Consider the following 115,343-nt stretch of genomic DNA (forward strand, 5'->3'; position numbering starts at 1 on the left):
GGCGGGCCGCTCGATCTCACGCCCGCGCAGTACGGATTCCTGCTGACCAGCCTCGGCGCCGGTGGAGTGCTCGGCACGGTCCTGGTCGGCCCGGTCAACCGGTTGATCGGCAGACGCTGGGCGATGTTCGTCGACATCATCGGCACGGTGCTGATGGTCGGGGTGCCCGCGGTGGTGCCGGGCGCGCCGGCCAGTGTCTGGCCGGTCGGTGTCGCCGCGTTCTTCGCGGGCGTCGGCGGGACGATGTGGACGGTGAACTCCCGGGTGATCAGCCAGTCTCTGGTGCCCAACGAGCTGCTGGGCCGGTTCAGCGCGGCGAGCAGGCTGCTGTCCTGGGGCATGCTCCCGGTGTCGGCGGCGATCGCGGGCGGTCTGGCGGAGCTGTTCGGCTTTCAGGTCGCGTTCGGGGTCTTCGCGGTCGTCTGCCTGCTGATGATCTACCCCTTCCTGCGGGTGATCACGGCCGCCGCGATCGCCGCGGTCGACACCCCGGCCGCGGAAAGCGGCGGCAAGTGATCGATCCACAAGGGACGATGTACGGCTGGTTCCTCGACACCGTCCGGAGATGCCCTGATGCGACGGCCATCGAGGTCCGTGAGGACACGCTGAGCTACAGCGAGCTCCGGCTGCTCACGGACAGGCTGGCGGCCGGGCTGGTGCGGGCGGCGGGCAGGCGCCCGCACGCGGTCGGGCTGCTGGCCGCCCGCAGCCTCGCCACCTACGCCGGTTATCTCGCGGCGCTACGGCTCGGTTCGGTCGTCGTCCCGCTCAACCCGAAGTTCCCGGCCGACCGCAACCGGACGATATGCGCGGCGGCCGGGGTGGACGTGGTCGTGGTCGACGAGGCGGGCGCGGCGGAGGTGGTGGACGGCACGGGCGCCGTCGCGCTGCCCCTGCTCGGCGATTGGCCCGAGCGGCTGCCCGAGCCGTGGAACCCGCTCTACGACGGCGATCCCGACGCCGTGGCGTATCTGCTGTTCACCTCCGGCTCGACCGGAACGCCCAAGGGCGTGCCGATCCGGCACCGCAACGTGGCAGGCTACCTGGCGCACTGCGTGGAGCGTTACGCGGTCGCGCCCGGTTGCCGGCTCTCCCAGACCTTCGACCTGACCTTCGACCCCTCGGTGTTCGACCTGTTCGTCGCGTGGAGCACCGGCGCGACCCTGGTGGTTCCCTCCGACGCGGAGGTGCTCACCCCGGCCCGGTTCGTCACCGGCAAGCGGATCACCCACTGGTACTCGGTGCCGTCCGTGGTCTCGCTCGCCGGTCGGCTGCGCGGGCTGCGCCCCGGCGCGATGCCGGAGCTGCGCTGGAGCGTTTTCGCCGGCGAGCAGCTGACCGTGGAGCAGGCAAGGGCCTGGGCCACCGCGGCACCGAACAGCGTGCTGGAGAACGCCTACGGTCCCACCGAGCTCACCGTCACGGTCACCGCGTACCGGCTGCCTGCCGATCCCGGGGCGTGGCCGGACACCTCGAACGGCACCGTGCCGATCGGCCGGGTGCACGACGCGCTCGACGCGGTGCTGGTCACCGAGGACGGCCGCGCGGGTGAGGACGGCGAATTGTGCGTTCGCGGCGGCCAGCGCTTTGACGGCTACCTCGACCCCACCGACGACCACGGCCGGTTCTTCCGCGGCGAAACGTCGTTCGTCGTGGCCGACGGCGCGCCGCGAGACGGCGATTGGTACCGCACCGGAGACCGGGTCCGGCGGGAACACGGCGAACTCGTCCACATCGGACGGTTGGACGATCAGGTCAAGATCCGCGGCTACCGCATCGAACTGGGCGAGATCGAGGCCGTGCTGCGGAAGCATCCGGGAGTGCGGGACGCCGTGGTGATCGCCGTGCCGGCGCGCGGGCAGACCGTGCTGCATGCCCTGCACACCGGCGACCCGGTCGACGCGGGCGAACTGACCGCCGCCGTCGCCCGCCGCCTCCCCGAATACATGGTCCCGGCCGTGGTGCACCACGTCGACGTCCTGCCCGTCAACGCGAGCGGCAAGATCGACCGTCGCCGCCTCGCCGCGGAAGTGACCGACGCCGTGCGGTGACGGCACCCTTTCGCGTTTCGGCACCTGATTGCGTTCCTTGCCTGCTCCTAGCCCCGCTCGGAAGTCCGTTAAGGCCTCCTTCACTACCTTCAGGGTAGGTAAGGAGGCCTTCAGCGCGGTGAGCGCTATGAGTGACCCCTTGACGACCTTTGCCATGGTGCGAAGGGGACGTAACTCGCGTGATTGAGGACGTAACTCGCGTGCTTAGAGGCGTAACTCGCGTGATTGGAGGCGATCCGTCTCTGATCACGCGAGTTACGCTTCTGATCACGCGAGTTACGGGGACACTCGGCCTGGCGTTTCGGCACCTGGTCGCGGCGGGATGCCCGGCTCAGTCACCCCGCCACCCGCCGCGCGAAGATCGCGCACAGCGAGTCGATGTCCTGCAACGCCTGAGGAGTCAGGTCTTCGTCGTCGAGTACCACCGCCAGCCGCGTCTCGACCCGTTCGATGATGTCGACCAGTCCGAAGGAGTTGTAGTTGGGGAGCTCGCGCAGGGTGGTGGCGGCGCGCACGGTGGGTTCGTCGATCCGCAGCACGTCCTGGATCGCGCCGAGCACCGCGGCGCGGGTGGTGTGCCGGGCGGCGAGCCGGGCGGCGATGGCGACGTCTTCGTGGAGCAAGCGGCCGAGGTCGTCGAGCACGGCGGTGCCAGGGGCGCCGGTACGGGATCGGCGCGAGGCCACATAGCTTTTCGAGGCGAGGGTGAGCCAAGCCTTGGCGTGTTCGTCGACCTCGGGGCTCGGCCGGTCGTTCCGGGCGAGCCAGGCACCGTGCAGCAGGCGCGAGCGGCCCAGCAGCCAGATGTCCAGCACCAGACCGTCGCCGTGGTCCGCGGCGAGATAGGCGTCGATGGCGGGGACGGCGTCGGCCATCGCCTTGGCGTTGACCGCGAGGACGTCGGGCTGCTCGGCGATCGGTTCGGCGGTGAACCGCAAGGCGGTGGCCGTGGGCAGCATGGCGTCCAGTTCGCTCGGGGAGAGCCGCCACACGCCCGGACGGCACGGACCCCACGGGGTCTCGTCGTGGTAGGCGTCGACCACCGTGTCCGATGTGGACAGAAGGAACGTGTGCTCGGTGTGGCGACGGCCGGCGTACGGCGTCCACGTCAGGCCGTGCGCGTCGGCGATCACGTACAGCGGGCCGGCTTCGTCGGCCAGCGCCCGCAGCCGGGCGCCGTCGATCCCGTCCCAGCGTCGCGCCACTCGCAGGCCAAGCGTCTCGTGCGCGGCGGCCAGCCGGTAGGGCAGGGAGCCGGCCACTCTCGGCCCCGGCTCGAGATCGAACCGCAGCGGGGCACCGAGTGACAGGTGCGCGCCCGCCTCGCCGTGCCGGTCGGCCAGCACGGCGAGGTTGGCCTGCAGGCAGTCCAGCGCGTCCGCCCGTATCGTCTCCAGCAGCGGCGACCAGAGCCGGTCGTACGTCTCGGCCAAGGAGGTCACGATTCCCGCTCCAGGCCGAGGAACGCGTCGACCTCACCGGTGAGCCGGTCCAGGTGCCGCGGTTCGAACACGTCGTAGTGGCCCGCGTCCAGGGTCGCGGTCCGCAGATCCGGCGCGAGCTCGCACCACCGTCGCAGCGCGACGGTCCGGCCGGAGATGCCGTCGTCGGCGTCCCTGCACATCAGCAGCAGCGCCCGCCCGGGATACTCGCGTTCGGCGGCATACCCGGCGAGCGCGTGCGCCTGTGCCCGGAAGGTGCGCTCCACCCTGGCGACGGTGTGTTCGTCCGGCCGGGGGCCGAGGCCCCCCACGATGAGCTTCCTGATCCGTTCGTCGTCCTCGGCCGAGGCGTGGCGGGGCAGCGGCGAACTGTCCACGATCACCAGATCCGGCCGCGACCCCCGGTCGGCCAGCCGCACGCACATCTCCCAGCCGACGGTGCCGCCCAGCGACCAGCCGAACACCAGCGCCGGGGAGCGGTCGCCGAGCGCCGACAGGGCGGACTCGGCCATCGCCGCGATGCTGTCCTCCGGCGGTTCCCCGGGCACCAGCCCGGCCGCGCGCACGGCGTAGACGCTGTAGTGACGGCCGAGGTGGGAAGCCAGTCGCAAGTACGGGTTCAGCCCGCCGCCCGCGCCGGGCAACATCACGCAAACCGGCCGATCCTTACGGCGTACCAGGGTGACCAGCCTGCTCGGCGGCTCTTCGCGTACGGGCTCGTTCATTGCCGGACCAGCGCTGCCAGCGTCGCCACGGTCGGCGAGCGGAAGAACTCGACCAGCTGCACGGCCACTCCGTACCGCTCCTGCACCTGGCCCACGACGGTGAAGATGTTCAGCGAGTGCGCGCCGTACTCCAGCACCGGGCGGTCCCGCTCGACCTGGGGCACGCCGAGCACCTCGGCCCAGATGCCTGCCAGCTCCCGTTCGAGGTCGTCGGCGTACTCGGCGGTGGGTGCGGGTGTCGCCGCTCGCTGCGCGCTCAGCCGTTCGGCCAGCACCACCAGCGCGGCCCGGTCGGTCTTGCCGCTGCGGGAAGTCGGCACGGACTCGATGTCGACGATCTCCGCCGGTGCCATGTACGACGGCAGCCGCTCGGTGAGCGCGGCCCGGACCCGCTCGTGGTCCGGCGCGGAGCCGGGCTCGGGCAGCAGGAAGAGCAACGGCCGTCGATCGATCCCGTCACCGCGCACCGCGGCCACCGCCTGGCGCACGTCGGGCAATCCGGTCGCCACGGCTTCCAGCTCGCCGAGTTCCACCCGATAACCGCGGATCTTCACCTGGGTGTCGTTCCTGCCGAGGAAGATCAGCGCACCGTTTTCATCGCGCACCACGTGATCGCCGGTGTGGTAGGCCGTTTCGCCCGGCGTGAAACCGTCGGGCAGGAACCGTTCGGCGGTGCGCTCCGGGTCGTTGACGTAGCCCACCGCGGGCGAGTGACCACCGAGCAGCAGCTCGCCGGGGACCCCGGCCGGCGCGAGATGACCGGTCTCGTCGACCACGTACGCGGTCACGTTCGGCAGCGGCAAGCCGATCGGGACGTGGCGTGACCACGGCGGGTCGGCCGCGGTCAGCCGCCAGGTGGTCGCGGCGTTGGTCTCGGTCGGCCCGTAATGGTTGACCAGTGTGCACTGTGGATGGTCGGTGAAGAACGCGCGGATCTCCTCGTCCACCAGCAACTGCTCGCCCGACACACACAGATATCGCAGCGACGGCAGGTGCGTCCGCACGGACTGCACGAACGGGCGCAGCGCCGCCACCGGAAGGTAGAGATGGGTCACCTCGGTGTCGGCGACCCGGCGCACCAGCTCGGGGAAGTCGCGCCGGTCGGCAGGCTCCCGCGACACCACGGTCGCCCCGGCCAGCAGCGTGGGCAGGATCTCCTGGAACGACACGTCGAACCCGGCGGGCGCGTACTGCAGGAACCGGCTGTCCGCGGTCATGTCCAGCGCGGAGATCTGCCAAGCGGCGAGATTGAGCAGCGGCCGGTGGCCCATGAGCACGCCCTTCGGCAGCCCGGTCGAGCCGGACGTGAACATCACGTAGACCGGAGAGTCCGCCGTCGCGACGGCCGCGGTTTCCACATCGGACTCGAATGCGGCGGCCGGTGCGACCTCGACCCCGTGCAGGGTGACGCCGGACCCGATCACCACCCGGCAGCGGGACTGCCGCACCATGTACGACAACCGGTCGGCGGGCAGGCTCGACTCCAGTGGCAGGTAGGTCGCGCCACGCCGCAGGATCGCCAGTATCGACGTGACGGTCTCGCTGAGGGAGTCCAGCCGCAGCCCGACGACGTCTCCCTGGCCGACCCCGCGGCCGGCGAGCCCTGAGGCGATGCGCTCGGCGGTACGGGATAGTTCGGCGTAGGTGAGCGTGCGGCCGGGTTCGGTGACCGCGACGGCGTCCGGAGTCCGGCGTGCGGTCTCGGCGAACCACTCGTACAGGGTCGGCGACGGCACCTGCGCCGGATACCCGTCATGGCGACGGCTTCGCACGGCCGAGGCGTCGTCGAACAGTTCGGCGAGGGTGAGCGTGCCGTCGGCCACCGTCCGGCGCAGGGCGGTCCGCATCGAGTTCAGCAGGCCGTCGGCGACCGCGGGCGGGATCAGCTCGCTGTCGTACTCCAGTTCCAGCAGCCACCGGCCGCCGACCAGGGTGGCACCCAGCCACAGGTCGAACTTGGCGGTGCCGTTGCCCGGCTCGTACGCGCCGACCACCGCACCGGTCCCGGTCGCCGGGTCGAACGTGTCCTGCATGGCGAGCATGCAGGAGAACAGGGGGTTGCGGTCGCTCGGCCGGTCCGGCTGCACCTGCGCCACCAGCTGGTTGAACGGGACGTCCACCGCGGAGCGGCAGTGGTCCACCGCGGCGCGGACGGTCTTGTCGAGGTGTTCGTCGACGGTGCGTGTCCAGTCCACGTCGACGGTGACCGGCAACGTGTTGACGAAGAACCCGCACAGGTCGTACGAGCCGATCGTGCGCCGCGCGGTGAACGGGCTGCCGATCAGCACCCGCGTCACGCCGCCGTGCCGCGCCAGCACCGTGCCGTACACCGCGGAGAACACCACGAACGGGCTGACCCCGAGCCGTTTACAGGTGGCCTGGAACCGCTCCGTCTCGGTTTCGCCGAGGGTCCACGAGATCCGCTGTCCGGCGAACTCCGTCCGGTGTGGACGGTCGGGTCGCGGGTACAGCACGAGCGGCGGGACCTCGCGCAGCCGTTCGGCCCAGGTGGTGACCTGTTCGGCCGTCCGCGCCGAACCCGCGGCCCGGTTCTGGGCGTTGAGTTCCTTCACCAGCGCGGCTTCCCGGCTCACCCTCAGCGTTTCCACGTCCATCGGGCCCGCCAGGGCGCGGTCGAGGTCGCGCACGATCGGGCCCATGGAAACCCCGTCGCCGACCAGATGGTGGCCGCAGATCAGGATCGCCGCGGCACTGTCGTCGGTGGCGCGCACGAAACCGAACCGGTGCACCGGTCCGGTCGTCAGATCGAACGGCGCGCGGCCGATGTCCCTGCCCAGCGCGGCGAGTGTGGCGGCGTATTCGGCGGGCGGCACGGAGATCGACTCCAGTGGCAGCTCGTCCGCGGTGGGCGGAGGCCGCAGCACTGCGTGCATTTCCGGATGCAGCCGGAACACCTGGCGCAGCGCCGGCTGAACGGTGACCAGGGCGACCAGCGCTCTGGTCACCGTCTCGGCCAGCGGGCCGGCGCATTTGGCCGGATCGAGGTCGAACTGGATGACCTGGTTGTAGATCTGCTTCGTCGGCACCAGGCTGTCCACCACCAGCAGTCCCTTCTGGGACTCGGTGAGGTGGAGTGTCGCCGTGTCGGCCAGCTGGAGTTCTGCTGTCATGCCGAGAGAGTCGCCGGATCCGATGTACCGCCGATGTTCCGGCGATGCAACCGTGCTGTGGCGCGTCGCACGGCCCGGCGGAACACCGGCGGCGTATCGCGAGCACATCGGCAGTACATCGACGGCGGTGAGCATCTGCCGCATGTCGACCAACAGCTTGCCCGTCACCGCGCCGCCGACCGAGGACCTGGCGCCGCAGGGGGGCCGGGTGGTGCTCAAGATAGGCACGTCCTCGCTGCTCACGAACGGCAGGCTGGACGCGGTCAAACTCGACAGGCTGTGCGAGATCGTCCACAGAGGACTCGTCGCGGGCCTGCACCCGGTGCTGCTCGCTTCCGGGGCCATCGCGATCGGCCGCGGTAGGCATCCCGCGCTGGCCGTGGACGATCCGGCGGCGTTACAGGTGTCCGCAGCGCTCGGTCAGTCTCGGCTGTACTCGGCCGTCGAGGCCGCGTTCGCCGAACGCGGCGTGCAGACCGGGCAGCTGCTGCTCACCCCGCCCGACCTGGTCGAGGACGAGCGGGGCGGAGGCGTCGGGCACACCTTGCACACCATGCTGGCGCTGGGCATGGTGCCGGTGGTCAACGAGAACGACGCGCTCGGCGTGCGCAACAACGACGTGCTCGCCGCGCTGCTCGGCGGCTACCTCCAGGCCGAGCTGCTGCTGTTGCTGACCAACGTGCCCGGTTTCTACGACAGCAACCCGAAGCTGGCCCCCGGCGCCCGGCACATCGAGGAGGTGCCGGTGCTGACGGCCGAGACCGAACGGCAGGCGGGCGGCGCGATCGGAGACGGCGGCACCGGCGGCATGCTGATGAAGCTCGGCGCGTGCTGGATCGCCACGTACAGCGGCGTACGCACGGTCATCGCGGAGAGCGCGGACCCCGACGTGCTGGTCGCCGCGCACTGTGGCCGCCCCGCGGGCACGGTGTTCCACCCGCGCGCGGTCACCGGCGCGACTCCCGGTATCGGAACGCTCTGGCGCGCGTTCCGGACCCCGCCGGTCGGGGCGCTGCACTGCACCCCGGCGGGCACCGACGTCGTCGTCCGCGGGGAAACCGTGTGCCACCACCACATCGCCGCCGTCCACGGCACCGTCGCGCCAGGTGACGTGGTCGACATCTGTGACCAGCACGGGCGGCCGCTCGCCCGTGGCCCGCTGAGCCGCGCCGTCGAGCCAGGCCGCCCGCCGACCGCACCCGTTGTCGACGGTGGCGACTACGTACCGATCATGGAGGATCTGCCATGTCAGTGACCGACGTCTGCCGCGCCGCGGCCGAGGCGTGGACCGAGATCAAAGGGCTGACCACCGCGCGCAAGAACGCGCTGCTGCTGGACATGGCCGTCGCGATCGAGGAGCACCGGGACCGGATCGTCACGGCCAACGAGACGGACGTCGCCGCCGCCCGCGACAACGGTGTCTCGGCAACGCTGGTCGATCGGTTGACCCTGACCGAGCGGCGGATGGCGGGTCTGGTCTCGGCCATCCGGACCATCGCCGACCTGCCCGATCCGGTCGGCCAGGTGGTCGAGGGCTGGACAAGGCCCAACGGCCTGCTGATCGAGCGGGTCCGCGAGCCGATCGGGGTGGTCGCGGTGATCTACGAGGCGCGGCCCAACGTCACCGCCGAGGTCGCCGCGCTCTGCCTGAAGTCGGGCAACTGCGCCGTACTGCGCGGCTCCTCGATGGCCATGGCGACGAACACGGCGATCATGGCCGCACTGGACAGCGCGATCGACCGGCACGAGGAGGTGCCCGCCGGTGCGGTCCAGCTGCTCACTGACCCGTCTCATGACGCCGCTCGGGAACTGATGCGCGCCAAGGAGTTCGTCGACCTGCTGGTGCCGCGCGGCGGGCCGGAACTGATCGAGTCCGTCGAGCGCAACGCCACCGTGCCCACGGTGATCGACGGCGCGGGCAACTGCCATGTCTACATCGACCATTCGGCGGATCTGGAGATGGCCACGGCGGTCACGGTCAATGCCAAGACCTCCCGGCCCAGCGTGTGCAACGCCATGGAAACCCTGCTGGTGCACGAGGAACTCGCGCGGGACTGGCTGCCCGACGTACTCGACGAGCTGTCGGCCGCGGGTGTGGAGATCCGCGGTGACGTGACGGTCCGCGAGGTCTGGCCCAAAGCGGTGGCCGCGCGCGAGGAGGACTGGGGCACCGAGTACCTCGACCTGGTGCTGGCCGTGCGGGTGGTGCCGGACGTGGGTGCGGCGATCGCGCATATCGACCGGTGGGGCACGTCCAACGCCGAGGCGATCGTCGCACGGGACATCGACGTGGCCCGCCGGTTCGCCCGCGAGGTGGACTCCGGCAGCGTGTTCGTCAACACCTCGACCCGTTACTCCGACGGCGGCGAGTTCGGCTACGGCGTCGAGATCGGCGTGTCCACGCAGAAACTGCATATCCGCGGTCCGATCGGGCTGACCGCGCTGACCACCGTGAAGAACGTCGTCTGGGGTACCGGACAGACGAGGATCGTGTAGGGGAGCGAGTCCAGTGTCCACTGTCCGAACCGCGTCGCCGATCCGTCCGTCGTCCCTTGTGGACAACGCGGCGCAGGCGCTGTCCATCAAGTACAACAACCTGGTCTACGAGCTGAGCGCGGCCGGGCAGGACATCATCACGCTCTCGCTCGGCGAGGCGTTCTTCGACCTGCCGCTGCCCCGGTTCGACGACCTGTCCGGGCACGGCCTGCATCACTACTCGCACTCCCGTGGGCTGCCGGAGCTACGGCAGCGGCTGGCCGGGTACTGGGCCGACTTCGACCTCCCCGTCGATCCGGACACCGAGATCGTCGTCACCGCGGGCTCGAAGGTGGCGATCTACATGGTGTTGCTGGCGCTGCTCGAGCCGGGGGACGAGGTGATCGTCCCGGAGCCGTTCTGGCTGAGCTACCCCGAGCAGGTACGGCTCTGCCGCGGCGTTCCGGTGCTGGTGCCGCACGACGTGAGCGTGTTCGACTTCGGCCGTTACGTCACGCCGCGCACCAGGGCCATCGTGATCAACAATCCGAACAACCCGTCCGGCCGGGTGCACACCGACGCCGAGCTGGAGTTCGTGCACGATCTGGCGGACGCGCGTGGCCTGGTGGTGATCGCCGACGAGGCGTACCACGAGTTCGTGCCGGCGGAGACCCCGTTCCGGGCTTGCGGCTCGTTCGATCCGGAGCTGCGGCACACCGTCACGGTCAACTCGATGTCCAAGAACTACGGGGTTTCCGGCTGGCGTGTCGGCTACGTCATCGCGCATCGCACGCTGATCGATCAGGTACTGAAGATCAACCAGCACCTGATCACCTGCGCGCCGACGATCCTGTCCTGGTATCTCGCCGAACACTTCGACGACATCCTGGACATCACCCGCCCGCAGATCCGCCGCGTCGTGGACCTGCGCCGCGAGGTCGCGGGCCAGCTCGCGGACATCGGCATCGAGACCCTGCCCGGCTCGGCGACGTTCTACCTCTTCGCCTCGCTCGGCAGGTCCACTTTGGACTCGATGGAGTTCGCCACCAGGCTGTTGCGGGAAAGCGCGGTCAGCGTGGTGGCCGGCATCGCCTACGGTGAGTCGTGCGACCGGCACATCCGCATCTCCGTGGGCACGGAGTCGCCGTACCGGGTGGCAAGGGGCATCGCCGAGATCCGGAACCTGATCGACGCCACGAGCTGACCAGCGCATGACAGAATGACGAACTCGGTCGCGCGTTGGCGGATCGGCTTCGGGCGGGCGCCTACCCGGCCTGGTGTTCTTCCGCAGCGCCTTCCGCCTCGCCGCCGCGGGTCAGGACGCTTTGACGCGGTCGTAGCGTAGTTCCAGTTCGCCGGTGGCGAGACCGTCCTGGACGTGGTGGAGGAGGAGTGTGCCGAGGCCCGAGTCGTCAAGATCGTCGGCCTTCTTGAAGCGGACACAGTTCTGGCCGAGACTGACCTTGCCGAGTTCGCCCGCGTAGTCCTGCACGAGGTATCGGTCGTTCCGTACGGCGGAGACGTAGAGGCTGAGGTAGTTCTTCTGCAGTGCCAGTCCGATGACCGGCCAATCGACGGGTTCGGCCGAGGACTTGACTTGATATTGGAACTTCCCGTAGCCGATCAAGCTCATTCCCATACCGGGCTTTCCCGCGCCGGTTCCGCCGAAGAACTCCCGTTTCAACTCCGGCGCCGCGTTCCGGACAAGGCGGTCCACCGCTCGAAGGTCTGCTTCCCTGACGGGATCCGCGGCGAAGTATTCCTTGAGATTGGACGCTGCCACTGTGAACATGGCGACCAAGCGCACTCGCGATATCGACCGGCCGAGTGAGGAATCACGCACAAGTACCTCCTTGGAGGGAATATCGCGGTTTGCTCGGCCCTGCCGTGAACCAGAAGGATTTGCGGATTTCGCATCGTCGACGGTCGAGTACTGCGATCTTGGTACCACTTCGGCCCTCGATGGTCCTGCGGCGCCCCGCGATCCGGGCGAATTCAGCCTGCGAGGCCGGGCTCGGGCTAAAGCAGCGATAGAAGGCGGTCTCGCCGGTCAGCCGGTTCAGGCGCATCAAGACCCGGCGGAGAGTTTCTGCCACGTCCGTTTCGAGAGCCGGTCTGCAGGCTCATCGACTCGGACGTGGTTGTCCGGTCCGGGAACACGGCGATCGCAGGCCACGGCCAGCACATAGGCCTGTTTCGGGGTCTCGAGGGGGCACACAGCCCGGCGGCGTCTTTGCCGTACCTACCTACCTACCTACCTACCTACCGGTCCGCGACGCCCCACCAGCCCAATGGGCCTTCATCTGGCGAACCGCCAACGTAACTCCGCAGATACGCACATTTGCCGGATCAGCCCGCGACCACAACGCGCTTTTCTGCCCGGAGCTCCATGCGCCCGAAGCGCCAGGGATATACGCGTCAAATCTGCCAAGCGAGGAGCTATTGATCCACCGCAGGCCTCGGTCACAGGCACGGACCCGTTGACCTTTTTAATAGATCCTGGCCCTCGCGTAACGGCAGGGGCCGAACTGGCCGAGTTCGGCTGGTGCCCGCCAGCGGTCACGATCCGACGCACCGACCTTCTCGCAGCTCGATCACGCGGTCGCAGCGGGCCAAGGTGGCGGGGCGGTGGGCGATGACGAGGACACCGATGTCGTCTCCGGCGGAGGCGAGTGCCGCGGTGATGGCTTCGTCGGCCTCGGGGTCGAGGTTGGCGGTGGCTTCGTCGAGAATGAGAATGCGCGGGTTCACCAGCAGGGCCCTGGCGACGGCGACTCGTGCTCGCTGGCCTCCGGACAGTCCGTCGCCGGTTTCGCCGACGACGGTGGCGAGCCCGGCGGGCAGTCCGGCTCCAGGGTCGAGGATCCCAGCCCGTCGCGCGGCCTCTTCTACTTCAGTGTCCTCGGCTTCAGGGTTCCCGAGCCGGATGTTGGTGGCGATCGTCCCGGTGAGGAGGCCGGGTTCCTGGGGAACGGAGCTGATCGCGCGGCGGAGGTCGTCGTCGGTCAGCTCGGCGAGGTCGACGCCGTCGAGGGTGATGGTGCCGGCGTCGGGGTCCCACATTCGGGTCGCGAGCAGCGCGCACGTGGTCTTGCCCGCACCGGACGGTCCGGTGAGGGCGACCCGTTCCCCTGGGTGGACGGTGAACGAAACGGCGCGCAGGACCGGCGGACCGTCGTCGCGGTAGCCGAAGGTCACGCGATCGAAGACGAGTCCGGTCGCGCGGTCACGGGACCGCAGGGGCCGGGGCATGCGGGCCTCGTGGACTGCTGGTGTCCGGTCGAGGACAGCGGTGATCCGGGTACCGGCGGCGCGCAGCGTGCCGACGTTGCGCAGCAGATCCGAGATCTGCGCGATCGGGCCGAGTGCCGCGATGGCCAGCACCATGGCGACCGGTGCGAGCGCGCGGTCGATCGTGTCGAGGTGCGTCGCGCAGACCGCGAGCGCGCCGATCGCGCTGAGTGCCAGAGCCGCGTCCATGACAGCGCGTTCCAAGCCGACCCGGGAGCCGATCTTCGCCTGCGCCGAGGTCAGCGCGCTCGTCCGCTTCTCGAGCGCGGCGGTGCGACGGTGCAGAGCTCCCGCGCGGCTGAGTTCTCCGAGTCCGCGGACGGTGTCCACGAGTTCGGCGTTGAGCGTCGCGGCGGCCTCGGTGAGTTCGGCTCCCTGCCGCGCCCCCGCCCGGCCGGACACCCAGGGCAAGGCCGCGGTCACGACGACGAACGGGATCCACGCCAGCAGCAGCCATGGCGTGACCAGGAGCGACAGGGTCGCGGTGGCGGCGATCATCACGGCCGAGGTGAGTGCTTGGGCCGCGGTGTGGGCGTAGAGCCATTCGAGTCGGTCGATGTCGGCGAAGGCCACGGACGCGAGGTCACCGCTCCTGCGCGGACGCCGTCGGTCGGGCAGGCTCACGCGGAGCCGGTCGAACACCCGGGCACGCAAGGTGCCGATCAGCCGGTAGGCCAGATCGTGCGAGACCCAGGACTCGCGCCAGGTCATCGCCGCGGTCACGACGGCAAGTCCGCACAGGACGGTGGCGACGATGACCGGCGGCGCGCTGCCGGTCGCCGCGGCCCGACCGGCCAGCCATGTACCGAGCACGGTCGTCGCGAGCGTGCCGAGCTGGGCGGCGGCGTTGCTCACGACGGTCCAGGCGAAGATCGCCCGTTGCTCGGCGATGACCGGCAGCAGCCGCCGGAGGGATCCGCTCACGAGTGGACCACCTGCCCGGTGACGCGGCCGGACTCGATCGTGACGACCGTGCTGGCATCACGCAACGCGCTCTCCCGATGGGCGATCACGATCCTGGTGGTGTCGCCGTGGTACTCCGCGAGCCGGGTGAGGACGCGCCTCTCGGTGTCGACGTCCAGAGCGGAGGTGGCTTCGTCGAGCAGCAGCACAGGGGGCGCGGCGAGGACGGCCCTGGCGATGGCCAGACGTTGCCGCTGGCCGCCGGACAGCTGAACGCCGTTCTCCGTGAGCACCGTGGCGAAGCCCTGAGGGAGTGCCTCGACGAACTCGATCGCGTCCTCGGCGTGGGCGGCGGCGCGGATCTCGTCGGGCGTGGCGGCGGGCCGGGCGAGGCGGAGGTTTTCTTCGACGGTGCCATGGAAAAGATAGGTGTGCTGGCCGACGACGCCGATGCTCGCACGCAGCGCGGCGAGGGTGTACTCGGCGACCGGGGTTCCGTCGAGCTCGATCGTCCCCTGTTGCGGATCGGCCTCCCGGACCAGAAGCCGGGCGATCGTGCTCTTCCCGGCGCCTGACGGGCCTACGATCCCCGTCGTGGCCCCCGGCGCGCATTCGAAGCTGATGCCGGAAACACCGGCGCCGTTCGGGTATCGATACCCGACCTGCCACAGCCGCAGTCGCGCCCCGCGTCGAGCGGGTTCGGTGCGGGTGCCGGTGTCGGTGACCTCCGGCCGAGCCCTCATGATCTCGTCGATTCCCTCGACCGCGCCCAGCCCTTGGTAGCCGAGGTGCCAGTGGGCGGACAGGTCGAGTACTGGACGGAAGCATTCCCTGGCGCACAACAGGAACAGGAACACCGACGCCGCGGGCGCCTGACCGCCGACGACCTCTGCGCACGCGACGAGGACCGTGGCCGCGAGGCCGAGGTGCAGTGCCAAGGCACTGACTCCCGCTTCCACCAGCGACACGCGCAACTGGGCCATCGTGACCCGGTGCAGGCGATCGCCGCGATGGGCGAGTGCCTCGCCCGCCCGGCGGCCGGCGCCGAAGAGCCGGAGGATACCGATCGACTGGGTCGCCTCCAGATAGTCGGCCGCGAGCTTTTCGTAGGCGCTCCAACGGGTTCGTCCCGTGCGGAGCAGCCGGGCGTCCCAGAAGCGGGGGACGGCCACGGCGCACAGGACCGCCGTCGCGAGGATCGCGGCCGCGGGGACGGACACGGTGAACAGCCATCCGGCGACGGCGGCCGGAACCAGACAGGTCACGAGCAGTTGTGGCAGGTAGCGGCTGTAGTAGGCGTCGAGGGCTTCGACCCCGTCGACGACCGTGTGCGTGATCGCCCCCGTGCGCTCTCCCCGCGTCCAGGCCGGTCCCAACAGGGTGATGCGGCGCAGAAGTTCGCCGCGCAGCCTGGTGCGGATGGCGATGCCGAACCGGGCCGCGGTGACCTCCCGCGCCCACAACAGGACCGCGCGCACGCCGACGACGCCGGTCAATGCCGCGATCGCGGGTGTCACGGTGGTGAAGTCTGCGCCGCGGGTGAGATCGGTGAGGACGGCCGCCGTCAGGACGGCTCCGCCGACATAGCAGGCCGACACGAGCATCGACAGCACCGCGAGCAGCAGGACTGGAGCGATGACGACACCCGCCAGCTGCAGGAGCCTGCGATGGATCACCGGGTGAACGCGTCCGCGTGGAGCCGTTGCGCGATTTCCCGCACCACCGAGATGTTCCCGAGCGTGCCGGGATAGGTGTCGGCGGCGTCGATCGCGATCAAGCGCTGTTCGCGGACGGCGGTCATGGCGGGGAAGGTGCGGGTGAGGTAGTCGATGCTCGCCTGTTTCTGCGCGGCCCCGTTGACGGCGAACACGATCGCGTCGGGATTCTTCGCGGCGAGCGCCTCGGGGGTGATCTGTGCGGCGAAGAACTTGGCGAACTGCGGGTCCTTCGGTGAGAACACGTTGTCCCCGCCAGCCCTGCGGATGATGTCGTACTCGATGCCGGCGCCGATCGCGGTGACGGTGGTGCCTTCCAGGAACACCTGGGCGACGGTGGGCTTGGGGCGGCCCGCGATGGCCTTGTCCACGGTGGCCAGATCCGCTCGGCCTTGATCGATCAGTGCCTTCGCCTTGTCCGGCACGGCGAAGATCCGGCCGAGATTTTCCAGGTCGGTGAAGAGATCCTCGACCGTGCCGTTCATGCGGCGTTCGGCGCAGCCGCCCGCGGCGACATAGGCGGCGACGCCGCTTTGCCTCAGTTGCTCCAGGCTGGCGAAACCCTTCTCGGCGGTGAATTCGTAGGTGGTGGGGGAGAAGACGAAGTCCGGCTTCGCGGAAAGGAGCTTCTCCCGGCTCGGCGGTCCGGACTCGCTCAGCACCGGGATGGTGGCGGCCTGTCCGGCCACGTCTTCCGGGAGCGGTGCGGTGGCGGTCTGTGCCTGGCCGACGAGCGAGCCCGCGAGCCCCAGCCGCAGCAACAGTTCCGTCTGCGACGGGCTGAGTCCGACCGCGGCGTGGGGAACGGCCCCGACGGTGACATCCCGGCCACAGTTGGAGACGGTGACGGTCGTGCTCGCGTTGTTCGACGGCGCGGCCGGCGTGACCGAAGAGCCGCAACCCGCGATCAGCGACATGCCGATACCGAACGCGGCAAGGGACAGGGTTCTACGCATGGTTCTCATTTCCGGGTGTGCTGAGCGGTGAACGGGTATCCGCACGACTGCCGAAGACCAGCACCGGCCGGCCGTCGCGTGGATGGATGAGCTGATCGACGGCGACTCCGAACACGTCTTCCACGACGTGTGGGGCGAGGGCTTCGGCCGGTGTCCCGGTGGCGACGACGCGGCCGGCGTCGAGCACCGCGATGTCGTCGCAGTAGGTGGCGGCGAGGTTGAGGTCGTGCAGTGCGGCGACGATGGTGCGATCGAGTCCGGCCGCGATCCGCATGAGCTCCAGCTGGAAGGAGATGTCGAGGTGGTTCGTCGGTTCGTCGAGGACGAGGACGGGGGAGTCCGCCGCCAGCGCGCGGGCCAGCATCACCCGTTGCCGCTGTCCGCCCGAGAGCCGTCCGATGGGCCGGTCGGCGATGTCGGTCGCGCCGACCCGCTCGAGTGCGGTCCACGCGAGGTCGAGGTCGGCTTCGGTGTCTCGGCCGAATCCGCGTTGGAAGGGCACCCGGCCCAGGAGTACGACGTCGAGGACCGTCAGGTCGAACTCGGACGAGGTCTCCTGAGTCATCACCGCCACTGCCTTCGCGACCGTCCGCCTGCCGGTGCGCCAGACGTCGTGCTCGCCAAGCAGCACCCGGCCCGAGGACGGCGCGACGGCGCGGTAGAGCGTGCGTAGCAAGGTCGACTTGCCGCTGCCGTTCGGGCCGACGAGCCCGAGAAAACGGCCGGAGTGGACCTCGAAGTCGACCTCCCGTAGCACCTGGTTGCCGCCCAGCGTCACGCTGACGTCGTCGAATTGGACCTTCACCGGCCGAACCCCGCCCGCATAGCCGTGTCCCGGCGCATCAGCCACAGGAAGAACGGCGCGCCCACGACCGCGGTGAGGATTCCGATCGGTATTTCCCCAGGCGCCGCGACCGTGCGCGAGAGGAGGTCGGCGATCATGAGGAACACGGCGCCGCCGAGTACCGCCACCGGCAGCATCCGGCGATGGTCCGAGCCGACGAGGATCCGGGCCACGTGCGGGATCACGAGGCCGACGAAGCCGATGCCTCCACTGACCGACACGATCGACCCGGTCAGGAGGGCGGCGGTCACGAGGAGCACGGCACGGAGCCGGTTCACGTCGACTCCCAGCGCGGTCGCGGACTCGTCGCCGCTCAGCAGCGCGTTCATGGCCCTGGTCCGCAGTCCGACGACGACACAGGCGGCCGCGAACGCCACCGCGGGCACGGCCAAGGAAGTCATCGAGGCGGCGGAAACGCTGCCGAGCAAGAAGAACAGGACGCTGAAGACGTTCTGTGCCTCGGTGGTCAGCGTCAGATAGCTCGTGATCGCGCTGAACAGGGAACCGAGGGCGACACCGGAAAGGATCATCCTGGTCGGCGACAGGATGCCGCGATGCCGGGCGACCAGGGCGACGCACACACTGGCCACCAGAGCGCCGGCGAAGGCCGCCGCGCCCAGCGGGAGCCCGCCCACGGCGGCCGTGCCGAACGTGATCACGAGGACCGCGCCGACACCCGCGCCGGACGACACGCCGAGCAGGTAGGGCTCGGCGAGCGGGTTGCGCACGATCACCTGCATGATCGCCCCGGCCAGCGCCAGTCCCGCTCCAGCGAGCCCCGCCAGCAGCGCGCGGGGAAGCCGGAACTGCCACACCGCCTGGTCCTGCAGCACGGTCAGGCTGCCGTCCGACATCCACGCCACGTCCGGCACGAGATGCCCGATCACGATCCGCGCCGCGTCCGCGAGCCCGACCTCGACCGTCCCCACCGAGCCGGAAACCACCAGCATCACGAGGATCGCGAGGGCAAGGATCGCGACCGTCACGCGGTGCGGTAGCCGTGACCGGGAAAGTGTCGCCTGCCTGCCGCCGACGTCCGAGGACGACACGGGCAGGCGCGAACGAACAACCATGGGGGACGCCGATCGATCTGTGGTGGTGGGGAACCACAGCCTAGCTGCACTCGATAATCGTTATCAACTGCCTTCGATCTGGACCATGCCGAGCGCGCGCCCGATCCAAGACCTGGTTGCCACGTCGTGCAGCATCCCGCCGAGCGCGGGGTCGAGGATGGCTCCCGCCTTACCTCGCGGGACGGTAAGTCCCGGACGTCGGAGCCCGCACGGGCTGGTCGTCCTCAAGTCCCGCGTGGACGTCCCCGAGGAGATCCTGAGGGCTGAACTGATCGCGGCGCGCGACTGGAGACCCGGCGGGGCAAGATCCTCAACGCCGATCTCACCAAACGTCGAAACGATCCGGCCGGCCGATGTCTCGACAGCTTCCGGGTCGGTGACGTCGACCAGGAAAGGGGCGGCGGTGCCACCGTTCTTGCGGAATTCTTCGGCGGAACGGCCGGCTCCGCCCGTCACCACCACGACTTGATCAGTAAACCGTTTCACAGTCACTCCGTTGGTGGTTTGTTCGAGAGTGCTACGTGCGCGTTGTGAAATCACGTGAACTCTGAAACGTTCTCGTCAGGAATTCGACGTACGGACGACGTCGGGTGAACCGTCGCCATTCATGTCACCCATGACTTCGGCGTTGTGGGCATGGGTGAGCTGGTGCAAGCTGAAGACTCCGCTGGGCACAGACCTCTCGATGGAGTGGAACGCTGATCTGCGGTTGGAAGGATGTGTCGGCGGCCCTCATCGCGAACCGTGGACGTCCGTTCGGTGGAGAGCGGCTGGCGCGGCAGCCGGCACCGCCGGGTGCCGGGGAGGCGCAGTGGTGGTCCGTTCGTACGGTGCTTCCGCAGCGGCAGGGCGTCGGTGTCGCCGGGGTTCGGCCACAACGCCATCGCCCGCTCCGCCTGTGCAGCGATGGTCAACGAGCGGTTGACGCCGAGGCTCGCCGAGAGGGAAGACGGTCCACTATGGAACTGCTCAGAGGGTTCCTGGGCCGTTTCGCGATCGGTCGCTACCAGGCGTCTCCCTGTTCTGGGTGGTCGACGCTGAAAGATCTGTCAGTGGGAAACGTCCGCTGCAGGGACATGAGCCTGATGTCCCACGGCAGCCTCCGGTATCTGGCCCGATAGTGCGCAGGGACCGGTTGGGCGCAAATGTCGGCACATGCTGGCGACGTCTCGGCTGGCCAGGCGTTCTTGGCCCAGTATGAGACGCTGCTCAAGTCGTACCACTCGACCAACTTGCACCGGGCCTCCTCTGCGGCCTGTCAATCTTTCAGCGTTCGAGATGCTGCTCGATTCGGCTACGGCTAGCTGTGAACCGGTGGCCCCAAACGGCGTTTGGGGCCACCGGTTCACCTTCGTACATGTAGAAGTCAGCCGCGCTGGCCGGCCCACCACTTCTGGCCGGCTTCGGGAAGGGTGGAGATCGGGTCGTAGTACGGGTACTTGCGCTGCAAGGCCTCGGGGTCTTCGTGCTCGATCCCGGTGCGGTAGTTCTTGGTCCAGTAGGCAGCCTGGGTCGCGACGGGCTTGCTGGTAGGCGCGCTGTCCGCTGCGAGGGAAGTGGAGGAAGGAGTGTTCGTCGTCATCGGTGTGGAGGTTGGTGACGGCGAGCATGAAGTGATTCACGGCTTCGCCAGCGGCGAGGCTATTGAGGGCGATCACGCCGGGTGCTGGGACCTCGTCGAGGTAGCGAGCTTCCTCTTGGACCTTGCCTGGGAGCATGTCCGACGCCAGTGCGGTCGGGTTGATGAGGCTGTTGCATCACATGCAGCTGCTTGCTGGGATGAGTCGCCGGACGGCTACGTGGATTCGGCCGATCTTTCCGGCGACAGGTGCGGCGCGAGGGGAGCGGAGTGTTCGGCGATGTTCACAGGTGGGGCCTCATTTGCAAGCCTTCGTCTGGTGTGCGCCGAACTTGGCCTGGGCGTTGGTGAATTGCCCGCCGTACCTCGATGACAGCTGCTGGATCAGGCCGGTGCACGAGAACGAGGTGTAGTCCAGGTAGGACTGTGCCGATTTGGCTGCCTGCGCGTTCCAGTCGACACTCAGGCTGTCCACCGCCTGGGTGGCGACGTTCTTCGGGTAGCTGTCGCCGTACTTCGAGGACAGCTGATCGATCAAGCCGTTTCGCGAGAAAGCGCTGTAGCCGAGATACGACTCCGCGGACCCGCGGGCCTGCTCGACCTGGGGCGGGTACTGCGGAGCCTCGCTGGCTGGACTGGGCTTGACCTGGGGCTGCGGAGCTTCGCTGGTCGGGCTGGACTTGAGCAGTTGCCCGTTGATGCATGACTGTCCGGTCTGCAGTGGAGGGCACGACGCTTGCGGCGTGTAGCTGGGTGTCGAAGCAGGGGCGGGAGTCAAGCCGCCGACACCGAGATCGCCGGTGTCACGACCGGAACAGGCGGTGAGGGTGACCGCTGCCGCGGCCGCTGCGGCGAAGAGGGTGACGCCCTTGATCATGAGGATGCTCCTTGGCACGAGGTGATTTGTAGTCGTGTGTGGTGTTCTGTGCGTTACTCCGGTCATGTCTGTCCTCGAGACGCGGGCCTTGTCATGCCAACCGTGTAAGCCAGGGGATGGACCAAGATCGGGTCGCCGGCGGCGAGGATCTGGGCGGGGTCAGGCGTCATGATCCAAACCCGCTACGTCGCGGTAGTGCTCGGCCAGGCGACGGTCGTGCCGGGGTGGACGAGGAGTAGCTGGCCCTCTGTCCTGGGGGCCGGGTGAGAAGCCGAGGTCTGCAACTGGTCAAGTGACAGGCCTGGTTGCTCGCTAATTGCGTCGGCGGTTCAGTCCTGCCGTCTTGATGCGGCGGCCCGTCCAGTCGTCGGCGCGCTTGGCGGACGAGCGAGTCAAGAGGGTCGATTCCGTAGTGCCGCTCGACGGCTGCCGCCAGCTCAACACTGACTTGCATCTGGCCATGGAGGATCTTGCCCATCAAAGACTTGTCGTATCCGAGTGAGACCGCGAAGTCACACTGGCTAAGACCAGTGTCGGCGATGACGGGCGGTGTGGTGGCTGCTGGCCACCGTGCTCGTCATCGAACTCATGGACCTGCTCGACTCGACCATCGTCACTGTGGCGGGCCCGTCGCTGGAACGGTCCCTGGGCACGAGCCCGGTCGGGCTGCAGTGGGTGATCGGTGGCTACGCCCTGACCCTCGGCGCGGGCCTCGTGCTCGGCGGACGGCACGGTGACCGCTACGGACGCCGTCCGATAGCAAGCCGGGCTGGAGCAGCGGAAAATCCCCGCACGGCACGAGTTCCTGCACCGTCAGTCCGATCATGGCGAGGCGTTCCGTTCCTACGAGGCGATCTGCGGCCCTACGTCGCACAGGCCCAGAACGTTCCCTTGATCGCGCCCCGGCTGGCCGCTCCGAGAACCCGCGCCGGGATCCGGCTGCTGGCCACTCTCGCCGGTGTCGCCGCGCGACCCTGGGTCGGCCGTATCGCCGCCCGCTTCACCAATCCGCCCTCGGACGCCATCGACCTGCCGGCCTACGCCGGGTGAGACCGGAAGAACAGCCCGCCTGCCACTTCTGCCGGTCCTTCCGCATGGTCGCCGCACGGTCCCGAGGGTGGAATTGAGCCATCGAAGCCGTCAACCGCAAGGAGGTCAGCGTGGCACGCCACCGCATCACCGAGGTGACCGCGCTGGCAGGCCGGGCACCGTCGTCGGCCGTCGGCAACGCCTTTCTTGCGTCGCTGCACGCCGAGCACCGGGATCATCTGCTGCGGTTCACCCGCCGCCTGCTGCCCACCGACCCGCACCGGGCCGAGGACGTCGTGCAGGAATGCCTGTTCCGCGCCTGGCGGAACAGGGAGACGCTCGCGGAAAAGGGCGGTTCGGTCCGCGCCTGGCTGTTCACGGTCGCTCGCAACCTCATCGTCGACTGGGCCCGCCGCGACACCGCCCGTCCGGTGGTGTTCGGTGACGACGACTTCGATCTGCTGCCGGGCGGCACCGACTTCGCCGACGAGGTCGTCGAGCGGTGCGTCGTCGAAGAAGGGCTGGCCCAGCTGACGCCGATGCAGCGCGAAGCCCTCGAACAGGTCTACCGGTACGACCGCACCCGGCAACGGGCGGCGGTGAGCATCGGTGTGCCGGTCGGCACGGTCAAATCACGGGTGCACCACGCGCGGATCGCGATGACGGAGGTGCTGGCCTGCAACGGAGTCACGGCCGCCGGGTGGTGACCCGGACGGGCTCAGGTCGATTCCCGGACCTCGACGCCGAGGGTGGTGGCCAGTTTCCGGGCCAGGCTCCGGGCATGAGGAGTTTCGTACCGGGAGCATTCGGCGAGGGCGCGCACTCGGTGCCGGTGGGCTTCCTCCGGCCGGGCACCGGCGTCGGCGAGTTCGGCGAGTTCGGCCATGATCTCGATCTTCGTTTCGGGCTGGCGCTCTTCGGCAAGAGCGGACAGCAGCTGTTCTTCGGCCTCCTCCAGACGTCCGGCCCTCGACAGCACCCGCCCGCGAAGTGTCTGCACCCGCGCCACCCCGAACGTCGCGTCGTGCCTGCGGAACAACGCCTCGGCCTCGTCGAGCAGGCCCAGCGCGCCCGTGACGTCCCCGCTCGCCGCCAGGCTGTCGGCGAGCCTGGTCAGCACCATGGACAGCAGTTCGTCGTTGCCGGCCGCGATGGCCGAACCCCGGTAGTGGGCCTCGCTCTGCCGTTGCACGGCCACGGCTTCGTCGAACTCGCCGAGGGTGTGCAGCATGCTGCCCAGCAAGGACAGCGCCAGAGAACGACCGTTCGGATAGCCGGCCTGCTCGAACAGTTCCACCGCGCGCCTGCCGATTCGCGCGGCCTCGCGGGGCGAACCGAGCCGCCGGGTGATGGCCGACCCGTAGTACAGCGACCACGCCTCCGTCACGACGTCGCCCGCTTCGCCTGCCGCCGCCACCGCGAGCTTATGCGCCGCCAGTGCCTCACGCGGCTCGCCACAAAGCGCGTAGAGCGCCCATGACACGTAGTTCAGTTGCTCGGCGGCGGATTTGACGTCACCGAGGGCCTGCGCCGCCGCCGCGCCCGCCCGGAACACCTCGCGCCACAGAACGCCGGTGCCACGCAGATCCGAGTACCAGTGCATCGCCTCGGCCAGCTCGAGGATCCGGCGGTGCTCACCCCGAGCCACGGCCGCACGCAGCGCGCCACGCCAGTGGGTCTGCTCCCGCGCCAGCCACCGTGCCGCGGAATCCCGGTCGCGCACCGGATCGGGCCCGTCGACCGCGATCGTCACCTCCGGCCGGTCGTGGTCGAAGAACTGCGCGGCCTTCGTCGCGACCGTGAGCAGCCAGTTCCGCACACGTTCTCCGGCGGCGTGCACATCCTCGGTCCGCTCCGCGGTTTCGAGCCGCTCCATGGCGTAGACGCGCAGCAGGTCGTGGCTGGTGTACCGGCCAGGCGTGCCGCTGAAGCCGAGAAGGCTGGCTTCGGCGAGTTTTTCCAGCGCAGACTCCGCTTCGTCCGCCGAGTGCCCGGAAGCCACCGCGGCGAGTTCGACGGAGGTGTCCGGACCGGGCACCAGCGCCAGCCGTCGGAACACCAGGGCGACGGCGGGAGTCAAGTGGTGGTAGGAAAGTTCGAAGGCGGCGCGCACCTGGAGGTCGCCCGCGGTGAGTACGGACAGCCTCCGCCGTTCGTTCTCCAGCTGGTCGGCCAGATGCGCGATCGTCCACTGTGCCCGGCTGGCCAGCCGGTTGCCCGCGATGAGCAACGCGAGCGGCACCCCGCCGCAGAGCTGCGCCACCCGCCGCGCCGCGTCCGGTTCGGTGTTCAGGCGGCGCGTTCCGGCGATCACACGGAGCAGTTCCACCGACTCGTCTTCCGACAGCGAGCCGAGCGAGATCCGGTGCCGCGCGTCGAGGCCCGCCATGGTGTTCCGGCTCGTCACCAGCACCATCGATCCGGGACTGGTGGCCAGCAGCGGCCGCACCTGGGCCTCGTTGGCGGCGTTGTCGAGGATCAGCAGCACGTCGCGGTCGTGCAGCAGGGAGCGGTAGAGGGCGAGGCGGTCTTCGGGATCGTTGGGGAGCCGGCGTTCGTCCACCCCGAACCCGCGCAAAAGCCGGTGGACCGCGTGTTCCGGGGTGAGCGGTTCGAGATCCATGCCGCGCAGGTCGAGGAACAGGCAGCCGTCACCGAAATGCCGGGTGAGCCGGTGCCCGGCGTCCATGGCGAGCGCGGTCTTGCCCGAGCCCGGCAGGCCGTGGATCACCGCGACCTGCAGCCGGGATGACGACTCGGCGGCCCGCGCGACGTCGTCGAGGATCCGCTGTTCGGCTCCCCGGCCGGTCAGTTCGGTGAGGTTGGGCGGCAGGGCGGCGACGATGGCAGCCTGCGGAGTTTCGGGCGGAGCGGGTTCGTCCTCGCCCTCCGGCGCCGCCCGGCGCCGGGAGCGGGCGAGATCGGCGAAGTCGGCGGCTTCCTCGCCAGTCAGGCCGAGGCCGTCGACCAGCAGTTCCGCGGTGCGCCGCTGCGGGTTGCGGACCCGTCCGCGTTCCATGTCGCTGATACTGCGCACGCTGATCCCGGTCCGCTCGGTCAGCTCTTCCTGGGTCATCGGGATGCGCAACCGGTAGAAACGCAGGAAGTCACCGAACGCGGTCGTACCCACGCGGCCAAACTCCTCTCAGCGACGGGCGTGCCGAACACCGGTGATCCTGCCATGGCCCGGTGTCCTGGTTTCGAGCCGAATGGGCACCCGAAACGACAACGGCCCCGGCCCCGCGTCGGGAGACGGGGCCGGGGCCGGGGGCCGAAACCGGATCAGGGCAGGTCGGCAGGGGACAGCAGGCGGAGGTCGGCGACGGTGGGCGCGCCCGTCGTGCTGAGCCGTCCGGCTTGGCGGGTCATCATGATCTCCATCACCTGCCGGGCGTAGCGCGCGTTGCCGAACGATACGCCGCGTTCCACGGCCGCAAAATGCTTCCGCAGCGCGATGACGGTCTCCGGCGCGCACTCGTAACCGTTCGTCGTCGCCATCCGGTGCACGATGGTGACGAGATCGTCGGTCGTGTAGTTCTCGAACTCGATATGCCGGGAGAACCGGGAGGCGAGACCGGTGTTGGAGGAGAGGAACATCCGCATCTCCGCCGAGTAGCCGGCGACGATCACCACCGTGTCGTCGCGGTGGTCTTCCATCAGTTTGACCAGGGTGTCGACGGCCTCCTGCCCGAAGTCGCCGCCCGTGGCACCCTGCGGCGTGAGGGCGTAGGCCTCGTCGATGAACAGCACGCCGCCGCGCGCGGTTTCGAACGCCTCCCTGGTCAGATGCGCGGTGTGCCCGACGTAGCGGCCGACCAGGTCGGCGCGCGCGACCTCGACCAGATGGCCTTTGCGCAGCACGCCCAGCGCGGCGAGTAGTTCGCCGTAAAGCCTGGCCACGGTGGTCTTGCCGGTACCGGGCGCGCCGGCGAACACCAGGTGATTGCTGATCGCGGGGACCGGCAGGCCCGCCTGCCGTCGTTGCCGGGCGGTGGAGATCAGGTTCACCAGGTCGTTGATCGCATCCTTCACCCCGGCCAGGCCGATCATCGAATCCAGCCGTGTCCGCAACGTGGTCAGCGCGTCGTCGTCGCCCTGCTGGGCGCCGGCCGCCACCCCGCCGGGTACGTCGGCGGGGAGCAGGAGCGAAAGGCTCTGGTCGTCCGCCTCCGGTTCGCTCGCGAGGCGGAACGCCTGCTGGTCCACCATCTCCTCGAACACCTTGCGCGCGGTCCGCCCGTTGCCGAAGTCGTCGCCGCGTTCCATCTGTCCGAAATGGACGGACAGGGCGTTCCTGGTGTCCTCGGGCACCTGGTACTGGTGCGCGGTGCACATCCGCTCGACGATCGTCACCAGTTCGTCGTTGGCGTAGTTCTCGAACTCGATGGTCCGCGTGAAGCGCGACGCGAGCCCCGGGTTGGACTGCAGGAACGCGGTCATCTCCTGCGAATAGCCGGCGGCGACCACCACGAGGTCGTCGCGGTGGTCTTCCATCAGTTTGACCAGGGTGTCGACGGCCTCCCGGCCGAAATCCGGTCCGCTGCCCTTACCCTGCGCCGTCAAGGTGTACGCCTCGTCGATGAACAGCACGCCACCCAGTGCCTTGGTGAAGGTCTCGGTGGTCTTGATCGCCGTGCCGCCGACGATCTGGGCGACCAGATCGGCCCTGGCCACCTCGACGAGATGGCCTTCGCGCAGCACTCCCAGTTCGGCGAGGATGCTGCCGTAGAGCCGGGCGACGGTCGTCTTTCCGGTACCGGGCGGCCCGGCGAAGATCAGATGCCTGCTGGTCGGCGGCGCGACCATACCCGCCTGCTCGCGTCTGCGCGCCATCTTGTTCAGGTTCACCAGCGTCTTCACCTGATGTTTGACGCCGCTGAGACCGACCAGCGCCTCCAGTTTCGCGAGCGGCGCGCCGTCGTCTTCGGCCTGGTGCGGTGCGGTGCGGTCCACGTCGGTCTCGGCGACCTCGGCCGTGCTCGCGGTGCTGCCGTCGATATCCGGGGTGCCGTTGGCGTTGCTGGTCAGGTTTTCCACCGACAGCCGGGCGCTGGGCACGGTGACGCGCAGGCCGCCGCCGGTGTTGTCGGACGCGGTGCAGTCCACGACGCTCACCGCGTCGGCCGACTCGATCCGCACGCCGTCCCGGCGATTGCCGCTGACGTCGTCGGCCGTCAGCTTCGCCCGCGCGCCGGCGTCCACCTGGACGCCGTGGCCCCGGGAGCGCCGGACCGTGGATCGGGACAGCATCAGCTCTCCGCCGTCGCGTACTGACACGCCGTTCTCACCGGCCTCGACGATCTCGCAGTCCCGGAGCGAGCCGACGCCGCCCGGCCCGATCAGCACCCCGGACTGTCCCGGCTGGAACACCCGAAGTGTGCTGACATAAGGACTTCCGCCTTCGGAGATGCTGAGCCCGGCCTGACCGGCGTCGCGGACCTCGCAGTCCTCCAGCCGGCCGCGGCCGTTGCCGGTGACCTCGATGCCGTTGCCCCGGCAGCCGTTCAGCGTCGCCCGGCGAAGGAGCGGGTTGGCCGCCGCCTCCACCAGGACGCCGTTGCCCGCGACGTCATGGATCTCCAGCCTGTCGAACTCGGCCGTCGCGCCGTCGGTGACCAGCAGCCCCACCGACGAACCACCGCGGACCACCGTGCGGCTGAACGACGGGCCGCTCGCCTCGTCGATATGGATACCCGCGCCGGTCGCGTCGGCCACCTCGCAGTCCTCGAAGGACCCGCGGGACCGTCCGGTGACCCGCACGCCGACACCGCCGGTCTTGGCCGTGCGGCAACGGCGCAGCACGGGATCGGCGCCGTCGGCCACGGTGATCCCGTCACCGGTGGTGTTGGTGATCCGGCATTCCTCGAGCACCGGTGAGGAGTGGGTGCTGACGAAGACGCCGCTCGCGCTGTCCCGGACGGTGGTGTCGAGCACCTTCGTCGCGCTGTCCTCTTCGAGCGCGATCCCCGGCCGTCCGGTCGCGGAGATGTCGCAATGCTGGATGGTGCCCTGGGCCTGGCCGTTCGCGCAGACGCCGTTGCCCTTGGCGTGCCGAAGGGTGCAGTCCCGCACCGTCGGGTTGCCGCGTTCGGCGATCACCACGGCGGAGGTCTGCACGTGTTCGACGACGCAGTCTTCGATCATGCTGGGAGCGGGCGAGGTGACCACGATCCCCGCGCCGCCGGGGTTGGTCACCCGGCAGCCGCGCATCGCCAGCGAACCCGAATTGCGGGCCAGCACGGCGGTCCAGGCGGCGCCGATGATCTCGCAGTCCTCCACCGCGGCCTGGCCGCGCGAGATGTCGACCGCGGGCAGTTCCTCATGCTGACCGCGCAGCACCAGCCCGGTGAGTTTCACCGCCTCGGCGGCCAGTTGCAGCGCGCTGCCCTGCCGCGAAACGATCTCGACACTGCCGCGTGCGTCGCTCGCCGCGATGGTGACGACCTTCGTCACCACCAGCGATTCGTCATAGCGGCCGGGAAGCACGGAGATCACCGTTCCGTTGCGCGCGTCCTGCAGCGCTGCCGAAATGGTGCGATACCCCTGATCGCGGTCCACTGTGAGCACGTGCCGTGACACGAGCGCTCCCCTCGTCGTTCTGCGGGCGGAACCTTCGGCTCCACCATGGACAACGCAGTGGATGCCCGATTGGGTTCACCGATGGGGGAATCTGCCGGTCCTTCTTCCTGTTCGTTCCCCGGCGGTGCGTGCTGGACTGGGACGATGAGGCGACCTCTGGCCGTGGCGTGCGTGACACTCACCCTTCTGGCGAACGGTGGTTTGGCGGCCGCGCAGGACACCGAGCTGCCGCAGATCCCGCAGGCGTTGAAGGCCGGGCAGCCGTGCACCGCCCCGTCGGGCAAGAAGGTCCCCTCGGTGCCGTGGCAGCTGCCTTATCTCGGCGCGGACCGGCTTTGGGCGCTGTCGACCGGTGAAGGCGTGACCGTCGCGGTGGTGGACACCGGGGTCGACGGGTCGGTCCTGCCGATCCAGCCGGTCGGTGACGCCGGTACCGACTGTGTCGGGCACGGCACTGTCGTCGCGAGCCTGATCGCCTTGCCTCTGGCGGACGGTGCCAAGGTTTCCGGGCTCGCACCCGAGGCGCGGGTGCTCGCGGTGCGCGGTACGGACAAGGCAGGCGCGGCGACCGCGGCCAGTATCGCGGGAGCCCTCGACGGTGCGGTCGCGGCCGGTGCGCGGATCATCTGCGTCGCGACGGCCGTCACCGAGGCGGATCCGGCGCTACGGCAGGCTGTCGACCGGGCCGTCGCGGCGGGCGCGCTGATCGTGGCGGCGGCGGGCCGCGACGTGACCACCGCGCGCGACGTCCCACCGGGCCCGTACTACCCGGCGGCGTTCCCCGGCGTACTCGCGGTGACCGCCATCGGCCCGGACGGGAAACCGGCCGCCAAGGCCGCACCCGTCCCCGGATCTCTTGCCGCACCGGGAAATCTCGTGGTGGGCAAGGGACCCGGCGGTGGCCCGTTCGTCGGTGCCGGACCCGCGTTCGCCGCCGCACACGTGGCGGCCGCGGCGGCGCTGATCCGGTCGTACCGGCCCGAGTCGACGGCGGCCGACATCACCCGGCGGTTGCGGGAAACCGCCTACCCGCAGACAGGGGTGACCGTGCTCGACCCGCTCGCGGCGTTGACGTCGGTCGCGACGGCCGGTGGCCCGGCCGCCGCCCGACGTGAGCCTTTGGTGGTGATGCCGGCGTCGGACCTCGCGAGCGCCAGGCAGGCGGCCTGGCTGGTGGTGGCCGTCGTCGTGGTGGCCGTCGCTCTGCTGGGCGCGGCCGCTTTCGTGATTCCGCGAGGACGGCGACGGGGATGGCGCGCCGGTCGTTAGCGCCGGTTCGGGTTCACGGACCCGCCGCAAGCCGCCGGGGAAACCCTTCCGGCGCTGATGGGGGGGCGGCGACGGAAGGGCGGGTCCGGTCATTTCGTGACTAGCGCCGCCTCGTGGGCCGAGAGGGCCGTCTGCACGATGGTCGTTCCGCGCCGCGTGGCGTACTGCGCCCGCCCGGGGATCAGGACGCGCGGCCGCACCTCACCGAACACGATGCCTTCCGAAAGCGGGCACGAGAGCAGCATCATCGGGGTGTTGACCTCGACGAGCCGCCGGAGCAGCGGATCGTTGGCGCCGCGCCCGATCCCGTTGGCGCCGCGGGCGACGACCAGGTGCAGACCCAGCGCGTTGCCCTGGGCCAGCGGGTCGAACAGTTGCTGGAACAGGGAATTCGACGACGACGCCACCATGTCGTAGTCGTCGATCACCACGAATACCTGAGGCCCGGTCCACCAGTCACGCAACCGCAGGCGCGCCGGGGTGATGTCCGGGCCGGGCGTCCGGGTCTGGACCGCCCGCGCGACACCGTCGATCATGTCGTGCACCGAATCCCCGGACACCGCGTAGCCCAGCTGGTACTCCTGCGGCACCGCGTCGTACAGACCGCGGCGATAGTCCACCGTGATAATCCGGGCCTCCTGCGGGGTGTACCGCTTGGTGATGCCGTCGATCACCAGCCGCAGCAGGTTCGTCTTCCCCGATTCCACGTCGCCGATGACCATCAGATGCGGGTTGTCCTCGAAGTCGTGCCACAGCGGCTCGAGACGCTGATCGTCCATGCCGAGTGCGAGGCGCATATCCGCGTCCGGCTCGGGGAGTTCGGTCCGGTCCAGTACCGGCGGCAGCATCCGGACCGGGGGAGCGGACGGGCCGGACCACGCCGAGGCGATCCGGTCCACCAGTGCCTCGACGTGTTCGGCGACGTCGCGTTCCACTCCGTCGATGGACGGTAGCGCGGTGAGAAAATGCAGTTCCTTGTCGGTGAGGCCACGGCCGGGGATCTTCGGCACGGTCGCCGCCGCGCGCATGTTGATCACCGAATCGACCGCGTCACCGAGCCGGAGTTCGAGTTGCGTGCCGACGAGGTCGCGGACGGCGCTGACGATCTCGCTCCACCGGCTCGACGCCATCATCAGGTGGATGCCGTAGTTGAGGCCACGTGAGGCCAGTTCGACGAACGTCGGCAGCAGGTCCATGAAGTCCTGCCGGATCGTGGACCAGCCGTCCACCACGAGGAAGACGTCACCGTGCCGCTGGTCGGCGTATTCCCCCGCGGCCCGCTTGCGCCGGTAGGTGGCCATCGAATCGATGTCGTTGTCGGTGAAGAACCGCTCCCGGCGCGTCAGCAGGGTGGTGACTTCGCCGATGGTGCGCTGGATCCGTTCGACGTCCAGACGGCCGGTAACACCTCCGACATGAGGGAGTTTTCGCAAACTGGTCAGCGTTCCACCACCGAAGTCGAGGCAGTAGAACTGGATCTCGGCCGGGGTGTGGGTGAGCGCCAGCGCGGTGATGAGGGTGCGCAGGGCGGTGCTCTTGCCGCTCTGCGGTCCGCCGACGATCGCGACATGCCCGTCGCTGCCCGCCAGGTTGACGAGCAGCGGATCCCTTGACTGCTCGAACGGCCGGTCGATCAGTCCGATCGGGACGGTCAGCCCGCCGCGACCGTACCATTCCTGCGCGGTGAGCCCGTGTTCACGGGTCTCCACCAGCGGCGGCAGCAATTCGTCGAGGGAACTGGGCGCGTCCAGCGGCGGCAGCCAGACCTCGTGCGCGGGCGGGCCGGCGTCGCGGAGCCGGTCGACGGCCAGTTCCAGCAGGCTCGGCACCGAACCTTCGGGCTCGGGTTCGGCCACCACCGGTTCGGGTTCGGGCATCGGTTCGGTGCGGGCGGCGAACTTCGAGGTGAACGGGACGATCTGCTGCGCCACCACCGCCTGCTCGACATTCCGGCGCACCACGCGGTGTGGGCCGGAGACGTAGGCCGCCTTGAACCGGTCGAGCGCCGCGGTACCGCTTTTGAGGAAACCGTTCCCCGGATCGGAGGGCAGCTGATAGGCGTCCGGTACCCCGAGCACGCCACGGCTTTCCATCGCCGAGAAGGTGCGCAGGCCGATCCGGTACGACAGATGCGATTCCAGCTGGTGGATCCGGCTTTCGTCGAGCCGCTGCGAGGCGAGCAGCAGGTGGACGCCCAGCGACCGCCCGAGCCGCCCGATCATGATGAACAGGTCCATGAAGTCGCGGTGCGCCGACAGCAGTTCGCTGAACTCGTCCACCACTAGGAAGAGGGTGGGCAGCGGATCGAGCGGAGTCCCGTTCGCCCGCGCCCGTTCGTAGTCCAGCGCGGAGCTGTAGTTGCCCGCCTTGCGCAGAAGTTCCTGGCGCCGCACCAGTTCCCCGTTGAGCGCCTCGCGCATCCGGCCGACCAGCGCGGCCTCGTCGGCGAGGTTCGTGATCACCGCCGAGGTATGCGGCAGCCCGTCCAAGCCGAGGAATGTCGCGCCACCCTTGAAGTCCACCAGTACGAAGTTCAGGACCTCCGACGAATGCGTGAGGGCGAGCGCCAGTACGAGGGTGCGCAGCAGCTCCGACTTCCCGGAACCGGTCGCACCGATCAGCATGCCGTGCGGGCCCATCCCGGACTGGGCGGATTCCTTGATGTCGAGATCGACGGTGGTGCCGGTCGGGCCGACGCCGAGTGGCACCCGGAGCCTGCCGCCGGGACGTTTCGCCGCCCAGCCCGCCGCCACGTCGTAGGTCTGGATGTCGGTGATGCCCAGCATGGCCGTCAGATCGAAGTTCGCGGCCATCGGTTCAGCCGACTTCTGCCGCGCGCCGACCCGGTAGGGCGCCAGCCGCATCGCCAGCGCCGTCGCCGTGTTGAGGCCGATCCCGTCCGGACGGCCGAGGTCGCCGGCGACCTCCTTGTTGTGCTGATCGACCGTGATCAGCTTCAGCATCCCGTCCCCGAGCCGGAGTCGCAGGGTCAGCGGGTCGTCCTGAACGGACAGTGCCGAAGAGAGGTCCACGACCGTCGTGTTGCGGTAACCGTCACCGGCGAGCCGGTTCGTGGGCGGCATGGTGACCCCGTCCACGAACAGCATCACGCAAGGCTCGTGGAGGTCGGGCAGGGCATCCGGATCGAATCCGGGCCGGGTGGCGAATTCGTCGCCCATCGCGGTTTCCAGTTCCGCGATGGACTCCACCACCAGCCGGGCTTCCCCCGCGCCGTCCGTTTCGCTGGGGTGGAGGTTGTGCGGCAGCCATTTCACCCATTCCCAGGACGCCCGGCGTTCCGGCGCGGCGAGCACGACGATCCGCAGTTCCGCGGGGGAGTGGAAGACCGCGATATGCGCGATCATCGACCGGGCGAGCGCCCGGATCCGCTCGCCCTCTTCGGCGGTGGCCTGCACCAGGATCCTGGCGAACGACGGCAAGAACACCGCGACCGGCTGGTCGGTCACGGTGCCGTAAGCGTGGATGAACCGGCGGAGCGCGTGCGCGGACAGCGGTTCCAGGTCGTCGACAGGCTTGGTGGACAACGGGTTCAGCCGCCACGCGAGCCGCTGCGGTCCCCGCGCGACGCGGATCTCGCCGAAGTCGTCGTCTTGGGCGTCCCGTTCCCACATCCGCGTCGTACCGGGCAGCGACCACAGCGAGGTCGGGTCGGGATGCCGCCAGGCCAGTGCTTCCCGTTGGCTGGTCACCACCTCCCTGACCTTGCGGCGGGACTGGGCGAGGTAGCGGAGGTAGTCGCGCCGGGCGTCGTTGAGTTTCTGTTTGCGTTCCCCAGCGCTGCGGCCCAGTTGGCCGACCAGCATGGCCATCGAGGACACCGTCATCAGCCCGGCGGCCAGATAGCTGAACGCGCCGTTCTCACCGGGGCGGACGAACAGCAGCACGGTCGCCGTCGACGACAACGCCATCGGCAGGTACATCATGACCGCGCCGGCGCTGCGCTGGACTTCGGGCAGCGTGGGCGGTTCCTGGATGCTCAGCTCGCCCTCGGGCATTTCCGGTCCTGGCCGTCGCGTCCCCTTGCGGAATGTGATTACACTCAAGGCCGGATTCCTTCCCTCTCGGACGCGCTGTGGTGGCGGCTCCACTAGAGGTGACGAAATCCGACCACGCGACGGTTCACTCACGATGCCGCGCGTCGGTCGCCCGATCGAAGGCGTGTGCCATGGCGACCACTTCAGGGCTGTGCAAGCTCCGTGTCCGTGCCCCGGCGGCCAGTTTCGCACTGGCCGTCCCGGTGGATATCCCGTTGATCGACCTGATGCCGACGATCCTCGGCCACGCGGGTCAGGATCTGGCCGAAGAGGGGGTGGACCACGACGGCTGGATCCTGCAACGGCTCGGCGACCCACCGCTGGACCAGGAGTCCACGGTCGACGTACTCAAACTGCGTGACGGCGAGACCCTGCACCTGCGGCAGCGTCGTGAACAGCTGCCCGCCGTCCATTTCGACGACATCATCGACGGCCTGTCCACCGAGGCCCGCGCCCGGCCGGACTCCTGGAGCCCGGGGGCCACCCGGTGGACGATGCTCGGCAGTGTGCTGGCCGCCGTGGCGCTCGGGTTCTGGCTGCTGGTGACCGCGCCCGCCGCGTGGCCGACCTTGTTGTCCGCCGGGGTGGCGGCCTTCTTCCTGCTGGTGTGCGCCGCCACGGCCGCCCGCGCGCTCGGTGACAGCGCAGCGGCGCTGTCACTGGCGCTGGCCGCGGTCCCGTTCGTCGGACTGGCCGGTTCGCTCATCCCTCACGGACCCGAAGGTCCGGTACTGACCGGCGCGCGGCTGCTGGCCGCCTGCGTCGCGGGTGCGGGAGCCGCCGCACTCGGGATGGCGGCGGTGGCGGGTTTCGCGCCGGTGTTCATCTCGGTCGCCACGTTCGGGCTGCTGTGCGCGACCGGTGGTCTGGTGATGATGCTCGGTGGCGACGGCGGCGCGTCCGCCTCGGCGACGATCATCGCGGTGATCGCCGTCCTGCTCGGCGCCTTCGTGCCGAGGATCGCCTTCCGGCTGTCCGGGCTGCGGCTGCCGGGGTTGCCCACCACCGCCCAGGAACTGCAGGAGGAACTCGATCCGCATCCCGGTGACGAGGTCGTCGGCAAGGGCCTGATCGCGGACGCCTTCGTGACCGCGTTGTTCGCCGCGATCGGGATGGCCTGCCTGGTCACACTCGAATTCGTGGTCCGCGACCCGTCGTGGCAGGCCGTCACCTTCGCCGCCATGCTGAGCGCGTTGCTGCTGGTGCACGGCCGCGCGCTGGGAAGTGTGTGGCAGCGGCTCTCGGTGATCGTGCCGGGGGTGTACGGCGTACTGCGGCTGTTGCTGGCTTCACAGCTGGATTCGGCCACCCCGTTGCCGATGGTGGCGGGGGTGTTCGCGCTGGCCGCCGTGGTGCTGGTGGCGCGCTGGACGCTGCCAGGTCGCAGGCTGCTGCCGCAGTGGGGCAGGCTCGCGGACGTCGCGGAGACCCTCGCCGCGGTTTCGCTGCTGCCGCTCGCGTTGTGGCTGCTCGGCGTGTTCGCGTTCATGCGCGGATTCGGGGGCTGAGGGAGATGAACGCCAAAACCGATCAGGTACAGGCACACAAGTTCATGCTGGGCAGGCTGTCGTCGGCTTTGCTGCGTGTCGATCCGGACGCGCCGGAAAGCCCGCTGAACCGGACGTACCGGGGCAGTGTCATCGGCGTGCTGATCGCCGTCCTCGCCTGCCTCGGCATGCTGGTGTTCGGCCTCGTCTCACCGGGCGGGAACAAATCCTGGCGGGTGGAGGGCGCGCTGGTCGTCGCCGACTCTTCGGGGGCGCGGTTCCTCTACGCGGGCGGCAAACTGCTGCCGGTACTGAACTATGCCTCGGCCAAACTGGTCGCCGGGAACCAGCTCGCGGTCAAACACGTCTCCGAGGCCTCGCTGAAAGAGGTGCCGCGCGGTGAGCCACTGGGGATCATCGGCGCGCCGGACGCGCTCCCCGCACTCGCCAACGATCCGTGGGAGGTCTGCACCGCTGTGGATCGCGATCAGGCCGGTCCGACGGCCTTGCGTGTCGGCGGCGCGACAGCGAACCCCCTCGGGGACGACGCCGCGGTCGTCGCGGTCACCCCGGACGGGACGACCTTCCTGCTGTGGAAGGGAAAACGGCATCGGGCGGTGACCGATCGCGGCGCGCTCGACGCGGTGGACGGGGTGCTCCAGTCGGTCAAGGTGCCGACCGCGTTGCTGGACGCGTTGCCCGCGGGCCCGGATTTCGGGCCGCCCGCGATCGAGGGACTCGGCGACGCCGGACCCACCCTCGGCGGAGCGGAATCGCGGATCGGCAGGCTGTACACCGTTTCGGGGGAACCCGCGCGGCATTACGTGCTCACGAAGGCCGGCCTCACGCCGCTGTCCGAATTGGACAACCGGTTGCTGACCGCCGATCCGGAGATCCGCCGGGCCGCGTACGGCGGCGGGGAGATCACGGTGACCCCGCTGCCGGGACGGGTGGTCAGCGAGCGGCTGGCCTCGGTCGAGCAGCCGCCGCCCGCGAATCCGCCGAAGGCGACGACACTCCACAGTGGACAAGGACTCTGTGCCCTCGTCACCCCGGACGGCGACACGCCGCGTACGCAGGTGGCGGTGGCCGACAGGTTCACCCGGCAGGGACAGGTGCCGGTGAGTCAGCCCGGTATCGCGGCGCCCTGTTCCCGGGTCGACCGGATCGCGGTGCGACCCGGGGGAGGTGCTCTCGTCAGGGCCTCGGCCGCGTCGGGACGGGCCGGTGACGCCCTCTTCCTGGTGACCGACACCGGGGTGAAATATCCGGTTCCCCCAGCGGGCGTGAAGGCACTCGGTTTCGAGTCGGCCGCCTCGAACGGGTTGCCCACCACCCTGTTGAACCTGGTGCCGACCGGCGCCGCGCTGGATCCGGCGATCCTGCGCGACGGGGGAACGGTGCTGCCCGAGGCCGCCACCTGCGGTTCCTGACCGGAGGAACCGGGGCCGGCAACTTCTGCCGGTGGTTCCGCATGGTCTGCGGGTCCAGGGCTTGGTGTCCTTGCCATGGAGCGTCATGGCGGATGGTGAAGTCCGCGACACCGCGAGGAAGGGCGAGCGACCGATGAGCACGAATTTCCAGAAGTCCGACAGCGGGATGAAGGGTGGCCTCGCGGCCATCGAAGAATGCGAATCCACGTGCAAGGTCATCCACTCGGGAGTGACCTCGGTCCGCAGCGACCTGAGGTCCGGCTGGCAGGGCGCGGCTTCCCAGACCTTCCTCAACCAGCTGGAGCTGTGGGAGACGGATTACCTCCAGGTGCTCAAGATGCTCACGGAGATCAAGGACCTGGTCAACGAAAGTGACAAGACCATGAACGTCTCCGAAGACGACATCAACCTGACCGCGATGACGGCGTTCGGCGGCAACGAGGGCAACCGCATCTTCAAAGAACTGTCCTGACCACTTAATTCCCGATTCAGAAAGGAAACGATCATGAGTACTTCCTATGACGGTTTCGCGGTCAGCGGCAATGTTCCGCACCTTGCCGAGCGGATGGTCGCGTTGAGCAAGCAGATCGACTCCGCACTGCTCGACCTGGAGCAGTCCATCAAGCCGATGACCGATAGCTGGATCGGCCAGGGCGCCACGTCCTACACGGATCTGCAGCGCCGGTGGCACGCCACGACGAAGGCCATGGAAAGCCGGTTCACCAAGGGGCACCAGACGCTGTCCATGTCCTTCGAGAACTACCAGCGCACCGACGCGAACATCGGGGCGAAGTTCCAGATCTGATTCCGGGTTGCTTTCAGGAAAGGGAGCAGGGGCGTGGCTGACAGCGGCGACATCAAGATCACGGTCAGTTTTCTGAAGGACTTCCAGTCCGGCGTGCTGGAGAAAATGGTCACCGAACTGGAGGAGAACAAGTACCTCGCGGAACTACAGTTGGCCGCGAACAACCCCACCGGAAAACGACGGCTGCTGGCAGGCGCCGAAGCATGGGAGCCCGCCAAGCTGCTGATGGAGAAGTACGAGGGGAAGGCCGGTACCGCGCCCACGTTGTGGGCGCAGGTCGACGTGATCCAGAAACGGCTTGTCCGGCTGAGCGAAAGCATCTCCGATGTGCTGCGGGTCGCGGAGAACGGCGAGAACGAGAACATCAAGCTGTCCACCGAACTCAACATGAGCCAGCTCGGCGAGATCCTCGGGGTCGACTCGCCGCCTCCTACCGGTAACGGTGGCAACGGCGGCACGGGAGTCTGATCGCGATGCCCGACAACCCCATCGGCAAGAACAGTTCGCAGACGCCGTGGGAAGATGTTCTCAACATCTTCGACAGCACAAGCGATTCACTGGGTTCCAAAAAGATGCCCAGCCGGGAGACCATCCTGGGTTTCCCGTGGCTCAAATGGGACGTGTGGGGCTCCACGCATGGCTCGAAGAATCCTAAGGGGTGGGATTTCGTCGCACGCAGTTCGACGTTCTCCATGCAGTATTGGGGCGTCGCCAGCGCCAACTATGAGAAGTTCGACCCCGCGATGAATACGTTCTACGGCAATATGAGAGAAACTCTCGCCTCCATGCAAGGTGATCCCAACTATAATCCGCTGGGGCAACCATGGACGTTCACGAGGGCGTTCGACGCGTTGAACGGGACCAAAACCCTGCTCGAACGCCACGCCGGGGATTTGAAGGGCTGGCGGGACAAGGTCGGGAAGAAGGGTGACGACTTCCAGGGGACCGGCGCCGGGGCGTTCCGGGAGGTACTGGACGATCTCATGTTCCGGTGTAATGACCTCGTACGGCAGCTGGGAACGCGTTCCAGTGGGCTGAAGGTCGCCCAAACCACCACTGATGATGTGAATACAAAAGACATCAACGAAGCCGAGACCGGTCTTCGGTGGGCCTTCAACAAGCTCCAGTCGGGCTATAACGAATGGATGACCAAGGCGGGTGCCGAATACCCCACCAAGCTCTTCGGCACGATCAAGAATACGGATTGCAAACTGGCTTGGCCTGGCGGCGCGTTGCAGGCGATCTGGAACAGCGATGCGTTCAAAAACGATCTCGAGTCGAACAAAAGCGACTGGCACAACGGTCGCGTGACCGAGGCCTACCCGACAAGTAAACTGATCGGTGCGGACGCCAGAAACCCCGCGTTCTGGGAAGGGATCATGTCCGCGGCGCGGGATCTGTGGACCGACCATCTCGAGGCCACCCTCGATGTCGCGGCCAAGGCCGTGCTCGCGGAACTCCCCAAGGGCTATGACATCGCCAGGTCGCTCCTGCCGCAGATCAGGGAGCCACATCGGCTCAATCTCCACAAGGCGCCCCCGCCGCCTCCGCCAGGCTCGCAGGGGCCGGCCCCGCCGCCTCCTCCGCCGGGGCCGGGGAAGGGCGGACCCAAGCCGCCCGGGCCCAAGGACGGGCCGCCGAAGGTCCCGGATCTCACCAAGGACAACAAGAACTCCAAGGATTCCAAAGACGACAAGGACAACAAGGACAAGGGGCTCAACGGCGGGCCGCCTCCACCGACTCCTCCGCCGGGGCCCAAGCCGCCGCCCGCCCCGCCGAAGCCGGACGACAAACTGAAGGTGCCGACCGGCTCGACCATCGGCCCGGGCGGTGTCGTGCTCGGCCCCGACAAGAAGCCCCTGCTCGACCAGCTCGGGCGCCAGATCGTCGTGCCGCCCGGATCCCGGATCGGTCCCGACGGCAACATCATCGGCCCGAAGGGCGACAAGCTCGCGGAGAAGGACCGGTTGGCCCGGCCGGAGCCGGTCAAGAAGGACGAGTCGCAGCAGTCGGAGCTGGACAAGTACCTGAAGTCCTTGCGCGGAGACGGCACCCCGTCGATGCCGACGTTACTCGGGTCGCATTCGCCTTCGGTGTCGTTGTCGTCCAGCGAATCCCCGGGCCTTTACAAGGGATCTTCGGTCTCGAATTCGTCGTTGGGGTCCATCGGTTCGCCGGGCGGCCTCGGTTCGACCGGTTCGACCGGCGGGCTTGAGGCGCCCGCGCCGCCGGAAAAACCGGTGACGACCGAGGGCGGCCCGTCGCTGATCAAGAACCAGCAGGGGAACGGGAATCAGCAGAACGGAATGGGCGGCGTCCCGTTCTACCCACCGACCGCGGGCGGCATGGGTGGCGGTGCGGGCGGAGACCAGAACAAGGGTGAACGCGACCGGACCACCTGGCTGACCGAGGACGCGGAGACCTGGGGCACCGATCCGAAGCTGCCGCCTTCGGTACTGGGTGGCCGCAGGCGCGGAAACCGGGCAGCGGGACGAGGTGCCGGCGGTCCACGCAACTACGGACAGGGAGGAAACGATGGCCGACTGGCTGGAGGAGCAACTTCACCAAACCATGGCCACGCTGAGGGATCAGCGTGACCGGATCGAGGCGGCGAAGGCCGATCTCGCTTCCCGGACGTCTTCGGCGACCTCGGCCGACCGGATGGTCACGGTGACCATGGATTCGCAGAACTCCGTGGTGGGCATCAAGTTCAACACCACGAAGTACCGGTCCATGCCGCCGGAGCAACTGGCTCGGACACTGCTCGACGTGCTCGAACGCGCCCGCCAGGAGATGGCGGACAACGCTGTCGAGGTCTTCGGTCCGCTCATGGATCAGCGCGACGACCTCCGTGCGGCCATGACGGGCAACACCGAGGTCGACAAGGCGTTCTCGGCTCTGTGGAAAGAGGCGCCTTCGGACGTCTTCGGCAGGGGAAAGGACTGATCTTCCGTGGCGCTGGGTGGACCGGACACGACGAAATGGGTGTGGGAAGAGGCGCTCAACATCTTCACCCTCGACCCCACCTTCCCCGTTGTGCCGCAGCGTTCGACCGTCCTTGGCGTGCCCTGGTTGACGTGGCGCGTCTATACCCACCTTCGCGGCCCCAGCAACAAGGTGCCGACGAATATGATCCACGCGGAAGGCATGACGTTCTTCACGTCCTGGTACGCCGTCGCCGACGCGAGCACGGAATTGGAAGGGGCGGCGGCGACCTACTTCGCCAATGGCAACAAGGTCGTCGACTCCCTGAAGGAGGATGTGAACGACGTCGCCAGGCATTCCACCTTCGAGCTGGCGGCGACCACCTTGGGCGGGATGGCGAACTGGCTGACCGCGCAGGTCACCCCGCTGGAAACCTGGCGGAACAAGACCGGCCACCGCGGCGACGACTTCCAGGGCACCGGTGCGGGTGCGTTCTGGAACGTGCTGGACGAACTCGCCAACAAATGCGATGACCTCGTCGCCCAGATGACCAAGGACCGCACGTCCTGGGAGGCGCTCCGGCTGGTCGGCGGCTTGCTGAAGCGCACCGGCGAAGTGCTCGATGAGGGACGCGCGCGGTGGCAGGGCGGCGAAGTCTTCAAGTACGACACCGGCCTGGGGTTCTCGGTCACCGCGCCAGGATCGGAGTTGTCCACCCCGCAAGGCGTGGTGCGCGCGATCTGGCAGGCACCCGAACTGGTCGCGGATTTCGCGAGTCACTTTCCCCCCAAATACACCAGGGAGAAGGACGGCTGGCCGACGAGCACCTATCTCGGCGGAACACTGGACGAAAGCAATGGTGCTCCGCGCGAAAAGCTGGAGGAGGCGGCGCAACACGTCTGGAAGGAACACCTGAAGGTCGTGGACGCCCACGGGGCCTCCGTGGCTTGGTTCCTCGACTTGACCTACCGGCAGACCCTCCCGTACCTGCCGTCGATCCGGACCCCGGTTCATCTCAACCTTTCGGGAGGCACCGGCGGTCCCGACGAGGGTGGGGCCGGCCCCGGAGGCGACGGCCCCGGTCCTGGCGGGGGAGACGGTTCGACCGAGGACAAGGGCCCGGTCACCACCACCACGTCCTCGGGTCCGCCACCGCCGCCGCCGTTCACCCAGGTCGGCGGCCCCGGCGCCAAGTTCCCCCCGCCGATCACGCAGGTCGGCGGGGGGAACACGTTCCTGAAAGTGCCCACCGGTTCCTATGTCGGCAGGGACGGCGTCGTCATCGGCCCTGACGGCAAACCCGTTCTGGGGTCCGATGGCAGGCCGATCATCGTCCCGCCGGGCTCCCGGGTGAACGGGAACGGCGAGATCGTCGGACCGAGGGGCACCGGAAACCTCGAGCAGAAAGACCGGCTGCGCAAGGCATACCCGCCGCCGGGTACGACCGTTTCCAGCAACGCCGGGGATTCGCCGATGGAGCGGTACCTCAAGTCGTTGCGGCGTACCCCGCCGCCGCTTCCACCGCTGCGTGCGCCCGACACGATGCCCATGACCATGTCGAAGTTCGATCCGCAGGCCAACTTCCACAGTGGACTGGGCTCGCTCGGTGGCGGCCGGATCGGGGTGTCGTCGGACGTGTCGTCGCTCGCCCCAACGCAGGGCGGGAAGCCGGCGAGTACGCCTGCCACGGGGCCGCCGACGCTCGGTGGTCCCAAAGGGGCGGCGGGAACCGGCAGCGGGAGCGGGGTGCCGTTCTATCCGCCTTCGGCGGGCGGGGCGGGCGGCGCCGGAGGGGGCAAGGGCGAACGCGACCGGGATACCTGGATCGCCGAGGACGAAAAGACCTGGGGCACCGACCCGACGGTCGCGCCGGGCGTGCTCGGCAGGCGTAGGCGCCGGACCCGCGGCCCGGGTAGTACTCAGCTGAGTTCGAATCCGCAACACGACTACACGCTCGGACTCGGTGACGGCAACTCCGCCACCGGTCAAGGCACCGGCAATACCACGGGATGAGGACGAGACCATGACTGATTTCCGGGCGGACCCGAAGGCCATGCAAACCCTTTCCGAGGCGTATCGGGATATCTCGGCCAAGATGCGCAAGATCAGTGAACTCGGCACGGACCGGAGGGACTTGGTCTTCGAAGCCAGTGGAGACGACGAAATGGGCGAGGAGATCAAGTCCAATCTCGGCGACCCGGTGACGAAGATCGAAGACGCCTTCCTCTCGATCGGCGAAGTCGTCGAGAACCAGACCAACGTGACCAACGGGATGGCGGCGAAGCTCACCTTGGCGGAGAACGAAAACATCGCGAACGTCCACGGTGGACTCAAACGCTAGTGGCGTATCGGGTCGCGGGGTCGTGAGTGGCGATTCGGGTTAGAACCCGAATCGCCACTCACGACCCCGTACGCGAAGCCTTGATGATCTCCCGGCGGTCGTGTGGATGCCGTCGGCCAACCTGAGCCAGTAAAGGAAGCGGGAACACCATGCCCTCGGTCGCAGAAGAGTCCACCGGCGTCGCGGTCGCCACGGCGGAGGCGGCGGCGCCCGCCGTCCCAGAAGTGAAGGCGGACAAGGAAACCACGTCGTCTTCGGAAGCCGGGACCGCCGCGGCCGGTGCCGTACCACCGGTCGTGGACACGGGCACCGACGTCTCGTCCTCGCCACCGGCGGGCCGGATGTCCAAACCGGTGATCGTGGCGGCGGCCGTCGCCGGTGTCGTGCTGGTCGCCCTTCCACTGGCACTCAGCGGACTGCTCACCGCCGACCAGTCCGGTGAGGGGCCCAACGCGGCGGGCTACGCGAAGGATCTCCCGCCGGACGGCGGGTTCGTGCCGGGGCTGGCCGCTCCGCCCACCGACCTCGGCGGCATGCCCGTCGGTCCGCCCGGTGCCGCCTTGCCCGGCCAGGTGGCCGACGGCGTTCCGGCAGGCCAGGCGGGCGCGGCCGCCGATCCCGGAACCGCCGGTCTCCCCGGTGGGCCGCCTCCGCCCCCGGGAGGAGGCCCGGCTCCGGCGCCTCAGCACCAGGCCCCGCCGCCCCAGCAGCAGCGGCAGGGGCCGCCCGCCCCGGCCGCCAAGACGGTCTCCTACGACGGCATGGCGGGCAAGGGATGCGGTGGCGGCACCGGTTTCACCGGCGTCGGCGCCTACAGCGACGGCAAAGCGGGCTGGGTGAATCACGGCGGTGGCGGCTGCGGCTCGGCGTTCGTGTCCATCCCCATGTCCGGCGACGCGAACAAGGACGACCCCAGCGCCTACGGACTGTGGACGTTCAACACCGGCCCGGTGACCGCCGGTTCGTGCGCGGTCTCGGTCTTCGTCCCGAACGGCGACGCGACCGTGGCAGGCGGGAGCCCGTCGGTGTACCGCGTGTTCGACCGGTTCGCGGTGGACAAGGGCACACCGGTGGGGTCTTTCCAGATCAACCAGAACGCCAACCACGGCCGGTGGGTCAGCGTCGGCACGTTCCGGATCAACGGCGCGAAACTGGCTGTGCAGCTGCTCAACCGGGGCCGCGACTGGTCGGGTTCCAGCAAAACCTACGCACACCACGCCGCGGCGATGATCAAGGCCAAGTGCCAGGCCTGAGGGCGTCCTACCCTCGGCCGCGAGTCGGTTCGCTCGTGTTCTCAAGTCCGTGAAGGCCTCCTTGAGGGACTCTGGGTCCCTCAAGGAGGCCTTCATTTGTGTGCCTACGTCTGACCTGCGGGTTGGTGGGTGGGTCGTGAGGTGATGTCACCACCAGGTCGATGGACGTCGCGCGTGATTGAAGGCGGAACTCGCGTGTTTAAACGCGGAACTCGCGTGATTGGAGGCCGATCTCGCCCGTGACCGGGTCCGCCGTGAGTTCCGCTTCCAATCACGCGAGTTCCGCGTCCAATCACGCGTGATCGCCACCCAATCACGCGTGTCACGCCTAAGGCCACACGTCGACCAAGGGGATCTCAGAGCGCGAGCCCCGAGTAGTGGGTAAGCAAATGCGGTGCCCCCAAGGAGGCCTTCACGGACTGCCGCCCGACACGACACCCACCGCGTGCTGGTGAACCGTTCGGCTATCGGGCCGCGTTGTCTCAGGTGAACCGGTCAGGAGGTAGTTCGTGCCCATCAAGGTCGATCGCAGCGACTTCGGCGATGTGCCGGAGTGGGCGCGGACGCTTCTCGAGGTCCTCGGTGTCTCCTGGCCTGCCGCCAACCAGCACAAGTTCCGGCGGGCGGCCCAGGAATACGACACGGTCACGGAACTGCTGAAAGAGCTTCCGGACGATATCGCCAGGGTCAAACGGGCGATCGACGAGAAGCTGTCGATGCCCGAGGCGGGTGACGCGTTCGACAAGAGTATGGCCCCGCTCACCAACGGGGCGCCGAACTTGCTGGACGAACTGGCCACCGGTACGAAGGGGATCGCCGACGGCTGCCGCAAGGTCGCACTGGACGTCGAGTACACCAAGTTTTCCGCGATCGGCCAGCTTTTCCTGCTCGCCTACGAGATCGCGATGGAGTACGCTCTCGCCTCCGTCACTGCGGGCGCGTCTCTCGCGAACATCACCTGGCATTACGCCCTCACCCGTGGCTACCTGACCGCCCTGTTCAAAATGCTCGTACGGGCGATCGTGTTCGAGGTGTTCATCGGTGTCACCGGCGGGCTGCTCATCGATGTCGCCGTGCAACGGCTGCAGCATGAACGAACCGAATGGGACAGCGATTCCACCAAGCAGACGGCGATCGGGGGTGCGGTCGGCGGCGTGCTCGGCGGCGCCGTCGGCGAACTCGGGGAGAAGCTGGGCCGCAAGATCGGCGGCCTGCTCGGCAAGGACTTCAGCAAGATCGCCACCGACGATCTGCTGAAGCTGGTCAAGGATCTCAAGCTGCCGGGTGGCGACGAACTCGCCGACAACTGGGTGCGCGACATCGGCCGGACACTGACCGACCGGGCGGGAAAGCAACTCACCGACCCGGCCACCGCGTTCACCAAACGGGCGGTCGAGGGCTTCGGCGACGAGGTCGGCGACCGGTTCGTCACCGCCTTCGGTAAAACCCTCGGTGACGACGCGGCCCGGAAGCTCGGCCGGGACTACGCGAACAGCTTCGTGGACAACTGGAGCAAGCACGGCCTGGACGGCAGCGGGGCCTTCAACGACAGCCTGCGCAACGTGCTCGCACCGCATTCCGACAAAATCGGCAAGGACTCCGTCGATCTGCTCACCGACAAGGTGCCGGACGTGCTGTCCCGGAACGCGACCGACCGGCTCGGCGGAAACATGGTGGCCAGGGCCGCCGAGTTCAGCACGATCTTCCTCTTCGAGGGCGTCTCCGGGGTGATGGGCCAAGCGGCGATGGCCGCCATCAACGGCGAATCGGTGTCCGCGGCCGAGTACGGGATGGGTTTCGCCGGCGGCGTGGTCGGCGGCGCCGTCAGCCACAAACTCGAAGGGATCGGGGAGCGGGCCCTCGACTCGGCGGTCACGTCGATCAAGGAGCAGTTCAGCGGCCTGACCGGTGGCCTCTCGGCGGGTCTGCCGCTTGACGGCAAAAGCGGATCGGACGCGACGGGCTCAGGCCCGGTGTCCGTGCCGAACACCACGAGCGCCGGTTCCGCGGCGCCGAGCACGACATCCGCCTCCGACGTGAAGTCCGCTTCGGACACCCGTGCTCCGGCTGACAGCAAGACGAATACGCCTTCTGACACCAAGACCTCGGATGCCAAGGCGACTCCGGCTGCCAAGTCCGCTTCGGATACGAAGACCGTCTCGGACGGCAAGTCCGCACCGGCGACCAAGTCCGCTTCGGACGTCAAGACGAGTTCGGAGGCGGGGTCCGCACCCACCGCCGTGCGGACCTCGTCCGACGGCGGGGCGGTCCAGGACTCGTCGCCGGTGTACGAAGAAGTGTCAACGTACGAGGAACAGCCAGAGGACGAGGAGCGGCCGCAGACCCGTCCCTCCCCGCTGCGCACCACGTCGGAAGAGCAGGACGGTGGCTCGACTTCGGCCGCGGCCGCGGCGCCCGTTCAGGCCGAGCCGCCTGTGACCGAGCCGACCGTGACCGAAGACGCCGACACCGGATCCGTCGAGGTCGTCGAGGAGACCGAGGACCGGGAAGAACCGGCGCCCGCGATCGAGCTTGATCTCGGCAAGCCGTTCGTGGAGGACCTTTTCGACGGCTTGGAGCTGAACCTGACTCCCGCGCCGCGGCCGATGGCGCTGCGGGAACAGGAGTGGACGTCGCCGCATCCGGACGGTGGCGAGCCGTTGACTCCGACGCGGCTGGTCGACGAGTTCGGTTTCCCGCTGGTGAATCAGCAGCGGTTCCAGTGGCTGGCGAACTGGTCGAACGTGGTGTTCGACGTCCGGCCGACAAATCCGGATTCGGTGCGCTGGCTCGAACAGGGCGCGGTGCCGAAGCCGAAGGACATCAAGGCCAAGACGGTCAGCGAACTCGACACGCTGTTGGGTGCTTCGCCGGATGCCATCGGCCTGGTCGGCTATTTCGAGCCGCGGTTGCCGGATGATCTGTCCGACCTGCCGCCGGACACGCAGAAGAAGATCAAGGCCAGGTTCGCCAACCGGAGTACGGAATTCACCGCGCTCGCGGAGGAGATGGACCAGCTGGCGGAGCAGGGCCGCTATCTGGTGGTGGACAAAATCGTCCAGGCCAAGACCGAAAGCGGTGAATTCCGCCCGATCACCGGCGATCACGACGTCTACCACATCCGGTGCGTCGACGACGGTGCGTCGTTGACGACGTCCGATTACAACGACGTCGTCGAGCTGCTGACCAAACGGAATATGGGCGTACAGCACGGCGCGCATATGTACTGGTCGCCCCAAGGTGAGTTCCAGGAAAAGATCTTCAACGACATCGTCGAGCGCCATCAGGAAGGCGCGCAGGACGCGGAACCGTTGATCCGCTTCGATCCCGGCCAGCCGCCTCGGCTCGTTTTCGCTGACCCGCTGCCGGCGCACGTCCAGACCACCGTCGAAATCACCGAGACCACCGAAACCACTAAGCCCGGCAAGGACGAGCAGGACCTGACGCTCGCGGATCTGCCGCCGTTCCTCGCCGCCGGTCAGGCTCTCGGCTCGGCGCCGGTCCTGTCCGTCGAAGGGATCGACGCCCTCCGCGACGAATTGGCCCGTTTGCTGCCCGGTGCCAAACCTGCTCAGCTCGACGCGATCGGGAAAGCCGTCGACGACGATTTCGAATCCGCGCTCAGCGGTCTGTATTTCCCGCTCCGCACGGACAGGGGCTGGCGGGAGGTCCGGATCCGGGCCACCGTCGGCGGCGACGTGGTGAGTGAGCCGAGGGAGAAGACCAAGGCGGATCTCACCGTCCAGGGCGGTACTTCGAACTCGGAGAACCTCGCCGTCCTCCGTGCCGGTGACATCGGGGCGGCGGTGACCGTCCAGGCGCCGACCGGACCGTATCTCACCGTCGGCGGCAAGGCCGCGCTGGCGGCGCCCGGCGCGACGCAGACCGTGTCGGTGTCCACTTCGGACCAACGGGCGATCCGTTCCGGTGAAGGATCCCGGCGGGTGGGCCTGAACGTCGAGTTCACCGTCAGCGTCCACGATCACACCGGCAACGCGGTCGCGCGGGGCGATGCGGTGCCCGGACAGGTCACCCTGCGCGTCCCCGACGACCTGCTCCGGCTCACTTCGCCGGCCGGGCTGGCCGCGAAGGATCTGACCGCCGAAGTCGGGCGCAAGCTCCAGAACCCGGTGCCCGAGGCGGTCACCGACCTTGGCGAGGTGTTCACCGGAACGGCCGGGCTGCTGCACCGGTCGGTCACCGCGTTCGGCGCCCCCGGCCGGGACGCGTTGCGCGCGTTCCTCGGGAACGCCGGTATCCGGGAGAACCTGGGCGCCATGCTGCAAGACTGGGTCAGCTCGCCCGCCCTGCTCAGCGCGGACGGCGGCAAGGTGGCGGCGGTGCGGATGAAGGCCGTGCTGACCAAGGCCGAACTGGTCGGCCCGACGAAAGAGACGCAGCTGCGGTTGCACGAGTCCGCGACCACCAGTTCCACCGTTTCGGCTTTCACGAAGCGCGGGTTCGACGCCTCCCTCGCGCTCGGTGGCGGAGGTGGTGTCAAGGGCGTGCGTGTCGCGGCCGGAGTCGGCGTCGGCTACTCCGCGCGGACGGTGGACACTGCCGTGTCCGGCCGGACTTCGACGGCGAAATCGGGTCTCCAGCTCAAGGGAGACATCGGCCTCTACCGGTTCGAAGCCACGATCGTGGTGCAGGCACTCGACGGCAAGGAAACCACCAGTACGGCGACGGTGTTCGCCAGGGTGGGGATGGCCGAAGCCGCGGCACAGGGACTGCCGGTCCCGGACGGTACCGGTGACGGCCTGACACCGGCGACGACGAAGAAGTTCCCGTCCGTGCATCTGGCCGCGGGGCTCGCGGCGGGCAATGTGCGGGTCGGCGAGTTCGACGGCGCCGAGGCCGTGCTTACGGAGATCCGCGGCAAGTTCCGGGAGAGCGGCCGGTACAGCGATCTGCTGCCCGGTTGGGACCGGAAAGAGGGCGCCAAGGCCAAAGGCGCGGCGCGGACGCTGGAGATGCTCGCCAACGAGCACCGGTTGCAGACGGCGCTTTCCCCGCTGGCCCTGCGCAACCGCATGGACGCGTTGCTGGGTGCCGGGGTGTCGGTGACCCTCAAGCGCGAGGGTGCTTTCCGGCAGGACCACGTCACCATCACGGTCCGGCTGGAGTCGAAGCGCGTCGAGCATGTCGGGCGGGCGACGGGACGCGTGGTCCGCAACGCCACGACCACCGGTCCGGCGCTGGGCGCGTCGTCGGCGACGAACAAGGGCTGGACGGCCGGGCCCGAGGGCAAGGTGACCTTCGGGGCCATGGTGACGGCTTCGGGGAAGTACGGCAGTAGTAGCGGCACCCGGACCGGCGCGGGACCGGTCGCCGAATCGACGTATCTCACCATCGGCAGCGCCGATTCGGAAGGTTTCGCGCACGAGGGCCGGTTCGTCGTCTCCATCACCGGTTTCTCGCGTTCGCACGCGATGGTCCGGCAGACGCTGCCCGGGCTGCCGGGGACGCAGGTGCCTGCCGTCCGGCAGATCTGGGCGACGCCCGAGGAATCGGGCGACGGTCCCGTCCTGCTCCCGGCGAACTTCACGGTGTGGATGTCGGACAGCCTTACGCTGCCCGCCGATCCGGCGAAGTTCGCGCTGGGTGCTCCCCGGGTACGCGAGCTCGACCCGCCGCGGTCGATCACCGGCCATTTCGAGGCGCTCGCGCCGCCCACCGTCGGTGATTGGGTCGGCGTGGAGAGCATCGCCCACACCGGAAATGTCAGTTCGGCGGCGCTGGACGCGCTGGTCGAAGCATCGGACGGCGACCGCGCGCTCGCGCTGCCCGGCGGTGACGCGTGGACCAGCGTCCAGGCGATGCTGAGCACCGACAACATCAAGGCGGCACTGCGGTCGTTCACCCACGGTGTGGTGAGCACCGACCTCGTCCACAGCCGTCGCCTCGCCGACCGGGTCGGCCGGATCGGTGTCGTCGCCCGGCTGGCCAACCCGACCTTCGTCCAGACGGCCGACGACGCGGCCGCGGAACGGTCCACTTCGGGTGGCTACCGGTTCGACGGCGGCAAGAGCAAGACCAAGGGGCCCGCGATCACCGGCGGTGTGGCGGTGACCGGCTCGATCACCGGCGATCCTGCCGCTTCCGCCACCGGCGGCCTGACCGCCAAACCTTGGGCGAAGGCGACCACCAAGGCCGACGCTCTCGACATCTCCGCGACCGTCGACCGCAACGTCACCACGGCGGCAGGCACGCAGCGGGTGCTGGCCCGGTTCGACATCGCCTTCACCGTGCTCGCCGAAGCGCGGCAGCAGACCGCCTTGCTGCGCCCGGACGCGCGGGGAGCCGCCCGGTTCGTCGACCTTCCCGGCGCGGCACTGGTGTGGCTCACCGAAGACCAGGCTCGCGAATACGGTCTCCTGCCGGCCAAACCGGCGGGTCCGCGTGAGCGGGACGAGCGGCTCGCGGCACCCGTGACGCTGCCGACGGAGAAACCGGGAGCGCTGGGGCTGGGTGCCGTCGAGCAACTGCCCGACCTGTCCGATCTCGTGCCGAAACTGTCCGCGAAGCTGGCCGACGCGAACGTGCCGTTGCTGCCGGGCGTGTCCTTGGACGACGCGATGAACAACTGGGCGAGGCTGACCGACCTCGTCTCGCCGGACAGCGTGCAGGGGCTGGTGGACAGCGCGCTCGACGGCGGCATCCCGCTGCACACGCATCTGCCGAAACTGTTCACCGACAGCGGATACCAGCTCCTGCTGACCGCGAAAACGGTGGGTGACCCGGCTTTCCGGAAGGTGGTCAACGACGGCCGGACCGTCGAGCACAGCACCGTCCGTGCGGTCCGGACCATCCGGGCCGAGGGCACGGCCACGTCGTGGTCGGCCGCGCTGCGAGCGGGCGGCCAGAAAAAATACCAGGACGGTGACACGACGACGTCGGTCGGGGGCGCGGCCACCAAGGGCATCGGCGCCGTCAAGACGACCACCACTACCGAGGTCCTCACCGAACAGGAAACGCAGCTGCGGACCGGAACCGGCCCGGCCGCGCTGTTCGACGTCCCGGTCGAGTTCGTCCTCGAAGTGCGCCGTGACGGTGAGACCGTCGCCGCCGCCGCCACCGGCGAGCGGATGCTCGGAATCCGGCTGCTGGCCGACAACCTGACCGTTGACAACGGGAAACGGCCGGCCACCGGCGAGGATTCCGAGCCGGTCGGGTTGTCGCCGGAGGACGCCACCCCCGCCGCGCTGGAGCGGTGGCGGAAGGGCACCGTCACCCGGTTGCCGGAAATGGCGTCGGTCGAATCCGTGCGTGCCGCCGCGCGGCTGCGGAAGGTCGTGCGGGACGCGCTCACCGAGGCCGGGGCGGACGGCGGGATCACCGGCTACGGCACGGGTTCGATCAACGCGCTCTGGTCGAGTCTGAGTCCTCAGCTGCTGCAGGCGTTCCTGCCCGCCATGACGACGGGAAGCCTGCCCGTGCCGACCTTGCGCGAGGCGGCGGTCCTACGGGGCAAGAAGGCGGACGTCGAGGTGCACGCCCGGCTCGCCGCGCCGCGGACGGTCGCGCTGAGCGACGGCGTCAACCTGGAGAACCCGACGAATTCGACGGTGGCCCGCTCGGCGGAGCGGAAGGTCGTCGAGGTCGGGGAAATGGGCGTCACCGGGCCGACGGTCACACCGGTCGACGAGTCGGGCAATATCGGCGGGCTGATCACCGGCGTCGACGCGCGCTGGACCAGTGAGCCCGCGGACGCCACGGTCGACGGTACGACGGTGTCCGCCGTCGCGAATCTCAAACCGGTCGGGCGGACCGCGCTGGTGCGGTTCGACGTGGACTACCGGATCGTGGTCAAGGTCGACGGCCGGACGGAGGTCGTGGACGTTTCGCTGCCCGCGTCGGCGGACGTGCGGATGCCGATCGACAAGCTGTCGGACGTCACCGGCCAGAAGGTGCCGCGTGTTCTGAAGGCACGTCAGGGAAGGGTCGCGCGGACCGCCAAGGCGTGGCGCGACGCCGAGGTCGGGGCGGAGGGCCATCGCCGCCGGGCCGAGCAGCTGGTCGAGAAGCTCGGTGTCGTCGTCGACTGGAGTGCCACCGTCGACGCGGCACGAGTACGACGCCCCGGCACGCTGGAAGAGCGGCACCACCAGTTCGCCCGCGAGACCGAGAAAGCCTTGCGGGAGGCGGAAACCGTCGCCGTCGCCGCGCGACTCGAGTTCGGCCGGGTGTCCTCGGCCGCCGACGTCGCCGAGACGCGGCTGGCCGCTTTGGCGGGCGAGACCGGCGACCTCGACGATCTTGCCGACGGAGCCGCGGAAGCCGCGCTGACCTTCCGGAACCTTTCCTCCGAACTGGCCAACGCGCAGGCGCCGGACGACGTGCGGCGGCTGACTCAGGAACGGGCTGAAGCAAAGCTTCGCCGCAACCTGTTCCGTGAGGTGCTGGACGAACAGTGGGAGGCGCTGGCCGTCGCCCATACCGAGGCCGAGGAGGCGCGGGAACAGCGCATCGCCGCGATCGGTCAGCTGGTCCGCACCCAGGCCTCGCTGCAGGCCGCATGGCTGGATTTCGTGGACACCAAACAAGATTCCTGGTGGCTGGCGAAAGGCGCGCTCGACGCCGAATTCACCCGGCTCACCGAGGCTCCGGGTTCTCCCGACGACGAGAAGTGGCGGCACAGCCGGGCCACCGACGCGCCCTGGTTCTCGGTGGCGAAACCGCTCGACCCGGCTCAGTGGGAGCCGCTGCGGGCGACCACGCCGAGGCGGGCGGTGGCCACCGAGACCGCCGACGTGCTGACCACGCTGCTGTCCGAAAAGGACAAACGATACGACGGCGTGATCCGGTACGGCGTCAGCCGGTTCGAGGTCGACGGGCGCGGGGTCACGGAGTTCACCGTGCCGATCAATCTCGTCCCCGGCCACGGTGTCTCCGACGAACAGCTCGCGCAGCTGCGTGAGCGGGCCGCCGTCGGTATCGAGAAGCTGATCAACAACCGTCACGGCCTCCCGAACGGCGACCAGCTGCACGTCCGCGTCGAGTTCACCGGCGACCGGCTGACCGACCGGGACGGCGACCCCCGGTACCGCGCGTACGACGTCGTCGCCGGTGACGGCGAACGCACCACCCAGACCAACTGGCGAACGGATGCCACTCCGGAGGAACTGGCCCACGAGCTGCTCCACTACCTCGGCGCGGGCGACGAAGAGCACGACAAGGACCGGGTGTTCCTCAGTCGCGAGGACGACGGCACGACCGGTGTCGTCACCGGCGACGAAAGCATCATGGGCAAGGGCGTGGTGGAACCCGGCGTGACGCCGCGGCTGCTGCCCCGCCACACCTGGATGATCCAGCAGGTACTGCAGAGCCAGCTGGGACCGGGCTACCGCCTGACCGACCCGGGCCAAGACGAGCTGCCGGGTACACCGCCCGCCGCGGCCGCCGGGCCGGTGGAGGCGCGTCCGGGCCTCACCGTCGCGCAGCGGGCGACCCTGTCCAGGCTGGGCAAGACGGTGGTGCCGGTCGACGGAAAGCCGGTGACCGGGAAGCTGGTGGACGCGCTCGCCGCCGCGGTCGCGCCCGGATCGTCGGCACGGCAGGCGGAACTGCGGGAGCTGGGTGCGACGCTGCGGGACACGACGGCGGCGAAGATCGCCGAGGCCTTCGGGGTCCGGCTGCACGTGGTGACCGAGGACGGGGACGACCTCGGATACGGTCCCGCCGGGCGGCGGCCGGTCCGGATCGTCCGGACGGCGGACGGGGAGTTCCTGGCGACCCGCGACCTCGACGCGAGGACGCCGTCCAGACCCGCCCCGGCAACCGAAAGCACCTCCGCCGTCCAGGTCGTCACCGCGGCCATGGTCGGCGCCGGCGACAGGGTCGTCGGAACCGCGTTCCCCACCAAGAAGAACGACGACCAGATCGCCACCACCTGGGCGACGATGAGTGCCCGGCGGCCGGTCGTCGAATACAACGTCCTGCTGCCGAAGACGGAAGAACAGCTGGCTTCGACGCAGCCGACGGCGGCTCCGTCGGTGAAACGGCCCGCCCCTTGGGTTTCCCCGGATGCCGCCAAACAGCCGATCTTCCTTTTCCTCCATTCCGGCCCGAACATGTTCCGGATCAAGGTGGTCGGGCGTTTCCTCCCGAAGCGAGTCACCGGTGCCGAATTCGCCGCGTTCGTCCTCGACGACGTGGGGTTCCAGCAGGCACTCGCGTCGCGCCCGGACGCACCGATCGTGTTGCTTGCCTGCGAATCCGGCAAGCTCAACGAGCCGGGTGGCGGCGGTTACGACTTCCGCCGGGAGCTGAAGACACGCGGCCACGGCAGGACGGTCTACGCGCCGACCGAGACGATCAACCTCGTCCAGGTGCTCGCCGGTGTCAACGTGGACAAGGAAGGCGAATTCGTCGAGATCGCCGAGCACCCCGACGAGGTGGTCGAAGCGGTCACGGAGACTGTCGACACGGTGGTTACCTTCGCCAAGGGTTCGCGTGTCCTGAACGAGGATTCCCTCGCCACGGCAGGTCGCTTCGCCACGTGGGTACCGGCGGCGGCCGACGCGATGACAAGCGATCCTTCGCAGCCGCCGCCATGGATCCAGGTCACGGGCTACGGCAACGCGACGATCGGCCGGACGGAAACCGCGCTCGCCAGGGCGAACGCGGTGGCGGCGGCCTTGCGGCCACTGCTGCCCGCTCCGCCGGAGGGCAAGGCACCCTTGGCGATCAGGCCGGCGGCCGCGAACCGGAACAGCCTGCCGCCGCTGACTTCGGCCGACCCCGCGGAACGGCGGCGCTCGGTGACACTGGCGCTCGTCCGGAACGACGGCGACCTCCGCTCGGAACTCGGTCTCCTGCCGGAGGAGACGGTGACGGCCTGGTTGTCCCGCACGGCGACGCGGCTCGGTGAGGATCCGCGACTCTGGGCCACCTCGCCGCTGGTCGCCTATCTCGACCAGCACCTGCCGCTGGACACGTCGAACGTCAAGACGATCATGATGCGGTTGTCGGTCGATCCCGGTGGCCCCGCGCCGCGGCTGTCCCAGCTCGTCGGCGCCCGTGGTCACGCGTGGGCGGAGTTCGTGCTGCCGAGCGGCGCCAAGGAATCGATCGGGTTTTACCGGCCCGACGGCGAAAACCCGGCGGTGCGGCTCGGCGACACCGGGCACACCGCGTCCGCGAGCTACGAGGTGTGGGTCTCGCCCGAAGACGCGTTGCGCGCCCTGGATCATTCGCTGCGGCACCTGCGAACCCCGTATCAGGCGCTGTCGTTCAACTCCCTGCGGTTCGCGAGCGGGTTGTTCGAACGCGCCACCGGTACGCCCGCTCCGTCGGCGGGTTGGCTGACGACCGGGCCCGAAGATCTCGACCGTCGGCTGCGGGAGATGATCGGAGGCGTCGAAGAGCAGGCCGACGCCGACCTGCTCGACCCGAACGTGGACGCGCTCTTCCGGCCCGGCTCGGACGTCGTCGACCCGGTCGCCCTCAGCGCTCTGTCGAGGTTCGTCCGTTCCCTGGCGGAGGAACTGCGGACGCGGCCGCCCGCCGGACGGCTGATCGCGATGGTCGTGAAGCGTGGGCAGGACGGCGATCTGGCGGTCCAGCGGGGGACGAACCTGGAAGCCGCGCTGCGCACCGCCCTGGAATCCGCCGCGGTCGACCACGGCCTCGCGCTCGACCACCTACCGATCCGGGTCACCTACCTGCAGGACGACACGAAGGCCGAGTCGGCGACGATCGGTTATGCCCGGACGGAGCCGGGTGACGGCATCCCGCCGGGGCAGTCGGTCCAGAACTGGCTGAACGAGCAGGTCGTGGCTACCCAGGTGGTCCAGCAACGCACGGTCGCTCAGTACCTCATGCGCTCCGGGCTCCCGGACGCCCTCGACCGGATGCGGGTCTTGAACGCGGACCGGCCGGTGTTCCGGTTCCAGGTGAAGACCCGGCACCGGGACGTGGCCGCCCAGTACACCGGCCATGCCTGGGTCGAGATCCACGACCCCTTCGGCAACGGGACGCTCATCGACTTCGCGCCGGAGGATCCTCCTTCACCGCAGTGGGCGACCGTGCCGGGCACGGTCTCCGTGCTGCCGGTGAGGGACAAGCCCACCACCTACAGCGCGGAATACCTGGTGAGCGCGAACGACGTCATCCGGGGGCTGGGGCGGGTGCTCGCCCTCTCGGGACGGCCGTACCGGTTGACGAGCCACAACTGCACGACCTTCGTGCAGGACGTGTATTCGGCGGTCCGGGGGGCACCCGCCCCCGGCGCGGGCCGCTGGGTCCAGGGGCCGACCGACCTCGAGCGCACGCTCCGGCGCGGCGCGTCCCACATCACGGTCCGGCCGTCCGACGCGGCCTTCCCGACGGGTCCCGTCCCGGCCGCCCCGCCGCGTCGCGCCGAACCGGCTCTTGCCGCGGACATCGTGGCGGGCTATCGCGAGATCACTGCGGATCTGCCGCATTTCCGCTTGTCCGACAAGGATTTCGACATCGCTCTCGCCGAGTTCTCCCGGCTGGCGGGCACCGGCGATCTCCGGCAGGGGCCCGATCTCGACCTTCCCCTGGAGCAGTTGGACAACGCGCTCGGAGAGCTGGAAGAGCGGGCGGAGGCCGCGACAATCCCCGAGGAGCAGTCACGGCTCCGGCTGCTTTCCCGGCAGGTGCGGGCGCTGGCCAACGACGCCCTGCTGCTGTCCGCCTTGGCGCCGACCCGCGACACGGTCCTGGAACTTCTTGCGCAGCAGCGGGTGCGGAGCATGCTGGCCGAAGTCGCGACGATCATCCACAGTGGACAGGACCCGTTCGCCGCCGAGGACTCGCCGTGGCGCGGCCTCGACTACGACCGGACCGCGCCGCTGCCGCGCAGGCTGGCCGAACTCATACTGGTGGACACGCCGCCGGTCGTGGTCCAAACCCTGCGTGAAGACCCGCTGTTCCAAGACCTGATGCGGAATCCGGAGGCGCTGGCCGACGCGCTGTTCGCCGCTTCCGGCGGTTTCGAGTCGGCGTTCGCGGCCGCCGAGCTGGACCAGGATGGGGTACCGCCGTCGGCCACCCTGGACAGGGTGCGCGATCAGCTCCGACGGAACGCGCCGTCCGAGCTGATCGAAGACCTGACGGCGCTCAACGGCTTCGAGAACGGCCTGAACGCCGTCGCGGTGCTGTTCGCCGCGCCGGTACCCGCCGATCCGGAGGTGCGCCTCGTGGTCGGCGGGACGCCGCGTTCGGTGACCCGTCAGGCTGGCAAGCCGTGGACGCGTGAAGACGCGACGAGGCAGTGGTGGCAGTCGGCGGATCCGGCGGTGTCCGTCGACCACCGGATCGCGAATCCGGTGACTCGCCAGGACATCGGCGCTTCGCACCGGGAGACGCCCGCGGTGACCGTCCGGTCCGAGGACGGCGGGTTGAACCGGTCGGGACGACCTTGGCGAGCGACGATCGGCTACGACCTGCGCCGGTTCGAGGTCGAACGCGACGGCCACGAACCCGTGCGGGTCCGGCTGCACACGGTCCGTCTTCGGCTGGACGTCAGCGGACAGTCCGAAGTGGACACCACGAACTTCAAGACCCGGGTCGAAGCGGCGGTGAACGACCAGTACAACCGGGGCTACCGGCTGCCCGACGGCGAGCAGCTGCTCGCCGAGGTCGAGTTCACCGATCGCGAGGACGCGCACGGCACGGTCTTCGTGACCGGCCCCGGCACACCGGCCGACCAACGGCACTGGCCATCGGACGGGACCGGGGTCCAGTTCGCGCACGAGGTCGGGCATTACCTCGGCCTGTACGACGAGTACTTCCTCGACGAACGCGTGGTCGCCGAGGTTCCGGTCTTCCAGCACGCCGTGGGCGCGGGCCGGGTCGCCACCGGGCCGGGCCTGATGACCGCGGCCGCCATCACCGGCGACGTCGTCCTCGAACCACGCAACCTCCAGCTGATCTCGGACCGGGCCCGCGCGCTCGTCGGAGACGATCCTCAACCGGTACGGCAACTTCGGCGCGGCGAACGGGAGCCCGGCTTCCTCGCCACCGAGGAGGAAGCGCAGGAGTTCCTCGCTCAGAAGAAGATGGCCGGCTACCTGAAGCAGGTCACCCAGGTGCTGAAGGACAGCCCGCATCTGGCGTCGACGGGTGCGGCGGAACTGGCCGCCATCCGCGCGTACACGCATACGCAGTCCGGGGTCATCGACAATTACCTGGCGGGGAAGGAAAGCCCGGACCACGCGGCGCCACTGACCCGGCTGCTGGCCTCGGCGGTGACCCGTTTCCCGGCCCGTCACACCGGAGTCGTGACCCGGGTCATGGGTTTGCCGATAGCGGCCGCCAAGGAACTGTTCGTCGAGAACGGGCGGTACACCGACCACGGCTTCTTCCGCGGCATGCGGGGCGAGGGCCGGTTGTACCAGGGCAAAAAGGTGATCGTCACCGCCTTGGTCCACGACGGCGCCTGCATCGCCTCGGCGTCCAACCGGCCCAGCGAACGCGAGGTCCTGCTTCCGCCGGGGACCGAATTCGACGTCCTCAAGGTCGCGGAGGTCGGCGACGAGCTGCACGTGAAGGTGCGGCAGAGCGAAGCCACGCCCACCCGGATCGGCACGCCGTTCACCGGTTCCCCTGGCGACGGCCCGGCCGCGAACGGCATCGAGGACCGGCTCGCCTTGGGCAAGGTGGTCAGCGAGGCGGACGAGCTGGCGCCGGATCTGGCGAGCCGCGACACCCGGGCGCACCGCGACAAGATCGTGCGTGCCCGGCGGCGGGCCCTGCGCGAGGCCGGGCCGCCCAGCCGGATCAAGGTGACCACGTGGCGCTCGGCCGCCGAGCTGGACGCGTTCCGGAAGGGCCGGTTCGTCACCGAACCGACCGTGCTGATCGCCGGGGACGGGCCGGGCAACGTCACGTTCGTCATCGACGACGCCCGAGCCGTGCCGCGGGAGGACGGCAGCATCCTGCCGCCGGGGTCGGCGTTCGAGGTCGTCGAGGTCTCCAGGGCTGCCGAATGGGACAAGCCGACGGTGATCCACCTGCGTCACCTCGACCCGGTCGAGGTGGTCGATCAGCCGAGTCCGGTCGCGCGGGTCCGGACCGTGGACGAGCAGGCAGGGAAGGTCGTCGACGTCCTCCGCCGCGGCTTGCGCGAACGGGACGGCGACCTCCACCTGACCGCCGTCGAAGCCCTCGTCGAGCAGCACCCGGATCCCGGCCGGGTATGGCACGCGGCGCTGAAGGCCGTCGTCGGCGATCCGGATCTCGCGCAGCGGGTCCGGACGATCACCTACCAGCGGCGGGAAGGCGGCGCCGTCCGGTCGGTCACCTTGCCGGACTCGGTATGGGATCTGCTGGCGGTGCCGGGCGACTCGCTGGAGCAGTCCGGTGACGAGATCACCGAACCCGTCCGGATCGCGCCGCCTCCGACGGCGGGCGCCCTCATCACCGAAGCCTGGCAGCGGGACGCCGTGCGCTGGAGCGAGCTCCTCGACGAGGACGCGAACGGTCAGGCCGCACCGGATCCCGCGCGAAGGGACACGGATGGATTCCCGGCCACGCGGGGCGAGGCGTGGGCGAACCTGCTCGGTGCGCGCCAAGCGTTGAGCCGGGTGGAAGCGGCGCACGCGGAACTGTCGTCCCGTCTCGCGCCGGGTGGCGCGGGAGGTTCCCGGGACGCCGAGCGCGTCGCGGACTCCGAAGCCGCACTCGACGTGGCGCGGGACCGGCTCGGCCTGGCGACGGCCGATCTCCGTGCCTGGGGCAACGATCCTCACCGGCTGGACCGGGCCTATCAGGAGTGGCGCGAGGTTTCGCTCAAGGAGCGGCCCCGGTTGCTCGGTGGCGCTGTCGACGGTCCCCGGAACCACGGGCTCGGCGACACGGACGGCGGCGGTCAGGCCGAAACCGAACTCGAAGACGAGCAGGCTGAAGAGCCGGTCGCGACGTCGTTCCGCGCGGCGGCGGTGTCCGGTGGCGACGGCCGGCACCTGACCGAGGCCGACCTGAAGGTGGCCGTCACCGACACCGCGGCACGGCTGGACCGGGTGACGCGGAGGCTGACCGGCCGGGTGTTCTCGATCCCGGACACGCAGGCGTCGTCCCGGCCGAGCCGTGCCCATGCCGACGAGATCGCCCAGGTCACCGAAGAAATCACTGATCACCGGGCGTATCTCGACTCCCGTAACGCCGAGCTGGCCGTCCTCAAACGCGCCATGGTCCGGGCCGAACACACCGAACTCGCGGCCGTCGAGGCCGAGCAGGCCGACGAAGACACCCCGGCCCGATTCCGGGAGACGAGCGAAGAAGACCGCGAGAACGCCGTCCGCGAACACGCCGAGGTGGCCGAAGACGTCGCCGAACTGGAGACGGAACTCGATGTCCTGATCCGCCGCCGGATCGAGCTGCGGACGACGTCGGCCGCGCTCGAAGCCGACGCTCGCCGGGCCGCCGCGGCGGCGTTGGAACAGGTGTACCGGCCCCCGGCCAGCGCGGGGATCGACGACGTGACACCGGCGATCGGGTCGGCAGAGGACGGGGAACTGGCCGCCGAGTTCGTGCGGCTGAGCGGCAGGCTCGACGCCCTGCGGGCCGAACTCTCGGAGGTACTCGGCCGCGCGAAGGACGGCTCGGACACCTGGCACGAGCCGCTTTCGCGCACCAGACCCGGGATGGCGCCCGCCGTCCCGGATCCCCGGCTCCGGGCCGTCGCGCGGGTGGAGACCGTGCACGTGGCCGTCGGGCTGGACTCGCCTCGATCGCTGGCGGCCAAGCGCTGGCAGGCCACCTATGACGAACTGACCGCACAGGGCTTCTCGCACGTCGACGCGTCCCGCCACGCCACCGAAGTCCACCGGCGCACGATGACGGAGGCAACGGCCGGACGCGTCGACGTCCTGGGCCCGAAGGCCGACGTGCGGCGGATGCGCGCGCCGCTCACCCAGTGGGTCACCGGTGACGACGGGCTTCAGCAGCGGGTGCAGGTCGGCAGGCAGTGGATCACCGAGGTGACCGTCGGGATCGGACTGGTGCCGCTGCCCACCGCGTCGAAGACCGAGGTCGACACGCTCCGGGCCAGGCTCCGCGACGCCCAGATCCTCCTCAACGCCGGTTACCTGCTGCGGAACCGGTCGCAGTTCCGCATCCGGGTCGTCGAGAACGAGTCCCCGGAGTTCACCTTCACCGTCGGCGATGTCGTGACCGAGTGGGAGGCGGACCGGCACCTCACCACCGAAGCGACGGACCAGGAGATCGCCGGACGACTGCTCGGCCTGCTCGGGGTGACAGCGGACGAGACGGTCGCTCAGCTCGACGCCGGACTGTGTGATCAGCTCGACGGTGTGCTGAACGCACCGGTGAAGTCCGTGTCGCCGGCGTTCTTCTCCGGGGGACCGCGCCGCACCGAGCCCCGGCCCGAACTCGTGCTCGACCCGGCGCGGGACACCGGTGAACAAGCACTCGCCGGACTCGCGGCGGAGCTGGCACACCACGCGCGGTGGCGGCACGGGAAGAACCGGGCGATGCCCGTCGTCACGCTCGTGATGGACGGCGATCGCGACGCCCTGCGGGAACTGCTGCTGACGGAGGTGCGACGAAAGCTGGCGGACACCGGCATCACCGCGCCGCTGACCTTCGCCGAACCCGCCGCCACGGACGTCCCCTCGGACGGCCAAGTCCGGTTCTTCGTCGACTGGGCACCGGACGGTCCGGCGGCACCGATCGAGCGGACCCCGCCCGGCCGCCCGGACGAGAACCACGAGGAGGCCCCGGCGACACTCGCGCACGACGACCGCGTGCGAGTGCTGGACGACGAGCGGACCTGGGCGCACAGCTCGGCCACGCATGCGGACGAGGAAGCCGAGTGGACGAGGCTGACCACGCCGGCGCGGCCGTGGCAATGGCAGAACCTGCGCGCCAACGCGCATTTCGTGACGGTGGAGCAGGTGGACGCCGTCCCGATCACGCGCGTCCAGGACCACTCCGATCCCGGCGGACCCCCTCAGCCTGTCGACGGCCTGATCGCCTATGACCTTCGCCGGTTCAAGGTCGACGGTGACTGGGTGCAGGAGTACACGATCCGGCTGCACCTGGCGAGCGAGTCGGTCGACGACGAAGCGCTCGCCGCGCTCGAGCATCGGGTCCGCCTCGGGGTGGCCGCCCTGTTCAACAACCGGTACCGGCTGCCCAGCGGGGATCAGTTGCACGTGCGGCTGGAATTCCGCGACACGGCCTCGGACGCTCATGCCGTCGTCAAGGTGGCGGCGTCGGGCCGGGCGGGTCAGACCCACTGGTCGGCGGACAACGAGCTGCACATTCTCGCCCACGAGGTCGGTCACTTCCTGGGGATGGTGGACCAGTACCGGATGGTCCACGAAACAGACGCTTATGCCCACCAGGATCGGGATTCCGCGACCCGGCCCCACACGGTGGTACGCCCGGCGGAGCAAGGGCAAGCCAAAGTGCGGGAAACCGTCGCCCTGCTCAACCAGGTCAAGGACGACCGCGGTCTCTACGCCGAGCAGGAGGACGAGCCCGGCGTCGTCGTCCCGCCGCGCGATCTCTGGAAGATCGAGCGGACAGCGCGCGGATACGCCGCGGTACAGGATTCCCTCGACCCGTCCGATTCCCCGGTTGCGGAAGAAACCGTTACCGGAGAACAAGAACTGTCCGCCGAGCAGAAACGCGCGCTGATCTCGTCGATCCTGGAGGTCTCGGTCCGGCTTCCCGGGAATTCGGGGATCTGGCTCGCCGACCCCGCCACCGACGTGACCACGTTGGAGCTGCAGGAAAAGATCGTCCAAGGCCTGCCCGCCGACGACCATTTCTTCACCGTGGTCGCGCATGTCGGCCCCTCCGGGATGCCGGAATTCCTCGGCACGCCCATCACCCCGGACGTCATGGCCGATCTGCTGAGTCACCTGCACGCCGGGAACGTGTGGTCCTCGGACCGTGAACTGCGCTTCGTTTCCTGCGGCCTCGGCGCGGAATCGCGGGAGTACGTCCCCGCCGTGCTGCGCGACCTCGAAGTGGAGGTGACCTCGGCCTACGCGGCGACCACCAGGGTGTGGGGGGTGCCGAACCTGAGCGGCCAGGGCGGCAACGCCTACGATCTCGTGGTCGCGGGCCAGGTCGGGTTCGACGCTTCGGGCAGGCCGGTCTTCACCGATGACGGACTTTGGGTGCAATACGTCCTCGACGAGGACGGTGAGGTCTTCCCCGTCGAGCATGGCGCTCATCTGGTGGCCGGGCCGGACGGCAGGCTGACCACGCCGGACCTCCCTGGCTACGGGATCGTGGACGACAGCCAGTCGATCGACAGGCTGATGCCCGGAGCCTTGCCGTTCGGTTCGCTCACCCGACTTCCCGGCGCGGACGATTTCGAGGACCGGTACGACACCGTCTTCGACGGGTTGCCGAATCTCGCGACCGACGACCTCGGTGCCCGCTTGGACCAGCTGTCCCGGCTGGCCGAGGGCGGCCGTCTGGAGAACTACACCGACGCGGTACTGGAGTCGGACGGGATTTCGGCCGCGTTGAGCCGGATCGACCAGAACCTGGAGAATCTCGCCGACGCGGGCACCCGGGCGAAGGTGCGGTCGCTGGTGAACGACGCGGTCCTGGCGGCGTCGCTGGTGCCGTCGCGGGAGCAGGACGTCCCGGACAATTCCCGGTTCCGCCTGTCGACCGTGCGCGACCGCCGCGTCCTGCAGCCGCTGTCGATCGACCGGCTCCAGCAGGTGCTCGGCGACATCGCCGTGAACGTCGAGGCCGGCCGCGATCCGTTCACCACCGACAGGTCGACCGTGCAGGGGATCGACTACCGGCCGGATGAAGGGCTGCCGCAGCGGTTGGCACGGCTGGGACTGACGAACCTCACCTTCGAAGGCCGCACCACCCTCCAGGAAGACTCGCTGTTCCAGGTACTGCTGGAGAATCCCGTCGCGTTGACGGAAAGCCTGTTCGCGGCCACCGGGCACGACGAACAGCACTTCATGAACACCTGCGGTGCCGCGGCCACGAACACCGACGTGCGCACCGTGGTCCCGACCATCGCGGGGCTGCTGATGGTCGGCCGTGGCGTCGTCGAACGGGTCCGGAACCAGCTGGACGTGACGTCGCCGGAACGACTGGCCCGCCGCGATCGCCCGCTGGGCAGGTCGATCGGTGACCTGGCGCGCAAACGTGTCGCCGAGGCCGTCACCCGTTTCGAGGCCATCGAGAACCGTGCGAAACAGCTGGCGGCGCAGGAGACCAGCGGCCCCGCTCAGCGCGCGGAATGGGCGGACTTCACCTCGAAGTGGAGCCGCACCATGCAGAAGCTCGCCGCGGTGATCTGGCTCAACCGCGGCGATGGTTCCTCCGTTCCGGTACTGACCAGGAAGATCGTGCCCGGCGCGTGGGAGCTGAGCGTTCCCTTGTTGCTGCCGGTCGCCTTGGACCGGCCGGACCGGCGCACGGCCGGGTTGGAGGACGTCCCGTTCCGCGAGACCGCGTTCCAGCCCGTCGCGTCCACGCCGCGAGAGCGTTATCGCGGCCAGCAGTGGACGGAGCCCCCGGAGCCGGTGTCGCCCTACCTCGCGACGTCCGCCGAGACATTCTGGGACCGGATCCGGTCGGGCACCGGTGTCCGGATCTTCACGACCGGGCACGAAATGGTCCTCAAAGCCGTCGACGACCGCGGCGAGCGGATGTTCGTGGTCAGTGACCCGAAGAAAGCCCAGTTCGACTACCTGACCATCGACCAGTTCGTCCGGTTCGCGAAGCACAACGGCCTCATGGCCGGAAAGGACGTGCAGGAGGACCGTGCCGTCACGGTGCCCAGCCCGTCCGGTCCGGTGGAGGCGGTGATCAATGAGCCCGAGCCCGAGCCCGAGCCCGCTCCCGCCGATCCGGTCACGCTGTCGGCCGACGCCGTACTGGACGGCGCGACCCGGTTCGGCGACGACACCGGGATCTGGCTCGATGACCCGGCGACCGATCCGGCCGCACGCGAACAGCAGCGGAGGGCGGTCGAAAGCCTCCGCGAGGACGAGCGGTTCTACACGGTGGTCGCGCATACCGGTCCCAGCGGGATGCCGGAATTCCAGGGACAGCCGATCACACCGGAGGTGATGGTCGAGCTACTGGCGCGTCTTTCCCGCGAGCGGGTCTGGGCCGGCAAGCCCTTGCGGTTCGTCGCGTGCGGACTGGGTTCACCGGACATCGAAGGCTATGTGTCCACCGTGCTGCACGGTCTCGCGGACAAGGGCATCGTCGCGGACGCGTACGCGGGGGATACGGCCGTCTGGTCCACTCCCGGCCGGGACGGGAACGAACTGGTGGTGGCGAGCCGGATCGGTTTCCAGGAGAACGGTTTGCCCGCCGTCGTCGGCGACGGCCGGTGGCTGCGGTTCCGGTTCGCCGAGGGCGGGCGTACCGAGATCGAGGTGACCGAGCACGATTCCTATCTCGTCGTCGGGGACGACGATCCGCCGCTGTTCCGGAAGGCGCCCGGTGGTTTCGACGTCGTCCCGACGGCCGAGGGCCATCTGGTCGACCTCTCCATCCCCGATTCGATACCGTTCGGGACGGGGCGGGAGAACGGCGTCGGCCTGCCGGAAACCGTGCAGGCGAAGCTCGGCGAGTTCGCCCGGCTGATCACCGCGCGGCCGTCGCCGCCGCCGGTGGAGGTGCGGGGCAGGCGCGGGGATTCGCGACTGGCGGCGATCGTCAGGAAGCTGCGGTCGTTCTTCTCCGGGAACGATGTCCGGCTGCGGGTGATCGCCTCCGGCACGGAGCCCGGCGTCCTCGTGTCCACGATCATTCCGGCGGCGGACTCCGGTGACGGCACGACGTTCGGCGAACCGGCCGGGGTCACCTCCGACGAACTTCTCGAACACGTTGCCGCACCAGGGAACCGGACCCTCCGGATCAGTACCGGCCCGGAGCGGGCCTGGCGGCTGGACATCGGTGATCAGGTCACCGTGCGCCGGGGCGAGGGTGAGCCGGTGCACCTGCCGAGGGCCGAGTTCGCCGAGCGGTTGTCCATCGTGCTGGAACAGCGACGGCGGGGACGGCCCGACGCAGGGTTGGAGCACTCGCTGTTCGGCGACACGTTGAGCACGGTTGAGTGGGGCGAAGTCTCGTTCAGCGCGGAGATCGGTGCCGAACGGATGCCGACCCCGACGGAGATCGAGCGGGACTACGGACTCGACACGGCGTCGCAGCGCCGTTTCCAGAAGACGGCGGATTCCGCCGGAACCACGTTCGACGTACGGCCGGTGAACCCGGACGCGCTCCGTCACGCGCTCCAGGGCGCCCGGCCCGCGCCCGCCGGGCTGGCCGCCAGGACGGTCACCACCTGGGACGTCCACCTCGGCATGCCGGCGGAGGCCATCGGCCTGGCCGCCAGGTTCGCGCCGCAGCGCCCGAACCTGGCCGAGCTTTCGCCCGAGGTCCGAGTCAGGGTCACTCGCCGTTACTATCAGCGCTGGGAGGAGTACACCAGCCAAGCGGACACCCTCCCGGCAGGCCACCGCGTCTTCGGCGGTGTCGTCCAGACGAAGACTCCGGACGGCTGGGTGTCGTTGATCGGAACCGGCTCGCGGCACATTCGCCTTCCGGACGGCGACAGCTCGATGCTGACCGACGACACCGAGCAGGACGCGCCGCTGCTCGGTTCCGCCGTCCACACGACACCGCTGGGCCGTGCCGGTATTCCCGCCGGTGTCGACGTCGACGAGGCGGGCGAACCGCTGATCCGGTTCGCGCCCGGGACGCCGCCGCGACCAGTGTCCTTTGAGGACGATGACCCCGAAGTGTCCCGTGTGGACTCTCCGGAGACGAGGTTCGACGAGCTGCGCGAACTCGCCATGGAGCGGCCTTCGGACGGGTACTGGGACGCGTTGCAAGAAATCCTGGAGGACGGCGCGGAGAACGGCGACACCGAGGCCGCCGCCGCGGTGCCCGTTGCCTCGTCCGCCCCGGTATCGACGGGAAGTACGCTCGAGTACGAGATCGAGTCGGACGGATCCGAGCCGCCGTTCACCCGGTTCGAGCATTACGGCAGCGTGACGGAGATCGAGGAGTTTCCCTTTGTCGTACCGGAAATTCGCCGTGAGGTCGTCGAGCACCCGCTGATCGAATTCTCCGGGGACAACACGTTCGGGATGCCCGAAGTGTCGCATCGGGGGCATTTCATGGAGTTCTACGCGACGCAGGAGCGAGTCGATGCCGCCAATATGCGGCTCGCCGAGATCGGTAGCAAGGTCACTCTCGAAACCAATCCCGGTAACAAGGTGCGAGCCGGTGGGCGGACACTGGTAATGGTCAAACCCTATTTCCGGGACTCGCCCTCCGCGGTGTGCAGTGAGTTCGCCGGCGCGATCATGGGGGCGCCGCCCCGGCAAGCGGTACTACGGCCTGCCGAGGGCCCGCCTGTGCTCGGCCCGATGCGTGATGGTGGAGCGCTGCTCTATCACGGTACTCACGAGATCGCGGACGCGCTGGCGAAATTCGCCGGAGACCCCGGCGCCGATTCGGTCATCGACTCCCATCAGGTCGCCGCGGCGATGACGTCCGCGGGTATCAACAGCCCGCAACCGGGCAAGGAATACGGAAAGGCCCTGCGGACCGGCACGGACACGCGTGCCCGTCTCGATCGGGCGGCCGCGGTTCTGGGGGTGAACCAATACGCGTGGGCCGCTCCTGGTGAGGCGTATGTCGCCCAGTCGATCGCCGTTCCCGGCAAGGACGGGCCCGACTACAGCATGATCTACTCGACTCAGGTGCCGACGTCGAACAGTACGACCTGGGGCTACCATCTCAGCGCGGTCGTCCTCAACTCCGACGATGACCAAGAGCAGCTCAACATCGAGATCACGCGTGGAGCGAGGGCCCGCGCGGACCTCCTCGACCGGGCCGTCCGGGCGAACCTGAACACTCGTGGTGCGGAGCTGGACACCGAAATCGAGCGGTATGAGCCCGGCACGTTGCAGTGGCGCTATTGCGACGCCTTGCAGACGATGCGTGACATCGAGGCCGGAATCGAACCTCATCGCCGAGAAGAGAACAGGCAGTGGCGTGACGCGAGGGCGGTCGCGCGACAGGCCCTTGCCGGGCTGGCCCATGATCGGCTACCCGCCTTGGGAAGAACCTGGCAGGTTCGTAAGTACGACCGTGGCGGTCGTACGTTCTTCGACGCCTGGGGCCGGGTCGATCGGCACGACCAACGTCTGGTACTCGCGAATCCACTGGTCATGGTCGCTACTTCGGTAGTCTCCGCCACGGCTTATCAGGCTCCGGTGGCGGAGGCGCGGGGCCTTGAACCCGCCTTGATCGCCGACGGCACACAGGAGCTGGATTCGATCGCCGCCGGACGTCTCACCTTGCTGGCGAAAGAGGTCGTCAAAACCGCGCTGTGGCGTCACCGCAACAGGTTGCCGATGCCGGAGGTCACTCTCGAGGGCTATGGCAACTCGCGGCTTCACGGCACGCGGACGGGGATGCGGCGTGCTCTGCTCGCCAAGGCCTTCTTCCAGCGTGAGCTGAAACGGCTGCTCGACGAGAAACAGCGGATGTGGCCCGCGGGAGAAAAGCGGCTGACGGCGGGTCGCATCCCGGTCGAGCCGATCTCGCACGGTCGCGCGACGCCGCCTGGCGTACCGGACGCCCGGATCGCCCGGCGGGACGTGCGCGCGGCGATGACAGCGGACAACGGAAAGCGCCGGACGAGTCCGCTGTCCGGCGCGGCGCGGCCTGAACACAAGTCCGGCGCGGCGGTGGAGACGAACGATCAGCCGACCGGATTCTGGGAGTCCGGGGTGCCGAGCACCGGTGAAGCGCATCTGCTCGATCGTTTGGCCGAGCTCGGCTACGGCCCACTGGAAACCCCGTCGGATCTGTTCTGGCTGGGCGTCGAGATCGGCCTGCACCCCAGTGAAGGCCGATCGCTCGGCAACTTCGAAGCCGAGACAGGTATGGAGGCGTGGCAGGTCGCGGGGTTGCTCGCCGAGGCAGGGGGCGAGTTCACCAGGATACGGCTCGCCGCGATCGCCGCGTTGACTGCCGTGACGCGCGCCGATCTGCGGTTGTCCGAACAGGCCACGATCACCGTGGATCACCTCGACCTCACCGCGGACCGGCTCGGCTGGTCCGGCGGTCTCACGGAAGTGCTCGCCCATATCGAGACGGCCGGCTGGCCCGTGACGGCCGATGCGCTGCGTAGGTCCACAGTGGACACACCGGTGGCCGGCTCCGTTTTCGACGCGCTGGTGCCGACGGTGAGCCCGGCGCCCGCGAGCACGGTTCCGCTCGACGGAAACCGCGGGATCAGGCTGGACGACCCGAGGCTGGCCGGAGTCGTCGGCGGCTATCCGACGGACGACCGGTTCTTCACTTTCCTCGCACATGGTGACGCGAACGGTGCTCCGGTGCGGGACGGCTCCGGAACCGGGAGCACGCCGCTGAGCCCGTCCGAGGTGGCCACGTTGTTGCTCCGTGCCAAGGACGACGGGATCTGGGACGGCGAGAAACCACTGATGTTCGCGTCGTGCGCGGCCGGTGGCGGTGGCCGCAAGTCGTTCGCGGCCCGGGTGCTGGCCGAGTTGCGGGCACACGGTATCGACGTCGAGGCCGTCGCTCCGGACGGTCCGGTGTATTTCGTACCCGGCGCGGCCGGAGCCGGTCACCTCGTGGTGACCGGGCACGTGGGGGTGGACGAGGCCGGTCATCCGGTCGTCGCGCCGAACGGGAACTGGATGCATCTCACCGGATCCCGGGGCGAGGCGCTCCCGATCGGCGCGCATATCGTGGTGGAGGAAACGGCGGACTGGCGCACGGAACAGGCTCCCCCCGGCTACGCCACCGGAGCTTCGGTGTCCGGTTTGGACGGTGCGGTGCGGCTCGCCGAAGAGGGCCGGACTCGCGAGGAGATCTCCTTCGAGGAAGGGAGCAAGACACTTTCCTCGGGCGTTCTGCGAAAGGTGAGACAACTCGCGGGACAGATAGCGGAGTCCGCGGTGCGGCGGCGGGATCGCGGGTTGCCGGTTCCCGTGGTGACCGTCGCGGGGGCGGGTAACGGAGCCGTGCTGGGGATCGGGCAAGCCGTCCGGTCGGGGAACGCGCGAGCCGAAGCGACGGTGACCGCCTTGCGCACCGCCGTCGATCGTGAGCTGCGGAGACTCCGAGCCGATCCGGGAGTGCTGCCCGCGGGCAATATCCGGGCCGTCCAAGCCGAGGAGGTGAGCGGGCGGCTTGCCGTGATCACCGTCGATCTCGCTCCAGCGTGGGCTGCGCCGGAGACACCGGTGATCGGTTGGGATCCCGTTGGCGAGCACGACTTCGACTTCGACGCCGGGGTTTCCGCCCAGAGCGCGTCCGTCGGTCAAGAAGCGGACACCGCGCCACGGCCCGACCCGTTGATCACGACGGACTACGAGGTGACCACCCCGGCGGGAGCCGCCGCGAGGCCGTTCGAGGCGTACCAGTCCGTCTACAGCGTGGCGGGCGAGGAGTTCCCGTTCATGGCGACCGCGTCGAAGGAAACCTTCGAACACCCGCCGCTGCACGTGTCCGGTGACGCCACCCTCGCGATCAACGGCTCGGTCCCGTTCAGCTCGCTCACCCCCATGACCGAGTCGAAAGAGTTCTACGCGACCACGGAGATCATCGAGAACGCCCGGGAAGCACTGCGCAAGGTGGGCAGCAAGGCCGAACTGGTGGTCGTGACGGACACCGCGCTGACCGTCGACCGGAACGGGACCCCGGTGACCTTGTACAAGGTCACCGCGTCGTTCGTCGAGCAACCCGGTGACGTCTGCCGCGATGTCGCCACCATGGTGCTCGGCGGGAACCCCGACACCGCGATCTTCAAGAGCCCGTTCGGCCCGAGCGCGACGAGTGAGATCTCCGCCGACCACGGCACCGAGGTCACCGGCACGTACGCCCTCGCCGACAGCATCGCGAACAGGGTCGCGAGCAACGAGGACGTGGGAGAACTCGGCCCGGAGTGGGCGGCGGAGCAGGTCGCCAAGGACACCAGGACGGCAGGCGGTCTCAACCCCGTCATGCCGGGTGAGCGTTACGGCTCGCTGCTCGACCATGCTCCGGACAACGAGCCGAGACGCAGCAAAGCCGACGCGATGGCCCGGCGGCTGGGCATCAACGAACACGCGTGGGCCAAGCCGGGCGAAGGCTATACCGGGGTCTCGGTTCCCTCGGAAGGAGCCGATGGAAAGCCGGCCTTCGAAGTCAACTTCGCCGTCGGTGGTGGCCGTGGTGGCGCATGGGGGTATCACTTCGCGGCCGTCGTCGCCGAGAGTGCCGATGGCACGACACAGATCACGCTGGAGAACTACACGCGCCGCCCGGATTTCGGTCCCAAGATCGCGCTGGCGGTCGAACGGAACCTCACCCAGTACGTCGGCCGGTTCGACGATCTCGTTTCCAGTCTGTCCGCGAGGCTGGAGGACGCGCGGAGCACGAACGACGGCACCGCGACGACCATCGGGATGCACCTCGACCTCGCCACGAAACTGCGTGCGGCCGAGCACCTCGCGAACGACGAAGCGGCGGCACCCGAGGTCGAGGCCGCCAAACAGGCCGCGGGCGGCGCCATGCTCAAACTCGGGGTGCACACCGGGGCCATCCCGCGCAGCTCCGACAAATGGCACTTCAAGATGTATTCGAAGCGTCCCGGTGAAACTTTCCACGAGCAGCAGGCCCGGTACTACGCGCCGGAGGTCACCTGGTCGATGTCGAATCCCCTGGCTTTCGTCGTCGCGGGCGGGCAGGGCGACGCCGGGCCGCAGAGCATCACCTTCCCAGCGGGCTCCAAGGTGTTCCCGGACGGCGAGAAGCTCAAGCTGAACTCGCTCGCCAGGCGGATCGCCAAGACGGCCATCTGGCGCTTCGAGAACGGTTTGCCGATGTCCGCCGTTACGATCACCGGCTACGGCAACGGTTCAACCTTCGGCATCAAGCAGGCGATCAGGACCGGCCAGGCACGCGCGGACTCCACCAAGCAGGCACTGCGCGAGGCCCTCGCGGAACAGCTGGCCAAGCTGCAGGGCGGAAGCCCGGTCGTCGACGCGGACTACCTCGATATCGTGAGCGAGTCGGGTGGCAGTGAAATCGGTCCGCTCGACGACAGGACGAGCCCGGAGGAAGCCCGCCGTCGCGCCGTCATCACGCTCGACCTGGACCCTCGTGAGCCGCGGACCGGCCAGGCGGCGCCGGTCGTTCACGAGGTCGTTCACGACGAGGACCTGGTGTCGGGTCCGATGGTGACCGTCACGGCGGACATGACTTCCTCCTCGGACGGGTCGCTGGTGCTGGACACCGGTGCGGGGACGGCCGGGGAACTGGAGTTCCTGGCGTCTCCGGCGATGGTGGCCGCGGCGAACGCGCGGCTGGCGCTGGTGGGCAGCGCCATCCAGCTGGTGGCAGGCCCGGTGGGACCGGACGAGCGGCAGCGGGTCCGGGTGGTCCGCACCGACGAGACCTCGTTGTCCCGGGGCGTGGTGGGTCCCGCGGACGTCGCGAAGGCCGTCATCGGGGGCCAGCCGCGGCAAACGGTGTTGCGTGGCGCCGACGGTGGTTTCGCGACGATGCCGGGCTATGTCTCGGAACGGGTGGACGGGAGCCGCGCGCTCGCGAAGGTTGTGGTGACCGCGGCGAAGGAGGGCGGCGCCGAGGAGCTTTCGCCGTCGAAGGTCGCCGCCCGGATCACCCAGGCCGAGCTGACGAGTGACGAGCCGCTCGCCGAATACGGCGAAGGACTGGCCGTTCCGGCTGTCGCGGCGGGGATGGACCAGGCGGCGAAACGGCTGGGGGTGGGCAAACACGCCGTCGCGCGCGTCGGCGAGACCTACGTGCTGGCACCGGTCGGGGACCGGAACTCCCCGGCCGGGGTCAACCTCAACCAGTATTTCGGTCCGGTCGTGGCGGAAAGCGCCGACGGTCGAGGCAGGCTGGTCGTGGAGGTCGACCCGGCCCGGCGGGGAGTCCTGCGGCTGCGGTTGCTCGGGGACGGTGAGGGCGAGAGTTTCCACGAGACCTACACGTCCGGTGCCGACGCGCTCTTCGGCGACGCCCTGACGATGGTGGTGACCGGACACGAGGTGACCGGCCGGTTCGAGATCGAGTTCGATCAGAAGTCGTCGGTACTGGGGGAGGTGACGACCGGGAACGACGTGCTCCGGTCGATCGAGATCGATGGCGAGCCGGTGGACGTGACGCGGCTGACAGATCCCGACTACTACGCGAAGCTGTTGAACAGCCTGGATGAGGACGACGACCGGGCGGACGCGATCGACCGGCCGGGCAATGTGGTCGCCGCGAGGGGACAGCTCGAATCCCTCGTCGACCGTACCGTCGCGCTCGCGCGCTGGCGAGCCGCCGAAGGGTTCGCGCCGCCCGTGCTGAGGGTGGGGGTCCGTGACGGGAACAACCCGTTCAGCCGTGCGGTGGTCATGGGCAGGCGACGCGGTGAGGCGGTGGAGGCGGCACTGCTCGAGCTGATCACCGACCGACTCTCGGCGCAGCCGGATTCGCGGCTTTCAGCGGACGATTTCGAGATCGTGACCGAGCGGGCGGCCGATTCCGGTCGCCGGAGCCTGCTCGACCTCACGGTCGACGACGGCACGGCCCGCAGACGACGCAGTATCACCGTCACCATGGACGCCACCACCTGGAAACGCCTGTCCACAGTGGACGAAATCGAGGAAGAGCCCGAACCGGTAGCGTCCACTGTGGATGCCGCTGGGGTGGGGACGGCTTCGCTGCTGAGGCCGGCTCCGGTCAATCGAAACCTGTCGCAGTTGTCCTCGCAGTCGTCGATCAGCATCAACTCCATCGAGATCACCTATCCGTATCCGGGCAAGGTGCTGAACCGTAATGTCGTGTACTCCGGCCAGCGCGAAGTGCTGACCGTGCACGGCCTGGAACCGGTTCTGGTGGAAGGGGGCACGCCGCACGACGCGTTCCGTGAGGCGCTCGTGGCCAGCTTGCCGCACGGGGCGCTGCTAGAGAACGCGCGTATCATCAAGCAGCTCGACGGATTCGCACTGGCCAACCCGGACAACGTCAGCCTCGACAAGATCGCCGACGCCGCAGGGGTGCGGGTCCATGTGATCAAGCAGGACGGCACCTGGGACGGTCACGGCCCGGCGACCGGGCGACCGGTGCACATCCTGCGCGCCGACGCCGTGAACGCCCACACCTACCTCGGCACGAGAGAAAACGTCCACATCGGACGTCCGAACGTGCGCTACCCCGGTTCGACGGTGCTGCTGACCGAACACGGCCGCAAGGTGCTGCACCGCGGCGAGTTCGAGATCGAGACGATCAGGGGCGAGCACTACGTCCGGCTTTACACCGCGATCCTCAATCCGGCCGATCGCGAGTCGGTGAACAAGGACGTGCACCAGGACAAGAAGGATGGTGTGGTCACGCCGTTCAGCGGCCAGCGGAAGACCGATACCGGACCGAAGGTTTTCTGGGTCGGCGGCGGGCGGCCCCTGCGGGCCGTGCAATGGACCGCGAAGTACGAGACCGACCCGAACCGTGAAGAGCATATGCAGCCGATGCTGCGGTCGTTCCTCGTGCCGCTCGACACGTTTTCGAAGGTCACGAGCCAGTCCGTGGTCGAGGCCGCGGCCTCGGGCAACGAGCTTTCGATGAACGTCGACCAGAACGGCGACACCAATCAGTTCGGTCTGCGGGGTACCCATTTCGCGGACGTGCAGCAAGTGGTGCTCCCCGGTTCGCTCGTCACCTACACCATCGGCGGGCAGGTCACCGTCATGCCGGAGGTCGCGGGCCGTCAGGAGGCACTCGACGACCTCTACGTCCGGCTCGGCCTGCGCCCGAACTTCGACTCCGCGGCGCTCGGCAGGGAGAACGACCCGTGGTTCACCTGGTCCGCCGCCGGGCAGAAGTCCTTCCGCAACGACCCGAAAGCCTTGCGAAGCCTAGCGAGGACGCTGAGCAACCACTACCACACCTGGATGGGCTCACCCGAGGCCTTCTTCAGCCCGCCCGCCGACGTCATTCCCGAGCCCGGCAAGGGAACCGGCAAGGGGGCGGCGCCCAACACCCCGGTGCGACGGCGTGAGGAGATGAACACCTTCCTCAACACGCAGGGTCCCGGCAGGGAGATCGTCGTCCAGCTCGGCGAAAAGCTCTGGACGTCGCTCGACTCCGCTGTCCGCGACCAGGTCGGAGCCGGTGTCCAGGTCAGCGCGGAGGACCTCCGGGCCACCGTGACGAGCCAGCTCAACAGGTCCTTGAACGTCCCGCATCCGGTTCTCGTCGAGGCGACGAAGACGAACGGGCAAGCGGAAACGCGCAAGGTCGACACCGCCGAGAACATCGAAGCGGCCATCAAAGCGGATCCGGAGATTCCGGCGAGGGCGGCGGGCGTCGTCGCCGACGCCGTACTGGACGCGCTGGAAGCGGGATTCGGGCAGGAGGCCCGGAGCGGGGAATTCGGACGAGAACTCCGGAAGGTCGTCCTGCGTGTCGTCCAGGACCGGTTCCAGGGGCTGGCAGGCCCGTGGGCCGCGGAGATCGAGAAGAACGGACGAACGAAGGAAGAAGAGAAAAAGAAGAAAGACGAAGAGAAGAACGGGCCGAAGCCGGATAAGAAGGCGGAGGGCAAGGGCGAGGGCAAAGAGAAGCGCGCGAAGAACTTCCTCACCGGTTTCCGTGCCGAGGAGTTCACCCAGACCATCGCCGCGGACCTCGTCAAGGACGAAGCCTTCAAGAGGCTTCTGCGCGAGACGAACGTGACGATCGGTCCCGATTCCTTCGCCGCGCAGTTCAAGGCCCGGATCCTGTCCAAAGCGATCGAGCCGGTCGTTAAGAGCGACCTCGTCGGCCTCGGGGAAAAGCAACTCGGCGATCACCTTCTCACCAAGATGAAGGAGGTGGCCGACGCGCTGACCAAGGAACTGACGAACAAGAACTCGGCGAGGTTCGGGAGCCCCGACTCGCGCCGCAGGCTCGCCGGGCGGGCCACGACCCTGCTGCAGGACAAGAAACTACTGGACAAGGTGACCTTCACGCCGGTGAGCCGCGGCACCGCCGACACGTTCATGAAACAGTTGCCGGAATACGCCACGCAGGCGGAGATCGGGTCCGCCATCGCCACCGACGAGCGACGGATCAAACTCGACTTCGACACCCGGAAGAGCATCCTCGTCAACGGTGCGATCGAGGGCGCGCCCTATGAGAACGAATACGCGAGCTGGCGCGACAACTACATTCTCGGCTACACACGCAAGCACGATCCGGCCGTGTTCCGCAAGCACCGGCGGATCGGTGGTGAGCTTTCGGAGACGATCAGCACGCAGCTCGAGAACCCGGACGTCCAGTCCGGCCGGGTGATCCTCGACGAGCTGCTGGCGGGGCTGGACGAGGGTGTCACCGACGACCACGCCAAGCTGGCCCGCAAATTCGACGAGACGATCAAACCCCAGCCCGGTCAGCAGGACCAGCCGGGACGGCCCGATCGCGCACCGGGGGAGCTGCGGCCGAACACCTTCAGCGAGCACGCCCAGATGGTGCTCAACCGGTACTTGAAGCTCACCTCCGGCCATGAGGACGCCGACCGGTTCGTCCGCCGTGAAGCGATCGTCAAGGCGATCCTGTTCCACGACATGGACAAGGTGAATTCCAAACACCAGTACGGCGACGCCCAGGTCAGTCATGATCTGGAACCCGAGCATCGCGGTGCGATCGAGTACATGAACCGCAACGAAGGTCTGTGGGCCAGCCGGCGTGACTTCGAACTGGCGCGCGCCTTTGTCGATTCGGATCCGTTCGGCTACTACTTCCGCGGTATGGGAGGAATGACCGCGCAGGGCGTGTACGACTTCGTGCACAGACTCGCCGTACGTATGGGACGGCCCGACGGCAAGGCGCCGACCGCGACCGACGTCCAGAACCTGTTCCGTGAATTCCACCAGTACTACCAGGCGGATTTCTCCTCCTACAGCGCGCAGGCGAAGTTCGTCAACGACACCGACGGGCAGGTGCAGGAAGGCTACGACAAGCTGACCGGGGTGGCCGTCGTGAACGGTGAGCACGTGCTGGTCGGCGGCGAGCACCGGTTCGCCTATTCAGAGGAGAAGCGTGCCGGCCGGAAGCCGACGTACGAAGAGATGTATCTGGAACTGGCCAAGGTGTTCGAGCAAGCTGTCGCCGACGAGCCCGAGCGGCTCGCCGGGACGGCGGTCGTGGCACAAGGAGCCGATGCCGTCCCTTCGGTGACGGCTCGGGTCTTCGACGAAGTGGCGCGCGACCTCGGCGTGAATCTGTTCGAACTCGAAATGCGGACGATGTATCCGCTCGGGGTGTTGTTCTCGGCTTACGAGCGGGATCCGAACACCCCGGTCGCCGACATTTACCGTTCGTTCGCGGACGGCGGTCTCACCGGGGTGTGCGGTGAGACGGCCAACCTGCTGTTCAGGATGGCGCACGAGCCCACCGATCCGGTGAAGGCGACCGTGTCCGACCTGGCAGAGGTGATCAACGGTGGCGAGGACGTCGGTGTACTGGTGACGACGCGGACGACGCACGCGTTCTACCTGGAGCTACGGGGTGACCGCGCGATCATTCACCAGAGTTATTTCGGGCGGTACAGCCTCGCGCACAGTTTCGCCGCCCATCGGTCCTATCCTCGGGCGGTGCTGGCCGACCGGCTGGTTTCGTTGCTCGGCGAGTATCGGAGTGGGGGCGTGCCGGTCGAGCAGGAGGAGGAGTTGTTCGGCGGAAGCATGCTGGATCCCGCGCAGCGCGAAGACTACGAGCGGCGTGACTGGCGGGTGTTCCAGATCAACTCCGCTCCGTTCCTGGACGAGCGGCTGCAAGCGGAGAGACTGACCGCGGTGGTGGCCGAGCAGCACGCGACGTGGAACGAGATCAAGAACTCGTCGCAGACCGTCGCCCAGAACCTCGGGATGGAACAGGAGGAAGCCGAAACGTCGGACTCCACCAGCATCTTCGAGGCGTTGGTGCCCGCGGCGGTCGAACCGGAGCCATCGGCACCCCAGGGCGACAGGCTCGAGGAGTACCTGGACGGACTGGTCACGACGCGCTTCGCGAGGCATGAAGACGTCGACGTGCTCCTGCGGATGTTCGAGGACGACGCCGGCGGTTTCGTACCGGGTGCCGGACGGCCCGGACTTCCCTGGATGAGGCGGGAGGCGGTGGCGAACCTGCTCTGGGCACGCCGTGACCTGAGCCAGGCCCTGGATGCTCGCCGGTCGTTGGCCGCTCGTGTCGAAAGAGGGGTGGGGAACTCCCGGGACAGCGAGAACCTGGCGCTGGCGGAGGCCTCGCTGTCCGAGGCGGAGGCCAGGACCGAGCAGGCCGAGGCCGATCTTCGTGACTGGGGAAACCGCCCGGAGCGACTGGACCGGGTTCTCGCGGAATGGCTCGCCTGGCTGGCCCGGGATCCGGGGTAAGCGGCGGTTCTGCCGCCCGTTCTGCCTGGTGCCCGGCGGTGCGGCGCGGTGTGCTGTGGCGGCGAATCCATGCCCGTCAGCAGGAGGTACCCCGGTGACCACAGCGGAAGAGTTCATCCTGGCCAGGGTGTTCGACGTCGTCGACCCCGAAACGGGTCCGGGTTTCGCGCCCGATCATCCCCGGGTCGAGGATCCGGAGGAACTGCGGTCGCTCGTCGCGTATCTGGCCGGCGGCACCCCGATCCTGGTCACCCCGTCCCTGCTGGACGACGTCCTCGATCCGGACCGGACCGCGGTCGTGCCGACGAACTTCGTCACCGATGGGGTGTGGATCTGGACCGACACCGTCACCTACTACCTGGAGAACCACGGTTTGGCGCCGGAACCGGGCTTGCTCGGCCACATCCGGGGGCGGACGGCGGGTCCGGTGGCGGCGGACGTCGTCGGGCGCGCGGTCAAATTCGTGCTGGAGCCGCCGGTGGCGGACCGCGCGCCGGTGTGGAGCGCGGGCTGACCCACGTTCCCCGGCGGGACTTTCCTTCCGGTCCTTCTGCTGGTGGTTGTTCATGGTGACCGGGACACGGGTCGCGTTTACTGGAACAAGAGTCGCAGAACCGCTCAACACCAAGGAGTTGACGTGTCGCTACGAATCCAAGGTCTCCACTCCCGCGCCGCCCGGTCCGAAGAGGACATGGTGGCCGTCTACGTTTCCCGCAACGACATCCGCGACCTGGACGCGGGTGAACTCGGCGGCCGCATCGCCGCCGCCGCCGGGATGTCGCGGACGGACGCGCCCACGACCATCGCCGAATTCGAGCCCACCCCCCGCTACACCATCCAGGACGTCCTCCTCGGGCACATCACCTGGGAGGACCTGACCCGTACCTCCGCCTGACCGGCGGATTACGAGGCGTTGAGGTGTTCGGTCAGTTTGTCCCGGATCTTCGTGCCTTCGGTCCGGCCGAGCCGGTCGCAGAGGGCCAGCGCCCGTTCCCGGTCGTCGCGCGCCGACACCGGGTCGCCCATCTCGTCGGACAGGGCCGCCCGGTCACAGAGCGTGTCGATTTGGGACTGTGTCAGCCCGATGCGTTCGAATACCGCCACGGCCTCGGTCAGCCGGCGGCGAGCGTTCGCGTGATCGCCTTGACGGCGCATGAACCTTCCGGTGTCCTGCAGGGCACGGCCCTGGCCCATGGCCGCACCGTGGCGGCGGAACAGTTCGAGCGCCGTTTCGCATTGGGCGAGCGCCAGCTCGGCCGAGTCGAGCGCGGCCAGGTTCTGCGCCGAGCGCAGCAGCAGGTACGCGTAGGTGGTGTCGTCCACGGGAGTGCGTGAGCCGCCGTGCCCCTGCTTGAAGTAGCGGACACAGATGTCGAACTCGACAGCGGCGTCGTCGAGTCTGCCGCTCCGGTACCAGAACGTGGCCCGCATCGCCCGCGCCACATGGAGCCCTGGCGGATAGTCCGCCTCTTCGAACAGGCGCACGGCGTCGTCGAACAGTTCGGGCGGCGTCGCGAGGTTGCCGTCGCGGAGCTGGGCGCTCGAAAGGTACACGCGTGCCCAGCCCTGTTCGCGGCGGTCGCCCGCTTCCACCGCCGCGTCCCAGGCCCGCAGGGCCATCTTGGCGGCCTCATCCGACTGGTCGCACAGCGTGGCCTGCACCCAGGCCAGATAGTTCCGATGGACGGCCTCGTCCCGTTTGCTGCCGATCGCGATGGCCGAGTTCATGGCGAGTTCGAACATCTCGTACCAGGTGCTCGCGGTCCCGCCGATCTCCGAGTACCAGTGCATGGATTCGGCCAGGTCGAGGACCGGCCGGTGGTCGCCGCGAGCGGCGACACTTTTGACCGCGGCGAGCCAGTTCTTCATCTCGGCCTCGAGCCACCGGCCCGCACTGGAGTGATCGTCGAACGACGACGTCGCGACCGGGGGACGGCTCGCCCCGTCGGTCGGGTGGAAGTACCGGGCCGCCGCCGTCGCAGTACGCACCAGCCAGTCGGCGAGCCGGTTTTCCGCCGCCTCGACGGCTTCGGGGGTTTCCTCCTGGGTGAGCCGTTCCGTCGCGAACACCCGGAGCAGATCGTGGAACTGGTACCGGCCATTCTCCGGGGACGTCTGCAGCAGGCTCGCGTCGGCGAGTTCTTCCAGGAAGATGGCGGCGTCGTCCTCCTCCGCCTCGATGAGCGTCATCGCGGCACCCACGGAGAAATCGGCGGCCGGGACGACGGCGAGCCGCCGGAACACCTTGGCGGCGGTCGGCGTGAGCTGGCGGTACGACAACTCGAACACGCTGCGCACGTTGAGGTCGCCGGCGGTGAGTGTGGTCAGGCGCTTGCTTCGGTCTTGGAGTTGATCGACCAGGCGCGCCAGCGGCCACGTGGGACGGCTCGCCAGCCGGTTGCCCGCGATGCGCAGTGCGAGTGGCAGCCGCCCGCACAACGCGGCCAGTTCGATCGCCGCCGTTCGCTCTCGCGTGACCCGCCCCGGACCGACGATGGTCGACAGCAGAGCGACGGCGTCGTCCTCGCTGAGCACGTCGAGGTTGAGCCTGCTGGCCCCTTCGAGCCCCACCAGCATCTGACGGCTGGTGATCAGGGTGAGACAACGGGGCCCGCCGACCAGCAGCGGGCGGACCTGGGCTTCGTCGCCCGCGTCGTCGAGGACGATCAAGGTCGCGCGTTCCTGCAGAAGGGACCGGCACAAGCTCACCCGGTCTTCCAGATCGGCCGGGATGTGGACGGCGTCGACACCCAGCGAGCGCAGGATCAGGTGCAGTACGTCCGCCGGGTCGTTCGGTTCGGACGACATCCCGCGGAGCTTCAAGAAAAGGCGGCCATCGGGGAAGTCGGCCGCGAGGTCGTGTGCCGTTCGCACCGCGAGAGTCGTTTTGCCGGTGCCGGGAGGTCCGCTCAGCACGGCGATTCGGCCCGATCGGCGCCGGCCGCCGAGCAGGCCGGCCGCGAGAGTGCGCAACGCCTCGAGATCGTGCTCGCGTCCGGTGAGGTCGTCGACGTCGGCCGGCAGGATGCCGATCATGGGCGACTCGTAGATCCTGGCCGGTGCGGCGATCGGCGCGGCGATCGGCTGGGTACGGCTCTGTTTCGCGACCTTCTGCAGGTCGGTCAGCTCCTCATCGGTCAAGGACAGCGGGGCGGCGAGTGATTCGATCGTCCGGCGCTGGGGGCTTTTGGCGATCCCCCGTTCCATGTCGCTGATGGCCCGGACGCTGACGCCGGACCCCTCGGCGAGTTCCTCCTGCGTGAGGTCGGCGCGAACGCGGTAACCCTTCAACAGCGCCTTGAAAGTCGTGGCGGTCTCGCCTCGGGCGGCGTGCTTCATGCGCCGAATTATCCATACCCACCCGGCCGGTTCAACTCCACCTTGGTGCTGGGAAGCGCGGCTCGTTGCACTATGGCGTGTCACCCGCCGCCGCGATCAAAGCGGCGCGGACAGCCCGCCGGTGGTATCGGCCGAGTTCAGGGTGCTGCCGACGGCGCGTCCGAGAAGCCCCGACGACTTCGGCAGGCTGTTCGTGGCGGCGATTTCCGTTGAGGTGAAGCCGCTCGACCCCGCGGTGGTCGCTCCGATGAACAGGACAGCCCGTCGCCGATTCCGGCCACTGCGACGAGGATCACGGTGCGGGTCGCTTGCTCGCACCACCTAGTGAGAGTGTTTGCAAAGTTGTCGCCGGTTTGGCGGGTCCGTGAAGACATCCCTGGGTTTGGTTGTCAAGCGGCGGTGGGGTTTTGTGGGGTTTGGTCGGTGTTGTGGTGGGCCCAGGCGGTTGTCTCGTTGTAGGGGGTGCGGGTTTTGAGGCATCCGTGGAGGAGGCCGACGAGCCGGTTGGCGAGTTGGCGTAGAGCGGCTTGGTGACCGACGCCGCGGGCTCGGAGGGAGTCGTAGTAGGCGCGGGCTCCGGGTGAGGCACGCAGTGTTGATTGGGCTTGGCGGGTGAGGGCGTCGAGGAGCCGGTCGTTGTGCACGTACCGGGCCCGGACGGTGGTTTTGCGGCCGGAGGCGATGGTCAGCGGGCTGGTTCCGGCATAGTTTTTGCGGGTTTTCGCTGATGTGTAGCGGTGGGGGTCGTCTCCGAGTTCGGCGAGCACCCTGGCGCCGAGGATCTGTCCGAGTCCGGGTTGGGACAGGTAGATCTCGGTGTCAGGGTGCTGGCCAAAAGAGGCTTTCACCTCGATCTCCAGGGTGCTGATCTCGCCGGTGAGGGCGCGGATCACGGTGATCAGCGAGCGGGTGACCGCGGCCTCGGCCGCGGTCAGGGCCGGGCCACGGCCCAGTGCCGGAGCACGCAGGGAGCCTGGATCGCGGCGCTTTACCGTCGATATCGCGTCTGCGGGCTCGTGTGAGCGCGGCGCTGATCTGCTTGCGGGATAGCCGGGCCGCGCGCTCGGGATCGGGAGCTTTGCTGAGTAGTTCCAGTGCCTCGGGCCCGGTCGGATCGAGGAACGCCTCCAACGCGGCGGGAAAATAGTCCCGCAGCGTGGCCTGCAACCGCAGCACATGCCTCGTCTTGTCCCAGATCAGTGCTTGATGCGCGCGGGTTAGTCCCTGCACCCCGTCAGCGAGGTCGCTGTCGCCGGCGACCTCACGCAGCTGGTGGGCGTCGGCGCGGACCAAAACGGCCAGCACATGCGCGTCACCGGCATCGCTTTTCGCGCCGGACACCCCGAGCCGGTCCCGGGCCCGCGCCGATTGCCGCGGGTTGACCGCGAACACCCGATATCACGCGGCGACCAGCGCCGACGACGAGCGCCGCCGGCCAGGGGCCACGATCGGTCTCGATCCCGATCAGCACCTGGCCGGGTTCGGCGTCCTCGGGCAGGAACCGCTCGAGCAGCCCATGCAACCGGGCGATGCCCTCGACGCCTTCCGGAAGCCGGGCTTTGCCCAGCCGCCGCCCGGCCTGGTCCTGGACCTCAACATCATGATGATCAGATGCCCAGTCATCACCGACGAACAACACCACGCCGCATGAGGCTGGCGGTTGTCGAGCTAGATGACGCCAGGGTCCATAGCCGCTCGTGATCGAGAGTCCGTCGAGGGACGGAGGACTCCGAACATGACGAGGGACGGCGCACGAAAGGCCCAGTTCATCATGCGCGCCGCGCCGCCCGGGTTGGCTCGCTCCCGATGCGCCGCTGCCCGCGTTGCGCCGGGAAGGCGACCGGATCACCGTCACCAGTGTCGCAAGAGCGATCGAAGCCGACGTGCTCTTAGCTCTCGTCGACACCGCCGAGGGACCGGCCCTCTACGAGTTCGCGGCCTCCGACGCCGCGGTGACCCCCGTCGTCTCTCTGGACATGTCGCGCCAGCTCGCCGACGTCAGCCTCGACGCGGCCGTCGGCCGACTGGTCCTGGCCGACGGCGCACCCGCCGTACGACGAGCCCTCGAAACCGGTGCGGCGCTGCTCGCCGCGGAGCAGGTCGGCCTCGCCAGGTGGTGCCTGGAAGAGACCGTCGAGTACCTCAAGATCCGACGGCAGTTCGGCCGCGTCGTCGGTGGGTACCAGGCGCTCAAACACCGGCTCGCCGACCTGTTCACCGGCGTGGAGTCGGCCGCCGCCGCTGCCCAGTACGCCGCGGCCGCACTCGCGGCTGACAACCAGGACGTGCTGGTAGCGGTCGCCGTGGCGCAGGCCTACTGCGGCGACGTCGCGGTGCTCGCGGCGGAGGAGGCGGTCCAGCTGCACGGCGGCATTGGTATGGCATGGGAGCATCCGGCCCACCTCTACCTCAAGCGAGCCAAAGCCGACCAGATCACACTCGGCACCGCCGGTGCCCACCGGACCCGTCTCGCCACGCTGGTCGACCTGCCTGCCTGACGGGCTGGCGCCACCGTGCTCGATCATGGCCAACCTCGGGGCAATTACGCGCCCGTGCTGGATCGGTTGGGTATCGACAACTCGGCCCGCAGCCGTCTTTCGCGAACTGGGACGCGCTGCCCGAGTGGCCGGGGGGCGACATCCTCGAACGCATCGAACTGCATCCGAGGTGCCCGATTTCGTGAACGTTCGGCGACGGGGACCGCGCCGCCACAAGGTGCCGGCGCGGTCGGGCATGTCCGGTTGGATCTCGAAGCCGTGCTAGGGAGTGCCGGCAAGTAGTCCGGTAGCGAGTTCGGGCACGAACTGTCCCGGCTTGCTGGCCGGGGCACTCCCGCAGGGGCCATCAGAGATTCCCGGTGTCGTCAGCCAGAGATGCTGTGTCGTTTCGGGATTGTCGCTAAGCACCTCGTAGCTGCCGATTCGAGCGTCCGACGGATTACAGCCGTCGGCGCTCGCCACTCCTCCTCGGCTGCTGTCGGCGACCACATACAGGTCTCGACGCCCGGTGGTGACGGCCAACGTTTGGCGAAGTTCGATCCCGTAGCGGTCGGCCACCGCCTGAGGTGTGTGTTCGCCGACGTTGATCGCCACGCCTGCGGTTTCCTTGACCGACCAGGTCGCCAGTGTCCTGGCCACTCCGGGAGGGTCTTGTTTTCGCGCAAGCTGTGTGGCGTCCAGGAAGACCATCGCCCCCGGAGCGGCCGCGCGTAGGTTGCGGACTCCGACGGTCATCATTGTCGTTCGGGGTGATTCCGCCTCACATTCCTTGTCTTTCAGTACCACGAGAGCCCGGTGGGCCTCGATGCCTTCTGTCACTTCGGTGAACCACTCGGCGTAGCCCGCCTCCGAACAGTCGAGGGCGGTGAGAGGGTCCAGGACGAGAACGGGTTGCCGGTTCAGCCTCGCGGCGTCGGCGACATACGCGTGGACCTCGGCCCGCACGGCTGCGCTCCCAGACGAAATACGGCGAGCGGCCGGACGTTCGGCGATCTGGCGGCGGATCCGATCAACTGACTGATTGGAGGGGTTGGCCGCCACCCAACGGGCCGCAGGACCTGCCGGATCGACATAGAAACCGACGGCACCAGTGAGAAGGGCCGGCGGGCCGGACCGGCTAGCCGGGTCGCGCCCGTCCTCCGACGGCGCGCAGGCCGCGGACACCATGACGAGTATCGCTGCGACCAGGGCGAGGTGACCTCTATTCGGCATGGAACGGGCCACTGTGCTCGTACACCACTCGGTAGTCTCCGATCCTTGCGGGCCGTTCCGAACGATCTTCCGGCGCCAGCGCCACCCAGACGATCCATTCACCATCACGATAGGCGAAGCCGAATCCGTGCACGGCAGGATCGGGTCGCAGCTCACGAGCAAGCTGCGCCCGGTCCTCGTCGGTCGGCGGCCTTCGCTGTGCCATGTCGGCTAGTTTCCCCTGATCACGCCCTGTGTCGCAATGGTCGGCACTCGGATGAGCCGGTCGAGGACCTGCTGATAGACAGCGTCGTTGTTCATATGCGCGAGCAACTCGTCGTAGCGCATGCCGAGGGTTGGCTCGAGGGCGGCGCGGTAGATGTCGCCGAGTGCATTCGACTCGTCGGTGGTCATGTGGAGAGCGGCGCCGTTGATGGCCTGTGCGATGTCGGACAGGTTCTCCTGGGTCATCACGAAAGCCGGGTCCCGAGGGTTGTTGAGCGCGGACTCCACGAAGTTGCGGTATTTGTCGTAGAGGCTACGGGCTGAGGCCTTCTCGTAGGCCGAGGTAGCGGATTGCCGTGCACGGTTCATCACGGTTTCGGCGTTGAGGTAGAACAAATGTGTCAGCAGCCCACCCAACCGGGTCTGCGACAGGAACTCGTCCCGGATCCGGTCGCCGAGTGCCGTGTCGCCTTGCAGGGGGAGGTCGTACATCCGGCCGACCGCGGTGAACATGGCGCAGCCTTCCTCCTCGACGTGCTTGAGCGGTACCAAGGTGTTGCCGTCGCCACCTAGGCAGACGATCGCCCCTGAGTCCCCACCCCAGCCCATCCGCTCGGTTCCGATGATGTTCTCGAAGTTGTAGACTTTTCCGTTGCTCATCGTCACCTTGACCTCGGCGTCGACGTCGACGATCTGCGTCGAGCTGTAGCCGGTGCGGGCGCCCACTTTTTCGATGGGGTCGAACATGTTGTAACCATCGACCTCGTGGGTGGCCTCAGGTCCGAGGCTGACCCCGAACCGGTTCAGAATCGGGTTGATCCGGCAGATCCAGCCTCGCTGATGACTAGAGTTGCTTGCGAAGTACAAGCCGATCGCCCGATGTGAAGAATTGATCGGAATCATCCGGTTGCCGGGGAAGGACTCGTCGATGGCGCTCTGGTCATCTATCGAGCACAGTGCGGCGTCGACGACGTTCGACGCGCTTACACCGCGTCTCAACTCGATGTAGCTGTAGTTCCTCCCGATGATCGCCGTGTCCGCGTCGGTGTCCGGCTGGATCACGTCCTGGTTCAGGACGGGAATGTCCGTTCCCATGTTCATCAGTACGTGATGATTGGAGAGGATGTATTTCTTGCCTTCTTTATCCGTTACGAAGCCGCCGAGCGTGCCACTGTAGAAGTCGTTGTCCCCGGCTCGGTTGGTGCGGTTGGCGATCTTGATACCCGGCTGCAGCGGCCGGTAGCGGGAACTGAGTGTCCAACCCGGTGGCACGTACTCTTGTTTTCCCGCAAACGTGATCTCCCCGGTCTCGACGACGTCGACCCGGTGCGTGACCCCGTCGATGTCCATCTGAGTCGGCAGGATCTGGTCCGAGCGAAGGTATCCCGGCTTGCGTTTCTTCACCACGCCGACCGTGATCGCGGGCTCGTCGGTCCATTCTTCCCTGCGTTGACGCGCACCGACCCCTATGCTGACGACGTTGTGCTGACTCCAGAATGCCTCCCGCATCTTGCGTCTACCCAATGCAAGCCGACGCTGCACATCACGTTCGATGATCATCGTGCCCCCATTCCTCAGGCCATGAGCCGGTATTGGCCCCATCCAGTGCTGAGTGTGATCTGCTTCGAACTGTCGACGAGCCGTGACGGATGTGCGGGATCCCAGTCGCGCGGATGAGGCCGGACGACAAGGTTCCCGTTCGCGAGCCGGATCACCAGGTCGGCCCAGCCGTCGCCGGTCGCGTCGAGAAGAAGCCTTCGCTCGGTGGCGTCTGCTCCGCTTGTCTGCAGGACGTACCATTTCCCGTAGTAGGTCCCGTTCGAATCCATCTCAGCGAACATGTCGAAGATCCGGGCGCTGCCGTCGGTGAAGGTCATGTAGAAGTCGGGGAAGTCGTCACCTGTCAGGTCCGCGAGCGCGAGACTCGTCACCGCCTGGGTGTTGCCGAACAGGGTGCCGAGGTTCGCGAAGCTTGGCCGCCCGTTGACCGGCCCTTGGTTGCGGTATAGGTACATCGCGTTGTCCCCGCTGAAGCGGAAGATCAAGTCAGCCAGCCCGTCCAGGACCCAGCGTTGAGTATCGTCCCTGCCGAAGAAGTCGACGAAGGTCGGGATCTGAGCGGCTGCCCAGCCGGTTGTGAATACCGTGTCGGGGCCATAGGTACTCTGCCCGGCAAAAGTGCCGGTGTGCAAGGCGAAGCTCAGTGAACCGCCGCTGTCGATCGACGCGATGTCGGGATCACCGTCCCCGTCCACGTCGCCTTGCCCGATCCACGTTCGCGTCGTGGGCCAGGTGCCGACCTTGACGCTCGTCGTGAAAGCGCCGGTGCCGGCGCCCAAGTGTGCGGTGAGATCCGTGCTCGTGCCGTGCACGGTCAGCAGGTCCGGCCGTCCGTCTCGACTGATGTCGGCAGCGCTGGTGCGAATGCCGGCACCACGGTTGGCCGCGCCCGGATAGGCCAAAGTCGAGAACACTCCGTCCGGGTCGAAGACGGGCAGCGGCAACGTCTCCTTCGTCACGCGGGCGCTCGCGACGAAATTCGCAGCGAGCAGGCAAGTCACCACGGTGAAGGCGACGATCCCTGATCGGGTTCCTCTGATTATTTGGTCTCCTGGCTCGGGTGGGTTGCGCGAGCGAAGCTTGGTGCCGCAAGGACGTCGAGGAAGCCGTGGAGCACGCGCTTGGACAATCCTTCGCCCACACGTAGTCGTGCGTCCTCGTAGGCGCGGACGCTTGCGACGGTGGTGGCCTCGATCGACGCCGCTCGGTCATCGGATTCGGGAATCAGGGAAGGCAGAGAGGACAGTCTGGTCGCTAGTAAACTGTCCAGAGTGGCGTCAAGACGTGTTCGTTTCCTGTGGAGCGCCAGCAAGTCTTCGACGTGGATGAAGACGCGGCCGGACGCGTTGCCGAACTCGCGAAGCCGTGTCACGACTTCCTCCGGGCAGTCGGCGAGTTGCGCGGCAATGCGAGCCGGGAACTCGAAGAGGCATCCGAAGAAGTCGACGCTCGCGGCCGGATCAGGCGGGTCACTGATCCTTCGGGCACGGATGGCCACCAGATCCGCCATCCAGTCGGCGAAGGGCCCCGAAAGTTCCGGTTCGTGCCGTGCGACGAGCCGGGCGGCCTGGGCCAGCAGGAAGTCTCCGGCCAGGACGGCGGTCGCGGACGGCCAATCGACTCCCCTCCCGGCCAGGGTTTCCGAGGGCTCCGAAGCAGTGAGGGCGAGCATGCCGAGCATCGCCAGTTCGATTGCGGCGGCTATTCCCGCCCACTCGCTCTTCGGTGGCTTGCCACTCGCCAACGCCGCACCGGCGAAGAGCAGCGCGGGTCGGACGTCATGCTGGTCCGCGTCCGTCTCCAGCCGGATCAGCGACGCCACGAACGGCCACTCCCTGCGTACCGCGGCGACCGCGATCTCGGAGGTCGCGAGAAGGAAGGGCGCGACCGCGACCCCCGCATCGGCCCGCCTCCGTTCACCGAGTTGCCGGATGCCGTCCGGCAGCAGGATCGCCTTGCGGCCCTTGGCGAAGAATGGGTGGTCCATACCCGACGTATCTGCCAGAACCCGCCACGCGAGCCGATAGCGCCGGGCGGCCTGCGTAGGTGGCCCGGCGTGACCGAGCACGTCCCTGTTGAGCAGTTGGAGATAGGTCCGTGCCGAGAGTGCCGGATCGGTCGCCTGCTCGACGATCGCGGCGGCGGCCAATTTGCCGGTCGTGATCGCTGTGCCCGCGCCGGTACCGGTGAACGGATTCACCACCCCGAGCGCGTCACCGACAACGAGTGCGCCGTCCTGGACTCCCGTCGACGGCGTAAATCCGGTGCGCACCGTTCCCGAATGGACGGGGCCAACGGGGCGCAATCCGGCGAGTTCGGGACGGCTCTGAACGAGAAGTCCGAAGGCCGTCTCGATCGAGTCGCCGAACACGCTGATCGTGGCCTGCCCATCGATACCAGACGGCGTTAGGCGCACCGGGGTGGGTTGTCCGGTGGGCCCCGTGGACGACGGCGCAGGCAAATGCAGGAACACCTGGTCACCAGAGGACCAACCTGCGCAGCGTTGGGCGTAGGCGGGCAAGGACGCGTCATCGGAGGCCCCGGTGGCACGGATGAGATGCCGTGCACGGACCGTCCGATCCCCGACCCGGACTTGCCAGCCGTCGTCGACCCGCTCGGCGGTACCCAATTCGGTGTACCGCGCGATGCCGAAGTTCTCGGCCTTGTGCATCAGGGTGTCCACCAGGTGGTCGTGGAAGCACGATGCCAACCCGGTGTCGGTCAGCTCCGTGCGGCGACCTCGATCGAATGCCAGTTCGAGCAGGTCCAGAGGGCGATGGTCGACGCCCGCGTAAACCGCGGTCTCCTTTGACACCAAGATGTCCGTAGCGGTCGCATCCGGTGGCGGGCCGACCAAGGCGACGTCGAGACCCGCACGTGCGAGCTCCGCCGCCGCCACTGATCCCGCCGGGCCCGCGCCGAGGACGACAACGGTCACATCCACTGACGCCATAAGGCCTCCCCAGTCGCCACCAACGCCGCGCCGGCGGCAGTTCCGGTCAGGTCGCCGAGTGATGTGACGGCATCCCGATATACAGTCCGCGCGACTTCCATCGCCTGGTCCAGCCCACCCGAGGCGAGGACGATGGAGCGGATCGCCGGCAGGTCGGCCAGCCCCAGGTCGGGCTTCATCAGCAGTTCCCGCAAGTCATCGGCACCGCTACGCAGGGCACACAGTGTCGGCAAACCGAACAACCCCAGAAGATGATCGGTGCCCAAGGGCTTGTTCCCCGGCTCCGTGCGGAAATCCATGCAATCGTCGGCTATCTGGAATGCCACGCCCAGCCCCGCGCCGTACCCCGCCACCGCCAGGACGGTGTCCTCGTCGACACCTGCGGCACCGGCTCCGAGCACGCATGACAAGCGAAACAGAGCAGAAGTCTTGTGACGCGCGACGTCGATGTAGCTGTCGGATTCGAAACCGACGTCGAAGGCACGCTCGACGTCGAGGAGTTCGCCGTGGGCCAGGTCCGCCACGGTCGTGGCGAACAGGCGACTGACACCTGTCCCGAGCTCCGCGGCTTCCTGTCCGGCGGCCGCGAGGAGCGCGGCACCGGCGAGCACGGCGGATTCGTGTCCGACGACGGTGTGCGCGGAAGGTCTGCCGCGTCGAATCGCCGCTCGGTCGATGATGTCGTCATGAAGCAGGGTCGCTGCATGAAGAACCTCGACCAGTGTGCCGAGACGGACCGTTCTGCGCCAGTCTCTTTCTCCGAACCGTGAGCTCACCTCCACCAGATGCGAACGCAGACATTTACCCGGATCAGCCGCGAGAATAGAGACCGACGGCCGCAACGTCGGAGTTAATTTGTTCGGGAACTCGGCCAGGCTCGACCGAATGTCTGCGGCGAAGACTTCATCACGCGGCAGCGTGAAAGTCATCGAGTGCCGCGCCTCCGCAGATGATAGTTGCGCGTGAAATCAAGCCACAATGCCGCCGCGGCATCGTCATCGGGGGTGTAATGAGACGACACGGTCGAAATGGCCAAGGCTGTCAAAGCGCGAAGTTCCGCTCGCACCAAGCCGTCATCGCCCGCCATGACCGCACCGATGGTGTTCACCTGCGCCTCGGGCGGACCGCCGAAACCCACTTTGACCAGGCGTGCAGCCCCGTCAGTCGCGGACCGGACACGCTCACGGGAAGTGGTTGTCAACACACTGTCCAAGCGCTTGGCATCCGCCCGCCGCCAGGCGGGGCCCCGCTCTCCGAACGCGGGAAAAGCGACGGGCGTCGTAGCCACTAATCGCGCCATCGCAAGCATGACGTCACGATACAAAGATGGCCCGAATGGAGGATTTTCCGCCGCGTGCGCAGTCGACGTCAGCAGTATGGGTGAAACAGCTGTCGCTGTGCCCGCCAAAGCCGCCGAAAGTACGAAACTGCGCCGTCCCACCGGTTCTGGCTTCTCGGTCGCCGGATTGCGTATAGGCCGGCCCTGCGTCCTACTTATTTCTTGAGTGTGACCGGTGCGGTGACCGTCAGAGATGCCGGAAATCGACCAGCCTGCCCGATCGGCCGGCGAGTCGAAGGCCGGCCGCCACTCTCCACAGGCGTGTTCACGTCCATTAGGGAACTATCGTCCGATCGGCCCGCTGCTGGCTCGAGCAGGCCCTGCTCGCCATCTCGATGCCGGCCGGGTCCACCAACGCCCCCACAGCACCGCTGGGGCCTTCTTTGTCGTGCTTCCGACGTAGGTGAAGGACACCTGTGCCAAGACTCGGTTCGCGGATCCTGAGTGACAACTAGGTTCCCGGCAATCGTCGTCAGGTTCTGTCACCGCTGGTCACACTCGCCGGTTCGGCTCGGACATGGGAGTCGCCCACAGAGAGGGGCGACGCCGTCTCCGATTGGGCTCCGTTGCTGAAGCGGAGCTTGGTACGGCCCGACACAACCCGACACTCGGACGGGTCTGGAGGCGCGCGTTGACCTGCACAAATAGTCAGAATTTGGCTTCATGCGTCACTTCTTGACGCGCGGCGGAGGGGACTTTGATCCGTAGGTCGAGCATCGGGCTGACGGTTGGCGGCCTCGGGTTGCCAGACAGTGCACCGGGGTACGGCCCAGGGCGGCTCAGTGTCCCATCCCTGGGCCGTTCCCGGGCCGTCTCAGGACCAGTCGCGTCCGGTCTTAACCGGTCCTAACCAGCCCTCTGAACTGCACTTTCCGGACCAGCGAATCATGTGCGTACTTGTAGTGGTTAGCGCGGCTGGTCGCGCCACCAGCGCTGGCCGGCTTCGGGCAGGGTGGAGATCGGGTCGTAGTAGGGGTAGCGGCGCTGCAAGGCTTCGGGGTCCTCGTGCTCGATCCCGGTCCGGTAGTTCTTGGTCCAGTAGGAAATGCCCAGCTCACGGTCATATTCGGCGAGCTGGTGGACCCAACGTTTGCCCACGTACGGGACGTCGCAGACGATGCGCGGGGTGGCGTAGCCGGGCAGGTAGCCCATGATGGCGTGCTGGAGTTCCTGTGCTTCGTGCACGGAGACCCGCCAGTGCTCGGCGTTGGGGATCATGTCGCACATGTAGAAGTAGTACGGCAGGATGTTCGCCTCGCCTTGGAGCGCGAAGCACAGGTCGAGCAGTTCGGCCGGGGTCGCGTTGACGCCCTTCATCAGCACGCCCTGGTTGCGCACGTCGCGGACGCCGACGTCGAGCGCGGTCCTGGCGGCTTCGGTGACCAGCGGGGTCACCGACTGGGCGTGGTTGACGTGGGTGTGGATCGCGAGGTTGACGCCGCGGCGCTGCGCGGTGCCGGCGACGCGCTCGAGGCCTTCGACGACCTTCGGCTGGATCCAGTGCTGTGGCAGGGCGGCGAGTGCCTTGGTGGCGAGCCGGATGTCGCGGACGGTGTCGATGTCCATCAGCCGCATCAGGAACGACTCCAGCTGCGGCCACGGGACGTTGGCGACGTCACCGCCGGAGACCACGACGTCACGCACGCCGGGGGTCTTCTTCAGGTAGTCGATCATCGCGTCCTGGCGGTCGACCGGTTTGAGCGAGAGCTTGTGCTTCTCGACCTGCTCGGTGGAGTTGCCGACGAGGTCCATCCGGGTGCAGTGCCCGCAGTACTGGGGGCAGGTGGAGATCATCTCGGCGAGGACCTTGGTGGGGTAACGGTGCGTCAGCCCCTCCACGACCCACATCTCCGCCTCGTGCAGCGAGTCTCGTTCGGAGTGCGGGTGGCTCGGCCACTCGGTGTCGCGGTCGCTGCGCACCGGGAGCATGTAGCGGCGGATCGGGTCTGCGTACCAGGCCTCGGTCACCTTCGCCGGGTCGGTGCCCGCGTTGGGCGCCATGGTGTTGATCATCTGCGGCGGCAGCAGCATCGACATCGTGGCCATCTCGCGCTGGTCGGCGAGCATGTCCTCGTAGAAGCGCTCCTCGAGCAGGTCTCCCATGAGGGCGCGCAGTTGCTTGGCGTTGCGGATGCAGTGCACCCGCTGCCACTGCGCGTCACGCCACTCTGCCTCGGTCACGTCGTGCCAGCCGGGGAAGCGGCGCCAGTCGGGTTCGATCAGTTCGACTCGGGTGTAGTCGTAGGGCTGATCGTAGGCGGCCACCGGCGAGGTCGGTTGCTGGATCGCAGTCACTTGTACTCCTCGTCGTCGGAAACGCGTGAAATTATCCTGTCACATCGTTCGGAAGACGTAAATATTCCCGTCCTGCGTGGTGTGTCGAAATCATGTCGACCCGCCGGTCACGTGGTCGTCCGGACGCTGCAAACTCGGGAGGGTGACGAACGTGCGAACCACACTCCTGCTCGGCGGGCGCATCTACAGCCCTTCGGCTCCCGACGCCACGGCCATGGCGATCGCCGACGGCACCGTCGTCTGGGTGGGACAGGACGGACCGGCCAAGGCCCTGCATCCCGACGCCGAGGTGGTCGACCTCGACGGCGCCTTCGTCGCCCCGGCCTTCGTCGACGCGCACGTCCACGCCACCGCGACCGGCCTGCACCTCACCGGGCTCGACCTCGTGGGGATCCGCGGTGCCGGTGAACTGCTGGCCGCGGTCCGCGACGCCGTCCGGCCCGGTCAGGTCCTGGTCGCGCACGGGTGGGACGAATCCCGCTGGACCGACGGCAGGCTGCCCAGCCGCGCGGAGATCGACGAAGCGTCGAACGGGACTCCCGTGTACCTCAGCCGGGTCGACGTCCACTCCGCGCTCGTCTCCAGCGCCCTTGTCGCGCTCGCCTCCGGTGTGCACGAGGCGCCGGGCTGGTCGGCCGATGGACCGCTGACCCGTGAAGCCCACCATCTCGTGCGTGCCGCGATGCGCGAGGCGATCACGCCGCGGCAGCGCCGTGAGGCCCAGCGCGCATTCCTCGCCGAAGCGGCCGCACGGGGAGTCGTCAGCGTCCACGAATGCGCGGGCCCGGACATCTCCGGCGCCGAAGACCTCACCGACCTGCTCACGCTCGCCTCCGGACCGGGACTGCCGGAGGTCGTCGGCTACTGGGGTGAACGCGGCGGGGTCGACACGGCCCGCGCACTCGGTGCCAGGGGCGTCGCGGGCGACCTGTTCGTCGACGGCGCGCTCGGCTCCCGCACCGCCGCCCTGCACGAGCTGTACGCCGACGCGCCCGGCACCTCCGGGACGCTCTACCTCGACGCCCCCGCCATTGCCGAACACATAAGCGCCTGCACCGAAGCCGAACTCCAGGCCGGTTTCCACGTCATCGGCGACGCCGCCGTCGCAGAGGTCGTCGAAGGATTCCGGCTCGCGGAGAAGACCGTCGGCCGCCGAGCGCTGGCCGCCAGGCATCACCGGCTCGAACACGTCGAGATGATCGACGTCGACCAGGCGAAGGCGCTCGCTGGCTGGGGTGTGGTCGCCTCGGTCCAGCCGCAGTTCGACGCCGAATGGGGCGGCACCCACGGCATGTACACCGACCGTCTCGGCGCGGAACGGGCCGAGAAGCTCAATCCCTTCGCAGCGATGGCCGCCGAAGGGCTCCTGCTCGCGTTCGGTTCCGATGCCCCCGTCACGCCGGTCGACCCGTGGGCCACGGTCCGTGCCGGCACCTATCACGGCACACCGGGCTCGGGCTTGTCCGCTCGCGCGTCCTTCACCGCCCACACCCGTGCGGGGCACCGCGCAGCCGGGGTCAATGACGGCGTCACCGGCAGCCTGGTCCCGGGTGCTCCCGCGCACTACGCGATCTGGGACGCCGAGGACCTGGTCGTCGCGACCCCGGACTCGCGAGTGCAGCGCTGGTCGACCGATCCGCGGGCGGGTGTACCGCCGTTGCCGAACCTGGCGGAGGGCGCGAAACTGCCCCGGTGCCTGCGCACGGTCCGCGAGGGGCAGGTCATCCACGATCTGTTCACCCGGACGGCCTAGGGTTCAGGAGTGTCCACGACCGTGACCGATCCGGACCCCGAAGCGGCGCCCCGGAAGCGGTTCTCCCGCGCCTGGCTGCTGCGTTTCCTCGTCGCCGCGGCGTCGGGTTTCACCTTGTACCTGAGCTTCGCGCCGCGTCCGCTGTGGTGGCTCGCGCCGCTGGCGTTCACCGGTTTCGCCCTGGTGGTGCATGGACGTCGGTTCCGGGGCGCGTTCGGCTACGCGTTCGTGTTCGGGGTGGCGTTCTTCCTGCCGTTGCTGACGTGGCTGCTGGATTTCCTCGGTCCGGGCTTCGGGCCCTGGCCGTGGCTCGGGCTGGCGATGGCGCTTTCGGTGTATCTCGGCTTCGGCGGGGCTTTCGCCACCGTGGTGTGGCGGCTGCCGCTCGGGCCGTTGTGGGCGGCGCTGGTGATCATCGCGTTGGAGACACCGCGGGCGTGGTTCCCCTTCGGTGGGTTCCCGTGGGGCCGGGTGGCGTTCAGCCAGCCTGAGGGCGCTTTCGTCTCGCTGGCCTCGATCGGCGGCGCCCCGCTGGTCGGGCTCGCCGTCGTGCTGACCGGTTTCGGGTTCGCGGCACTGTGCCTGCGGCTGAAGGGCGCGGATCCGCGACGTTCCCTGATGGCCACGTCGGCGCTGACCTTGGTGCCGGTGGTGGCGGGTCTCGCGGTGTGGCCGACGATCGGCACCGAGGCGCAGGACGGCGAACTCACCGTCGCCACCGTGCAGGGCAATGCTCCGGACATCGGCTTGGCGCTGGAAGGCCGCCGCGACGAACTCCGTAGCAACCACCTCGCCGAGAGCGCCCGGCTGCTCGAAAAGCTCAAGGCGACCAACACCAAGGTCGATCTGCTGGTCTGGCCGGAGACCGCGATGGCCATGCGCACCGGAGACGCCGGCGTCGATCAGCTGGTCCGCGACTACGGCACGCAGGCGATCATCGGCGCGCTGGTCCGGCTGCCCGACGGGAGCGCGCAGAACTCCGCGCTCGTCTGGGATCCGGCCACCGGCCCGGGCCAGCGCTACGCCAAACAGCAACTCGTCCCGTTCGGCGAGTACGTCCCGGCCCGTGAGCTCGCGAAGCTGGTGACACCGTTCGTCGACAGCGTGGCGAACATGACACCGGGTGACGGCGCCAACGCCGCCCTGTCCGTCGCGGGCACGAAGGTCGGCGTCTTCATCTGTTACGAGACGGCGTTCGACTACCCGGCGCGGGAGTCGGTCGCCGATGGCGCGGAGCTGCTTGTCGTGCCGACCAACAACGCCTGGTACGGGCCGGGGGAGATGAGCTACCAGCAGCTGGCGATGTCGCGGCTGCGGGCGGTCGAGCATGGGCGCGCGGTGATCGTTTCCGCCACCAGCGGAGTGAGCGCGATTGTCGCTCCCGACGGTTCGATCACGGCCTCTACCAGCCTGTTCACCGCAGACTCCCTGGTGGGGCGCGTGCCGTTGAGGCAGCAGACTACGCTGTCGGATCGACTCGGTGTGACGACGGAGTACGGGCTGCTGGCTCTGGCGATCGCCGGGGTTACCGGCGGGTACGTGCTCCGTTTCCGCACCCGGCGCGCGAGCGCCGCCAAGGCAACGAGGGAAGCGGCGGGCTGACCCGCCGGAACACGGAGGAAAAGCGGATGGCGCAGGCGCCGCGGGGGGCCCAGGGAATCGACCCGGTGCTGGTGGTGATCCCGACGTACAACGAGCGGGAGAACATCGGCCCGATCGTGGAACGTCTGCTCGAAGCACTCCCGGACGTGCACGCCCTCGTCGTCGACGACGGCAGCCCGGACGGGACCGGCGACGTCGCCGACGAGCTCGCGAAGGCCGACGAGCGGATCCAGGTCATGCACCGGACCGAGAAGGCCGGCCTCGGCGCCGCGTACGTCGCCGGATTCCGCTGGGGTCTTTCCCGCGACTACGCCACCATCGTCGAGATGGACGCCGACGGCTCGCACGCGCCGGAGGACCTGCCGCGGGTGCTGGCGGCCCTCGAGGACGCCGACCTGTCCATCGGCTCCCGCTACGTTCCCGGCGGCAGCACGGTGAACTGGCCGTTCCAGCGCAAGGCGTTGTCCTGGGTGGCGAACTTCTACGCCAGGATCGCGCTCGGCACGAAGATCAACGACATCACCGCGGGCTTCCGCGCGTACCGCCGCACGGTGCTGGAGAAGCTCCCGCTCGACGAGATCGCCTCGCGCGGCTACTGCTTCCAGATCGACCTGGCGTTCCGCACGGCGCTCGCCGGGTTCGAGGTGGTCGAGGTGCCGATCACCTTCACCGAACGTGAGGTCGGTCAGTCGAAGATGAGCGGTTCGGTCGTGCGCGAGGCGATCGTCCTGGTCGGCCTGTGGGGGGTCAAGCGTCGCTGGCAGCAGCTTCGCGGGCTGGTCAAGAAGGGCTGACCCCCAGCACGCTCACCCCGAGCTTTCCCAGCTCCTTCACCGTCGGTTCGTCCGGCGCCGCGTCGGTGATCACGCCCGCGACGTCGGAAAGGGGAAGCACGGTGAACGGCGAGGCCGCGCCGATCTTCTCCGAACTGGCCAGCACATAGGTGTCGGCGGCCCGTTTGGCGAGGGTGCGTTTCATCGCGGCCTCGTCCGAGTCGCCGGTGGTGAGCCCGGTCTCCGGGTGCACGCCGGTGACGCCGAGGAAGAACAGATCGGCGTTGACGTTCATCGCCGCTTCCGCCGCGGTCGCTCCGCAGGTGACGGCCGAGTGTTTGAAGAGCCGTCCGCCGATCAGGAACACCTCGACCTTCGGATGTGTGACGAGCGCGGCCGCGACCGTGGGACTGTGCGTGACGATCGTCGCTTCGAGGTCGACGGGGAGCGCCTTCGCCAGCGCGAGCGCAGTCGTACCGCCGTCGAGGATGGCGGTCGATCCCAGTCGGATCAACGCTGCTGCACGTTTCGCGATCCGTTCCTTGCCCGCGACGCTGACCGCCATGCGGGTCGCGTAGTCCGCGGTGGCGGGGGAGACCGGCAAGGCTCCGCCGTAGACCCGCTGGCAGAGCCCGGCGTCGGCGAGTTCCCGCAGGTCACGGCGGATACTGTCCTCTGATATGCCGAGTTCTGCGGCGAGGTCCTTGGCCACGATCCGGCCTTCGGTCTTCAAGCGTTCAAGCAGCAGGTCTCGACGTTGCGCAGCCAACATGTGCACGTTCCTCCTTGTTCTTGCCGATTGTTGCACATTAGGCTCCGGTTCATGAGCAAACCTCTGATGATCCTCATCGCCGGTCCGTTCCGCTCCGGAACCGGCGACGACCCCGAACTCCTCGCCCGCAACCTCGCTCGGCTCGAAGAGGCCGCGTGGCCGATCTTCCGCAGCGGGCACGTGCCGATGATCGGCGAGTGGGTCGCGCTCCCGGTGCTGCGCGGCGCGGGCGGGAGGACCGTCGCGGACCCCATCGCCAAGGAGGTCATGTATCCGACGGCCGACAGGCTGTTGCACCACTGCGACGCCGTCCTGCGCCTGCCGGGGGAATCCACCGGCGCCGATCAGGACGTCGCCATCGCCCTCTCCCGCGGTCTGGCGGTGTATCACCGTGTCGAGGACATCCCGGGCTACCAAGCCGCATAATGCGTAACTCGACCGCGTGTGACGTTTCTGGGGGAAGGTGAGCCGTGACCGGGAAGGTCTGCGGGATGTGCGGAGGCCCGCTGCCATCGAAAGCGGGTTCGCGCGGGCGCGCGGCCGTCTACTGTTCGGCCGCGTGCCGCCAGCGGGCCTACCGGTCACGGCACGACCCCGCCCCCGACGTGGAAGCCCTCATCGCCGAGGTCGGCCGCGTCGCGAACCGGCTGGCACCCCGGCCGGCGGAAGTCCTCCTCACCGATCTCACCTCGCTCACCGCCGACGTGGGCAGGCTGCGGCGCATCGCGCAACTGGCGCTCCGGACCGAAGAAGAAAACGTCACACCGGCGCCGGTGACGGAAACCGTGGACGAGGTCGACTTCGCCGGGAGAATCGAGCAGCACCAACGAGAACTGCGCGTGCACTGCTACCGCATGGTCGGGTCCTACGACGACGCGGAAGACCTGGTCCAGGAAACCTTCCTCCGTGCCTGGCGCGGCCGCGAAGGCTTCGAAGGCCGGTCGAGTTTCCGTGCCTGGCTCTACCGCATCGCCACCAACACCTGCCTGGATTTCCTGCGGCGCAACAAAAGGGCCCCACGTCCGTACGATCCGCTGCCCGACGTCGAGCAGCAGGGCGAACCGCCCCAGTTCATACCCTGGTTGCAACCGTTCCCGGACGACTCGGCCGAGATCGCCGAGACCAGGGAAACGATGGAACTGGTCTTCCTCGCCGCCATCCAGCATCTCCCGCCGAAGCAGCGGGCCGTGGTGATCCTCAACGACGTCCTCGGCTGGAAGGCCGCGGAGACCGCCGAACTGCTGGAAACCACGGTCGCGTCGGTCACCAGCGCACTCCAGCGCGCCCGTCCCACCCTGCGCGAACGCCTGCCGGAACGCCGCACCGACTGGGCGCGAACGGTCCAGCCGACCGAGGAGGAGCAAACGATCCTGCGGCGCTACATGGCCGCAGCCACGGGCAGCGGCGACAGCCGGGTCATGGCCGAACTGCTGAGGGAGGACGTGCTGGTCACGATGCCGCCGAACCCGCTGTGGTTCTCCGGCCGCGACGTCTTTCTCGACTTCGTCGCCGAGTCCCTCGACCCCGCGTCGCCGACGTACTTCGGCGAATGGAAACACCTCCCGGCCGTCGCCAACAGCCTGCCCGCCGCGGCCGGCTACGTCCGGCGGCCGGGGACCCGGATCTACCGCGCACAGGTGCTCGACGTGCTGCGGATCGAAGACGGGAAGGTCGCGGAGATCACCGCTTTCGAACCGCATTTGTTCCCCGCGTTCGGGTTGCCGCTGACGATCACCTGAGGACCGATGAGATCCACGCCCCTTCCGCGTCTCAACGGTCGAACCCGATCAAGCGGAAGGAACACCCTCATGAGCCTCCAGGACAAGAACGCGGTCATCTACGGTGCCGGCGGATCGATCGGCGGCGGTGTCGCCAAGGAGTTCGCCGCGCGCGGCGCCCGCGTCTTCCTCACCGGCCGCCACGAACCGGCGCTGACGAAGGTCGCCGACGAGATCAAGGAGACCGGGGGACTGGCCGAAGTCGCCGTCGTCGACGCCATGGACGAGACCGCGGTCGACGCGCACGCCGCGTCCGTCGTGGCGGAGGCCGGCAGTCTCGACATCTCCCTCAACCTCGTCCCACGCGGTGACGTCCAGGGCATCCCGCTCGTGGAGATGTCGGTCGAGGACTTCGTCCGCCCGATCACCACGGGCGTCACGACCAACTTCATCACCGCCCGAGCGGCCGCCCGGCACATGATCACGCAGGGCTCCGGCGTGATCCTCGCCCTCGACAGCGGCTCCGCCCAAGGCAGCCCGATGATGGGAGCGACCGGATCGATCGACGCCGCGCTCGACACTTACATCCGCAATCTCGCCGTCGAGATCGGGCCGCACGGCGTCCGCGCGCTCGGCATCTGGGTCGCGGGTATCCCGGAGACCTTCACCCCCGAGAAGCTCTCCGCCGTGAACAACCAGCTGCCGGCGAGCCCGGAGATGATGGGAACGTCCTCGACGGCCTCACCGAAGCCCGGATGACCAAGCGATCACCGCGTCTCGCCGAGGTCGCCGCCACCCTGGCATTCCTCGCCTCCGACGGCGCGATGGGGATCACCGGCACCTTCGTCAACGTGACCAGCATGTTCCCCAGCTGACCGGAGTTCCGCGAGTACAGCTCGGATCGCCGGGCTGGCCTCGGCGCTGCGGCGCCACGCCGCGTGCACCTCGCGCGTCGGCGGGCGCCGCAACGGCCGGGCCACGAGCCCTTCGCTCAAGGGCGGACGCGCCAGACGCGGGATCAGCGCGACGACCTCACCCGAGGCCACCAGCGACAGCTGCGTGGAGAAGTCGTCGACCAGATGCCGCACGTCGGGCTCCTCGGCCAGGCCGGCGAACAGGCGCCGGAACCACTGGTGGCAGACCGTGCCGGGCGGGCTGGTCACCCACGCGTGCCCCGCCAGGTCTGCGCTGTCCAGTGGCGGCTCGGCACGCGCGAGCGGATGCGTCTCGGCCATGACGACGTCGCCGATGTCGGTGTGCACCAGCAGCCGGGACAGGGCAGGGGACAGGGGGACGGGCAGGCCGTCGGCGTCGTGGAGGAGCGCGAGATCAGCCGTCCCGGCCTCGACCGAGTGCAGGGCCTGGTCGGGATCCTGCTCGGTGATGTGCAGCCGGAGATCGGGATGCCGCGACAAGAGCCGCGGATGGATGGGGGCGAGCAGGCCGCGGATACCCGTCGAGAACGCGGCCACCCGCAAGACGCCGCGAGGCGCGCCCTCCGCCACCGACTGGGCGGCCTCGGCACAGCGTTCGAGCGCCTGGAACACCTCCAGGGAGGAGTCGACGACAGCCTGCCCTGCCGGTGTGAGCACGACTCCGCGTCCGGCCGGAGCGAGAACGGGCATCCCGATCTGGCGTTCCAGCCGCTTGATCTGCTGCGACACCGCCGACGCGGTGAAGCCCAGTTCGTCCGCCGCTCGCGCCAACGTCCCCAGAGCGGCCACCGACCGCAGCGCCCGCAGGGCCCCGACCTCGATCATGAAGCCAGACTACGCAATACCGGCCAAAAAGCATCGCTGGACCGCAGATATCGGCCTCGACAGGATCGGCTCCATGACCGAATCGCTCTTCGGCTCCAACCTCGTCGCCATGGTCACCCCGATGGAACCCGGCGGCGCGCTCAGCGAACCCGGCCTCACCGGCCTGGTCGACCACTTGCTCGCCACCGGCTGCGACGGCATCGTCGTCGGCGGGACCACCGGCGAAGCACCCACCCTCACCGACACCGAAGCGACCCGGCTCGTCCACACCGTGGCGGCCCTCGCCGGGAACCGGGCACGCGTGATCGCCGGCGTCGGCACCTACGACACCACCGCCTGCATCCGCCGCGCGAAGGAAGCCGAGGCGGCCGGAGCCGACGCGCTCCTGCTCGTCTGCCCCTACTACTCCAAACCGACGCAGGCCGGAATCGTGGCGCACTGCCGGGCGGTGGCCGACGCCACCGACCTGCCCGTGATGCTCTACGACGTCCCGGCCCGCACCGGAACCGCCCTGGAGGCGGCCACCCTGATCGAACTCGCCCGCCATCCCCGGATCCGGGCAGTGAAGGACGCCAAGGGCGACCTGTTCGAAGCGATGTCGGTCATGGCGCGCAGCCCGCTGGCCTACTACTGCGGCATCGACGAACTCAACCTGCCCTACCTCGCCGCCGGCGCCACCGGGCTGGTCAGCGTCGTGGGCAACGTAGTCGCCGACCGCAACGCCGAACTCATCGGCGCCGTACGCGGGGGAGACCTAGACACCGCGCGTGCGCTCAACGACGCGCTGCTTCCCCTGGCGGACGCGATCATGCGTACCTCGCAGGGAGCGATCATGGCCAAGGCGGCGCTGGCCGACCTCGGTGTCATCCCGCACGCGACGGTCCGGCTCCCGCTGCTCGAATCGCCGCCCGAGCACCTGCGGCGGCTTCGCGGCGCCTTGCCGCCCCTCGACACCAGGGTTCTCGTGGGCCCGCTCTGAGCTGAAGTACATGAAGGCCCCCTTCCTGTACCTAGGTGTAGTGACCTGGGAGGTTGGGAACGCGGCTGGCGGGTGGTTTGCCGGCGAGTGCGGTGTGGCCGCGGTGGTGATTGTAGGTGTGCAGCCAGCCGGGATAGGCGTCTCGTCGTTCGCGTTCTGAGTGGTAGGGGCGGGCGTAGGCCCATTCCTCGAGGAGGGTGCGGTTGAACCGTTCGACTTTGCCGTTGGTTTGTGGCCGGTAGGGGCGGGTGCGTTTGTGGACGATCCCGGCGTTGGCGAGTATGTCGCGCCAGAGGCGGGATTTGTAGCAGGCCCCGTTGTCGGTCAGGACCTTCTTGATGGTGATGCCGTTGCTGGTGAAGAAGTTCTGGGCTCGTTGCCAGAACGCGGCCGCGGTCTCTTTCTTCTGGTCGGTCAGGATTTCGCTGTAGGCCAGGCGGGAGTGGTCGTCGAGGGCGTTGTGCAGGTAGCTGGACCCGATCCTGGGTTTGCCATCCCGGTAGCGGGCGGTGGTGGTGGCCTTTTTGTGCCGCAGGCCGGTGGCGCGGTCCAGGACACGGTGCCCGCCGCCGTCGGGGATGTTGCCCAGCTTCTTGATGTCGACATGGATCAGGTCACCGGGCGCGGCGTGTTCGTAGCGGCGGACCGGCCGGGCGGTGGCCCGGTCCAGGTGAGAGAGCCGGGCCAGGCCGTAACGGCGCAGGACCCGGTGCACCGTGGACGGGTTCAGCCCGAGCAGAAAAGCGATCCGGGCCGGTCCCCACCGGCGCAGGACCCGGACCTTGATGATCCGCCGCTCGGTCCGGGCCGGAAGCCGCGACGGGCAGCGATGCGGGCGGGACGGGCGATCGACCATCGCGGCTTCGCCACCCTCGCGGTAGCGGCCGGCCCACCGTTTCGCCGTGGACACCGCGACCTGGAACCGTTCCGCGGCACGCCGCAACGGCCAGCCCTCGTCCACGACACACCGGGCCAGGCGCAACCGTCCGGCAGGGGTCAACGGTGCGTTAGCGTGAGTCACGAGGGCCTCCAGGTAGCCGGTGCAGATGTCGCAATCCACACCGAACCCGGAGGCCCTCCCCTATTCCAAGATCATCGACCCACGTGTCGCCCCCGTTCACAACCTCCCGGGTCACTACACCTAGGCGCGAGGAAGGGGGCCTTCATGTACTTGGGAGGGCGTGGTGCTGACATCCCTCAGACGCGGCGAAGCCCCCGCGGAGGGAGGTCGCGGGGGCTTCGCCGATTCGTGGTGGGGCTAGCTACTTGTGCCGTGCGTCAGGCGGACCGGGTGGTCCTGCGTCCCTTCAGCTCGGCGAGACGTTCGTTGAGCAGATCTTCGAGCTCCGGGATCGAGCGCCGCTCCAGGAGCATGTCCCAGTGCGTCCTCGGGGGCTTGACCTTCTTCTGCTCCGGCTGCCCGCCGTCCACGATCTCGGACTCGCTGCCGTGCAGCCTGCACTCCCACACCGAAGGGATCTCGGCGTCGTCGGAGAAGGGCACCTCGAACTCGTGGTTCTTGGGGCAGGCGTAGCGCACGGTGCGGCGGGGCGCGAGATCGTGGTTGCGGTCGGTCTCGTAGCTGACCGCTCCCAGCCGGCTTCCACGGAGAACACGGTCGGCCATGATGGGGGTCCTTTCAGTCAGCTCCGGGTGGAGCCAGGGTGATGCTCACCCTATGCAACGACAATGAGGGCCAGAGGATTCCCTGAACAGCATGTCCTTGCTCACGATGAGCTGTGTCACCCGGTGGCAACAGCTTCTCCTAGTAGGAGTGGTTTCGCGCTCTGGCGTGACGTCAATACGGCCATCTTGGTGCGGATATCCCCCAGATGGGCTAGTAGTACGCCTGTCACGTCAACCGTAACTGACCGTGTTGGGCCGAGGTCGGCCCCAGGTCGCCCAGTCGAAAGTGTCGACGGCACAATACCTGATAACGGACCGTGTTCGGTTCGCCCTCAGACGGTGATGTCGATGAAGATTCAACGACCAACTGCTCGGTATCCGCCACCACGACGGTGTCCCCGGCCCGCAACACCTCGCCGTCGGACACCCTCGCGTTGAACCGCCCCGTCTGCCCGCACCAGCACAGCACCTCGACCTGAACGGGCTGCAACTCGTCCGCCAGCTCGAACAACCGCGCGGCCCCCGGGAACAACATGCTCCGGAAATCGGTCGCGATCCCGAAGCAGTACACGTCTATCTGGACGTCATCGGCCAGTTCAGCCAGCTGATCCACCTGATCGGGCGACAAGAACTGCGCCTCGTCGACGATCAAGTAGTCCACATGCCGCCCGGCCGCCCACTGCTCACGCACCAGCAACCGCAGATCGGTCTCGTTCCCGACCTCGATCGCCTTGCGCGTCAACCCGATCCGGCTGGTGATCTGCGGTTCACCGGACCGGTCATGGCGCACCAGCACCATCCCGCGACGACCCTGCCGCGCGTGGTTGTGGTCGATCTGCAACGCCAGCGTCGACTTCCCGCAGTCCATCGGCCCGTAACAGAACTTCAACTTCCCGACGACCGGCACACCCCGCCGTGAACCCGCCACCGGCACCGACGACAACGCGTCCGTGGGATCGGGGCCACTCTCCTTCAGTACGGTCACGACGCTCGACCCTATCGGCACGCTCCGCCGTCACAGCACCGCCGGTGGCCGGTTGCCCGCCGCCTCGATCGCGCGGCGCACCGGCACCAGCCACACGAACACGAAACCGAGCACGAAGAAGATCACCAAAGCGATGATCGCCCACCGGAACGAACCGGTGATCTGCCCGACCGCGGCGAACAACAGGGGACCGAGCCACGACGTCCCGCGCTCACCCACCACGTACAGCGAAAAGTACTGCGCGTCCTTCCCCTCCGGGATCATCTGCCCGAACAACGACCGCGACAACGCGTTCGTTCCACCGAGCACCAGTCCGATCCCGACCGCCACCGCGTAGAACTGCAACGGCTGACCGGCCTCGATGAAGAACGCGAAGCACAACACGACCACCCAGGCCACCAGACTGCCCAGAATCGTCTTCTTCGCCCCGATCCGCGCCGCGATCGCACCGTGGATCATCGCCCCGGCGTAGGCGAGGAACTGGATCACCAGGATCGTGACGATCAGCACCTGCGTGCTGTACTTCAGCTCGTCCTTGCCGTACTGCGCCGACACCGCAACCACCGTCGTGATCCCGTCGGTGAAGACCAGGTAACTGCCGAGGAACGCCAGCGTCAGGGGATAGGCCCGCGCCTCCTTGATCGTCTGCTTCAGCTCCTTGAACCCGGCCGTCACCACCGACAGCCCCCGCTCCGCGGACTTCGGCACATGAGTCCGGGGGAGTGCGCGCACCGCGGGGACCGTGAACACCGCCCACCAGATCCCCGACGTCAGGAAACAGATCTGGATCGCCAGATGTTCGCTCACCCCGAAGAAGCCGTGCCCCATGAAGAACCCCAGTTGCAGCGCGAGCGCCAGGCCGCCGCCGAGATACCCGAACGCCCACCCCTTCGACGACACCGCGTCCCGCTCATCAGGCTCCGCGATGTCCACCAGGAACGAGTAGTAGACGACCAGCGCACCGCCGTAACCGATGTTGGCCAGGATGAACGTCCAGACCCCGACCTCCCAGTTCGTCCCCGAGATGAAGAACATCAGCGCCGACGCCACCGCGCCCAGGAACGCGAACCCGCCGAGGATCCGCCGCTTGTGCCTGCTCCGGTCCGCGATCGCGCCGGCGATCGGCAGCACCAGCACCTGCGTCACCGTCGCGATCGACAGCAGATAGCCCCACAGCGAGCCCGCTGGGAAATGCAGCCCGAACAACGAGACGTCGCAGTTCTGCAGCGTGCTCGAAGCACCACTCGAATCGGTGCACGCCCTGTCCCCGTTAAGGGTGAAATTCGCCTTGGCATCCGCGGACGCGATATCGCTCAAATAGAGCGCTCCGAAGACGGTGATGACCGACGAATAGAACGGCGAATTGGCCCAGTCGTAGAGGTACCAAGCCCGCCACACCCGCTTGCGTTCACGGGTCACGGCCACCGTCATGCACTGCTCCTGAAGTCGAGAACGTCGAGGTCAGCGGGAGACTACTGGTCATCGAGCCCACTTGTCCGGCACAAGGCGGGACCGTGTTCGTTTCGACGCGAGACGAACCCTTCCCGGCAACCTCCGCGACCATCGTCGGCGTGTCGCTGCCACGATCCCTGTGTGTTTCATGTGAGGCTGGAGTGCGAGCTGTGACTCTTGTGAAGCATGTGTCCTGTACTTACTGTTCCGCTCATGAGGACCAATCGCCTTCGCACAGCACACCGCGTAGTGGCGAGAACGCTCCTGCTCGCCCTCGCCGTCACGGGTCTGCAGATCGCCACCACCGGATCCGCCGCAGCGGACCCCCACGGCTCCCACTGGGCCAAGCTCCGTATGTGTGAGTCGAGCGGCCGCTACAACATCAACACCGGCAACGGCTACTACGGCGCCTACCAGTTCGACCTGCCCACCTGGCGCAGCGTCGGCGGCCAAGGACGCCCCGACCAGGCCAGCCCCCGCGAACAGGACTACCGGGCCCTCTACCTGTACCGCATGCGCGGCTGGCAACCCTGGGAATGCGCCGGCAAACTCGGCTTCCGCAACGACGGCGACGGCCGCAGCAAACGCGTCCCGTCCTACGACGACTCCGCCTACATCGGCGGGGGAGGACAGCCCGCCCCGCCGCCTCCGCCCAAACCGAAGCCGACCCCGCCCGCCCCGCCCGGCGGCCCCCAACCCGCCTGGCCCGGCGTCGTCTACGCCTACGGAGACTGCGCCGCCCCGCTCAAGCAGTTCCAGCTCCGCATGAACGCCTTCGGCTACGGCTTCACCGGCACAGGCTGCTACTACGACAAAACCCGCGAAGCCGTCCTCGCCCTCCAACGAGCCAACGGCATCAACGACTCAGGCCGCCTCGGACCCAAGACCTGGGACGCCGCCTGGAACGGCAAACCACCCCGGTAGCGCCACACCATCCGCAATTCGTCATCTACTTGCGCCGGTGAACGCAAGTAGATGACGAATTGCGGGTCGTCAGGAGGGCCAAGCGCCGCGTTCCCGAAGCACCTCACGCAGCAGATCCGGCCGGTCCGTCACGATCCCGTGCACCCCCAGATCCAGCAGCAGCCGCATCTCCGCCGGATCGTCCACCGTCCACGTGTGCACCTCGAAACCCCCACGCGTCGCCTGCCGCAGGAACGCCCGGTCCACCACCTTCAACCGCCCCTGCCGCACCGGCACCTGCGCCATCGCACCCCGCGACAACGCCCGAAGCGAGACCAGCGGCAAAAACCCGTTCGCCCACATCACCGCCACCGAACGCGGCCCCATCGCCGTCACCAGCTTCGGCCCAGCCAGCTTCCGGATCCGCGCGAGCCGCGCGTCGGAGAACGACGCGGCCGCGACCCGGTCGTGCGTACCGGTCCGCTCGATCGCCCGCACGAAGGGCGCCACCGCCTCGTTCGACTTCACGTCGATGTTGAACCGCGCCTCCGGCAACTCCTCGAGGACGTCCTCCAGCCGCGACAACGGCGCGCGACCGCCGACCTTGACGTTCCGCAACTGCGCCCACGTCTGCCGGAAGATCAACCCCGCGCCATCGGTCGTCCGGTCCAGCGCGGCATCGTGATGCACGACCACCACACCGTCCGACGTCGCGTGCACATCCGTCTCGAGATAGCGATACCCCTCGGCCACCGCATGCTGGAACGCCGGCAGCGAGTTCTCCAATCCGTCCAGGTCACCGAGATGCCAGCCCCGATGGGCGAAGGCACGCGGGAGCGGGTCGGCGAGGTACGGAAACAAGGTCGGCACCCCACTAGTGTGCACTTCGGCCGTGGCCTCGGCATGATCGTCGGATGGCCAGCTAGGGTCTGATCCGTGAGGGAAGTCGCCGAACACCCGAAGACGTCCGCCGAAGAGGTGACCGAGTTACGTCGCGCGGGAGCACCCAAACACTGCGGATGGTGCGGCCGACGGCTCGAACAAGGCGGCAACGTCGGCAGGCGCCGCCGCTACTGCGGGCAATCCTGCCGCCAGCGGGCCTACGAACGCCGCACCGCCCTCCAGCGCAGCGGCCTCCCCGAAGACGCCGTCGTCCTCTCCGACACCGAGATCGCCACCCTGCAGGACAGGCTCTTCCAACTCCGCTGCGCCGCCGAAGACGTCGTCACCGCGGCCGACGATGGCGCGTCCGTCGCCGAACTCCGCGGTCTCGCCGGCGAAATCGCCCAGGCGGCCAAGGACCTCGAACAGCTCCGCTGACCTACACGATCCCGTCCAACGCCCGGTACGTCCGGTTGCTCGCGGCCGCCGCCCGCTGCTCACGACCGGTCGCCTCGATGTAGTTCTGACTGGTCGCCAGGCTCGCGTGCCCCAGCAACGCCATGATCTCCGACGCGGTCGCGCCGTCCTCGGCCAGCCGGGTGGCGAAGGTATGCCGCAACGCGTGGAGATTCGCCCCGACCGGCACACGGTCGTGCAGGCCTGCCCACCGATAGCACGACTTGACCAGATACTCGAGCGCGCCGCGGCCGATCGGCTCGCCGGCACGATCCCGGAGGAGGGGAGTGGAGGGCCCGAACCGCTGCTGCGGGAAGCGACGGCGGCACGAAGCCAGGTACTCCTCGATGATCTTCTCCATGATCGGCTGGACCGGGATCGACCGGTCACGGCTTCCCTTGCCGTGGACGTGCAACCGCATCTCGCCCTGACGGCCGACCAGCGACCGCGCGGTCAGCGCCCGCATCTCGGCGGCACGCAGCCCGGCGACCAGCCCGAGCGCGATCACCAGGACGTCCCGCTCCGGCCACGGATCCCGCGTCCGGCGCGAACCATCGGCGGCGGCCGCGAGCAACTGCTCCGGGGTTTCCTCGCCCCGCAACGGTTTCGGCGTCAACGGAGGCGCCTTCGGGCGCGCGACCGCGCCCATGGGATTGCCCGCGAGCAGCCCGTCGGACACGCAGAAGGTGAGGAACTGGTTCCAGGTCGACCACGCGCGCAGCACGGAACTCTTCGCGTGAGTGTCCGCGAAGGCACCGAAGGCGTTGCGGAGCGCCTGAGCGGTGAGCATCTCGACGGTGAGTTCGTCAGGGGAGCGGCCTAGCTCGCGGAGCAGAAGAGCGGTGATGCCGGCGAGGTCGCGGCGGTAGGCGTCGGTGGTGTGAGGAGAATCCTTACGGGGACGACGTGCGGCGAAAAAGGCTTGCTGTGCCTCGGAAACCCTCATGAGCATCTTGTACCGCATGGCACCGACAGTCTTACACTCGGTTATATTCCGTTTCATGCATAATAGTGATTATGCATGAAACGGAGTGACGGGTCCGGAACCTCCTCGCGGGGGATCTCGGTTCGCTCGGCCGCTCACTGGGCGTCCAGTGCGGGACTTCCCTGACCGGTTTCCGTCCGAAGTTCCTCTCATGACACTTGGAGCTTCGGAGACCTCAGCCTGGCCGTCAGGGCGGCAAGGCTGGCGAGATGAGTCCAGGTGGCGCCTCCATTGATCAACATCGACCGAGACATCCGGATTGATTCGTCACAGTGACGTATTGAGGCCGGGTGATCGGACATCCGTTTTGCATCCCCGGGGGTGCTCCGGGTTTGCCCTGGAGGACTAAGGGCCGCTTGGAGTTCGGAGAGAGCTGAAGGGAGCCATGCCCGCAGCCGCCGCAGCAAAGGGAGCTTCCCTGCGTGACATGTAGTGAAGGGCCCGTTCGGCTCCCGCCGGAGACCCCTCTTGACCGTTGTTCTCCAGGTCAGCCAAAGTGCCGATAATGTACATTATGTCAAGTAAGGTCCGTCTGGCTGCACGGAACCGCTAACCGGCTCAGGTTCGCCCCTGCCCTACGGCTTCCCCGCGCCCCGCATCGCCAAGGCTGTCGCCAGTCCGACCGGACTTCGCCTCCGCGCTCGGCGGGCCGCCGGTTCACCCGCAAGCACGCCGAACTCGCTGGGAACTCTGTATCCGCCACGCCCCAACCCGCATAGACGCTCATCCTCCGGTATTGCCACCGATGCTCCGTAAGTCTAGACTTACGGTTCGTGGACACTTACCGAGTCACGGATGCCGCGTGGAACGCGTTCGGGGATCCGAGTCGGCGCGCGATCATCGAGTGCCTGGCCGAGCGGCCACGGTCCGTCCGTGAACTCGCCGACCAGCTTCCGATCAGCCGGCCGGCGGTATCCCAGCACCTCAAGGCCCTCAAAGGCGCAGGGTTGGTCACCGACCGCCCCGCCGGCACCAAACGCATCTACCAGCTCAATGCGGCCACCATGGGCGCGTTACGCGATCAGCTCGACACTTTTTGGAGCCGCGCGCTGGCCGCCTACAAGGACGTCGTCGAACAACCCGAAGGAGATCAGCGATGACCCAGGCAACGAGCACGGTGGTCCGCAAGGAGGTCGTCGTGAACGCCCCGCTCGAACGGGCCTTCACCGTTTTCACCGAGCGATTCGGCGACTTCAAGCCACCCGAGCACAATCTGCTTCAGGTCGAGATCGTCGAGACGGTGTTCGAGCCCCACGTCGGTGGTCACATCTTCGACCGCGGGGTCGACGGCAGCGAGTGCCGCTGGGCCCGAATACTCGCCTACGATCCCCCGCATCGCGTCGTCTTCAGCTGGGACATCAGCCCCCAATGGCAGATTGAACGCGACCATGAGCACACAAGCGAGGTCGAGGTCCGCTTCATCGCCGAAGCCGCGCAGCGTACGCGCGTGGAACTCGAACACCGCAAACTGGATCGCCACGGACCGAGCTGGAAAGCCGTCAGTGACGGCGTCGGAGGCGACGCCGGCTGGCCGCTGTACCTCGCTCGCTACGCCCAGCTGCTGACCGGAGGCCGCTGATGGCGGCATCGAGCACTGTCGGCGACACGATGCAGCCATCGCGGGAACCGTTGCGACGCAAGAGCGATGCACTCGAACTGCTGCGTTCGGAAACCACCGCGTGGTTGGCCACGGGCGATGCCGACGGCCCACACCTCGTTCCGCTCCTGTTCCACCACAACGGCGAGGTCCTCACGTTCGCGACCTTCGCGAACAGCCGAACGGTGACCAACGTGGCCGCCACCGCACGAGCGCGAGCGGCCATCGGTCATCCATACGACGTGGTCATGATCGACGGCACGATGAAAGTCATCGAACCCGACGCGATCGATCCGGCCATCGCCGACCCGTTCGCTTCACTGCTGCGGGGCGGTCCTGACCCGCGGCATGCATCCGGATTCGTCTACCTCCAGCTCACCCCGACCCGGTTACAAGCGTGGCGCTCCTTCGCCGAGCTCGACGACAGGACCCTGATGCGGTCCGGTCAGTGGCTGGTCTGACCGCAAGACGATCCGCTCTGGTAGACGAGACTGGTGACCACGCGTTCGCCTTGGCAGCCCGACGCCTACCTCGACCTAGCCCGCCGTGCTTGTTTCGTCTGCGAACTACTCGCCGGCAATCCCGACTATCCTCACCACATCGCCCACCGCGACGACCATGCGGTCGTCTTCGCCAGTCGCTTCCCGTCCGTGCGCGGGCACTTCCTCGTCGCTCCGATCGAGCACCGAGAGCACGCCGTCGGCGACTTCACCACCGACGAATACCTTGCCCTCCAGTCGGTCGTACACCGCGCGGGCCGCGCACTCACCGACCTGCTCCCCACTGAACGCCTCTACGTCCTGTCCCTCGGCAGCCAGCAAGCCAATCGGCATGTCCACTGGCATCTCGCGCCCCTGCCGCCCGGTGTGCCCTACGACCAGCAGCAGACCGCGGTCTTCGAGCCGGGCCGCGGCTACCTCGACATCGCCGACGACGAACTCGCGGAACTTGCTCGCAGCCTCGGCGAACAGATGACGACCTGACGGCACACCGTTTACGCGAGCCTCCGCCACCTATTGAGAGGTAAGGCTGAGGTGGCGTGGCCGGTGCCGGGGGTCGTGAGTGGCGTTTCGGGTTAGAACCCGAAACGCCACTCACGACCCCCGCGCGAAACCGTGCATGTTGGGATGCGCGCGTCGGTGTGGTTCGATGCTGCATGACTCCTTCCGAAGCTGACCTGGCGGACGCGTTGACCACGGCCACTCGTGCGGTTGTCACGGACCTGTTCCGCGACAACCCCGGCCACACGTTCTACTACTTCACGCTGACCACGCCTGGCGAGGCATTCGGTCCGGCGCTGTCGGCGTGGTCGCGCGAGGCGCTGGCGCAGCGAGCGGACGCCGAGGACGTCCGCTACTCCTACGCCGATTCGCCGTTTTCGGTTGTGGGTGAGGAATACCTGAAGCCGGTCCGCGAGATGTTCGCCGCTCGGCCGGAGGTGTTCGACATTGCCGACGACGATGCGTCCGACGCGGAGTTCGATCTTCGGCTTCGCGCGATGGAGACAGCGCTGCGCAGGTTGGATGATGAAGGGCTGTTCGGTGTCGGCGTAGCTCGAGCGGACGTGCTGGTTTTGGTCGAGGTCGTTCCTGACGACGAGGAAAACGTAGCCCGGGCTCGTCGGCTCAATCCGCCCGGTCCGGCGTTGGACGCTTGGCTGACCTGCTGACGGATCCCGACACCGCAGACGACATCTTGCCGCGAATACCTGACGCAAGATGTCGTGTATTCGGTGGAATGCTCGCACTTCACTCATATGAAGGGCGATCGAATCAGATGGGATCTCGACTCAACCCGTACATCAGGTACAACGGGAACGCACGGCAGGCGATGGAGTTCTACCGGGAGGTACTCGGCGGCAAGCTGGAGATCGGCACGATCGCGGACTTCGGTTCGCCGGGCTCGCCCAACGCAGACAAGGTCATGCACGCGCAGCTCGACACCCCGCACGGATACATGCTGATGGCATGTGACGTTGATGGTCAGGTCGAGGACGTGCCTCACTCCCCTGGCAACAACGTCGCGGTCTACCTCGGTGGCGACGGCGAACTCCGTGGCTGTTTCGAGAAGTTGTCCGTCGGCGGCGCCGTGACCATGCCGCTGGAGAAGCAGGTATGGGGTGACGAGGCCGGCGCGCTCGTGGACAAGTTCGGGATCACCTGGATGGTCAACATCAGTCTGCGGCGAACCTGATCGATGGTCGTCCGACGCTATTCCGCCTCGCGTGGCCCCAGGCGTCGAGTGATCCGGTCGAACAACTCCCCTAACGGCTCGCCGAGGTCCCGGCCGAAGTCGGTCAGTCCGTAGGTGACCTGGGGTGGTGTCGTGGGCTCGACCTTTCGCCAGATCAGGCCGTCTTGAACGAGTGCGCGCAGGGATTGGGCGAGCATCTTCTCGCTGATCCCCCGGATGCTTTCGCGTAGCTCGTAGAACCTGAGGTCGTCGGCCTGCAAGGAGATCAGTACCCAGATCCCCCATCGGCTGGTCACGTGGTCGACCACCTCGCGCGCCGGGCAGTCGGTGTGAAACACCTCATACCGCGGCTTTGTGTCGGCCGGTGTGAACTGCACGCCTCCTGTCATGGCAGGAGCTTACCTCAAGGTATGCCCTTACCAAAAGTAAGCCACTCTCCTAGCGTCGTGATCACAACAAGATCGAACGAAGGAGCTGTTCATGATCGTGGTGACCGGGGCTACGGGAAACATCGGCCGGCCGTTGACTCAGGCGTTGGTCGAGGCGGGTCAGCAGGTGACGGCGGTGTCGCGGCACCCCGCCGAGGCACCGCAGGGCGGTCGGCATGTGGTGGCGGACCTTGCCGAGCCTGCCGGGCTCGAGCAAGCGCTGGCCGGGGCGAAGTCCTTGTTCCTGCTGCTTTCCGGCGACTTGCATGCCGCCGAGGCCAACCCTGCCGACATCGTCGGACAGGCGGCGGCCGCCGGAGTTCGCAGGGTTGTCCTGCTCTCTTCGCAGGGTGTGGCGACCAGGCCGTTCGGTACGACGCGGATCGCGATGCGCGAGCTGGAGGACGTGGTGCGGGGCTCCGGTTTGGATTGGGCGATCCTGCGGCC

General features: G+C 68.3%; 71 protein-coding genes and 1 pseudogene (2 of these 72 only partly in view). 38 read left to right on the forward strand and 34 right to left on the reverse strand.

Annotated elements, in window-relative coordinates:
- Positions 1–516, forward strand: the final stretch of a protein-coding gene (locus tag DL990_RS33255; protein WP_199746714.1) for an MFS transporter. It extends 774 nt beyond the left edge of the window; only the last 516 of its 1,290 coding nucleotides appear in the window; the start codon falls outside the window, past its left edge; it ends in the stop codon at positions 514–516.
- Positions 513–2,051: an amino acid adenylation domain-containing protein gene (locus DL990_RS33260; protein ID WP_370451385.1), complete on the forward strand. Its 1,539-nt coding sequence runs from the start codon at positions 513–515 to the stop codon at positions 2,049–2,051. The genes DL990_RS33255 and DL990_RS33260 overlap by 4 nt, the downstream gene beginning before the upstream one ends.
- Before the next feature lie 335 nt (positions 2,052–2,386).
- Here DL990_RS33260 and DL990_RS33265 read toward each other — a convergent pair whose 3' ends face one another.
- The 3 genes from DL990_RS33265 to DL990_RS33275 are packed head-to-tail and all read right to left on the reverse strand — an operon-like array spanning position 2,387 to position 7,349.
- Complete coding sequence (locus DL990_RS33265) at positions 2,387–3,493, reverse strand: acyl carrier protein (protein ID WP_199746715.1); 1,107 nt, start codon at positions 3,491–3,493, stop codon at positions 2,387–2,389.
- Positions 3,490–4,218 (reverse strand): alpha/beta fold hydrolase, encoded by a 729-nt coding sequence (locus DL990_RS33270; RefSeq protein ID WP_125787248.1) that lies wholly within the window; start codon positions 4,216–4,218, stop codon positions 3,490–3,492. The genes DL990_RS33265 and DL990_RS33270 overlap by 4 nt, the downstream gene beginning before the upstream one ends.
- On the reverse strand, positions 4,215–7,349 hold the full coding sequence (locus DL990_RS33275; protein WP_125801083.1) for an amino acid adenylation domain-containing protein: 3,135 nt from the start codon (positions 7,347–7,349) through the stop codon (positions 4,215–4,217). Before DL990_RS33275 ends, DL990_RS33270 begins: the two co-directional genes overlap by 4 nt.
- A gap of 142 nt (positions 7,350–7,491) precedes the next feature.
- Between DL990_RS33275 and proB the strand changes: the two genes are divergently transcribed.
- From proB to DL990_RS33290, 3 genes are read left to right on the forward strand one after another with little or no spacing between them, the layout of a single operon-like run.
- Positions 7,492–8,604 (forward strand): glutamate 5-kinase, encoded by a 1,113-nt coding sequence (proB, locus tag DL990_RS33280; RefSeq protein ID WP_158632679.1) that lies wholly within the window; start codon positions 7,492–7,494, stop codon positions 8,602–8,604.
- Positions 8,595–9,845 (forward strand): glutamate-5-semialdehyde dehydrogenase, encoded by a 1,251-nt coding sequence (locus DL990_RS33285; protein ID WP_125787245.1) that lies wholly within the window; start codon positions 8,595–8,597, stop codon positions 9,843–9,845. Before proB ends, DL990_RS33285 begins: the two co-directional genes overlap by 10 nt.
- A 13-nt stretch (positions 9,846–9,858) precedes the next feature.
- Positions 9,859–11,028 (forward strand): pyridoxal phosphate-dependent aminotransferase, encoded by a 1,170-nt coding sequence (locus DL990_RS33290; RefSeq protein ID WP_125787244.1) that lies wholly within the window; start codon positions 9,859–9,861, stop codon positions 11,026–11,028.
- A gap of 111 nt (positions 11,029–11,139) precedes the next feature.
- On the opposite strand, the gene DL990_RS33295 is transcribed toward DL990_RS33290, so the two are convergent.
- From DL990_RS33295 to DL990_RS33335, 9 genes are all read right to left on the reverse strand, one after another.
- Complete coding sequence (locus DL990_RS33295) at positions 11,140–11,616, reverse strand: DUF1801 domain-containing protein (protein ID WP_125801084.1); 477 nt, start codon at positions 11,614–11,616, stop codon at positions 11,140–11,142.
- A 767-nt stretch (positions 11,617–12,383) separates the two neighbouring features.
- Positions 12,384–14,039 carry an ABC transporter ATP-binding protein gene (locus DL990_RS33300; protein WP_125801085.1) on the reverse strand — a complete coding sequence of 552 codons (1,656 nt, stop codon included), beginning with the start codon at positions 14,037–14,039 and terminating at the stop codon, positions 12,384–12,386.
- Entirely contained in the window at positions 14,036–15,694 is a 1,659-nt protein-coding gene (locus DL990_RS33305; RefSeq protein ID WP_125801086.1) for an ABC transporter ATP-binding protein/permease, read from the reverse strand. The genes DL990_RS33300 and DL990_RS33305 overlap by 4 nt, the downstream gene beginning before the upstream one ends.
- Entirely contained in the window at positions 15,691–16,689 is a 999-nt protein-coding gene (locus DL990_RS33310; RefSeq protein ID WP_125801087.1) for an ABC transporter substrate-binding protein, read from the reverse strand. Before DL990_RS33310 ends, DL990_RS33305 begins: the two co-directional genes overlap by 4 nt.
- Positions 16,682–17,494 carry an ABC transporter ATP-binding protein gene (locus tag DL990_RS33315; RefSeq protein WP_125801088.1) on the reverse strand — a complete coding sequence of 271 codons (813 nt, stop codon included), beginning with the start codon at positions 17,492–17,494 and terminating at the stop codon, positions 16,682–16,684. Before DL990_RS33315 ends, DL990_RS33310 begins: the two co-directional genes overlap by 8 nt.
- Entirely contained in the window at positions 17,491–18,606 is a 1,116-nt protein-coding gene (locus DL990_RS33320) for an iron ABC transporter permease (protein WP_125801089.1), read from the reverse strand. The genes DL990_RS33315 and DL990_RS33320 overlap by 4 nt, the downstream gene beginning before the upstream one ends.
- A 63-nt stretch (positions 18,607–18,669) precedes the next feature.
- Positions 18,670–19,068 (reverse strand): hypothetical protein, encoded by a 399-nt coding sequence (locus DL990_RS33325; protein ID WP_125801090.1) that lies wholly within the window; start codon positions 19,066–19,068, stop codon positions 18,670–18,672.
- A gap of 904 nt (positions 19,069–19,972) precedes the next feature.
- Positions 19,973–20,188 (reverse strand): hypothetical protein, encoded by a 216-nt coding sequence (locus tag DL990_RS33330; protein WP_125787236.1) that lies wholly within the window; start codon positions 20,186–20,188, stop codon positions 19,973–19,975.
- 295 nt (positions 20,189–20,483) lie between these two features.
- On the reverse strand, positions 20,484–21,062 hold the full coding sequence (locus DL990_RS33335) for an Ltp family lipoprotein (protein ID WP_125801091.1): 579 nt from the start codon (positions 21,060–21,062) through the stop codon (positions 20,484–20,486).
- Positions 21,063–21,611: 549 nt separating this feature from the next.
- On the opposite strand from DL990_RS33335, the gene DL990_RS42505 reads away from it, so the two are divergent.
- Positions 21,612–22,112, forward strand: a complete 501-nt coding sequence (locus DL990_RS42505) for a hypothetical protein (protein ID WP_370307841.1) — start codon at positions 21,612–21,614, stop codon at positions 22,110–22,112.
- Positions 22,113–22,222: 110 nt separating this feature from the next.
- Entirely contained in the window at positions 22,223–22,798 is a 576-nt protein-coding gene (locus DL990_RS33350; RefSeq protein ID WP_233599024.1) for a sigma-70 family RNA polymerase sigma factor, read from the forward strand.
- Between the two features lie 11 nt (positions 22,799–22,809).
- On the opposite strand, the gene DL990_RS33355 is transcribed toward DL990_RS33350, so the two are convergent.
- Together DL990_RS33355 and DL990_RS33360 are read right to left on the reverse strand one after the other, a co-directional pair.
- Positions 22,810–25,221: an NB-ARC domain-containing protein gene (locus DL990_RS33355; protein WP_125801092.1), complete on the reverse strand. Its 2,412-nt coding sequence runs from the start codon at positions 25,219–25,221 to the stop codon at positions 22,810–22,812.
- Positions 25,222–25,373: 152 nt separating this feature from the next.
- Positions 25,374–28,670, reverse strand: coding sequence for a right-handed parallel beta-helix repeat-containing protein (locus tag DL990_RS33360; protein ID WP_125801093.1), 3,297 nt, complete (start codon positions 28,668–28,670; stop codon positions 25,374–25,376).
- Between the two features lie 171 nt (positions 28,671–28,841).
- Between DL990_RS33360 and DL990_RS33365 the strand changes: the two genes are divergently transcribed.
- Entirely contained in the window at positions 28,842–29,939 is a 1,098-nt protein-coding gene (locus DL990_RS33365) for a S8 family serine peptidase (RefSeq protein ID WP_233620652.1), read from the forward strand.
- An 89-nt stretch (positions 29,940–30,028) separates the two neighbouring features.
- Here the strand turns inward: DL990_RS33365 and eccCa are convergent, their stop codons facing one another.
- Entirely contained in the window at positions 30,029–34,003 is a 3,975-nt protein-coding gene (eccCa, locus tag DL990_RS33370; protein ID WP_233620653.1) for a type VII secretion protein EccCa, read from the reverse strand.
- Positions 34,004–34,125: 122 nt separating this feature from the next.
- Here eccCa and eccD point away from each other — a divergent pair, with 122 nt between their 5' ends.
- From eccD to DL990_RS33435, 13 genes are all read left to right on the forward strand, one after another.
- Positions 34,126–35,502, forward strand: coding sequence for a type VII secretion integral membrane protein EccD (eccD, locus tag DL990_RS33375; RefSeq protein WP_125801094.1), 1,377 nt, complete (start codon positions 34,126–34,128; stop codon positions 35,500–35,502).
- 5 nt (positions 35,503–35,507) lie between these two features.
- Positions 35,508–36,914 carry a type VII secretion protein EccB gene (gene eccB / locus DL990_RS33380; RefSeq protein ID WP_125801095.1) on the forward strand — a complete coding sequence of 469 codons (1,407 nt, stop codon included), beginning with the start codon at positions 35,508–35,510 and terminating at the stop codon, positions 36,912–36,914.
- 133 nt (positions 36,915–37,047) lie between these two features.
- On the forward strand, positions 37,048–37,386 hold the full coding sequence (locus tag DL990_RS33385; RefSeq protein ID WP_125787230.1) for a WXG100 family type VII secretion target: 339 nt from the start codon (positions 37,048–37,050) through the stop codon (positions 37,384–37,386).
- A gap of 33 nt (positions 37,387–37,419) precedes the next feature.
- Entirely contained in the window at positions 37,420–37,719 is a 300-nt protein-coding gene (locus DL990_RS33390) for a WXG100 family type VII secretion target (protein WP_125787229.1), read from the forward strand.
- A gap of 33 nt (positions 37,720–37,752) precedes the next feature.
- On the forward strand, positions 37,753–38,187 hold the full coding sequence (locus tag DL990_RS33395) for a hypothetical protein (RefSeq protein WP_125787228.1): 435 nt from the start codon (positions 37,753–37,755) through the stop codon (positions 38,185–38,187).
- Between the two features lie 5 nt (positions 38,188–38,192).
- Positions 38,193–40,316 carry a hypothetical protein gene (locus DL990_RS41345; protein WP_158632680.1) on the forward strand — a complete coding sequence of 708 codons (2,124 nt, stop codon included), beginning with the start codon at positions 38,193–38,195 and terminating at the stop codon, positions 40,314–40,316.
- Positions 40,291–40,665: a YbaB/EbfC family nucleoid-associated protein gene (locus DL990_RS33405; protein ID WP_125787281.1), complete on the forward strand. Its 375-nt coding sequence runs from the start codon at positions 40,291–40,293 to the stop codon at positions 40,663–40,665. Before DL990_RS41345 ends, DL990_RS33405 begins: the two co-directional genes overlap by 26 nt.
- 6 nt (positions 40,666–40,671) lie before the next feature.
- Positions 40,672–42,657, forward strand: a complete 1,986-nt coding sequence (locus DL990_RS33410; RefSeq protein WP_125801096.1) for a hypothetical protein — start codon at positions 40,672–40,674, stop codon at positions 42,655–42,657.
- A 10-nt stretch (positions 42,658–42,667) separates the two neighbouring features.
- On the forward strand, positions 42,668–42,985 hold the full coding sequence (locus DL990_RS33415; RefSeq protein ID WP_125787226.1) for a hypothetical protein: 318 nt from the start codon (positions 42,668–42,670) through the stop codon (positions 42,983–42,985).
- 149 nt (positions 42,986–43,134) lie between these two features.
- The gene (locus DL990_RS33420; RefSeq protein WP_125801097.1) at positions 43,135–44,238 is read left to right on the forward strand and encodes a hypothetical protein; all 1,104 of its coding nucleotides are present in this window, start codon (positions 43,135–43,137) and stop codon (positions 44,236–44,238) included.
- A gap of 509 nt (positions 44,239–44,747) precedes the next feature.
- Entirely contained in the window at positions 44,748–78,632 is a 33,885-nt protein-coding gene (locus DL990_RS33425) for a hypothetical protein (protein WP_125801098.1), read from the forward strand.
- Between the two features lie 94 nt (positions 78,633–78,726).
- Positions 78,727–79,146 (forward strand): hypothetical protein, encoded by a 420-nt coding sequence (locus tag DL990_RS33430; RefSeq protein ID WP_125787223.1) that lies wholly within the window; start codon positions 78,727–78,729, stop codon positions 79,144–79,146.
- A 123-nt stretch (positions 79,147–79,269) separates the two neighbouring features.
- The gene (locus DL990_RS33435) at positions 79,270–79,527 is read left to right on the forward strand and encodes a hypothetical protein (RefSeq protein ID WP_233599021.1); all 258 of its coding nucleotides are present in this window, start codon (positions 79,270–79,272) and stop codon (positions 79,525–79,527) included.
- Between the two features lie 8 nt (positions 79,528–79,535).
- Here DL990_RS33435 and DL990_RS33440 read toward each other — a convergent pair whose 3' ends face one another.
- Together DL990_RS33440 and DL990_RS33445 are read right to left on the reverse strand one after the other, a co-directional pair.
- On the reverse strand, positions 79,536–81,971 hold the full coding sequence (locus tag DL990_RS33440; RefSeq protein WP_125801099.1) for an NB-ARC domain-containing protein: 2,436 nt from the start codon (positions 81,969–81,971) through the stop codon (positions 79,536–79,538).
- Between the two features lie 389 nt (positions 81,972–82,360).
- Positions 82,361–83,610 (reverse strand): annotated as a pseudogene (locus tag DL990_RS33445) (IS110 family transposase).
- Between the two features lie 184 nt (positions 83,611–83,794).
- On the opposite strand from DL990_RS33445, the gene DL990_RS33450 reads away from it, so the two are divergent.
- Positions 83,795–84,469, forward strand: coding sequence for an acyl-CoA dehydrogenase family protein (locus DL990_RS33450; protein ID WP_233620654.1), 675 nt, complete (start codon positions 83,795–83,797; stop codon positions 84,467–84,469).
- Positions 84,470–84,730: 261 nt separating this feature from the next.
- On the opposite strand, the gene DL990_RS33455 is transcribed toward DL990_RS33450, so the two are convergent.
- The 8 genes from DL990_RS33455 to DL990_RS33485 form a co-directional block, all read right to left on the reverse strand.
- On the reverse strand, positions 84,731–85,414 hold the full coding sequence (locus DL990_RS33455; protein WP_370451386.1) for a glycoside hydrolase family 6 protein: 684 nt from the start codon (positions 85,412–85,414) through the stop codon (positions 84,731–84,733).
- A gap of 256 nt (positions 85,415–85,670) precedes the next feature.
- Positions 85,671–85,886 (reverse strand): hypothetical protein, encoded by a 216-nt coding sequence (locus DL990_RS41350; protein ID WP_158632682.1) that lies wholly within the window; start codon positions 85,884–85,886, stop codon positions 85,671–85,673.
- 5 nt (positions 85,887–85,891) lie between these two features.
- Positions 85,892–87,445 carry a hypothetical protein gene (locus tag DL990_RS33460; RefSeq protein WP_125801102.1) on the reverse strand — a complete coding sequence of 518 codons (1,554 nt, stop codon included), beginning with the start codon at positions 87,443–87,445 and terminating at the stop codon, positions 85,892–85,894.
- A gap of 14 nt (positions 87,446–87,459) precedes the next feature.
- Entirely contained in the window at positions 87,460–88,449 is a 990-nt protein-coding gene (locus tag DL990_RS33465) for an FG-GAP-like repeat-containing protein (RefSeq protein WP_125801103.1), read from the reverse strand.
- A gap of 35 nt (positions 88,450–88,484) precedes the next feature.
- Complete coding sequence (locus tag DL990_RS33470; protein ID WP_125801104.1) at positions 88,485–90,398, reverse strand: FAD-dependent oxidoreductase; 1,914 nt, start codon at positions 90,396–90,398, stop codon at positions 88,485–88,487.
- Complete coding sequence (locus tag DL990_RS33475; protein ID WP_125801105.1) at positions 90,380–91,327, reverse strand: polyprenyl synthetase family protein; 948 nt, start codon at positions 91,325–91,327, stop codon at positions 90,380–90,382. The genes DL990_RS33470 and DL990_RS33475 overlap by 19 nt, the downstream gene beginning before the upstream one ends.
- Complete coding sequence (locus tag DL990_RS33480; protein WP_125801106.1) at positions 91,324–91,707, reverse strand: hypothetical protein; 384 nt, start codon at positions 91,705–91,707, stop codon at positions 91,324–91,326. Before DL990_RS33480 ends, DL990_RS33475 begins: the two co-directional genes overlap by 4 nt.
- Positions 91,708–92,643: 936 nt before the next feature.
- Positions 92,644–94,032 carry a KamA family radical SAM protein gene (locus tag DL990_RS33485; protein WP_125801107.1) on the reverse strand — a complete coding sequence of 463 codons (1,389 nt, stop codon included), beginning with the start codon at positions 94,030–94,032 and terminating at the stop codon, positions 92,644–92,646.
- 142 nt (positions 94,033–94,174) lie between these two features.
- On the opposite strand from DL990_RS33485, the gene DL990_RS33490 reads away from it, so the two are divergent.
- From DL990_RS33490 to DL990_RS33500, 3 genes are read left to right on the forward strand one after another with little or no spacing between them, the layout of a single operon-like run.
- On the forward strand, positions 94,175–95,785 hold the full coding sequence (locus DL990_RS33490; RefSeq protein ID WP_125801108.1) for an amidohydrolase: 1,611 nt from the start codon (positions 94,175–94,177) through the stop codon (positions 95,783–95,785).
- A 9-nt stretch (positions 95,786–95,794) separates the two neighbouring features.
- The gene (lnt, locus tag DL990_RS33495; protein WP_125801109.1) at positions 95,795–97,387 is read left to right on the forward strand and encodes an apolipoprotein N-acyltransferase; all 1,593 of its coding nucleotides are present in this window, start codon (positions 95,795–95,797) and stop codon (positions 97,385–97,387) included.
- Between the two features lie 26 nt (positions 97,388–97,413).
- Positions 97,414–98,181, forward strand: a complete 768-nt coding sequence (locus tag DL990_RS33500; RefSeq protein ID WP_125801110.1) for a polyprenol monophosphomannose synthase — start codon at positions 97,414–97,416, stop codon at positions 98,179–98,181.
- On the opposite strand, the gene DL990_RS33505 is transcribed toward DL990_RS33500, so the two are convergent.
- Entirely contained in the window at positions 98,168–98,932 is a 765-nt protein-coding gene (locus DL990_RS33505) for a DeoR/GlpR family DNA-binding transcription regulator (protein ID WP_125787278.1), read from the reverse strand. The genes DL990_RS33500 and DL990_RS33505 overlap by 14 nt on opposite strands.
- Before the next feature lie 51 nt (positions 98,933–98,983).
- Between DL990_RS33505 and DL990_RS33510 the strand changes: the two genes are divergently transcribed.
- From DL990_RS33510 to DL990_RS33520, 3 genes are all read left to right on the forward strand, one after another.
- Entirely contained in the window at positions 98,984–99,358 is a 375-nt protein-coding gene (locus tag DL990_RS33510; protein WP_233599020.1) for a DUF4406 domain-containing protein, read from the forward strand.
- A 44-nt stretch (positions 99,359–99,402) separates the two neighbouring features.
- Entirely contained in the window at positions 99,403–100,671 is a 1,269-nt protein-coding gene (locus DL990_RS33515) for an RNA polymerase subunit sigma-70 (RefSeq protein ID WP_199746716.1), read from the forward strand.
- A gap of 69 nt (positions 100,672–100,740) precedes the next feature.
- The gene (locus tag DL990_RS33520) at positions 100,741–101,409 is read left to right on the forward strand and encodes an SDR family NAD(P)-dependent oxidoreductase (RefSeq protein WP_233620656.1); all 669 of its coding nucleotides are present in this window, start codon (positions 100,741–100,743) and stop codon (positions 101,407–101,409) included.
- Between the two features lie 8 nt (positions 101,410–101,417).
- Here the strand turns inward: DL990_RS33520 and DL990_RS33525 are convergent, their stop codons facing one another.
- Positions 101,418–102,410, reverse strand: coding sequence for a LysR family transcriptional regulator (locus DL990_RS33525; RefSeq protein ID WP_125801111.1), 993 nt, complete (start codon positions 102,408–102,410; stop codon positions 101,418–101,420).
- A gap of 73 nt (positions 102,411–102,483) precedes the next feature.
- On the opposite strand from DL990_RS33525, the gene dapA reads away from it, so the two are divergent.
- Positions 102,484–103,389 carry a 4-hydroxy-tetrahydrodipicolinate synthase gene (gene dapA, locus DL990_RS33530; RefSeq protein WP_125801112.1) on the forward strand — a complete coding sequence of 302 codons (906 nt, stop codon included), beginning with the start codon at positions 102,484–102,486 and terminating at the stop codon, positions 103,387–103,389.
- A 31-nt stretch (positions 103,390–103,420) separates the two neighbouring features.
- Here dapA and DL990_RS33535 read toward each other — a convergent pair whose 3' ends face one another.
- From DL990_RS33535 to DL990_RS33550, 4 genes are all read right to left on the reverse strand, one after another.
- Positions 103,421–104,410 (reverse strand): IS481 family transposase, encoded by a 990-nt coding sequence (locus DL990_RS33535; protein ID WP_125801113.1) that lies wholly within the window; start codon positions 104,408–104,410, stop codon positions 103,421–103,423.
- Between the two features lie 257 nt (positions 104,411–104,667).
- The gene (locus tag DL990_RS33540; RefSeq protein WP_005151365.1) at positions 104,668–105,015 is read right to left on the reverse strand and encodes an RNA polymerase-binding protein RbpA; all 348 of its coding nucleotides are present in this window, start codon (positions 105,013–105,015) and stop codon (positions 104,668–104,670) included.
- Between the two features lie 226 nt (positions 105,016–105,241).
- Entirely contained in the window at positions 105,242–106,000 is a 759-nt protein-coding gene (locus tag DL990_RS33545; protein WP_125787213.1) for a thymidine kinase, read from the reverse strand.
- Between the two features lie 30 nt (positions 106,001–106,030).
- The gene (locus tag DL990_RS33550; RefSeq protein WP_125787212.1) at positions 106,031–107,431 is read right to left on the reverse strand and encodes an MFS transporter; all 1,401 of its coding nucleotides are present in this window, start codon (positions 107,429–107,431) and stop codon (positions 106,031–106,033) included.
- Between the two features lie 270 nt (positions 107,432–107,701).
- On the opposite strand from DL990_RS33550, the gene DL990_RS33555 reads away from it, so the two are divergent.
- Positions 107,702–108,376 (forward strand): transglycosylase family protein, encoded by a 675-nt coding sequence (locus DL990_RS33555; protein WP_199746717.1) that lies wholly within the window; start codon positions 107,702–107,704, stop codon positions 108,374–108,376.
- Between the two features lie 69 nt (positions 108,377–108,445).
- Here DL990_RS33555 and DL990_RS33560 read toward each other — a convergent pair whose 3' ends face one another.
- Positions 108,446–109,225: a glycerophosphodiester phosphodiesterase gene (locus DL990_RS33560; protein WP_125801115.1), complete on the reverse strand. Its 780-nt coding sequence runs from the start codon at positions 109,223–109,225 to the stop codon at positions 108,446–108,448.
- 66 nt (positions 109,226–109,291) lie between these two features.
- Between DL990_RS33560 and DL990_RS33565 the strand changes: the two genes are divergently transcribed.
- Positions 109,292–109,675 carry a hypothetical protein gene (locus tag DL990_RS33565; protein WP_125801116.1) on the forward strand — a complete coding sequence of 128 codons (384 nt, stop codon included), beginning with the start codon at positions 109,292–109,294 and terminating at the stop codon, positions 109,673–109,675.
- A 1-nt stretch (position 109,676) separates the two neighbouring features.
- Here DL990_RS33565 and DL990_RS33570 read toward each other — a convergent pair whose 3' ends face one another.
- A complete protein-coding gene (locus tag DL990_RS33570; protein ID WP_125787875.1) occupies positions 109,677–110,657 on the reverse strand; it encodes a tyrosine-type recombinase/integrase in 981 nt (326 codons plus the stop codon).
- 794 nt (positions 110,658–111,451) lie between these two features.
- On the opposite strand from DL990_RS33570, the gene DL990_RS33575 reads away from it, so the two are divergent.
- From DL990_RS33575 to DL990_RS33600, 6 genes are all read left to right on the forward strand, one after another.
- Positions 111,452–111,778 carry a helix-turn-helix transcriptional regulator gene (locus DL990_RS33575; protein ID WP_125787874.1) on the forward strand — a complete coding sequence of 109 codons (327 nt, stop codon included), beginning with the start codon at positions 111,452–111,454 and terminating at the stop codon, positions 111,776–111,778.
- A gap of 38 nt (positions 111,779–111,816) precedes the next feature.
- Positions 111,817–112,257, forward strand: a complete 441-nt coding sequence (locus DL990_RS33580; RefSeq protein WP_233620657.1) for an SRPBCC family protein — start codon at positions 111,817–111,819, stop codon at positions 112,255–112,257.
- Positions 112,257–112,736 (forward strand): pyridoxamine 5'-phosphate oxidase family protein, encoded by a 480-nt coding sequence (locus tag DL990_RS33585; RefSeq protein ID WP_125801118.1) that lies wholly within the window; start codon positions 112,257–112,259, stop codon positions 112,734–112,736. Before DL990_RS33580 ends, DL990_RS33585 begins: the two co-directional genes overlap by 1 nt.
- A 33-nt stretch (positions 112,737–112,769) precedes the next feature.
- Complete coding sequence (locus DL990_RS33590) at positions 112,770–113,258, forward strand: HIT family protein (RefSeq protein WP_125801119.1); 489 nt, start codon at positions 112,770–112,772, stop codon at positions 113,256–113,258.
- 173 nt (positions 113,259–113,431) lie between these two features.
- On the forward strand, positions 113,432–113,944 hold the full coding sequence (locus tag DL990_RS33595; RefSeq protein ID WP_125801120.1) for a DUF4303 domain-containing protein: 513 nt from the start codon (positions 113,432–113,434) through the stop codon (positions 113,942–113,944).
- A gap of 107 nt (positions 113,945–114,051) precedes the next feature.
- Positions 114,052–114,468 carry a VOC family protein gene (locus tag DL990_RS33600; RefSeq protein WP_125801121.1) on the forward strand — a complete coding sequence of 139 codons (417 nt, stop codon included), beginning with the start codon at positions 114,052–114,054 and terminating at the stop codon, positions 114,466–114,468.
- A 17-nt stretch (positions 114,469–114,485) separates the two neighbouring features.
- Here the strand turns inward: DL990_RS33600 and DL990_RS33605 are convergent, their stop codons facing one another.
- Positions 114,486–114,857, reverse strand: a complete 372-nt coding sequence (locus DL990_RS33605; protein WP_125787868.1) for a helix-turn-helix domain-containing protein — start codon at positions 114,855–114,857, stop codon at positions 114,486–114,488.
- 91 nt (positions 114,858–114,948) lie between these two features.
- Here DL990_RS33605 and DL990_RS33610 point away from each other — a divergent pair, with 91 nt between their 5' ends.
- On the forward strand, positions 114,949–115,343 hold the 5' end (the start) of the coding sequence (locus tag DL990_RS33610; protein ID WP_125801122.1) for an SDR family oxidoreductase. Its footprint extends 445 nt past the window's final position; the window shows 395 of its 840 coding nt (coding positions 1–395); its start codon is at positions 114,949–114,951; its stop codon lies beyond the right edge, outside the window.

Origin of the sequence: Amycolatopsis sp. WAC 01416, from assembly GCF_003947485.1 — a bacterium.
Taxonomy (GTDB): Bacteria; Actinomycetota; Actinomycetes; order Mycobacteriales; family Pseudonocardiaceae; genus Amycolatopsis.

Coding starts and splice junctions, on each gene's coding strand:
- DL990_RS33605 (WP_125787868.1), bottom strand. CDS start 114,857: ATGACAGGAGGCGTGCAGTTCACACCGGCCGACACAAAGCCGCGGTAT.
- DL990_RS33460 (WP_125801102.1), bottom strand. CDS start 87,445: ATGATCATCGAACGTGATGTGCAGCGTCGGCTTGCATTGGGTAGACGC.
- DL990_RS33390 (WP_125787229.1), top strand. CDS start 37,420: ATGAGTACTTCCTATGACGGTTTCGCGGTCAGCGGCAATGTTCCGCAC.
- DL990_RS33585 (WP_125801118.1), top strand. CDS start 112,257: ATGGCGGCATCGAGCACTGTCGGCGACACGATGCAGCCATCGCGGGAA.
- DL990_RS33320 (WP_125801089.1), bottom strand. CDS start 18,606: ATGGTTGTTCGTTCGCGCCTGCCCGTGTCGTCCTCGGACGTCGGCGGC.
- DL990_RS33525 (WP_125801111.1), bottom strand. CDS start 102,410: ATGATCGAGGTCGGGGCCCTGCGGGCGCTGCGGTCGGTGGCCGCTCTG.
- DL990_RS33550 (WP_125787212.1), bottom strand. CDS start 107,431: ATGACGGTGGCCGTGACCCGTGAACGCAAGCGGGTGTGGCGGGCTTGG.
- DL990_RS33420 (WP_125801097.1), top strand. CDS start 43,135: ATGCCCTCGGTCGCAGAAGAGTCCACCGGCGTCGCGGTCGCCACGGCG.
- DL990_RS33385 (WP_125787230.1), top strand. CDS start 37,048: ATGAGCACGAATTTCCAGAAGTCCGACAGCGGGATGAAGGGTGGCCTC.
- eccD (WP_125801094.1), top strand. CDS start 34,126: ATGGCGACCACTTCAGGGCTGTGCAAGCTCCGTGTCCGTGCCCCGGCG.
- DL990_RS33295 (WP_125801084.1), bottom strand. CDS start 11,616: ATGTTCACAGTGGCAGCGTCCAATCTCAAGGAATACTTCGCCGCGGAT.
- DL990_RS33310 (WP_125801087.1), bottom strand. CDS start 16,689: ATGCGTAGAACCCTGTCCCTTGCCGCGTTCGGTATCGGCATGTCGCTG.
- DL990_RS33510 (WP_233599020.1), top strand. CDS start 98,984: ATGAGCAAACCTCTGATGATCCTCATCGCCGGTCCGTTCCGCTCCGGA.
- DL990_RS33480 (WP_125801106.1), bottom strand. CDS start 91,707: ATGCTTGCGATGGCGCGATTAGTGGCTACGACGCCCGTCGCTTTTCCC.
- DL990_RS33440 (WP_125801099.1), bottom strand. CDS start 81,971: ATGAAGCACGCCGCCCGAGGCGAGACCGCCACGACTTTCAAGGCGCTG.
- DL990_RS33270 (WP_125787248.1), bottom strand. CDS start 4,218: ATGAACGAGCCCGTACGCGAAGAGCCGCCGAGCAGGCTGGTCACCCTG.
- DL990_RS33595 (WP_125801120.1), top strand. CDS start 113,432: ATGACTCCTTCCGAAGCTGACCTGGCGGACGCGTTGACCACGGCCACT.
- DL990_RS33275 (WP_125801083.1), bottom strand. CDS start 7,349: ATGACAGCAGAACTCCAGCTGGCCGACACGGCGACACTCCACCTCACC.
- DL990_RS33285 (WP_125787245.1), top strand. CDS start 8,595: ATGTCAGTGACCGACGTCTGCCGCGCCGCGGCCGAGGCGTGGACCGAG.
- proB (WP_158632679.1), top strand. CDS start 7,492: ATGTCGACCAACAGCTTGCCCGTCACCGCGCCGCCGACCGAGGACCTG.
- eccB (WP_125801095.1), top strand. CDS start 35,508: ATGAACGCCAAAACCGATCAGGTACAGGCACACAAGTTCATGCTGGGC.
- DL990_RS41345 (WP_158632680.1), top strand. CDS start 38,193: ATGCCCGACAACCCCATCGGCAAGAACAGTTCGCAGACGCCGTGGGAA.
- DL990_RS33540 (WP_005151365.1), bottom strand. CDS start 105,015: ATGGCCGACCGTGTTCTCCGTGGAAGCCGGCTGGGAGCGGTCAGCTAC.
- DL990_RS33330 (WP_125787236.1), bottom strand. CDS start 20,188: ATGACGACGAACACTCCTTCCTCCACTTCCCTCGCAGCGGACAGCGCG.
- dapA (WP_125801112.1), top strand. CDS start 102,484: ATGACCGAATCGCTCTTCGGCTCCAACCTCGTCGCCATGGTCACCCCG.
- DL990_RS33520 (WP_233620656.1), top strand. CDS start 100,741: ATGAGCCTCCAGGACAAGAACGCGGTCATCTACGGTGCCGGCGGATCG.
- DL990_RS33470 (WP_125801104.1), bottom strand. CDS start 90,398: ATGGCGTCAGTGGATGTGACCGTTGTCGTCCTCGGCGCGGGCCCGGCG.
- DL990_RS41350 (WP_158632682.1), bottom strand. CDS start 85,886: ATGGCACAGCGAAGGCCGCCGACCGACGAGGACCGGGCGCAGCTTGCT.
- DL990_RS33600 (WP_125801121.1), top strand. CDS start 114,052: ATGGGATCTCGACTCAACCCGTACATCAGGTACAACGGGAACGCACGG.
- DL990_RS33405 (WP_125787281.1), top strand. CDS start 40,291: ATGGCCACGCTGAGGGATCAGCGTGACCGGATCGAGGCGGCGAAGGCC.
- DL990_RS33475 (WP_125801105.1), bottom strand. CDS start 91,327: ATGACTTTCACGCTGCCGCGTGATGAAGTCTTCGCCGCAGACATTCGG.
- DL990_RS33415 (WP_125787226.1), top strand. CDS start 42,668: ATGACTGATTTCCGGGCGGACCCGAAGGCCATGCAAACCCTTTCCGAG.
- DL990_RS33505 (WP_125787278.1), bottom strand. CDS start 98,932: ATGTTGGCTGCGCAACGTCGAGACCTGCTGCTTGAACGCTTGAAGACC.
- DL990_RS33500 (WP_125801110.1), top strand. CDS start 97,414: ATGGCGCAGGCGCCGCGGGGGGCCCAGGGAATCGACCCGGTGCTGGTG.
- DL990_RS33335 (WP_125801091.1), bottom strand. CDS start 21,062: ATGATCAAGGGCGTCACCCTCTTCGCCGCAGCGGCCGCGGCAGCGGTC.
- DL990_RS33570 (WP_125787875.1), bottom strand. CDS start 110,657: ATGCGGTACAAGATGCTCATGAGGGTTTCCGAGGCACAGCAAGCCTTT.